This window comes from Ruegeria sp. BE9 (genome assembly GCF_056538765.1).
In genome coordinates this window covers 227,375-325,794 of sequence record NZ_JBQFTS010000004.1, presented here as the reverse complement: position 1 = coordinate 325,794, position 98,420 = coordinate 227,375, and the positions used below count along the sequence as shown (strand labels likewise).

The window sequence follows — 98,420 nt, the reverse complement described above, 5'->3', positions numbered from 1 at the left end:
CGGCGAAGACGGCAACGCTGAAGTCGAAGCCAAGGTCAAGGCAGAAGTCGCAGACCTCTGCGCCAAATTCCCTATCTATCCAAACCTGTAAGGTTTCATCATATCAACAACTTGAACGGCGCCCACTGGGCGTCGTTCTTGTTTTGGCGCAGTGTCAGATCAAATCCTGCCACCACAGAAAAATCAGCAGCAAGACCGACAAAGCCAGTAGGTTGAAAACCAATCCGCCCAGCATTCCCAGGAACCAACCCAAACGTCGATCCGCCCTGTTGATGCCGCTCAGGTGAGAATGCACTTCATCTGAAGCCTGAACAAGTTTCGGGGTATCCAGCGTCAGCCGCAGTTTAGGGTGAGCCGCCATCTGCTCTGCGTTAGCAAGCATCAGCGCTTGCTTATAGATTCGCCGAGGCAACTGGCGCTTGGCCTTCCGAACCGAAGTTAACAAGGTTTTATCACGCACACCCAGCTTTTTGCGCAGCAACTGTATAGTGTCCGCAATCCGGATCTGGATATCTGTGTTTTCCGACATGATGCGGCCTCCTGAACCAGCAATTTAACCTTCACTTGGATGGCCGACAATGGGGCTGGCTGTTTGGATTTTTGACGGGTATCACACGTTATATGCTGAATACGATCATACATGGTGAACCAACCGCGAACCCTCCTCTGCTGATCGCACACGGGCTGTATGGCTCGGCCCGCAACTGGGGCGTGATTGCACGGCGTCTGTCAGACGAACGGCAAGTTGTGGCCGTCGATATGCGAAACCACGCCTTCAGCATGTGGACCGAACACCATGACTATCCGAGTTTGGCCGACGATCTGGCTGAGGTCATCGAACAGCACGGTGGGTATGCAGATATCGTTGGCCATTCAATGGGCGGCAAGGCGGCAATGGCGCTGGCCCTGAGGCACGGCAAGCTGCTGCGAAAGTTGGTCGTAGCGGACATCGCACCGGTTACCTACAGCCACAGTCAGCTTCCATTTATTGAGGCGATGCGCGCCGTTGATCTTTCGACGGTCGAACGGCGTTCGGACGCGGAACAGCAATTGGCGGCTCAAGGCGTCGAGAAAGCACTGCAGAGCTTTTTCACGCAGTCACTGGACATCAAAGGCAAGAAGTGGCTGCTGAATATGGATACCCTGGCAGCCGAGATGCCTAATATCATGGGCTTTCCTCAATTCGACTCGTCCTGGGATGGCCCCGCCCTCTTTCTTTCCGGAGGAGAGTCGGACTATGTCCTTCCTGAACATCGCAGCCTGATCCGAAGCCTGTTTCCAGCCGCACGATTTGCAAAAATCCCCGGCGCGGGACATTGGCTGCATGCTGAAAAACCTCGGGAATTTGAAGCTGCTGTCAGAACTTTCCTGAACGCCTGACCGGTTCGGACGACTACGTGGGAGAGACTTCACCCCCACCGTTCACCCAATCAGGCAGCCCGCCAAGGTTATAGACGTAATCGTACCCCATATCCTTCAACAGCTTGCCAGCCAATGCTGCGCGTCCGCCTGCCGCACAATAAAGAACGATGGCGCGGTCCTTGCGTAGTTCGGGATCGTGAGACTGCAGATTGTCGTCGGCCTTAAATTCAAGCGTACCGCGAGGGATATGGTGCGCGCCGACCGCCCGCCCTGTTTGATGCAGTTCGATCGCATCCCGAACATCCAACAACAAAGCCCCCTGCTCTAGCAGTTCTTTGGCTTTGCCCATGTCAATCCGTTCTACGGCTGCATTCGCAGCCTCCATCATTTCCTTTACAGTTAGCGGCATAGGCGTATCCCTCAGTGAAAATCACTGAATGCTAACATGCAGAAAACGGAAGATGTAGACCGATTACTTAAGCGACCCGATCATTGTTCGCGGAACGCCCGGGACATACTGTCTGTAACGGGCTTGGCGATATAGGCCGCGAAGGTTCTTTCCTCGGTCTGGATCATGATCTCGGCTGGCATACCCGGTGTCGGAATGAAACCGCTGACTCGGTTAATCTCATCCGGTTCAAGAGAAATCCGCGCTAAGTAAACTTCCTGGGGCGCACCACCCATTTCTTCAACCAGAGCATCCGCGGAAAGATAGAAAACCTCACCATTCAATACAGGGGTTGTCCGCTGGTTCAACGCAACCAGACGCACAGTGGCATTCTGTCCAGTCACAACACTGTCGATTTCGGTACGCGGGATCTGCGCTTCGATAATCAACGGCGCGTCGGCCGGCAGAATTTCGGCGATGGGCTCACCGGTTTCGATAACGCCGCCTGGCGTGTGATAGTGCAACCGAACCACGGTTCCGGTCACCGGAGCACGAACAACCGCACGGTCCAGAACGCTCCGGGCTTGGCGCGCTTTTTCCCGCACACTTTCCAGATCAGCCGCGATAACGCTCAGCTCGTCCAGCGCAGCCTCACGATAGGCCGCCTTGGTTCTAGAGATCTGTTCTTCGTACTTCAGGAGCATTTGGCTGATCTCTGCGGCTTCGGCCTGCATCCGCGCTTGTTGACCTTCGGCTTCGGCTTGCACGCGTCGGATCGTATTAAGCTCACCTTTGCGCACCAAACCTTTTTCAAACAAAGCCTGCTTGGTCTCATATTCTTCCTGCAGAATCTCTGACCGGCGGATCATGCTTTGCAACTGCGCTTCAAAGCCGCTCGACCGGATTTTCAGTGCTTCCATATTCCGCTCTAACAACGCGATGTCGTTCAGCAGCGTTTTACGAGAAAGATCAAAGCTGATCTTTTGCCCGTCCAGAATGGACATCACTTCGACATCGTCCGAAGCGGCTTGCAGATTTGGCGAGAACTCCAATCGCTGCAGCTCACCATACTCAGCATTCAGGCGCTCAGACATGGCTTGCAGACGGATTTTGCGGATGAATAGTTCCCTTTCGTTCGCCTCAGCCGAGGTTTGGTCGAGCGTCATCAGAACCTGCCCAGCTTCGACGGTCTGACCCTCGATAACCTTGATGTCCTGAATAATGCCACCTTCCAGGTGCTGTACGATTTTGTTTCGGCCTGTCGCGACAAAGCTGCCCTGCGCAATAACCGCAGCAGCAAGCGGTGCGCTGAAAGACCAGACACCAAATCCGCCGAAACAAACTACCAGCATGATCATCCCAATCACCACGAACCGATGAATGGAACGCGGAACCTCTGCGTACCAAACCGCTGGATCTTTGGGGTCGTTGTTCACAGGTACTAAGTCATGCATGTCGATCCCCCCTTACTGATTTTCGATGCCGGGCTGGTTGCTATTGCTCCGCGGCCCGTTCAGCTGTTGCAGAACCTGTTCACGCTGTCCGAACAACGCCACTCGGCCGTCTGTCAGAAGCATGATCTTGTCGACGACGTTCAGCAGCGTTGGTTTTTGCGTGATTACGACAACGGTAATCTTGCTTTCCTTGGCTTGCGCAATCGCCCGGGCCAAAGCCTTGTCACCGGCCACGTCCAGGTTCGAGTTTGGCTCGTCCAGGACAACCATCCGTGGATTACCAAAGAACGCTCGTGCCAAGGCGATGCGTTGCTTTTGTCCACCGGACAGCGGTGCACCATCCGCCGCAACCACCGTTTCATAACCTTGCGGCAGCGTTGCGATCATGTTGTGCACGTCTGCCAAAACGGCCGCGTCATGAATTTGTTCGTCTGTCGCATCCGCACGCATCCGGCCGATATTGTCTTTGATCGTGCCCGGGAACAGCTGAACATCTTGAGGCAGATAACCGATACTTTCGCCGAACTGACGCGGATCCCAATTGCGGATGTCCATCAGGTCCAGGCGAACACTACCGGATGTGGGTAGGATCGAACCCACCAACGTTTTGCCCAATGTGGTTTTCCCTGCGCCCGAGTTGCCGATGATCGCCAATGTTTCACCGGGGTTCAGCGAAAAACTAATGCCGTTCAGCACCACACGCTTGGTCCCACCCGGCACATACAGCAGACGCTCGACATCCAACCGCCCTTCGGGCCGCGGGAGGCGCAACTTTTCGAACTGAAGTGCAGAGTTGGACAACAACTGATTGATCCGGCCATACGCCGCACGCGTCAGAAGGAAGTTATTCCATCCCTCGATCGACCCTTCGATCGGGGCAAATGCGCGGCCCGCGATGATCGAAGCCGCAATGACCATACCGCCGGTAATCTCACCCTGCAGCGCCAGAAAGGCACCCCACCCGAGGATGCAGATCTGTGTAAGCAGACGTACGGCCCGCGAAATTGCCGCGAAGATAACGTTTCGATCCTGGGCCCGCACCTGCCACGTCAGGGATTGCGCGGTATCACGGCCCCAGATGCGAACGGCCTCGGGGATCATGGCCAGAGCATTGATGATCTGGCTGTTCCGCGACATCGAATCCAGATGCATGTTCGCCATGGATTGCGCCTTGTTCGCCTCAGCAAACGGCTTGGCCGTCATCCGCTGGTTGATGAATGCAATCGTCATCAACAACAACGCCGTCACGATAACGATCATCCCAAGTTGCGGATGAACCAAAAAGATCATCAGGATAAACAGAGGTGCGAATGGCACATCCAAGAAGGATATCAGCGTACTGGAAACAAGAAATCCGCGCACCTGCTGAAGATCGCCTAGCGTTTGGTACTCGCGACCGGTGCCATGCAATGAGGCGTGGGCAGCCGCACTTAGGATCGGAGCACCCAGTCGGGCGGCGACCTCAACGGCGGTACGCATCAGCATAAAGCGCCGAATTGCATCAAAGGCAGATTGGAAAATCACTGCGCCAGCAACGATCGCCGTCAGCATGATCAACGTGTCAAGCGACCGGCTCGTTAGAACGCGGTCGCTGATTTGAAAGAGATAAATAGGAATAGCCAGAATAAGAAGATTAGTGGCGCAGGTCAGAACCAGAACGAAGGCAAGGTTCCGATAGATCGCCCGCAACGAGGTTCGAAGCGTCTTCTTAAAATCCTCGGGCGGGGTCCGTTTATGGAATGTTTGGGGTGGCCCTTTTCCATCACCGCCGCCGGAATTGCTGCGCAGCAGTGGTTGGTTCGCCTTGGCCTCGATAGTGGTGCCCATGCTATTACCGCCGGCCGAGCGCGACGCGGGGGGTGTACGGTCGCTCGTTTTACCAACGGTTTCAGGATCGGGACCGTCAGCATCGGCCACCCCATCACCGCCGCCCTGTTGGTCATAGTCTTCGGCAGGCTGCGGCTGCTTGCGCCGGGGGGAATTTTCGGCGCGCAGTTTCGTTTCGTTTTGTGATTCGCGATTTTCAGCTTCAGGTTTCACTATTTGGTCAGCACCCGCGTCATCAGTCGCAGTTGCTTCCTTTTCAACCTCTTGGGTATCGCCAACGCACAAATCCGCGCTCAGGCGTAATTTGGGCATCTTTTTGTTATTGCTTTCAGATTGACCGGCCTTGGGCGGCTTTGAAACGGAACCCCCGTTTCGATCCAACGGGCTTGCATAGCGTACAGGACGCGACGGTAATACAATCGACATGTCAAAAAACTTTCGGGTCACTCGTAACAAAACAGGTTACTATGCTAGCATAGATTGTAGGCCGTCGTCGACGCTGGCCATTTCCGAAGGTGTCAACTTAGTGTGTCCGGGCGCGTTTTCCGAGTTACCTGGACCGTCATTTTCTTCCATCAGGAACGCGATTGCTTCGTTCGCAATCTCAACGTTTTCCTCCTCAGGAACGTCGATCAGACTTGCCTGATGAAGCAAGAGATCCGAGTACTCGCCCTCTTGCGCCATAACCACTGAATCGACGCCTATCTTATTGATACTGGCCGAATTCAGGATGGCATTGCCGGCGCCCAATACAGAGGCGTTTGCCGCGTTGCTGCCGGATAGTGAAATGTCATCTTGGTCCTGCAACAGGGTCACCTGCTCAATCACGTTGAGTTGAAGCAAATCACCCTCGACCTTCAACACTCGAATGAGCTCAGTCCCGGCAAACAGCGGGTCATGCAGCAAGGCATCCTCGAGCGCTTCGGTGTCGACCTCTTGCAGCGGCACGATATCGGCAAAGTTGTCACTCAACGCTTCGTGGGTGTCTTCACCTGATGCTTTCACCGAGACCTGATTCACAACCAGGTTGTCGTTGTCCTTCGCAGGTGAGCCGCCATGTGAGATATCATCATCCATCAACACAATCGTCTGCGAAATGATATCAAGCGAGATCATGTTCCCGCCAGTAATGATCATGTCGTAGAAGCTGCCCAGCTGAACCATGCTTGTGACATTGGTCAGAATGTTGTCGCCCAAAGTGTACATGCTGGACGAAGCTGTAAGCTCGGTTTGGATATGATCGATGTCGGTCGCGTTTATGACCTGATTGATAAAATTGGAGACGATCAGATCACCTTCGATCCAGTCGATGGCAACAAGCGGGTCCTGCCCCGGTTCAGCCACGTTGTCTTCTACCCACGACGCTTCGCTGGCTTCCACTTCGATGTTCGAGGATTGCACCACGTGGGTTTCACTTTGGAAGCCCTCATCGCCTTCGTCGATATCCGACACAACAGCGACTTGGCTAACGACTGTCAGGTTCACAGCCTGACCACCAACAACGATGTTTGGCGCGTCGACCCAACCTACGCTGACCGCGACTTCGTTGATCGCCAGATTGCCGCCAGTGACCACCGTATGACCGTCTTCAAATTCCTGGTCTTTGTCCTGATCCCACTCTTTCGGCAATGCATCCGGGGTATCGTCTTCCGCAGCCTCGACCGGCTTATGATGCTTGGGCAACATCTCTGCCCAATCGGGCATTTCCTCAACATGTTCGCCGTTTACAATCACACCGACGGCTTCTTCGCCATGGAATTGATGTACTTCGGCGCCTTCAACTTCGACAATCTCACCCGACTGCATTTGTTCTGCAATCTCTTCGATCAGCTCGATCGACTGATAATCCGTGACATCCAGAGAGGGCGCTGAAATCGTATGCATGGACTGCGCGGTTTCCAGCATTTCTTCGCCCTGCTGGATCTGAGATTCGGTATCCCGGAAATCGCCTTGGCCAATTGTATCGTTGTCGTTCAACTCGATCTTCTGGAACGTGTAGGTCACAACGGAGCCGACGACTTCGGTTACGATCTCGGGCTCCACTTCAACAAACGTTACCTGGACGGATGTTGAGCTGGACAAGGCTGTTTGGGGACCCCCGCCGCCATCCAAGCCGCTAACCGCATTCGTGAAAACGGGTGAGTCAGTGTTCGATGTCTCTGGCCCTTGAGGTGCAGGGATATGAACTTGTGGAGTAGCGAATTCATATTGCAGAGCTTCGTATTCACCCGGATCGAGCTTCAGGTCCGCTTTTACCTGAATGCGTGTCGCGTCTTCCAAGTTATCCAGTTCAGCCTTGCGCCGTAATGCAGTGAACTCTTCGTATTGGTCCCGCAAACGGGCTTGTTCTGTTGTGAGTTCAAATGCTCCAACGAAATGTGCAATTTGTTCTGTAATACTATCAAGCGCCATATCGCTTTCCTTTCCCTGCCCCGGCCTGAAATTTCCGGATTAGGTTAAGCTGGGCTGAGGCCACCCAGCGCGGCCCCAGCATTTTTGAAAAGGACAGAGCCCGCCAAGCGGGCTCTGCTAGCAATACTTAGGTATCGGTATCGTCGCTCGAGTAAGTCGAGTTCATCGAACCACCAACCATTGTCATTTCGACCGAGTTACCCAATACGTTGGCACCCATTACGATTGACTGGTTGAAGGCCGAGGTGTCGACCACTGCCGCGGCAGAAGCGTAGGATTCACCGGTTACAATGCCGTCGCCGCCATTGTTTCCGCCCCACGTTCCGGCGTTACCACCGTTGCCGCCATCGCCAGAATAGGCGCCTGCAGCTGTGCCACCGGTAACGATTGCACCCATGGTTCCGCCGCCTTCGGCTACACCGTGAGCATTGCCGCTCGAACCAGCATTGGCTTGTGCGGCTCCGCCGCCACCACCGATACCTGATTCCGACATGCCGTAGGCTGCGCCCGAGCCGGTCGAAGTCGCGTCGTTGTCCGAAGCTGCCGCTCCACCGTAGCCAGAAATGGCCTCGGCCAGGCTGTCTGCCGACCCATCGGTATCAGCCACAGAGAACACGTTCGCTTCTGCGCCTGCACCAGCGTTGTTGGTCGCATCCGCCGAACCTGCACCCGTACCTGTCGAGGTCGCGTCCAGATCAAGCGCGCCGCCGCCGCCGCCAACACCGTCTGCGGTGCCAGTACCGGTGCCAGCACCGTGGGCCCAACCATCAGCGTCGTTGGTTCCACCGTCACCGGCGTGGACGTCTGCGTCCTGACCGTTGCTGGCGTTACCGTCCACGTCACCAGGTTTCTGAGTAACAACAGGACCCGCGGCATTCTGATCGCCTACACCTTGTGCATCTGCATCAGTGTCTGCGTCGCCACCAGAACCAAAGGCACCAACGCCGTCGCCACCTGAGCCGAAGCCACCCGTGCCGTCACCGCCTGAGCCAAATGCGCCAGTACCGTCGCCACCCGTTCCCGGGTTACCGTGGTTGGTATCTGCACCACCGTTGGTCGCGCTGGTTCCGCCGTTGTTCTGACCGATCAGGCCAGCATTCTGGCTCAGCGGAGCAAGTGCCGCGTCGAACTGGCCGGAAGTTCCGCCAGCACCCGGTGCACCAAGGCCCGAACCACCAACTCCAGCAGAGCCGTTACCGTCGCCGCCTTCGCCTTTTGCTCCGTCACCGGAACCGCCGGTGCCGTCTGCGTCGGAACCTGCAAGGTTACCAGCTGCGCCCAGACCGATGTTACCACCAGAGTCTGCGTCGTTTGCTTCGGTGTCACTTTTGCTTCCGTTCAGCGCCAGGCCTGCGTTTCCTGCGGTACCGCTACCACCGTTTGCGCCACCAGCCGACGTGTCGTTGTCTGCAGAACCGTAGCCTTTGCCACCTGCCAGAGACAGGTTGTCTCCACCAGAGCTTGCGCCATCGTTGTCAGCGCTTGACAGACCCAGACCCAGACCCAGACCGATCGAACCGGCGTTTCCACCGTCGCCACCGTACGCATCAGCGTCTGACGAGTCAGAGTGACCGCTGTTGTCAGCATCCGAGAAGCTGTCCGCGTTGCCGCTGTCACCGCCGGTGCTGCTGCCGCTGGCGTTCGAGTCGGACTTGCCAACACCGAGACCCAACGTGCTTGCGTCACCCGAAGCGCCGCCGTCACCGGCGTATGCTTCTGCGTCGGCGTCGCCAGTGTGGCCGCCGGATGCAGTAGCCGTGCTACCGTGGGTGTCGGAATCTGCCCAACCACCGTTGGTTGTGCCACCGCTGCCAGAGTTTCCGCCATCTGTCGAGGAGCTGATGCCCTCTTCAGCGTGTGCAGAACCACCTTTTGCGTCACCCTTCTGAAGGAACTCACCGTCGTTTTTGACAGTAGCTGAACCCAGATAGTCGTCATCCTGCAGGCTGGCGACCTGGTTGTTGATCGACGCCATGTCGTTGCCAGGACCATTCAGCGAAATATCCAGGTTCATATCATCGCCGGGGTCATAGTCGTTTCCGACAGTAATAACATCGTCGATCGAGCTGCCGTTGCTGACGTCAACATCGACCAGATCATCATCGCGCGGGATCCACTCGCCGCCACCGAAGTCGATCTGAACAAAGTTCGAGTTGTCGTTGCTGTCGTCACCACCGTTTTGCTGTGACTGACCCTGACCTTGGTCTTGGCCTTGGCCCTGATCTTGACCCTGACCCTGATCCTGGCCCTGACCTTGGTCCTGACCCTGACCTTGCTCATTGTCTACCTTGGTCTTCTGAGCCTGTTCCTGGCCCTGACCCTGATCATTCGTCACCGTATTGTCGTTGTCTTGCTTGGTGAAGTCTGCATCGACCTCAGCGTGCTTAACTTCAACGTCGGCATGAACCGGTGCGTACACCTTGTCGACATTGACATCATCAATAACTGTAACAGTTGGTTGTGATCGTTTAGACATATCAATTTCCACTTATTAAGCGCCAACCGTCATTCATCTACAAAACGGTCAATGGCACAGTTGAAACAAACTTTGGGCATGCAGGCGCAAAACACGCTTGTATGCGGTCTTGATCAGTGAAGTTTTCCCACCCTCCTTTCTCGGCTAAGCCGAAACAGTGACCGCTAATTAAAGCCGCGCTAATTCGCGATTCGCGGTCGCCTTAGGAATTCGCACTTCTCAATTGAAGCAGGGTCATGGTTGCAGCAGGAAAGCAGCCTGAATAGCTAGCCTAAAGCATTAGAAGGCGTATCCGTTTGTATTTATTGCATATTTAAGAATTGCATCTTGGCGAAATTAAAACTTTGCCTAGAAACAGAAAGAAAATACCGCAGATCGGGTAAACCTCTTATTTCCCTCTACTTTTGCGAGAAGGGCATCATTTTACCTAGCCAAAAGTTCTAGATCGGATGGGCAGGCGAACACGCAATGTTGATGAAAACCAGACTTTCCGCTATAGTTGAAAAGCAATAGAAGTTAATTTACTGTTAATCTAAGTCCCAAGTGTTGTTTACGATTTCGTCGCATATTTTTTTTGGCGACGTGGGTTCAAAGGGGGAAATTATGAGCAATCCGTTGCAGGATAGCGTTACGCCTATTGGAATTTGTCCTGAAGATTTTTCGATCAACTTCGTCGGCAAAGAACTCTTCTACTCAAATCAAACTCTACGAAGCGTCCAGACCGAATTCGGTGTCGCCGCGCATAGGTTTGAAACAGTCGAAGAACTTATTGAACTGAACAATCTAGGTTCGGGATCTGACAGAGTGGTCGTCGTGGACCAGATCATGCTGGATGATCTTCTGGCCCGTCCGGAAGTCTATACCAAGGCCGCCGGATCAGGGTGTATCGCCTTTGCTTATCGCAAGGAGGACGCCGCCCGAGCTCTGTTCGAAAGCTGGGACCGCGCCCAGTTCGGTGACATCGGTTATCTACCAATGAACGTTGCCCCGGATGTTTGGCGCTCGATTCTGCGCCTGCTGATGCATGAAGAACTCTACTTGCCCAGCTGTGTTGCGGATTGCATGTCGAAAGGTCAGCCAGAAGCCAAACCATGCCTTCTGAACGAAAGCACTGTGAAGCCGAAGGAACCCCACCCTGTCTATTCGAGACTGACACGGCGGGAAAAAGAGGTTCTGCGCCTTGTCTCAAAAGGCCAAAGCAACAAGATCATTGCTTCGAACCTTGGCATCACTGAACACACTGTGAAACTGCACATGCACAATGTCGCCGGTAAGATCGGTGTAAGCAATCGAACCGCTGCCGCGCAGTTCTACTTTGAAGTGGCACCAGACGAACAGCACGGCCAGAGCTTTGACTGAAACACTCCAATCCCGCTTTGACCGCCTGATCTTGCTGGTTGGTCGGCTGAATTACATGTGGACGAACACAGAGAGTTTGTTGATCCACCTGATTGCTGGCCTGAGCGGAACAAATAAAGACGTCGCGGTCATCACCTTTTTGACGCTCAACACGACCCGAGCCCGTATCGACCTTGTCGAACGACTCGCCAAAATGGAGGGCCGTCCAGCAGAGGTTCGCGACTCGATCCTCAAACACACGCAGCGGCTCAGCAAGCTTTCATCAATCCGAAACCGATACAATCACTGCATCTATTCCTTTGACGCTGAAAGCGGGAATCCAAAGACGATTTTGATGCGAATAGCGGATCGCAAGACTGACATTAAACTTGGGCGCGAAGACACTGTTGATGATAAAGCCATCGAAGAAATTGAGAACATCGTAAATCAGCTTTCCCAGGCCAATCGGGACATTTGGAAACTGATCGGTCAACTGGGATTTCCTATCTGACGTACTGCGCGCGGGATAAAGCGTTACATTTCCCGCCAGCGCCACGTTCTCCGTCTACCCGAAGCTATTTCTCCAGCGTCCGCCCAAAGGTGAAGCGTACACTCCACTTGGACCAGGATCGCCTGTTGTGAAACCAAAAGTTGGTACCCGCGGCCGGACTCGAACCGGCACGGCATTTCTGCCTGGAGATTTTAAGTCTCCTGTGTCTACCATTCCACCACGCGGGCTAAGCGTGTCGGGCCATTTCCAGACCCAAAAACTCACTTCGGCCATACGGCCCAACAACCATTCAGCGACCTAGACCAGATGGCGGGATTTAAACACCCCTGCCCTGAACAGATTCGCTGCTTCTTACACATCGCCGGTCGAAGCCGTCGGTACGACGAACCTCTTAAAGCCAACCAAACTAATTGAAAAGGTAGTAAGTTTGCCTTTGCCCAAATGTTGCCCTTTCTGACTTGAGCACTGGGTCAGAAGCTGCCCTTTGCATTGCAATTTCCAGCAACCTGTTCAAAGGCCGTTTTACCATCCGCTGGTTTGCCCGTCGTTTAAGTTCTAAGTCCTTCGCTCTCCGAAAAACCGGCATCCGAATTTCGAATTGCCCTGAGAAACTTTCAGTTTCTCTCGCGTCACCGAAGAGGACGCCATTCTCGGATTGTGCCTTGGGGCTCGACGCAGGAGCCTGTCGTCTTACCCCAAGTAACCGTTTTGCAGGCGAAGCCGACCTTTTTGGTACAATCCAACAGCCGATGTATCGCTAGTGTACAAAACTCAGCTTGTTGAAAGTTCGCCTCCAGTTGGACACCTCTCCCGCTAAACCAGTTTCGGTCAGGCCGCGCTTTATTAATTGTGCCAGTTGCTGAGTGTCATCTGCGGTCATGCCCCAACGAACCAACTCAGGTGTCCCAATTCTCAAACCATTCATATCGCCTTCAACAGCCGCAATGGGTAGGCCGATGCCACACGCCAGAAAGCCGTTTTCCCTTAGCGTCTTGGACGCAGCTTGACCGCCTCCATATGCAGCGGCTTCGACGGCGAACTGATGAGAATTTGTATAGCCTTCAGCGCCAGCAAAGACCGGTACGCCAATGTCGCTCAAGGTCGAAGCCAAGGCTTGAGACATCGCAATCGTCTCTATTGCATAGGCCACACCATATTCTTTCCAATCCAGCATAGTCACCGCCAGCGCTGCTGTCTTCGCGGCATCAAAATTGGCCGTCATGCCGGGAAATGCGATGGCATCGAGTGCCCTGGCAATGTCGGTGTCATTGGTGACGATCAAACCGCCAGCGGGGCCGCCAAGACTCTTGTAGGTGCTCATCGTCATGAAATGGGCACCCTCAGCGAGAGGATTGGACCAGGCCTTGCCCGCGATGATCCCGCATTGGTGCGCTGCATCGAACATGACTTTCGCGCCGACCTCGTCAGCGATCGCACGCACCTCGGCCACTGGGTGCTCGAACAGGTTCAAACTACCACCAACGGTGATGAGTTTTGGGCGTTCGGCCAACGCCAAGGCGCGAAGTTGATCGAGATCAACTGTGTAGCCAGTAGCATCCACCGGTGCCTCGATCGTGCGCAAACCAAACAGTCCGGCGCATCCCGCAGGATGATGCGTGACATGCCCGCCAATCGACGCAGGCGGCGCGATGATCGTGTCACCTGCTTTGCAGGTCGCCATAAAGCCGTAAAGGTTGGCTAAGGCACCCGAGGGGACGCGAACCTCGGCATACTTTGCTTCAAATACCTCGGCACAAAGCTGTGCCGCGATTACCTCGATCTCTTCAATGGCCTCTAGACCCATTTCATATTTGTCGCCCGGATACCCCAAGGATGGCCGTGATCCGATGCCAGAGGACAAGAGCGCTTCGGCTTTTGGGTTCATCACATTGGTGGCCGGGTTGAGGTTGAAACACTCCTCCTCGTGGATCACGCGGTTCTGTTCGGCAAGACCTTCAATTCGTGTCAAAAGGTCGGCAGATGCCGCACCAGCTGCTATTTGCGCAATGTCCTGAACCCGCGTTTCGCAGTTTGCAGGGACCCAATCTCGTTCCAAAAGCATCATAGAATGTCCTCCGTTTGGCTGAATGTTCCCCTGAAGGCGGTGACAGCGCAAAGCAGAAATGCTATTTCTTGGCGTAGAAAAACTAAGCCTAATGTCATGAGTGTTGCACCCAAACGCCCCAAAGGCCCCCCCCTAAACGCCATGCGCGCCTTTGAGGCGGCTGCAAGACACGTCAGTTTTGTCGCCGCCGCAGAGGAATTGAACGTTACGCCCGGTGCGATTTCGCAGCATATTAAAACGCTCGAAGGCTGGGCAGGTACAGCCTTGTTTCGCCGCAACGCACAAGGAGTGTCGCTCACGGCTGCAGGATCCGATCTACTGCCAAAATTTACCGCCGCTTTTGATGGATTGGCGGACGCCACACACGCGCTGCGCAACCTGAGACCAGATACTGATTTTCACATTGCGGCCCTTCCGTCGCTCGCCCAGCTTTGGCTACCCAAGCGCCTTGCTCGGATCAGAGCGCTGTTCCCAGAGATCAACTTTTCTGTATCAGCTATGGAAACCCCGCCCAGCTTATCGCGCGAGCTATTCGATTTGTCGATTTTCATTGGTGTGCCAGACTCTGACCAAGATCAGATCCGGATTTGTCCCGACGAGATCGTCCCTGTATGCGCGCCCTCTGTTCTTAGGCGTTTTGAGGGGTTCGATCGTACTGCATTATTACACGATCAAACCTGGATCGATGATTGGAGACTTTGGTCAGAGACCGTTGGCGCGACGGTGCAACACCCTCAAAGAGGTGCACAGTTTTCATTGTATAGTCTGGCGGTGGAAGAGACGAAGGCTGGCGCAGGCATGTTGATGGGACATTTGCCGCTAATCCAAGAGGCCTTGGAGTCTGGCTCACTGGTAAAGGCAGACGAGCGGTCGTGCACAACTGGCCGATTCATACTCGTTAACCTTCCACATGCCTCTCGCCAGCGCCCTGAAACGAAACAGATCGCACTGGCGCTCTCTAAAGAAACCAACTGAATCAGGCATTCGCGCAGGACGTAAAATCAGCAACTTAGAGCTCGTTCAATCGTTTCAACCTCGCGATTGAAGAGATGATCGAGAGTTAGCCTCTCGGCCTCATTTCAGAACGACGGAAATCCATTCGACGCGCAGGTTTGGGCTCGAAGTGATCGTTCACATGCTGTGCACGTCTTAACTGATGACAACCCAAAGCGGACGTTACCGTTTGCTCGTCAGGCAGTCAGCCGCCATTCACCGTAGCGGGTTCGAATAACAGCTTTGGTGCGACGTTAGTTGTAGTTCGAGCGCACCAAGTTACCACGGCTCACATGTTTCCCAACGGTCAACCCGTTTACCTTTTCGACGATGGCATCGGCATCAATGCCGTGATGGCGGTAGAGGTCGCTAATCGTGCCGGTTTGGCCGAAATGTTCGACACCCATCGGGATGGTCTGATGGCCAGCAACAGAACCAAGCCAAGACAACGTTGCCGGGTGACCATCGATGACAGTGATGACTTTGCAATGGGGTGGAAGGTCAGCCATCAGGGTTTCGATATGGGACTGCGCAGACTTATTCCCGCGAGACCGGGCACGTTGGGCAGCGGTCCAGCCCGCGTTGAGCCGATCGGCGGACGTTATAGCCAGCACACCGACGTCCCTGCGCCCCTCTCCGATCACTCCGGCCGCCTTGATCGCCTCAGGGGCGACGGCGCCCTGATAGGCGATGACAATCTCGCAGTTCGGTCCGGGTTTCCGCAACCAATAGGCCCCGTCGATGGCCCCTTGTTTGAACGCGTCGTCATGGCGCTTGCCGGGTTGCTCAATCGGGTTGGTGGTCAAGCGCAGATACACCGAACCTCCTGTTTCGTCGCGCAGCCAAGTGCGCTCACAGGGGTCGCCCTCTCCATCGCGTTGAAGATAGTCGAAGGCCCAATTCATGATCACCGCAAGCTCATCTGCAAAGGCAGGCTCGAACGAGGCAAGCCCGTCCTGGCTCATACCGATCAGAGGCGAGCCGACCGATTGGTGCGCCCCACCTTCCGGGGCCAGCGTGACGCCAGAGGGCGTGCCCACCAGGATGAACCGGGCGTCCTGGTAGCAAGCGTAGTTCAGCGCATCGAGGCCGCGCGCCACGAAGGGGTCATAGACGGTGCCGATGGGGATAAGCCGCTTGCCGAAGATCGAATGCGACAGGCCAGCGGCTCCCAGAAGCAGCATCAGATTCATCTCGGCGATGCCCAGCTCGATATGCTGGCCTTCTGGGGTGAATTCCCATTTCGCTGTCGAAGGGATACGGTGTTCGATAAAGGCGTCGGCCTGTTCGGACCGGGCGAAAAGCTTGCGCCGGTTCACCCAAGGACCAAGGTTGGTGGTCCCCGTCACATCCGGGGACGTGGTGACAATCCGGGCAGCCAGATCACTGTCCCCTTTAGAGAGATCGTCAAGGATCTTGCCAAAAACCATCTGGGTCGAGGCCTCACGTGAGGTATCAATGTCAATGGCGGGCACAGCAAGTTTGTCATCGTGATATCGCCGGATACCTTTGGAAAAGAAGGGAACCTGTGAAAGGAAGTCACGCAACACGGCGGGGTTTTCGACCGTGGCCAGAGGCTCCCACTCGTCGCCTGTCGCGATGCCCATGTGCTGTTGCCAGGCGGCGAATTGTTTGGTGTTCATCAGCCCCCCATGATTGTCCTTGTGGCCAGCAATGGGCGTACCCCAGCCTTTCACCGTATAGGCCAGGAAGCAGGTGGGGCGGTCGTGATCGATGGCATCAAAGGTTTCCGCCATAGTCTGGACGCAGTTACCGCCGAGGTTTTCCATGAGGGCTGCCAGTTCGTCGTCGCTGCGCCTGTCGATCAGGGCAGAGACATCGCCCTGATCTCCAAGATCATCCATCAACCGCTTGCGCCAGACTGCTCCGCCCATAAACGTAAGCGCCGAGTATTCCTGATTGGGACAGGCGTCGATCCAGTCGCGTAGTTTGTCGCCGCCCGGCTCTTCAAAGGCCGCGCGTTGCAATGCGCCGTGCTTTACCCGTACCACGTTCCATCCGAAGGCATCGAATATCTTTTCGATCCGTTCAAACAGCCCCTCGCGGACGATCCCATCCAGTGACTGCCGGTTATAGTCGATGATCCACCACGTGTTGCGCAGATCGTTTTTCCAGCCTTCCTGCAGAGCCTCGTAGATGTTGCCCTCATCCAGCTCGGCATCGCCAACCAGCGCAACCATGCGCCCCATCGGGGCATCGCTCCCCCAGCTCTTGGCCTTGATGTAATCCTGGATGATCGAGGCGAAAGAGGTGATTGCGACGCCCAGCCCGACCGAACCGGTCGAGAAGTCCACATCGTCTATATCCTTGGTCCTGCTGGGATAGGACTGCACGCCGCCAAAGCCACGGAAGTTCTCCATCTTATCGCGCGTCTGATTGCCCATCAGGTATTGCATCGCGTGAAAGACCGGTGATGCATGAGGCTTGACGGCCACGCGGTCCTCAGGCTTCAGGGCCGAGAAGTAGAGCGCCGTCATGATCGACACCATCGAGGCCGATGAAGCCTGGTGCCCACCGACCTTGATACCGTCAACCTTAGGGCGCACGTGATTGGCGTGGTGGATCATCCAATGTGACAGCCACAACAGGTGTTGCTCGATGGTCTTCAGATGGCTGATGTTGGTGGGCATAAGGCTCTCCTTATTCGGCGGCGTGATGCAGGGGGCGAGGCAATGCTTGATCCAGGTCGGCAATGATATCCGCGACATCCTCCAACCCGACTGACAAGCGGATTAGCCCGTCACTGATACCGTGTTCGGCGCGCTCTTCGGGCGTATAGGTCGAATGGGTCATCGAAGCCGGATGCTGGATCAGCGTTTCGGCATCGCCCAGAGACACAGCCCGCTGGATCATGCCCAGATTGTTCATGAACGCAACGCCAGCCGCCATGCCACCGTCGACTTCGAAGGCAATCATCGCACCAGATTTGGACATTTGGCGCGTGGCAAGTGCATGTTGGGCAAAGCTTTCCAACCCGGGGAAATAGACCGCCCGCACCGATGGGTGATTTTGGAGATAGTCGGCAACGACTTGGGCCGAAGCGCAATGGCGCTCCATCCGCAGCGACAGGGTTTTCAACCCGCGCAGGATCAGCATTGCGTTGAACGGCGCCATGACAGCACCAGTCATGTCTTTCATTCCAACAAGCCGGATCTCGGTGATCTGTTCGGTTGTGCCAGCGACCAGCCCGGCGACCACATCGCCATGTCCACCAAGGTATTTGGTGGCAGAATGCACCACAAGATCGGCGCCCAGCTCAATCGGCCGTGTCAGAAAGGGGGTGGCATAGGTGTTGTCGACAACCACCTGCGCCCCGACCTCATGCGCGATTGCGGCGGTGGCAGCGATGTCGACCAGTCGCATATTCGGGTTGGCGGGGGTTTCGAAATAGACCACTCGCGTTTGCTCTGAAATCACCTCGCGCAGGTTTTCGGGGTCGGTCATATCCACGTGGGTGATTTTCACTCCCCATTTCTGCAGCCCATGCTGCATGAAAGCGAAGGTGCAGCCATAAAGGGTTTTGTCCACGATCACCTCGTCCCCTGGGGACAACAAGGTCCACAACACAGCGGTGATCGCCCCCATGCCTGATGACAGGGCCAGCCCTGCTTCGGCTCCTTCTAGAGTCGCGATACGGCTTTCAAGCAGATCACAGGTCGGGTTCGAAATACGGCTGTAGATATGCCCCTGGCGTTCACCAGCGAACATCTCGCCCCCGGCCTCTGCGGTCTCGAACACGAAGGTCGATGTCAGATGCAGAGGCGGCGTCAGCGCGCCTTCGTTCTGCTGGGGGTCATAGGCGTGATGGATGGCGCGGGTGGCGAAGCCTTTGGACGAATTCATGGCAACCTCTCTCATGGTGTTTGAGGCAGGATGCGACGCATTGGCAGGCAAAAGATTGCAAGTTATGCTGTCTTGAGCAAAATTTTTGGCATTATCTGCCAATGAAGGAGAGAAATGGACGCTAAAGACCGACAGATCATCCGTGCCCTGCAGGCAAACGGGCGTATGACCAATCAAGATCTTGCGACCGAAGTTAACCTGTCGCCGTCGCCCTGCCTGCGCCGTTTGCGCAACCTCGAAGACAGCGGCACGCTCCGGGGTTACAGCGCCGAGGTCGACGCGAAGGCCTATGGTCTGCCGATCACGGTCTTCGTGCGTGTCCGGCTGGAACGGCACAATGAAGACGATGTCCGGCGTTTCGAGAGCCGCATTCACGCGATTGATGAAGTGCTTGAGTGCCATGTCTTAACCGGTGCCTCAGATTATCAGTTGCGTGTGGTGGTGCCTGGGCTGGATGCCTATGAGGATTTCATCCGCCATCGCATCCATCCCATCGGTGGCATTGCTTCGATCGATACCAGTTTCGTTTATTCTACCGTGAAGAAGACCAACGTGTTTCCGGCAATCGACTGACCGTCCCTGCAGTGGCGTCCGTATCCATTGAATGCAGGTGGCCTGGGGAGGTGAGCACTATCTGTACTCCAAAAAGGCACTGTTTTTGATCGCGTCAAATTCGGGTCACAGATGGGTCGCATGGCGGATCATCTGGTGCAACGACCACATTAGGCGATGCCGGTTAGTGCTCAGGTGCTTTGTAAAGTTCTCCCTGCTCTTCGCCTCCCCAGGCAATCGTTGTCGTTCAATCATTGGCAGCGAAATCGAAGGCTTGTTTCCTTTAGCCTGCCGTCGAACTCCACACCTGCACTTCAGAAGCCTTCCAGTACGATTTTGCCCTTGGCCTTGCCGCTTTCCAGAAGCGCATGGGCGCGGATCAGGTTGACGGCATTGATTGTTCCATAGATCTCGGTTGCTGTGGATTTGATCTTGCCACTGTCGATCAGCCCAGCGACTTCGTTCAAAATGTCGCTTTGCCGCGCGATGTCACCTGTCTCGAACAATGACCGCGTGTACATGAACTCCCAATGGATCGAGACCGACTTCTGCTTGAAGGGCATGATGTCAAAATTCTCGGGATCGTCGATCAGTCCGAACCGGCCCTGGGGGGCAATGAACTCCGCAATTTGCTGGACATAGTTTTCCGAGTAGTTGGTCGAAAAGACAAAGGCTGGCGCCCCAATGCCAAGGGCTTGGATCTGTTCGGGCAGCGGTTTGGAGTGGTCCACGACAAAGTCGGCCCCCAAGTCTTTGACCCATTCCTGCGTTTCAGGTCGCGAGGCTGTTGCAATGACGACCGTATCAGTCAACGCCTTCAAAAGCTGAATGGCGATCGACCCGACACCCCCGGCGCCACCGATAATGACAATGGCGTTGGGCGCGCCAGCAATGGGCCTGGTGACGTCGATACGGTCGAACAGCATTTCGTAGGCAGTCAGCGTCGTCAGTGGCAGAGCCGCTGCCGACGCCGTATCGACGGACGCAGGAGCCCGCCCAACGATGCGTTCGTCAACAAGATGATATTCGGAATTCGTGCCCGGGCGATTGATCGCACCAGCATACCAAACCTTATCGCCTACCTTGAAGCGGGTAACGTCCCCTCCGACGGCGACGACCTCGCCTGCAGCATCCCAGCCCAGAACGGCGGGCGTGTCGCCTTCGGGAGCGCGGCGCTGGCGAATCTTGGTGTCCACCGGGTTGACAGAAACCGCCTGTACTTGGACCAGCAGGTCGTGGCCAGCGGCAACAGGGTCTGCGGCTTCGAAATCAATTAGCGCATCGGTGCGGTCAATCGGGCCGGAACTATTGTAACCTACAGCTTTCATATTCATGTCCTCTTAGATGCGGCGTTAGAGTTGCCGCTTGCTTTTGGGTGGCGGAGGAACTCCCCCGCCGCTCGAACGGCCTTAAGCGATCGCGCTCATTTCGTTCAGCGTGAATTCAGCAACGGCGCCCTCTGTAGCTTCCATGTAGGCTGCCAGATGCGGAGCGCTCATGTGGGTCTGCCACAGTTCACGGCTCTCCCAGTTTTCATAGAACATGAAATGCGCTGGGTTTTCGTTGTCCTGATGCAGATCATAGTTGATGCAGCCATCCTCGGCGCGAGTGATATCAATCAGCTTTTCAAGCTCGGCTTTTACAAGATCGATCTGGTCGGGATTGGCTTTGATGTTCGCAACGATGGTCAGTTTGGACATTGTTGTATTCCTTTCAGTGCTCGATTGCTTGAGCGGAATATACGGCTGTGGTAATTCCGGATAAACGCGCAGATAGCAAAAATATAATCCGGAAATTACGCATAATAATGATCGACAATATCCGCTTGTTTTTGAAGATTGCCGAGAAAGGCAGCATGGTGGCAGCGGGCCGCGAAGTGGGATTGTCAGCAACGACGGTGTCCGAGCGACTTGCGGCGCTCGAAGCCCATTATGGCGTCGTTCTCTTTAATCGAACGACACGCTCTCTCAGCCTGACCGATGAAGGGCGCACCCTTATTGAGGGTGCAAAGGTTGTGTTGGCAGAGGTGGAAGACTTGGACGCGCGTATTCGCCATGGAGCAGAGGCCATTTCGGGGCCCATCCGTATTAGCGCGCCCGTTGATCTTGGGCGGAGCATTATTTCCGAGGTGATCGCCCGTTTCACCGAGAAGCACCCGGCGGTTTCGGTCGAGTTGTCCTTGTCAGATGGATACGTGGATATGGTTGGTGAAGGGTTCGATCTGGCCCTCAGATTTGGAACAGTGACCGATAGCACTCTGCGCATACGAAAGTTGGGAGCGTACAGGCGCGTTGTGTGTGCAGGCCCGTCATACCTCGAAACGCATGGCATTCCTCAGACGCCGTCCGACCTTGCGGATCACAATTGCCTGGTCATGCGGTTTGGAAGAACCTTGGACAATGTTTGGCGCTTCGGGACTGGCAAGGCGTCACAAGTCGTTACGGTGCGTGGAAATAAGATCGTCAATGACGGCTCATTGGTGCGCCAATGGGCCTTGGCAGGGCATGGCATTATCCTGAAGTCGGAGCTTGATGTGGACGCCGATCTGAAAGCAGGAAAGTTGATCGCCTTATTGGAAGATCATGCCTCGCCCGCGAACCCCTTGCAGATGATGTATCCCCCAGGCCGTGCGCAGCCACGGCGTGTAAAGGCACTTGCCGAAGAGCTGAGTAATGCCATGGCACGAGCTTCGGCTTAGGCCCTTTGGAACAGACTATAATTGCGATGTTTCTGCTGTAAAACCGAACCATCCCAAAGGCCAGGTTTGTTTGCCTTGCCTGTTTTGACAGTGCCTCTTCGACATGTATTGGTTTCTTGGCACGCAAAACTGTGGACTCAATCTTTCGTCCTTTGCGTGAGCCAAACGGACCATTGAAAGACGAATGTCTAAGGTCCGCTTTCGGCCGCCCTTGTTGGTGCGGAGAGCTCTCCACGGGTCAGATACCGCGGTGCATCCAAGGTCCGGAAGGAACCCGAAGCGAACCCTGAAAGGGGTGCATCAGCAGATTTCAATAGCGTTTCTAATTAGCATTCAACGCTTGATCGATAGCTGGTAAAGATGACTTTAGACCAAATCCGACGGCATCATTGCGAAGTGATTGCAGAACGTCGCAGGCCTCTGCACTTTTTTGGTTGGAATGCCATGCTACAAGAGCCCGAGCTCTAGCTACATAAAAGTCCGACCACGGCAGATCCTCTTGCGCAAAAAAAGCTTCGAGAGATTCAGCATGCCGTTGGGCCTGCCCCCACTCTTTGCGCTGCAACATAACTTCGATAGCGTCGCGGTAGAAAAAGGGTTGATTGTGCCCCACACAGCCGTTGGCAATTATTTCCTCTGCTTCAGAAATCGCTTGGTCTTGCTCTATTTTGTCCTGAGTAACGCGGGCAAGATGACCAAGCATTCGGGGCCCACCAAAAGACATACCCAGTTTTCTTGCCCCACTAATTGCCTGATTGATCGATTCAAGTGCTTCCTGATGCCGCCCAGTTGCATACAAATGAATACTGTTGAACGACAATGCCTCTTGGACAAGTCTGCCCGCTCCCAGCTTTTTGCCCAAAGCTTTCACATGCTCACACAGAGTATCCACTGATGACCAGTCGCTGAGTTCAACAGCTGCAAAGAGAGCTGCAGCAGCAGCGTTCATTTCGGCTCGGTCGTGCCCAACGCGGCGAGCTGCATCCACTGTCTTGCGAGCCTGTTCGAGCACTTCACGGAGCTCGAGCATATAGATCTTTGTGTGACAGACCTGTGCCGCGTTTGCCACTTCAGTCCGCCCGTAACCATTGGCTCTACTTATTTCTACACATCGTGACAGCATGTCATGAGATGTTCGCATGCGCCCGGCCACGTAGGCTGCATCGCCCAAACCGCCGAGCCCCTTTGCTTCGCCCTCAGTCGAACCGATCTGTCTTGCATATTCGATGCTTTGCCGATGCCCCGCCTCACATCCAGTGATATCACCCTTCGGGAAAAGCAAGTTTCCACGTAAATGATGAAGGCGCATCAAGGTTTCAATCAAGTCATTGGCTTCTGCAATAGGCTGCGCTTGGGCCACAAGGTCGAGTGCCTCGTCGGTTTGGTCTATGATGCGCATGCCTTCAGCAATACCGAGTAAGGCAACGCATTTTTCCGTATTGTTTGAATGGCGAGAAAGAGCTTCCTGATATGCATCAATCGACTTTTCGGGCTCACCCAGTTCCCGCAGCAATTCGCCTAGCAGGCAATACAAAGCGTAGGACACATCAGTTTCGTCCGCCACGGCAAGACCACGCTCAGCCAGCCGCTGTGCACTTTCAAACCGCAGCACCGCCTGTTGCTCTTCTGCTGCGTGAAGATATGCCTGCGCTGCGCCCTTGTGCCCGGCACAGTCCAGATGTTCGGCATTTAGTGGGAGATCCTTGCCTGCAAACCAGTCCGCAGCTGCAAGATGAAATTCATTTCGACGCGCTCGAAGCAGTGAGCCATATACACCATCTCTTACCAGCGCATGGGAAAATAGATATCCGTCATCCTGCTCGCGGATAAGTTGATGTGCTAATAATTTCGCAGTGTCATACGAGTCATTTTTGATCAACCGACGTAATGAAGCGAGCGTAAACCGTTGTCCCAAAACTGAAGCGGCTTGAATGGCCGATTTGTCAATTGCCGGCAAACGATCAAGTCTTGCTTGTACAATGCTCTGAACTGATCCTGGAACTTGAACGTCGTTTGCCTCATGAGCGCTTCTGAGCAATTGCTCTAGGAACAATGGGTTACCAGCTGCCCGTTCTACGCAAGAACGAGCGAATTTGTTTGCGATGTCGACAATGTTGGCAGCCATTCCCATGGCGTCGGCCTCGCTAAGAGGGCCGAGATCCAATGTTGTGAATGGTGCGCCTGCCAAGGCCCCGCGCCAAGCCGGATCAATCGGGTCGCCTTCAATCCTCGAAGTAAGAACGATCATGATGGGCGCGCCAATTGAACCAAGTCCCAAACCAGCAATTTGCTTAAGGACAAGCTTATCCGCCCAGTGGATATCTTCGAAAACGATAAGTCTAGGAAGCTTCGCACTAAGCGCCCGGACAAGAGCAACAACAGTTTCCACTTTACCTGTGTTACGCGTCAGATTGTCCATAGCGTCGTAAAGAGCTTGTTCTTCTAGCGAGCGCGGCAGGTTCAGTAGGTCGTTGAGATGAACCGCATTTTCTGCGGTCACAAATCCGTCCGCAACCGCGCTCCTGGCCGCTGCGCGCCGATCATCACGATCTGCTCCCGCTGGTACTTCGAGTAGACTACGGACCAACGAGCGGATCGGGTCCTGTCCCATACCGACACCGAAATCAAGAACAAGGGTGCGGTGACACAGAAATCCATTCTCTGCAGCCAAACGGCAGTATTCATCTGTCAGACGAGTCTTCCCGATTCCGGGATCGCCCCGGACTTGGATCACCTGCCCTCTTTCAGCTTCCTTGCACACTTTCAGTGCACTCTTGAATTGCTGCATCTCGGCCACGCGGCCAAGGAATGGAGTTGCATGCTGCGTTTGTGGAGCGTCCTGGCTGCCTCGCACTGAGTGCACTCGCACGGGCTCCAAAAGACCTTTAACGGAAACGTCCCCTACCTCTATAGCGCCAATTTTCCCTTCTATGGACCGGCGGACCAGCTCCGATATCAGAATTTCCCCAGCGGAAGCCTTGTCTGTTAGTCTGGCAGCTAAGTTCACCGACTCTCCGATAACAGTGTAATGGCTATCAGGACCAACGCCGCTTGCTACGACCTCACCACAAGCAATACCAATGTGAGTTTCCAACGGCCGTCCAACCTGTTCTGAAACACCTGGTATCGCGTCTTGGATCGCTATTGCTGCGCGGACGGCCCTTTCAGCGTCATTTCCGTGTGAAATCGGTGCTCCGAACACAGCCATAACGCTGTCGCCCACGTGCTTATCAACTGTTCCGCCAAAATTATTGACTATGCCGTCAGCTACTTCGAAGTACGCAGCCAAAAGCTCGTGAACCGCTTCGGAATCAATCGATGAAGATAATTTAGTGAATCCACAGATATCTGCGAACAAAACAGTTACTTGTCTGCGCTCACCAGAGCGTTGAGCAGCAGTTTTAGCTTCGGCATTTTCCTGTTCTGTCTCCACTTTCTCGTTTGCGGTTTCGCTGATTTTCGCGATCGCTTCGAGCAGTTTCCGCCTGTGACCGACCGCAGTTACACCGATATCTTTCAGGTCTTCCACTGTGAGGTGAGCAAGAACGTGTCCATCGACAAAGTTCTCCTCAAAAGCGTCGGCATATTCGCCGAGCCCAAGGTCTTCGAGCCAAGTGCGTACATCTATTTCCATGCAGGCTCTGTCTGTTGTTTCGAGGGCAAACTAGCATAGAAACCGTGAAAGGGTCCATCGAGCACACCCCTAAGAGCTGCGCGACACAGCCTAATCGCCACCTGACAGCCGAATTTGACTATTGCGAGTCAGAGTTGGTCACCACTTTTGAGGGCGTCTAAACTAAGGGCGGTTTTGTTTGCGAGGCTACAGATATATGCCCGCCACCGGTTTCATTTGGTGGCGGGTGATTTGCGTGCGCATATTGGGTCAGAGCTTGATCCGGAAGGCTGCGAAACCGTCTGAGCCTTCTCCGGCGTCCTCGATTGTGACACCATTGACGTCGCTCATATAATCCCGTGCTTTTGGGCCCGTCTCGAACAACACTGTCGTGTCCGCAAGAGGCGCAAAAGACCAGTTGGCATCTGCCTTTGGATCGATCGTGCCTTGCTCGACAATATAGCGCACGATGACGTCGCGGTTTGTATCCGGGGCTTCAAATACGATTGTGTCACCTAACGCCCCAGGGAATGAACCTCCGCCTGATGCGCGATAGTTATTGGTGGCGATGATGAACTCCATGTCATCCGTGACCGGTTGACCATCGTAAGTCAGGTCGACAATCCGCGCCGCATCAGGGTTAATCTCCTCCCCTTTGGGCCCGAAGCGCGACGGCTGGGACAGGTCAATCTGATAGATCACGCCATCCATCACGTCGAAGTTGTACGACGGGAAGTCCGGGTTCAGTAGGTTCGCATCTTTTGATCCCACTTCCACCTGATTGAACATTCCGGCCGAACGTTCCAACCAGCCCCTGACTTGCGCTCCGTTTACGCGGACCGCTCTGACGGTGTTCGGATAGAGATAGAGATCCGCGACGTTTTTGATGGCAATGTCACCAATGGGTACATCTGTGTAGTACTCTGGGCCGCCGCGGCCACCGGCCTTGAAAGGTGCTGCTGCGGAAAGGATCGGCAGGCCTTCATGTTCGGTGCCTTTCAGCATTTCTGCGACATACCATTTCTGCGCGATTGATACGATCTGGACTGAGGGATCATCTGCGACCAGCGCAAAATAGCTGTGCAGAGGGGCCGAGGTCTTGCCCACAGCGCGCCGAACATAGGCCAGTGTCTCTTCGTGATCTGTCGCGACCGAGTCGAGGACTCGCTGATCATCTCCGACCAATGCGGTGATTGAACGGTCTTCGTTTCTTTGGGAAATAGGTCGCGCCTCGGAAGTGGTGGTCACTACACGCCATTCATTCCCGTCTCGCTCCAACAGCAGATCAAGCAGGCCAAGATGTGACCCCCAGAATCCGCCCATCACGGCGGGTTTGCCCATAAGCGTGCCTTTTTCAACATCGATCCCCGGGCGGTCTGCAAAGGTTGGCGACGGAAATACCAAGTGGTTGTGACCTGTAACCAGCGCGTCGATCCCTTCGACACTTGCAAGCACAACCGACGCGTTTTCCATGCCATCCGCATGGTTGGCATCACCAATTCCGGAATGCGACAGCGCGATGATCAGATCACAGCCCTGCTCCTGCATCTCAGGCACATAGGCCTGAGCCGTTTCAATGATGTCCCGCGCTTCGACATTACCTTCGAGATGCTTGCGATCCCAGTTCATGATCTGCGGAGGCGTAAAGCCGATTACACCGATCTTGATCGGATGCTTCGTTCCATCACCCATTTCGATCTCGCGGTCGAGAATGGCGTAAGGCTGGACAAGCGTCTTGTCATCGCGCGGGCTTGCGCCTTTCTCCTTCGCGACGTTGGCCAGAACCACTGGAAAATCGGCACCTGCCAAAGAGGTCTCAAGGAAGTTTATCCCATAGTTGAACTCATGATTGCCCAGCGTAGCTGCATCATAACCAACTGTGTTGAACGCGGTTATGATTGGGTGGCTGTCCCCTTCCTTCATGCCGCGTTCATAGGCGATGTAATCGCCCATCGGATTGCCCTGCAGAAAGTCTCCGTTATCAACCAAAAGCGAGTTCGTAGCCTCGGAGCGGATCTCATTGATGATAGATGCCGTGCGGGACAGGCCCACGGTGTCTCGGGGTTTGTCAGCGTAATAATCATAGGGGAAGACATGAACGTGGATGTCGGTCGTTTCCATGATACGAAGATGGGCCTGATTGATGGCCGCCGAAGCCGAGAAGGGATGAAGTGTAATTGCAGCAGCACTTGTAGCTGTAGTGGAGAGAAACTGGCGACGCGAAAATAGCGGGCGGTTAGAGAAAGACATTGGGCACCTCTCAAATTGGTTGGTCAACGCGCCTTTTGCGGGCTATCCGCGACATCCGTATGACATCGGTTGCGAGAATACTTGTCGCGCTATTTTTAGGCGGTGATATTCAGCACCATAACCAAACATCATGGGTTTGCTAAGGTGTCGTAAGCAGTGAACTTGGACTTCACTTTGCTTGATCAAACTAACCCCAAAGTTTCCCGGAGATACGAGCCTGAACGGAGCAAACTCAATTCCGAAAAAGGTCTACCGTTAAGGATATGCACTCATTTTTGCACCCTTCCTTCACAGCTGAGCCAAAGATGGTTGCTCTTATCCGCAGGCTGTCAGTTCGCCAGGCACCCGAAATTCCCGCCGCAGCGAATTGCGGCTTCGGCTGGCCGCATTGCAGCGATAGAGGTTCATGGTCGCCCGCAGGTTTGAGCCAATCGGTATGGATGGCTTATCGGCCAAACTGCAAAAGCTACGGCCGCCAGTAATTGCAAACCCTAATTGATCTCGGTTTTACAAACGCCAATGAACGGTCATTCTGTTTCTGACGATCGTGCCCACAAATTAATGTCTTCCTCAGAACTGATTTCATCGATCTTATTCAACTCGTCAGCACTAAAGTCGAGATTATCCACTACGCCCGCGCAATCTATGATCTGTTCCGGTCGGGACGCACCAATAAGTGCGGTCGTCACGCGCCCACCTCTGAGCACCCAGGCCAGAGCCATTTGCGCAAGAGTCTGCCCACGTGCCTCGGCCATTTCGTTTAGAGTACGTACACTTGCCAGAGACCGCTCGTTGATCATGCCATCAAGTAGCGACTTTCCCTGCGTGGCACGGCTGCCGTCTGGAATGTCGCGTAGGTATTTTGACGTTAGAATTCCTTGTGCCAGCGGCGTGAACGCAATCGATCCCACACCAAGATCGTCGAGGGTATCGAGTAAACCGTCCCGCTCCACCCAACGGTTCAGCAAGTTGTAAGATGGCTGGTGAATCAGACAAGGTGTCCCAAGGTCGTTGAGAATCTTTACCGCCTCGCGCGTGCGTTGGGAGTTGTAGCTTGAGATACCTGCGTACAGCGCGCGACCCGACCGCACGATATGATCCAATGCCCCCATCGTCTCTTCTAGCGGGGTATCCGGATCAAAACGATGGGAATAAAAGATGTCGACGTAATCAAGCCCCATACGCGCGAGTGACTGATCACAAGACGCGATAAGGTATTTGCGTGAACCCCATTCCCCATTAGGCCCCGGCCACATGTCGTAGCCTGCTTTGGAGGAAATGATCAGTTCATCCCTGTAGCCCGCGAAATCCGTTTTGAGGATTTCACCAAATGCCTCTTCGGCCGAACCGGGTGGTGGACCATAGTTGTTTGCCAGATCAAAGTGAGTGATGCCGTGATCAAACGCGGTCCGGCACATGGCGCGCTTGTTTTCGTGGGCAGAGTCCGCACCAAAATTGTGCCATAACCCTAGGCTGACGACAGGAAGCTTCACACCAGAGCGCCCACATCGCCGATAGACCATCCGCTCATAGCGGTCCGGCTCTGGACTATAGGGAACTGTTTTCGGTTTTGGCGGTCGTTGAGCTTTGGTCATGCGCACATAATCAACGGATTGTTGGGCCTGTCAAACGGATCACCGGGAGAACGATCAACACAAGTCTCGGTCCGTTCTGCGTGGGTGGCTAAGGTTTTTCTTACTCAAAGTATCAAAACCTCATGATTTGATCAGTTGCATTCCATTGCTCGGATACAGTCAGCTTTTCACTCAACTCCTTGGGCTTTCTATTTTTGTGGTAGCATCGAGCAATTGCGGGCGCACACCTTTGGACTTGCTCGCGAAATGGAGGTGGGAAAATGTTGGCTGATCGATACGGACTTGCTCTGACAACCAATGACCCTACAGCGCGGGACGCCTATGTCACGGGCCTTGATCACATACTTGCAGCCACTTTTGGCGCAAGCGAAGCCTTCTCCACTGCCATTGAGGCCGATCCCGGTTTTGCTCTTGGTTACGTTGGGCTTGCTCGGGCTCGAATGTATGAAAACGATATGGCGGGTGCTCAAGAGGCGATGGCGTCGGCCCACGCCTGCGCGTCCGGGTTAACCGAACGTGAGGAGGGTCATCTCGCAGCCTTTGATCTCTTGCTTCAAGGACGTGTATCCGAGGCGCGAAGCGCAATTCAGGAGCACGCTGCACATCACCCACGCGATGTTCTTGTTGCCCAAATCTGCACCAATATTTTCGGCTTAATCGGGACATCTGGCGAGCCCGGTCGGGAAAGCGCGCAACTTGCCTACACGACCAAACTCTATGATGCATTGGGCGAGGATTGGTGGATCATGAGTGTGCATGGTCAGGCGCTCTGCGAGGTTGGACGGCTTGATGAGGCCATGTCCATGATGGACGGTTCATTGGCCTTGAACAATGCCAACGCAAACGCGTCGCATTTCAAAGCGCACACGCTTTACGAACAGGGTTCCGGTGGGGCTGGTCGCGCCTACCTTGCCGACTGGATTGCAGATTATGATGTGCGCTCTGTGTTGCACGGCCACCTGAGCTGGCATCGCGCACTATGGGCCCTGGAGCAGGAGGATGAGACGGAGTTGTGGACGATTTACAAAGACGCTATCGCGCCTGCCGCGTCGCACTCTTTGCCGATCAATGTTCTGACGGACGCCGCCGCACTTCTGTACCGCTCCGAGATTGCGGGTCACAAGGTGGCACCCGCGCTTTGGCGCGACCTCAGCGACTACGCATCGCGGTTCTTTCCAAACCCGGGCATGAGTTTTGCAGACATTCATAGTGCGCTGGCCCACGCTATGGCTGGAGACGGAGAACGCCTCGCGATCCTGACCGAAACTCAATCGGGTTTTGCGGCAGACCTCGTACGTCCAGTGGCCAGTGCGTGGGGTGCGATTGCAAGGCAGGATTGGACGGTTGCACTCCAACTGCTCACACCGGTCATGGCGGATCACGCTCGCCTGGGCGGTAGCCGTGCGCAACGCGACCTATTGGAACTGACTTACCTGAATCTGTTGTTGAAATCTGGACATACTCAAGAAGCCCATCGAACGATTACAGCACGGCGGCCGATCTTCAGCGATACAGCGCCCGTTGTCGGCTTTGTCTGAATTCGAAGAGCTTCAGCTGATTGCCTCATTTGACAAAGCTTCCTTAAGCTAAGTTGCGAAGGACCGCTTGAGGCCGTAGCCAGACTTTGCAAAGTCAGCTTTCTACGCATTGCGGTTGTTCTCAAAACTTTCACGGCTACCTGCATCGAGCCCTAAGTGGACGAACGGACTACGTTTTGGTCCCCAAGTGTAGCGACCAACCGAGTGTTTGTGTCGCGCAAAGCTGACTAACACCGCGCGCGAACCAATAAGATATCCGCGACATGCGAACAGCCAACGTCTCTCGGTAATTCGATAGAGCGGTGCATTTTTTGGTGAGAACCGCGGACTTGGCCCTACATGCTCTGCATGAAAAAAGAAAACAAGCGTCGCGGCTTCAACGTGGTTTGGTTCAAACGTGATCTGAGGGTTCACGATCACCGTGCGCTTGCTCTGGCGTCGGCCAGGTCCCGCGTTCTACCGCTCTATGTAGTCGAGCCAGAGTTGTGGTGTCAGGCTGATATGGCCCGCCGTCACTGGGACTTTATTGCAGAGACACTATACGAACTTCAGGAGAGTCTCGCCGCGATTGGCCAGCCGCTCGTGATCCGCTACGGCGAAGCTGTCGACGTCCTGAACGCAATTCAAAGCTCAAACGGCATCGATGCGCTCTGGTCCCATGAGGAAACCGGCAACGGCTGGACCTATCAGCGAGATCGCCGAGTCGGTGCTTGGTGTCGCGCCAAAGGCGTGCCTTGGCATGAAATTCGCAATCATGGGGTGCAACGTCGGCTGCAATCTCGTGACGGCTGGGCCAAAAACTGGGACCAATTCATGGCAGAGCCGCAGGTGACCACCTCTGCCCTCGAGCCTTTGGAAGTTGTCCCCGGGGAAATACCATCGGCGTCGGATCTCGGGCTTGCGCCTGACATATGCCCAGATCGACAGAAAGGTGGCCGCGCGGCAGGTTTGGACTGTTTGGCGAGCTTTCTAAACTCACGTGGTCAGTCCTATCGCAGTGCAATGTCCTCGCCGCTTCAAGGAGCGCACGCTTGCTCTCGCCTCTCTCCTCATCTCGCGTGGGGCACGCTTTCCATGCGAGAGGTGGCACAGGCAACTCGGGCCCGGCAGACGGACATGCTGGCAAAACCTCCAAATGACGCGTTGGCTTGGCGCAGATCGATGAAATCCTTCACTGGGCGGCTTCACTGGCATTGTCATTTTCTTCAAAAGCTTGAGGATGAACCGAGGATCGAATTCGAGAACCTTCATAGCGGTTATGACGGTTTACGCAGCTCTGCGCCGGATCAGGCGCGGCTGAATACCTGGATAAAAGGCGAAACGGGGCTGCCTTTCGTCGATGCATGCATGCGGTCGTTACAAGCCACAGGTTGGTTGAATTTCCGCATGCGCGCGATGGTGATGGCAGTCGCAAGTTACCATCTTTGGATGCACTGGCGGGTACCCGGCGAGGCACTGGCGCGCCTTTTTACGGATTATGAGCCCGGGATCCACTGGAGCCAGGTTCAAATGCAGTCTGGAACAACCGGGATCAACACCATCAGAATCTACAATCCCGTTAAACAAGGTTATGACCAAGATCCCACTGGTGCCTTTACAAGACACTGGGTGCCTGAATTGAACGGGATCGCCGACAAGCACTTACAGGAGCCCTGGAAAGCGGAAAATGCAGGGTCCGTGCTTGGAAAGACCTACCCTGCGCCGATCATTGACCACTTGACGGCAGCAAAGTTCGCCCGCGAGCGTATTTGGGCCGTTCGGGATGGGCGCGATTTTCGCTCCATAGCTTCTGCCATTCAAACCAAACATGGCAGTCGCAAGAGTGGCTCTCAAAATTACCGTCAGCGCAGAACGACAATACAGACGACCCAGCTCGAATTGCCGCTAGGAGAGTGACACGACATGAAAATGCGCAAGAAACCCAACCTACCAACCAAGGTCTGTACAACCTGCGGGCGTCCGTTCGTTTGGCGAAAGAAGTGGGCGAGAGTTTGGGATGAGGTGCGCTATTGCTCCGCACGATGCCGGAGAAAGACATGAGCAACCAACCGTTGTTACCAGGGCTTGAGACCGGTCCAGAACGCATCACGTTCACCCCGACCCGAGATGAAGGGCTCAAGCGGCTTGACAGGTTTGTCGCGCGCGCGGGTCAGTACTATACGGACCATCGAAACTACGATTTTGGCCCGGGTCATCGCAGCAACGTCTCAGCACTTTCACCTTGGATACGCCACCGGTTGATCACAGAAGAAGAGGTACTGCGCGCCACACTCGCCCGCCACGCCCCTTCAACAGCAGAAAAGTTTATTCAGGAAGTTTTCTGGCGCACCTACTTCAAGGGCTGGCTGGAACAGCGCCCTAGTGTCTGGAGCGCATACCAAAGCGGCCTTATGCGCGAGATCGAGGCGCTTCAAGCGAACCACGCGATGGCTCAAGACTACCGCGCAGCGGTAAACGGCGCTACTGGCATTGAGGGGTTTGACCAGTGGTCCCAAGAGCTGGTGGACACGGGCTATCTGCACAATCACGCTCGAATGTGGTTCGCATCGATTTGGATTTTCACGCTGCGCCTCCCTTGGGAACTGGGCGCGGACTTCTTTCTGCGCCACCTTTTGGACGGCGATCCAGCCTCCAACACGCTCAGTTGGCGTTGGGTCGCCGGCCTCCACACCAAGGGTAAAACCTATTTGGCGCGGATCTCGAATATCTCGAAATACACCGAAAAGCGATTTAACCCTGAATTCAAACTGTCCAAAACTGCGAAACCTTTGGTGGAGAACGTCGAACACCCAAAAGTGCCAATCCCCTCGGCTGATCCATTTCCTGAGGAGGACTATCTTTTACTCGTAACCGAAGAAAACGCGTTTCCCGAGGATATGTTGCTGCACGCGCCGGCGGCAACGCTCGGCCTTTTGGCTACCGAGGAGCGCTCACCTTTGACGATCGGAAAGCGTGCGCAGGACTTTGCGTTTGGCGCTGTTGCCGACGCGCTTACGCGCAACGGAGGGGGCCAACCGATCTCGGTGGAGAGTTGGACGGACGCAATCATAGATGCGACACAAAAGGCAGGCGTGAGCGCAATCGTCACTGCTTACGCCCCAGTTGGGTCGGCTCAAACATCCCTCGCGGGTGCGAAGGAGGGCTTAGCTAAAGCGGGCATTACGCTCCACCAGGTCCGAAGCAAATACGACGATAAAACCTGGCCCTATGCGACCAAAGGCTTCTTCACGTTGAAAAAGCAAATACCTCAGATCCTGCTGGGCTTGGGGATTGGGGACTAGAGCCCGCCAAGGATTACATAAGTGCTTTTCAGATAGCCTTGCTTTTTGTCGTTACCCATCTGGCCCCAGGTTTGGTGAACCTGATTTGCTCATCACTGGGCAATGCTGCCACTGCCCCCTTTGTCCGCATGGCGGTCGCTCCGCATAGTTGAACCAAATTGTGCTTGTTATAATTCGTCAAATGACCGCTGAGTGCCCAACTCAATCGCTTTTCAACTCAGCGCACTCAAAAATGGCAGTTCAAGGCGAAATTGAGCTTATTAGTTGTTGTCAGGCAAAAGCAGCCTCGACTTAGAACCGCAGACCGAAGCCTATCGAAAAACCGGAAAACTCTTCAGCAACTACACCGTTTAACATTAAACGACCCGCTTGAACGGCCGGTAGGCCGGTCAAGCTAGTATCAATCTCAAGTCCGAAGCCAGCCGTCGCTAGCCAATCGGTATCAAGAACGGTTGCACTGTCACCGTGGTACAGCACAACGCCTGCATCCAGAACAAGTTGCGTTGGGAGTTCGAAAAGTTTGACGTCTTCCAGCGGATAGCGATGACGTGAAAACAGAGTTGTTTGATTGGAACTCGCACTTGCGCTCCCAGCCAGCGGCTCGTTGATCGGATTAAACTCCAAGAACGATTGACGGAAGCGATATTCCACCTGCCACGGCCCATATTGCGCCTCACGGAAAATGCCAAGCGAAGCGCCGACGCCGAATGCGTTTAGATTTCCATCGATCAATTCGCTGGAGCTGGATCCCGTTCGCAGCAAAGGAAAGTCGCCAAGAATGGCGTCCCCTGTTACTTGGCCGAGTGAGAGATGTCCGACCGGACGGATCTTCCACTCATTTATCAATGGAAACTCCCAGCCGATCCCGACCGTTGCTGCCACACTTGACCAAGTTACGTCCAACTCGGTGCCGGAAGCGATCTCTGGGAAAAAAACTACTGGATTATATCTTTGATAGGCAACAAGACCCTCGAAATACAGCCCGTTTCCAAATGGCTTGTAACCTCCTCTCAACTGCGTTGAACGCAGACTCTTGGTACCTCCGGACGCATCAAGAAAAGACAGCGAGGATAAAGTCTCGTTTGGTGTGGCCGCGATACTCAAAACAGACAAAGCCGCTCGTGCAGCAGCCTCGGAGGCATCAGGATTTACGCTTTGAGCAAAGGATGGACTGGTCGAATTTACGGCCGATAACAAAGCGAAAGCGAGGAGTCGTCTCAATGTATAGGCTCATTAACCAGAAAAACGAAGACTAAGCGATGTTTCGTTATCCTAGCATTACACGGATAAGAATGCCGCGGCTTTTTCCACATTTGTTTTGCAGTTAGTCAATTTGGTCTCGATTGTGACATTCCGAGACACCCCGTTCGGTTTCTTTATTGGTTAATGCGCTGATTTCACCAATCGATGGTGGCCGAAGCAAACGGCAGCTTTGTTCGCAATGAAGACAAAGCCAACGTCCGAGTTGCGCACGAACCAGACAGTCGGGTCGCAAGCTTCAACAACTATAAACAGCCCAAGATTGCCTTTAGCCATTTCGTCAAGTTGCTGCAATTCCAACTCACTTTGCGGGCATTCAACGCGGACATTCAGCCACAGGTTGCAAGCCGCAACATACCATCGTACCTCCGAATGCATAGTACTTTCCGTCCGATAGAAAGGAGAGCATTGTCTTGATTACTGAAGCGGTACTGGACCAAGCGCGCAACGACCTCGAGCATCGAGTTGCTGCTCTAAATGGCGTGCAGTTTGAAGATGTAGTTCAGCTAAATTTTTCTTTCGAGGAAATTAGAACCGGATTTGGACCAGGTGCTATCAGCGCTCGAATCAGAGCATTGCTCGGCGGGGGGATCAACGCTGCTGCCATTTACCGGCTCACCGTGAACAACCAAACCGGTGCAAACAGGTTGAGAAACGCTTATGTAAACTACGAACCACAAGACGGGCATGTGTTTGCGCGAAACAACAATGTTGCCAATAGCACCGTTGTCTATGTTGGCAGTTCTCGGAAAATTGGGCAGAGGCTTCAGCAACATTTGCACACCTGTGCCAAAGGCACCTATGCACTAAAAATGCATCTATGGTGCCCAGATGCAGATAATCGCATAAACGTGGAAGTCTCCACCTTTCGTGAAGACGTCGAAGCATCGCTAATCCAAGATATTGAGGATGCCCTTTGGAGAAATTCGCGGCCAATGTTTGGGAGATTGGGTCCTAGGTAGTAACGGCACAAACCTGCCATTGACCTGTAGCCCAAGATGCTGCGGCGCGGCTTACCGAACCTGCCATCCGCTGCTCGAGTTAGGCCCTGAGCCTCCCGAACTCGTTGCTAGTCGGCAGGCCGGAAGCATGGCGAACGTGAGGCTAGGGAGCTGGAAAGGCGAATACTATCCGCCCATCCTGTTCGAATTGTGTCTCAGAGACTAGATCGAACCGCTACGGGAAATCCCCAATATCTCGGCCACACCTCGTTTGTTAGGTTTGAGTTAACGGAGCAACCACACACAACTCCGAGACCCCCGAGATTGAGGGGCTGGCTTTACCCCCTCGTCCAGTCCCTCGCTCAGCCCATTTCCTCAATGTAATTGGACACGCAGATCCGGTTGCCGTTGGCAGCTTGGTTCAAGTGCATCTTGTTAACCAACTTGGGTAACTTCGATGCCACATCCATGCAGCAGGTCTCTTACATTTCGAAGGCACAGAGGAAGCCGAATGCCCAGCATCACCGGCAAACAGATGATCCCGGGACTGGCATTGAAGTATTTGAAGGGCGACTTTGTTTGATCATGGGTAGAGGCGACGGCACGAGCATATTGTGACTCAAACCGGAAACCCGATCGGATGTTGCAATGCTGCTTACGCAGTCCGCATAACCGCGCCAACGCAAATGGTTAAAACATTGCCGCAGATCCAGTCGTCAAAACTATCTCAAGAGTTCAGGAATTATCGAGCAACATTTTGTTTTTCTCAATAATCTCGGCAAGGGTCGCGCGCGCATCCGGCGGCACCGCAGTGAAGCGCACCAAAAAACAACCATCGTCGTGATGCCGTTTCATTACTTTAGCATAAAGCGTCAGATTGCTGTCAGACCCGCCTTGCCACTTGATTTGGAACTGAAGATTACTGAAAGGGTTTGGTGCTGTCTCGGATTGTATGCACGCTTCGACGGAGGAAAGCTTCAGAAGCTGGCCGTGCTGCGCCTTACCCACGACCTGTTTACCGACAACCTCTCTGTACGAGAGCGCAATGGGCAAGTTTATGTCTGCCATCTCCACAGATTGCGGTGAAAGGGTGATCGCATAGCTGCCCCCTATGCCAATCAATTCGTAAAGCGTCAAAAGATCGCCAGAACCTTTGGGCTCAACCGTGCGCATAGCTCCTAGTTCAATAGGCGTTTTGACGGCTTCGCGCGTACTATCTGCGATCAGTATCTGGCCACCGACAGTGTAGCTTTCGATCCTTGCAGCCAAGTTGGTTGTTCTACCCACAACGCTATACTTGGCGCGTTTGTCAGAACCGATATTACCAACGACGACTTCGCCCGTGTTCAGACCAATGCCCATCTCGATTTCCGGAAAGCCATTTCTGGTATTCCATTCGTTAACCCAACTCATCCGTTGCTGCATTTCCAACGCACATGCCAAAGCGCGGTCAGCATCATCCGGCCTTTGTAAGGGTGCGCCAAACACCACCAAGATCGCGTCGCCGATGAAGGCATCAATTGTGCCATTGTATTTCTGGATGACGTTGGTCATTTCGCTGAGATATGTATTCAGCATTGCCACGATGCTTTCCGGCGGCAACTCGTCAGAGAGGGTCGAGAACCCCCGCAGATCTGACATCAACATGGTAACTGTGGTTTTCTTCCCGCTGAAATCCACCCCATCCGCCGATTTCAACAACTGGTCCACAACTTCCGTGGCAAGAAATTGACCGAAGGTCTGTTCAAGAAATTTTGCGTGAACCTCAAGCTGCTCAGTACGCTCGCGAACTTTTTCTTCCAGATGCTCAACGATCTCAGCATTGCGCATAGAAACGGCAATCTGTCCTGACAGCAGCGACAGCAGTTGAGCTCGTTCCGGTTTGAATGCCGAACTCATCAGATTGTTTTCCAGATAGACCAGGCCAATCAATTCGTTCTGATGGAGGATAGGTTGACACAGAACGGAACGCGTTTCGTTTTGCTGAACGTAGGGGTCAACCATGAAACGCTCGTCAAGCTGAGCGTCATCCACCAGTACGACCTCGTGCATTCGCGCCGTGAAATTGATTACGCTGGTCGGGAGAATTCTGGATCCTTGGTCGGAATCCAGAGGAACGGGATTCTGGAATGTACCAACCTCGGATGTAACGCTGACCTCTGTCTCGATCATCAACTCATCGCCATGAGCAAGCAAAAGCACGCCGCGTTGAGCACCGGCGTTTTCGATCAGAATTCCAAGCAACCGATCCAGAAGCCGCCCCTGCACCACTTCCGCTGAGATCGTCTGAGCCGCTTTCAGCAGCGTATTCAGGTCAAGGTCCTGTCCTAGGAATTGATTGGTGGTTCTTTCGGTAGTTGAAGTCAGGCTTTCAGCGATCTGCTGCGTGGTTGCGCGACGATCACGATGTTCGGTGAGGAGTTGAGGGAACTCCAGCTCAAGCTCTTCCACTTTGCGATGCGCGCCCCACAAACGGTAGGCATGCCGCGCATCACGTAGGTACATCAAACCGATCCGAGCGCTGGGTCGACGCTCAATAACGTGTCGCGCGGCCAGTTCACACGCCAGGGCCTCATCCTGTAGAAACCGGCCCTTTTGTGCTGCATCAATGGCCGCGTCTAACAGGTCCAGTACATCTGCATCTTTGCCGTTCAGGCGCGCAATTTCCGCCCTCACCATAAGGGTTTTAGCCAGGAAGTTGTCCGGACCGGACTCCGCCCATTGGTTCAGCCTTTCGTGATTTGCTTCCAGACGGCTTTGCATATCAGGATCGGGCCCGCCATCTCGAAGAAGCGCGGCGATCGAAAGCGATTGATAGAGAAGGTGGTCGGCAAGGCAGGGATGATTGACGACAAAGCTGAGGATCGGCTCCACCGAACGCGTCTCATCAAGCGCTTCTTGCGGTCGTCCGAACACATAAAGAGCTTGGGCTTTTAGAATTCTATAGAAACAGATGGCCATGGACATCTGGTTCTCTTCACATCCGGCCAGAAATGTTGCTTCGTCCAGATCTTCGGTGGAAAAATCTGTGCCGGATTGCGTACGTCCCGCCAGCGCTGAAAGCACCAGCCGATGCGCGTTTATCCCAGCTGCAGCACCGTGGTTTTGCGCACGTTGGAGGGTGTCCAACTGGGGTGGCATTGCATCCAATACGTCTTCAAGCGGTTTGCCGGCGAAGCTGTCAATCACGACGCGGTACATTACCAGATAACCCGCCCAAAGAATGTCGCCTGAATCCATCCCCTCGCGATAACCCCGTTCGATCACGGGTATCGCATGACGTACATGTTGCACCCACGGGATGAGCTCCACCCCGGTTACCAGACACACAGTTGCTGTAGGGGCACGTGCTCCAAACTTATCGCAAAGCCGCAAGGAGAGCTCACCGAAAGCCGCACCCTCGCGGTACTTGCCCAAGAACGCGCCGATGATCAGGCCGAAATTGGCAAAAAACAGTGCAGATTCCGGCGCGTTACCGTGCTTCAAAGACAATTGTACTGAGGTGCCGACAATCAGCGGGAAAAGCTCTTGGTTGTTCAGGAAGGCTGCAATGGTCAGATGCCGCAAGCTGCGTTGGGCCAGCGCGATTTCAGGGCTGTCGACGTCTGCATTGTCAAAAAGCGCCGCCGGGTTTGTGGCCCCAAGCATCGCCGCTGCCTGGCCGATCGCGTTTTGGCCGGCTTCTTCCAGATTGTCGAGGCTCATCTGGACGCCGACGAGCGCCAGAGCCTTGATGCCTGCATCAATGGCTTCGTCGAATTCCATCAGCAAAGTATGCTGCGCAATTCTAGTGAAGTAGATTTCCGCCCTTTCAAGGTCAGTTCGTGCGTGTGCCAACGTTGTGGTCACAATTTCGGTGCATCGCTCGAAATTGCCAGTCAAGTATTCGAGCGCTGCGGACAGGCGCTGAGCTTCAAACATCAGCTCATAGTTTTCGTCCCAGCCGTCCGGCCCCAAAAGTTCTGCCGCGACGTTCACGAAAGACAGCGCGGCCTCATAGGCAGCCGAGTCAAACGCCCTGCGCGCGGCAATCAGGTCAAGATGCGCAAGATCGAGCTGCTCGGCTCGGTCCTCCATTCCGCCCCGCCCGATGTTGAGTTGATCGACAACTTCAAAAATTCGGTCATTCAATTCTTCCGGTGTCAACCGGGTTCTGAGCTGGCGTCCAATGGCAAGATGGACGCTGTTGTGACCGTCAGTGTCGATTAGATCATAGGCAGCCTGCTGAATACGGTCGTGTTGGAACTCAAAGTCCCGCACGATAAGTGGGGATAAGACGTTTTCCGTCTCCGTCACGACCAGATCAGAGAGCGGCTGGATCATCTCCTCCTGAATGGCCGGCAGCAGGCGTTCAAACGCTTCCTTAGGTTCGATTTTCAAGATCAGCGCGAGTGTATCAATGTCAAAACGGTTGCCAATACAGGACGCGATTTGCAGGGCGGATTGTGTGCCCTGCTCCAACCTGCGCAGTTTTTCCAACAGAAGGTCGACCACATTGTCGGTGATCTGTACCGCGCGGATCGCCTGAATATCCCATGTCCATTTCGTGGACACGTTGGAGTTTGCTGCCTTTTGGACAATCAGCTTTTCGTAATGCAGGTCCATCAGAAACTGCCGTGTGAAAAGCGGATTGCCTTGGGTCTTTTGCACCACAAGTTGCGCCAGATCGATCACCTGTGATGCATCCGCATGAAACGTGTCCGCAATCAAATCTGCGATATCGGAAACGCTCAGCGGGGCAAGTGACAAATTTGACAGACGCCCCCCCGCCTCCCGAACTGTTTCAAGTGCCAGCGACATGGGGTGCATCGCGTCCACTTCGTTGCTGCGATACGATCCAATCAAAAGCAGCCGCCCGATTTGGTCGTCGGTCAAAACAATCTTCAAAAGCCCCAGCGTCGCGCTGTCGGCCCATTGAAGGTCATCCAGAAACAGGACGACAACCCGGTCGTGGGCACAAAGCGCGCGCAAAAATCGACGAACGGTTTGGTTGAACCTGTTCGTCGCCTCTGTGGCGTCCAGCTCTGGTGCAGCAGGCTGTGGTCCGATGATCAACTCAAGTTCCGGCACAACATCCAGAATGACCGATGCGTTCGGCGCCAATGCGTCATTGAGTTCCTTGCGCCAGGTCGCGTGACGCGTCTGGCTTTCAGTAAGCAATTGCCGCACCAAGTCCTGCAAGGCGACCGTAAGGCCCGAATATGGGTCGTTTTTCTTGAACTGCTCGAACTTTCCCTTGATGAAATAGCCACGCGCCCGGGTAATCGGTTTATGAACTTCGTTAACCAGAGCAGTCTTGCCGACACCTGAAGTGCCGGAAACCAGCATCATCTCGGCTGGTCCATGACGCACTCTTTCAAATGCTTCGAGCAAAGTGTGCACTTCGTCATCGCGGCCATACAGCCGTTCAGGGACCGTAAAGCGCTCAGTATGATCCTTGAGACCCGGTACAAACCTGTCGAGATTGACGCCTAGCCGTACGGCTTCTAGGTCTGCAAGGATGCCAAGGGCGCTTTGGTAGCGATCCTCAGCCTTTTTGGCCATCATTCGCTGGACAATCTTGGACAGCGCAAGCGACACGTTCGGATTTTGCCGATGGGCAGGAACTGGTTCGCGGGCGACGTGGCAGTGAACAAGCTCCAGTTTGTCGTCGACCTCGAAAGGCGGCACACCTGTGAGCATCTCGTAGAAGGTCGCGCCCATCGAATAGAAGTCGGTGCGATGGTCAAGCGTTCGGTTCATCCGCCCGGTTTGTTCGGGCGAAATATAGGGCAAACTGCCTTCCAGAACCTCGGGGCTTTTCAGGATTGGATGCTCGGTCGAAAACTGCGTTGCAATCCCAAAGTCAATTAGTTTTACCTCGCCAGTTCCCGGATTGATGAGCACGTTTTGAGGCGAGATATCCTTGTGGATCACGCGCGCCTGATGAATGCCGTCAACAGAACGGGCAATCTGAATTGCGGTCTCAAGGAATTCTTCGTGTGACAGCGCTCGGGACGATAATAGGTCCGCGACAGAGATTCCATCGAAGTCCTCCAGAACCATCATGAGCGACTTGTCATGACGTTGTAGGTCCAGAGCTTTGATCACACCCGGTAGGTTCAGGCCGCTGGTAATCTCGAATTCGTTGCGGAAGCGCGCAAGCCTGCTGGCGCTGGGAAAATCGCTTTTGAGGATTTTTATGACAACGCGTTCACCATCAGAGTCGCGCGTTGCGCGGAACACAAACGAATTGGTGCTTTCATAGAGTGTCTCGGACAATTTAAAGCCCGGAACAAAAGACATCTGTACGTTAGCCATTTGCGCTGTCACCTACCGACATTTTATTTGCACCATAGTATCCTATACCATGGCCGACTTGTGCAAAGTTGAGTTCCGAAAAATTGCCAAACGGGATGAATTTCTTCAGCTTTGGCAGTATTTCCCGCTCCCACTTTTCCTGTTCTGTACAGGTCCCGATTTCTGTGCCGGGCAAATCGCGCCCGACATCCAGAAAATCGGTCATCGCATTCATATGGCCCGCCAGGTAGTCATGCCCGCTCGCGCGCTCAAGACTGCGGGACGCCAAGTTCCAGAACGGACTGTCCCATCGCGATCCACGCGCGTAGTGCCAGGTAATAAACAGTGAATTGCGCAGGACATAGGAGCGCATGGTTCGGTTCGCATGTTCCACGCCGCCCACGTCCGGCGCGCTTTGCGGGTGGTGTTCGGTCATCCAGCGCTGCGCAATGCGGACTTGCATGATCGTGGCGCCGATGGCCGTGGCCTCAAGTGGTTCGACGAATGACGCGGCATTGCCAATGGTGAAAATGCGACCGTCAAACCAGTTGCGGCGCATAAAGTTCGGAAAACTCACGCGAACCCGGATTTCCGTTGGTTCGACCTTCTCTTCTTTGAGAAAAACGTCGAAATCCGCCAATACTTCTTCGTCGCTGCTGAGTGAAGGATTGAAGACATACCCGCAGGAGGTCCAGTCCCGCAACGGAATTTGGAATATCCAGCCGTGCGGTCGGGCGACTAAACGGGACATGCTGGTTTTGGTACTGGGAGGCAGGCGGCGCACCATCGCGCGGCCAGTAGGTATCCAATCCATGCGAATGATCTCGGGGTCTTCTGGTGCTTGCGACCAAGCTCCCGAAGGAAATCCCCGCGCATCCAACACATAGTCGCAGTCCAGGTGACCACCGTCCTCAAAACCGATGGCTACGCCGTTGGGCAGAGCGTCAAGGGACACAACCCGGGCATCAAGCTGCTTTGCCCGCACATGGTCACTGATAATCCCTGTCACACGACCAGCGTCAAAGTGGTATCCGAAAAGACGCGGGGGCTGAAACCTGTTCACGAAATCCGTGCTATGCGATCCCCATCCTTCGTAGTGTGATCCAAGCTTTACTGTCGCGCCACAACGCGCGCCCAGTTCGTCTGGTCCGATGCCTGTGACCTCGTCCAGCCACAAAGGAAAGCGTGGTGTTGTTCCTTCTCCGACACCGATTGTCGGGATGCGGGAATCGTAAATGTGCCACAGCTCAGCCTTCGGGAAATAGCGGGTCATGTGGGCTGCAGCAATGAAACCGGCCGTTCCGCCGCCTAGTACAGCAATTTTCATGAAACGGCCTCATTTGTTAAGGTTTCCGGTGAGCGCAGCATATGCTGGAGTTCCAACAACATTATGGCCAAAGAAGGATCAAAAGGGGCAGCCCGTGTTAAGCTGTTGATCTGATCCGCCAAACCGGGTTGCGACGCAGCTGTTGTCCAATCGTTCGTTGCGATCATCCAAGGCAACTGGTTATGCATGGCAAGTTGAGACTGGAAGCGGTTTGCCGTGTTGATTGCATTACGGCCTAACTGATCCAAATAATCTTGCATCAACTGAACCCCTCTGGCTGCCGCCGTCATACCCAGCCCGGCATAGGGGTCAAGCGCACAGACGCTGTCACCAATTGCAAACAGATTGCCTGGCCAGAATGAGTATTGTTCGTAGTGCCGACGGCGATTTGCGGTGCGACCAAACAGATGCGGGGGTGTCACCGGCACTGCGCGTTTCAGGACGTCATAAAGTTCTGTGGCTGGTAGCGTTGCCGCCGACGCAAGAAAGGTCTCGTCATTGGTCGGCAATGGGGCATCTTCGGGAGTTTGCAGTATCACCCCCCACAGATTGTTCTCTGCCCGCATCATCATTCCTGCACGTCCATGGGTCGGCGCCAACGCAAGGCCTTGCCAGTCCGGCGTTTGATCTGGTGCCAACCGCACCCAACGTGAAACATATTGCCGACCCGGTGCGACTTCGGTCCGGGCGATCTGCGGTTGCCCACCATAAACATGGGCAAGCCAGCGTGGCAGACGCGAGGCGGCACCGCTGGCATCCACGACCACATCAGCATTGTTTAATACTTGCAAAGCGCCGTTGATCGACTGAAGCCTCACTCCACATACGCGTTCACCATCCCGCGAGACCTCAAGCCCGATGACGCGCTGGACCGTTTGAATCGTCACATTGCGGGCTTCGAGTAACACTGCTAGCAGCGCGCTTTCGATGAGCCCGCGTGAAGCGCCATAGAGGGTTATGCCAGTTTCAACCCTCGGCAACCAACCTGAGGCCACCCGCATGGCAACATCTGCACCCGCGTCATAAGCCACCGCACCGCGTGCAATCAATTCGTCGCGCCAACCCGGAACCAGTTCGTCAAAAGCTTGGGCTCCAGCTCCCATCAACATGTGCAGGCAGTGGCTTTGCGGCACTTCGGGGCGTATTGCGGGTGCGCCATCCAAAGGTTTCATGTAGTTGGACCGTTCCAGAACCGTAACTATGGCAAAACGATCCTTTAGCATGTTTGCGCAAAGCAGTCCCGCAATACCCCCACCGATGACAAGCGCATGGGCACCTTTCATTCGTGGCTTAGTTGGCTGTGAAACGGCTGGCTTTGGCAAGGGTATCAGAACGCGTTTTCGGGGACGTCGTAGGAAATTCGCTCAAAGGTTTGCGAGACGACAAATTGGAAACCGTCTGTCCTTCCTTCTGCATCGCGGGGAACAAATGGACCAATTATCCGGCGCTGATTGGGATTGAGGAAATACTGATTGTTGTAGTAGTCCCCGGTCGGGAAGTTCAAATGAAACAAGTAGGTTCCGGGGGAGCTCTCGACACCGTGGACTTTGACGTCACCGGTGATCGACTCGCAGGACTTGCCATCGACTTGCAGTTCAAACTCACGCAGCACAAACAGATCTTTAAGCGCCTCACCATGTTCGTGCTCTTGTATCAGCTCGTCCAGGCTTCCAAGGTCTTCCTGCCTGTAGTGCATTACTTTTCCGGGTTCTTTCCAGTCGATCGTCAGGATACTGGGTCCGGTGTAGAGGTACTTCCCCTTATTGTCATAAACGATTGAATGACCAGTCCACATTCCAATCATAATGTCGAATGGACGGGCATAGTCGAAATAGCTGCTAGTCATCTGGGGCTTCCTCACTCAATGAGTCAAAATTGTATCACGTGGGGGTTCAGGTCTTGCTCACGGGTTGGCGTAGAAAGCCACCCCTGACGCACAGGCACGTCATAAAGACGCCCTGGACCAAATCTGGCCCAGAAATGGCGCAGGCCCGGGGCCACGACGCGCACCACTGGAAAATTCACGTCTGGCCGTGTCTGGTCGAGAACAAAGACATCAATGCCTTTATCCTTTAAGCGCGATACGCAGGTTTCGATATCCGCGAGAATGTCGTCACTTGCCAGACTTTCGCTTTCATCCAGCTTTAACATCGGTTGCCTGATGTCGGGTACAAGATAGTCAGCTTCGGAAAGGCGCGTTGTTCGCCACCAACTGATCGCTTCGGAACTGCCGAGATGAGTGGTCTCGACGGCCGTACCGCCCGCTTTTGGAACGGCTTCCAGAGATTGGTTTATTTCCGTAAGCGCCCGCGACAGAGCCACCTCGGGATCGAGATGACAGCCAAACCCGTAAATTATGTCTTCTTCGGACTTGTCTGTTCTGCCCGAAATGGCCGCAAAGGTAGGTATGCCAATGTCGCTTGTTACATCTATCACTCGCAGATTTCGGTTTATCTGGCTGTAGTGTAACGACAAATCACGCCCGTACGTGTCGCGGGAACTTGCTATGTCGACACCAGGGCGGATTAGCCGATTGTACCACCAGATCGCGACAGCATCTCTTTCAATCAGCTCCAGCAAACCCTGCAGAATAGCTTCTTCCAGTGTGCCGCCAGCGGCACAGCCGTTGGAATCCGCACGTCCATAGGTGGAGCCGGTGCCTTGATAACCGAAATAGCACATTGATGTCGGCAGGTACCGCTTGGTGTCATCACTCAGAGACCAAAGCGGTGTCCACTCGATTTCGGCGTCCCGGTCGAATGGCTCCGGAACCCAGTATGCTTTGTGGTCTCTGCGATTAAGCGCAGCATGATCCGCATATTGTTGAGTGCTGTAGCCTTGGCACTCGTTCGGTAAAATGACCGGTGCCTCTAGGTCCTTGAACTGGGCAAGGCGCCGAGGCTCGGTGCCATCAAAAACGCCACAGTAGCGTTCAAGGGATTCAGCCACCGCACTGATACGAGCCTGCTCCGGGCTGCGACCTTTTCCACCTGATCGCCGCCGAAGCCCTTCGCGCAGAAAAAACTGGGTGTCATGCAGGTCAGAAAAGTTGTGATCGGCGGAATAGGTTGGCGTGATCCAAGACCCTTGGCCGGAAAAACCACTCCGAACACCCGGGGCGAGTGAGCCAACAATGCCGGTGATCGGGCTTACATTTCGTTCCAAAATAGCCTGCACATCATTACTGTTGCAGGACCGATGCCCTCCATCTGGGCCATGAACTTTGGGTCGCGGCTGTAGATTTGGTTTAGGTGGAGTTTCGGGCATGGTGGAATTGTCACCGCATACCGGGCATTGCGGTCGGCGAGTTAGAATGTGCTCCTGCCGTTTCATCGACAGATGCTCCGTGCTGATCACCCGGTTAGCCAATACCGACGGACCGCCGACACCGATCCAACGGGTCACTTCAGTAGCGAGTTCTGCCAGTGCTGCGGTCTGCGAAGTGTCGTTATTGGCTTCTGGGGCGAGCCGGGTGCCGGCCAAACCTGAAAGTGTGCCGATATGGGTTTCGACGCGGCGGTGCCATCTCAGACGATGTGCAAGACATTCCCAGCACGCTGTTTCACCAGCAAGAAATGCAGGGCCTAGCCAGCTTTGAATGCCGCCTGGGTTGACCAATATCCACGGCCGACCTTCTGCGACAAACCGCTTGTTCAAAGCGTCCAATTCAGCGGCAAGATAGTTGTTGGTTACAACAACGCTAAACTCGCCGCGATCAACGATGCGCACCCCGTTTTTTTCGAGAAGCGCGCGCAAACTGTCGCCATTTCGGCCAATGCAGACAACATCTACCGGAGTGTTTTTCACACGCTCTGCGGCTTCAACGGGGTTCGCCCCCGCCAACTCCCAAAAGGCCTGCTGGTCGCGCGGCATCACCGAACTGTCTTCGGCTAGAAATCCGCGCTTTTTGAGCAGGTCCAGAGCAGAGAGAATGTCTGCGCTGGCATAGCTTTGGCACAGTTGGTCGAAGATATCCTCGACCAACTGCGTTCCGTCCAAAAAAGGTGCCAGATCGGAAAAAATCGTAGACTTCAGGCAGACGTGACCTTGCTCGTCGAACAAGTACAAGCCTTCTTCGGGAACAACGATTGCCTTGATGCAGGATTTGAACCGTGGTGCCGCAATGGCACTGTCATACATAAGAGCGCTTGCCCTCAGCAGCAGGCCGGTGGTGCAACAGCAGTATCATGCTCGTGGAGATCATCATCGTGCACGTCGTCCGGTTTGTCTCCGACATTCACGATCTTTGAAAAAGTCTTGCCGATTTCTTCGCCATATGCCTTTACTGCGGCTGTTGGGTCTTGCTCGAGCAGCGTCCGAAATTCCGGGTCTTTCCAGGCTTTTGCATGCATTTTGCCCCAATCTTCATTCGTCGGTGCTGTCATTGAATATTCCTCCGTTGGTTGATTACCGTCTGCACATTTGCAGCGATTTGCTACTTTTTGTTAACCTTTTCACACAAGCAAAAAACACGATCAAGTTGTGAGTGTGCCTTCCAGCTGAGAGTTAACCTAAATGAAGCGCATACATCACGGACTTGTGTAGTTTCCGATGGCAGATCGACGCCGGGCTTCGAATTTCTTTGGCTCTCCTGGAACGGGTTCCAACCTAAAGCTGCTTGCTATTGTTTGGATGATGACAACCATCTGCGACAAGGATTGAGCAGCCGCAATACAAACTCTTGGACCGGCACCGAAAGGCATATAGGCTTTGGCCGAAACAGGCGGAGTACGACCCGCGGCAAAGCGGTCAGGTTGAAACTCAGAAGGCTGCGGAAAGTAACGAGGATCTCGATGCAGCAGACCCGGGCAGACCCAAATTCCATGCCCTTCAGCCAGTTCGTGGTCACCCATTCGAAATCCGCGCGCTACTTCACGATAAAGAATTGGTGCCGGGGGAGTCATTCGCATCGACTCTCGCAAAATCGCCATTGTTCGGCTTGTGCCAAGCGTCGCATTTCTGAAACGTTCGGCATCATCAAGGGCTGCTGCCTCATCAACCAGTTGCCAGTCCAGACCATAGTCGGCAATGTCGTTCCAGAACTGCGTCAAAGCGAATGGCATAGTTAGATGGCCCGCAAAAAGCATCTGAACAATTTCCCCCACGACGTCTTGTTTGGAAAGAACGTCGGGGGCCATGTGATGCGCCCTCACCAAGGCCGAGAGAACGTCGCCTCGGTCAACAAAGTTTTCAAAACGGGCGTGGATGATGGCCAGGACCCCATCCATATTTCTGGGTGCCCGAGGGCGCGTCATTTGCACCGCTCCTTCGGTACCGTCCACAGTCGCAGTGAAATCCTCTCCATAGCCCTCAAGGTAACGCACAAGCCCACTGCGCTCCTGAGCAGTTCCCCAACCCTCAAGATCAGCATCCAAAACTGTGCGCAGCGCGATCCGGGCAATCAACAACCGAGTCTCATGCGCAAGGTCAATCGGTTCTCCGTCCGCCCAATGGGCAGTGATCGACTCCGTGAGTTCTCCCGTCAAAACAAGTCGAGGTTCACGCAACGCGGAACGAAAGAGCGGCAGCAAGAGTTGGCGACGCTGGCGCCAGATTTCAGGATCGTCCAGCGTTGTCAGCCCGTCGCCCCAATACCCGGCGTTCGAGGCCCGCAAAAAATCAGGCTTGCGCAGATCTGCCTCGTGGAAACGAAAAAGGTTCCGGGCAAGGTCAGCATCATTTACAAAGATGATCGGTCCGGTGCCCAGATCAAAACTCGAAACGTTTCCATACGTATCCGCCAGCTGACTGAGAAAGTCGAACGGGCTGCGGTGAAAAAACTTCGCATTGAGCCGCGCATTTCGGGCGCCGACTGGTCCGGGCGGCAAAGTCAATTTGAAGTCCTGCAAGGGTTTTCGTGATGAACCAGCCAAATGTTTGGGCAAATGGGTTGGCTCCCGACGTCCTGCTCGACGAGACCGGCGAAGTTGCGAAATTGCACAGCGCTACTGAATCGATATCTGTTACCGACGAAGCCCAAAAATCGCTTGCCAAGAAACTCGCCCAAGGCTGTTGGAGTGAAGAGGAACTGACAACTTGCCTCGGCCCAAGTCCAGATGCAGAGGTTAACTGTGCGTCGTTCTTGTTGCGCCTTGATCAGCGCGGGTTTCTCTGTCGTTATGTTATGCATAACGCTCAGCCTATCGCTGTTTGTGCGCCACAACGCGCGCCCGTCAGCGGCCTTCCGAAATTCGAACCGGATACTACTATTCGGCTTTCTCAACAGACGCTTTTGCAGCCCCGACAAAATGGGATCAGAGCGATGACCCCTGGAAGTTGGGCGACCGTGGATCTGTTGGACCCACAGATCGGCCCATTGCTTTTTAAGCTGTCCGAGGGCGTTGAGGCGGCGCAGGCCCCAAATTGCGTGCCGGGTCTTGAACCCCATGCTTTCGAGGCTTTGATGCAACTCTTTGCGTGGTGCAATTTGCTGGAAGGCCCTGAGGAACCTAAAACGCCTGTGCATGAAGCGCTTTTCCACAGCCAAACACGCCTCGGCTTCGCAAGGAAAAAACTCGGAAAAACGGGAAAATCGCATAAGGCTGAACACCCAGGTAAACATGTGCCGTACATTGCGCTGCCGCTCCCCGAAATCGCGGATATTATTGCAAGCGACCCGCCGCATATGCTGGTGTCCCGCCGTCGAAGAAGTCGTCGTGATCAAGGTCGCACACCGATCAGTCTTTCGCAGCTTAACGAGTTGCTTTTCCGATGTTTCTACCAAGAGAATGGTCACCGCTCTTATCCCAGTGGTGGTGGTATACACCCATTGACTGCGTATCTTGTTGTTAATCATTGCGAGGGTTTGGAGCCAGGGCTTTATTCCTACGATAGTGAACGTCACGGCCTCACAAGGGTTAGCAAATTCATTCCTGCTCTCAAGAGTCTTTTGAAAGACGCCGCAGCGTCAGCCAACTGTGTTTCACACACACAAATTTTGCTTCTTTTATCTGCTGACATGGCGGCCACCCGCACCGCCTACGGTGCACTGGCGTACTCATTGGTCCTCAAAGAAGTCGGCGCTGTTTATCAAAATGTTCAACTCGCAAGCGAGGCGATGCGGTTAGCGGCATGCCCCCTGGGTACTGGAAACTCTTTAGTCTTCGCAGAAGTCAGCGGGCGAAATGTGTATGATGCGCCATTGGTTGGTGAAATGATTATTGGATCAAGTGACTAAGTTTCTGATGGGGCACGCAAAGGTCAATGTCCGTCGAGGAACCTGCCAGTTCGACAACTCCGCCACCGCTAAAATCGGTGGAGATTGTTATCTGGCCGATGACGAAACGATCATCAAGGCCGATGGTGCCGGGGCGCGGTCAAACGCTGACGTCGCTCGCGCAATCAAGCGTGGCAAGGTCTGGATAGAACACTGATCCTAACCTAACCGATCGCTTACCCTTTTCACAGAAGACGAAGGACACGAGAAAGGGCCGTCTGTTTGGCATCGTGCCGAACCTGTTGGTGGTCCCGCCTTTGCTGGAAGCCGACGCCGACGAAGTTCTGAAGGTCAAGCGCACCGACAACTAAAAAATCAAGGTGAACTATCTTGTCAGCAACCAGATCGCACACCGCGTGAGCGATGATCTGAGGAGGAAGCCGGTGAGGTCTGCAGCTGATTTATGGTGATTTAATTAATGTTACCTAAGTCCAAATGCAGGCATGAACAACCGAACGATAGTTCACGTGACAACACCCTTTCATCAGGGGCCAATAACATGCTGTCAAGACGTCGACTGTCGCCGATACGTGTCACGTAGTTAACTTGGCTTGGCGCTGACATAGGGAAGTGAAAAAATTGCGGGCGCTTTTTTCTTTCGCTGGCTGTCGGCCGTTCCTGAAGAATTTCCCCGGAACAAGACCGACCAGATATCCCAGTGTCAAAGGTCCGCTTTGGCGGTTTCTGGAAACCCCCGCTGCAAAGCAGCGAATTCAACTTTTCCATCCATTGCGAAGAATGCTGCGCCAAGAAGCAAGGTCGAGTTTGGGCTCAAAGCGTCAGATCGGCACGAGGCTCATGCACGGCTGACAAGGGCCGACCGATGAGCTTTGCAAAGCCCGCTTTCTGCGCATTTCTGACGTTCTACGGCCGGGATGCTGCTCAGCAACGAATAGGAGCTTTGTACACAACTCGGTCAGTCGCCCAATTTCGATAAACGTCCGGTGTTCATGAAAGCCGCCGTCGGAAACTAGCAACCGTTAATAGGCACAGAGCCTTGGTCGGGTTGCCCGTTTAAGTTGGGACATTTTCACAGCCCTAACTCTAACAAGAACCAAAATTTACCATCATCAGTCTTATTAGAAGAATGCGTATCAAGGGAATCGATGGCCCAAAAATCGGGGCTCATAACTATCAGTAAAATAATAGGGGATTGATCAGGAGATACATAAAGTTCCACTCTGAAAATATTATATTACAACATCTTATCTTGGAAAGTGGTGCCCACACGACTTCCCATTGAAGATATAAGATTTTGACTAGCAATGATTATTTTTTTCGGTCAAGAATGGAGGCCCCCAAAAAGCCCCCAGACCTACGTATCAAAGCTCGCCAAGACCCTCGTCAAATGTAGAAACGAACTGCAACAACTTGTCGCCGATCCGTTGGACAATACTCTTGCGCTCGAGAATCTTGGGTTTTTCTTTTAGCGCGTCCACAATCTCTCCTTGAAGCGGCTTCTTACCCGTAAAGTGAAATTGCTCGATCATTGCTTTGAAGGCGTCAGCATCAAGGTTCTCAGCTTCACAGACTTCGGCAATAGCATTCGACTTTTCCGCATCCCAAAACCCATTGAAGGCGTCGGCGACGCTCTGACCTTTCGGAAGCGCCGCCATGTGTTGATCGATAAACTTTTCGATCAATTCGCGCTTACTCCGCAGATGCCTTTCAGAGCCAAGCAAGTCGTAGACCATTTTTTTCTTAGCTTCGGAACCATCTCTGACTTTAGGATCAAGGCTGTCAGCTTGTTCAAAGGCATCCGACAAAAGAGCCAATATATAGGCGACGTTGATCTCATCGCGCTGAATGAGCTCCAGCTCAAAATCCACCTCATCCAGGATAGACGCAGCATCATCTGGCTTGTCCGCCTTAACCTTGTCGTTGATATCCAGGTACTTACTTTTGAAGTCCTCAAAGGCTTGCGGCTTTAGCGCCAAATCATGTGGATCATATTCAGTGAAACTGGTTAGAATATTGCGCAAACGGATCAAATCTCGAAAGGCTTGTACAAACGCCAGCTGATCCTCTTCCGACTTCAAATCATTTACGCTGTCAGGGTCAGGGGCGATGTTTTTCAAAACACCAACCGCCGCAGTGAACCGCTCAAGGTAATCGCCATAAGGCGCCATGAGGATTGTCTCTATGGCCTCTTTATTTGAGAACAGCGTGATCGCCTGATCGGTGTTCGGTTTGAGGTTGCGGAAACAGACAATGTTACCCTGAGATTTCAGCTGGCCCAACGTACGGTTCGTGCGCGAAAACGCTTGGATCAATCCGTGGTATTTTAGGTTCTTGTCTACATAGAGCGTGTTGAGCTTTTTCGCATCAAATCCGGTCAGGAACATGTTGACAACCAACAAAATATCCAGCCGATCCTTGTCCAAAGCATCCTTGCGATCACGATCTTTCAGGCGCTTACTAAGATGATTGTAGTAAGTGTAGAAACCGGCGCTGTCCTTCACCGTTTCCTTGGTCTGGTACATTGCATTATAGTCTGAAACAAAGCTCTCCAATCGATCTCGCTTATGCACATCCACTGGCAAGTCAGCCACGTTTAAATCGGGATCACCGATCATGCCATCTGCGTCCGGGTCGGCTTCATTGGGTCCATAGGTGAAGATCGTCGCCACCCGCAAATGGTGCGCCCCCGCCTCTTTTTTGCGTCGAAACGCCTCATAGTAGGCAATTAGGGCATCAACAGAACTTACGCATAGCATCGCGCTGAATTGCTTGTTGTGGGTCTTTTTGTCGTGGTTCTGAATGATCCAATCGACAACGCCCTCGATGCGTTCAGGATTGTCAAAGAATTCGCGGACGTTGATCGCCGCAACCTCTTCGTCGATCAAACTGCCGTCTTTGCGCTTCAGCTTTCCCCAATATTCCACAGAAAACCGCAGCACATTTTCGTCGGCAATTGCGTCGGTGATCACATACTTATGCAAACACTCTGCAAACAAATCCTTGGTTGTGCGTTTGCCCACCGCATTTTCCGCAAAAATCGGCGTGCCTGTGAACCCAAACATTTGTGCCTTATTGAAAAACTTCACGATGCGTTTGTGCGTGTCGCCAAATTGCGAGCGATGGCATTCGTCAAAAATGAACACTACGCGTTGGTTTTTCACTGCCTCCAGCGCGGCGTCATAGCGGTCCCGAGAGATCGCTGTGTTCAGCTTCTGGATTGTGGTCACAATCAGCTTAGTGTCACCTCCCAGCTGCCCCACCAGTGCCTTGGTGTTATCCGTGCCGTCTACCGAGCCATCAGAGAAGTGGTTGAACTCCTTGGTGGTCTGATAGTCCAGATCGGCGCGGTCCACGACAAACACCACCTTGTCGACCTTCGGGTTTTCAATCAGCACCTGCGCCGCCTTGAAACTGGTCAACGTCTTGCCCGATCCTGTGGTGTGCCAGATGTAGCCGTTCTTGCGGCCATTCTTGACGCGTTCATCAATCGCCTCTACCGCATAATACTGATAGGGTCGCAGCACCATCAGTACCTTGTCGCTTTCATGCAGCACGATGTATTTGCTGATCATCTTGCTGACGTGGCATTTCTCCAAAAACACATCAGCAAAGGCATCTAGCTGCGTAACTAGTGTATTGTCTTTCTCGGCCCAGAAAAACGTTTGCTTAAAATCCTGATTGCGGTTGTTGGCGTAATATTTGGTGTTCACCCCGTTGCTGATCACAAACAGCTGCACATATTGGAACAGCGCACTTTCTGCCCAATAGCTGTGGCGCTGATAGCGGTTGATCTGGTTGAACGCTTCTTTCAGCTCCACCCCGCGCCGTTTTAGCTCGATCTGCGCTAAGGGCAGGCCGTTAATCAGCAAGGTGACGTCAAACCGCGTTTTGTGATGACCTTCAACCGTGACCTGCGTGGTGACCTGATATTGATTCTGGCACCACTCCTGGGTGTTGAGAAATTGCAGGTACAGCGAACTGCCATCATCACGCGTCAGCTGCATCCGCCCGCGCAGGGTCTTGGCCTTCTCAAACACATTACCCTTGCCCAGATGGTTGAGCACCTTTGCAAATTCACCATCCGAGAGCGTCACCCCGTTGTGTTTTTCTAACTGCGTTCGCAGATTGGCGCGCATAGCCGCCATGTCGGGAAGGACTATCTGGTCATACCCCAGCCCTGTGAGACGTTTGACAAGATCGGCTTCAAGCTGCGCTTCAGATTGATAGTCGCTCATGCGTCTTCTTCCTCACTCTGCTGCGCAAGGAATTCGTCCAACTGATACTCATATGCATCCGGATCGTACCGAAACAGAAGAAGACTGAATGACGTAGAGCCAACCGGATCGCCCATTTCATCTAAGCGCTCATTAAATGCCGGATTGTCTTCGTATTTCAACTCAGCCGTACTAAGCAAAGTCAAATGACACAGCATGTAGCGCGAAAGAGCTTCGGTTACATCGAGTGCTAGTCTTGCAAGACTTGCATCACTCTGGACCTCCTTAGGAACTGCCTTCCCATGCGAAATATCGCCACGCTTGTTTCGAAGCTCCCCCGCCAGCCGGGCTACCGTTGAGCAAGCTTGCGGAAGCGCTATCTCGACTACATCACTGGAACTGCCTATCAATTTGAATGCAGTCTTGACTTGATGCTCAATCGTACTTTTCTCAAACACGCCTTTGTCCACAGTCGGGTCGAGCCTGTAACAAATCGACTTAGAAAGCCCTTGAAGCAAAGAAGTGCAACATTCGATTGCAATATCTGGGTGGCTTTCTTCATTGTTTTTGATTTCTCGAGCGTGTTTCAAATAGTATTGGAACTCGGGAAAATCCTCTGAGAAGTTGGAAACGGCATTTTCGAAACTATCCATGTCGGCTACACAAACATCTGCTGAATAAGACCTTTTTTGAACTCAGCTGTCAGCAGGATTTGCTTACCCAATCGTGACACTTTTTCGTCCATTGCTGCTAGAAAACCAGATATTTTTCTTTGTTCCTCAACTCGGGGAAAGGGAAGCGAGATTGTAGCTAAATCCCTTGAATTAATTGCCGGATAGCTGGTGCCAGTACAACGCTCCAAGACCGCGTTTACAAAGGCATCTGTATGCAGTGCTTGAAACAGAAAACTTACATCTTCGTGAGCCCGAATTTGCGCGTAGCCGGTGGATGCGACAAACGTTCCTTCTTCCGAAAACAGCAGATTGTTTCGTTGATAGGGACGGACAGTCTGGTAGAGGATATCTCCTTTCACCAAGGACCTCTGAGCCCGGCTTGGAGCAAGACTACTCTTTATTTTCTTTGTTTCACCCAAAGCTCCAGCTTTCACGCTTTCAATATCTATATATCTAAACTCAACTGGTAGGTTGGAAGGTTTTGGATTGATTTCAGCAATGTCGTCCAACCGTTTTTCTTCCCAATCGGGAAAGGCGGTGCCGTCGTCTTTGGTAAAGCGCAGGGTCTGGCTGAACAGCGCCTGCATCAGCCCGCGTTTATAGCGTTCAAGTCTCGCCTGCCGCTCTTGCAACGCGGTGATCTTGGCATCCACCACTCCCAAAAACGCAGCAATTTTTTTTTGTTCATTGGCATCGGGAACAGGCAGCTTAATGCGCTTTAGTTCGCTCATTGAGAGAACAGTTTGCGATGTACCCACACTATACTTCCCAATATGGTTTGAGTGTTTTGCGAGCAGCTCCGAAAAGAAATTGTTGTTCCCGTCAACGATCCTAAAGACCGGATAGTAAACGCTAATGATTCCGGTTATCCCCAGTTTGTTTTCGTTAAAGAAAAACTTACGATCATCACTACGACTACGATAGGTCAGAAAGTCTGGAGGTATGATATTGAAGCCGACATTGTCTCGATCAGTGATCCGATCATTGTCATAGTAGTCCTTCTGTCGAACAAGACCGGATCGAGCGGAAGTTAGGACTTCATGCTGGTCCTGCGTAACCGACTTTTCTTTGAACTCTTCAAAGAACGCACCTAGCCGCCTCTCTTCCCAAGCCCCCTCAAACTCCGGAAACCGTAGCGCTGGCATCTGCGCAGCCGCACTCATACCGGCACCTCAATGCCCAGCTCTTTGCAGAACCCAGCAATCTCTTTATCCAATGCGGCCATGCCCTCGGCATTTTTGCGCAGTTCTGCCGCTACCTCAGCTAGATCAATCGGCTGTTCCGGCTCAAATGTGTCTACATAGCGCGGGATGTTTAGGTTGTAGTCATTCTCCGCCACCTCAGACAGTAGCGCGCGGTGGGAAAACCGCTCCTCCACCACTCTGCCCCGGAAGGTTTCCACAATCTTGGTGATGTCCTCGGCGCGCAAGGTGTTCTGGTTCTTGGCCCTCTCAAAACGCGCTGAAGCATCCACGAACAGAATATCCTCGGGGTATTCGCGGCATTTCTTGAACACCAGAATGCAGGTCGGGATCGATGTGCCGTAAAATATATTGGCGGGCAGGCCGATCACCGCATCCAGCCAGTTGCGTTCCTTGATTAGGTATTCGCGGATATGCCCTTCTGCCGCGCCGCGAAAAAGGGCTCCATGCGGCAGAATCACCGCCATGGTGCCATTGTCATCCAGCTGATGCAGCATGTGTTGCACAAAGGCAAAATCGGCCTTGGACGCAGGTGCAAGTCGCCCATATTGGCTGTAGCGGTCGTCGTTGAGCAAAAGCGGATTCGCCGACCATTTTGCAGAAAACGGCGGGTTGGCCACCACCGCCTCAAACCGCCTGTCCACATGCTGGGGATGCTCCAGCGTATCCTCCTGTTTGAGGTCAAAATTGCGGTAATGCACTCCGTGCAGGATCATGTTCATGCGTGCTAGGTTATAGGTGGTACGGTTCATCTCTTGACCGTAGAAATCGCCAACCTCCACCTCTTTAGCAACGCGCAACAGCAACGAGCCAGACCCACAAGTGGGGTCGTAAACATTTTTGATTCGGGTTTTGCCTGTGGTCACAATCCGCGCCAAAATGGTGCTGACCTCTTGCGGGGTATAGAATTCTCCCGCCTTCTTCCCAGCCCCACTGGCAAACTGCCCAATCAGATATTCATAGGCATCGCCCAGAACATCGCTGTCAGCCTTTTCAAGTTCAAAATCGATTTCATCAAGATGGGTCAGAACCTTGGCAATCAGCGTGTTTTTGGCCTCTTCTGTGCGGCCCAGTTTGCTGGATGTCAGATCCATATCCGAGAACAGATCGTCAAAATCATCCTCAGAATCCGTACCCATGGTGGAGCGCTCCACATTGTTTAGAATGCGCGCCAAGTCTTCGAGAATAAAATTTCCCGGCTTGCCGCCCCGCTTGGCGACCGCACCGAACAGCTCAGACGGCTTGAGATAATAGCCAAGTTCATCAATCGCCGCTTCAGCCACCGCGTCCGAGATCTCCGAACCCTCTTCTGTGGTCTCATCGAGTTCCGCAAAATCAATTCCATCCTCAGACAGGACAGAATTGGCGTAGATGTAGAGCCGCTCTGACAGGTATTTGTAGAAGATGAAACCTAGGATGTAGTCGCGAAACTCATCCGCATTCATTTTGCCGCGCAACGTGTTGGCAATGTTCCACAGCTTTTGTTCCAGCTTCTTCTTTTGTTCGTCGGTCATCGCCTGTCGCTCTCAAGTTGTGTTTGCCCTTTGATGACGCAGAATGCGGGCGAGGGAAAGTCTCAACATGGCTTTGCGGACCTTATCAACTCTGCCTGACGCTCGATGTCGACCGGACAAAAAGCACTTATGGTTGTGACAACATTGGAGTGGCCGATGTTCTGAGAAAACGCCTTGAAGGCCTCGCGGGTTGGATAGGTGGTGTCCGCCCATTTCACCAACGTTTTGCGAAACGCATGAGGCGTAAAGGGCGGCAAGTCGGCCCGTTCAAAGGCCTCTTTGATAACCGCACGAATGGCATTGGCGTTTTTGTAGGTTTCACGCTTAAGGCCCACCACTTTGAACTCGCCATCAACCGGCTTGATTTTAGAAGGAGGAAACAGCGGATCATCTGGGCCAAACAGCTTTTCCTTTTTGAGATAGCTCACCCAGTGATCAAAACAGACCTGATAAGCGGCATCGACCGGCAAGAAGTAGGTCGTAAAGGTCTTGGCGTTCTTTGTCCTGACCTCGCGCGCATCCTGATACACGCACCCATCGATCATGTTGACGTGTTTGAGCCGTAGGGATGCAACAGCGCCATCACGCGCACCCGTGAGCATCAAAAACGCAAACAAGGCTTTGTTGCGCAGTTCAAGGTCCGTGGTTTCGGCATGTAGTTGAAGGCGTGTCGGGCCATTTCCATTGAGGGGTAAGGCGTTTCACGCGTGGCCCTCGCTACGCGCTGGCCTTTTGCGTCCATGTTGAAGTAATCCGCATCGGAATAACGGATACGACTTTTGTAGCCGGGCTGATCAGCCAACCAAAATATGAACGCTTTGTTCGCTGCCAGCACCGAGGCGATAGTCGATTTCGACAAAGGTCTTCCAGTTGTCTTGCTAATTTCGGCATTGATGCGGTCGTGAAACTTGATCGCCTGCTCAATGCGGAAACGTTTAAAGTTCGCATAATTCGTGCTGGCCTCAAACCGCAAAATTGCTTCAGCCGCCTTAAGAACTGTTGCTGCATCCTTCCGCTTGGCGGTTTTAAGATATTGCAAGTAGCGGCGTTTGATCCGCTCATTTTCCTCGTTAAGTTTCCTCATGTGGTTCCTCGTTAGAGATTGTGAAAGTTCAAGGGGCTGCAGGCGGTGTCACTTAGGGTTTGCTGTCTACCTTGTTCGACAACTGGAACCGTTGAGCGAATTCCCCAAGTCGCGACTTTGAAATCATGCGGGTGCATGTACTGCCGCATGTGGTGCAAACCCCTTTTAAGAGGACTGTTCGGTTTCGCATCGGCCAAACGGTTGCGGCCATCCCGATAGGTTGGCGGGCACCTCCGCACCCTGGACAGAAGAAATCATCCGACCCAAGTGGACGCTTGGCTGCCGCGTATTTTGCCCGAAGGTAGTGACGGATTGCCTCACCAGAAATTAGGTAAGGTTTGCGGGAACTCATGACAGGGAGGCCGTCTTTGATCCAACTGCGAACCGTCGCGGGCGTTTTCCCCAAAGCTTCCGCAGCTTCATTGATGTCGTATGTGAGTGCAGCTTTGACCGCCATCGGGTTGGCCCTTTTACCCGTCCTCCCGATCCTCAAAGAGCGCCCGAACGTGCTCGGCCTTCCAAACTGTCGTGCGCGGTCCAAGCTTTTGAGGTTGAGGAAAACGCCCCTCTTTAACGCCTTGCCACCACGTCGATTTGGAAACTGGAATCGGACCAGCAGGAGCCAAGATTTGGGAAAGTCTCACGAACCCTGTGCGTGGGAAATCGCTAATATCAGACATTGTTTCATCTCGTTTGTTGAAGATGGAACAGGTCTATCTTGGTCGAGAATGGAAATGGCCGAATTAGGTTTGGATGAAACCTAATTAGGTTGTTTTCCGGCGTTTTGGTCCAACAGCTCTGAAGTTTCTTTGAGTTTTTGTCGAATTGTGTCGTCGCTGACGGGTAGGCCAAGCCGGTCCAAAATTCCCTTAAGCTCCTTAGCGAAGGGACTTCTTGAAGCCGTTAGGTCATAGCCATAGCCGTCCACGGCCATTGCAATTAACATTTTGTACAACGTTTGGCGTTCTCGGCTAGCAACCACTTTTTCATCATTGTTTTGAAGCGCACTCTCAAAGCTCTCCAATTCATGCTTTGTGAAACCCAGCTCCGAAAAGGCTGGCCAATCCACGGAAGGATAGTATCCACGCACGTCATGAAAACTCACCCGTTCTTCTGGATACATTTCCTTCAAATATGACCCACCAAAAGCTTCAAGAACTTGGAACACGCGACCCTTGCCGTCTTCTACAAAAAAACCATCTATCGACGTCAACTCTCCCCCGGTTTTAGTCAAGAACGCCCGAAGGTAATCCGCCAATGCACCACAAAGGTCTAACCTTAAACGATGCGGCCCATCCAAAACGGAAATGCTAGTCCGACCTTCTAGTGGGAAAAAGTCCGAAAATTTGATTTCCACGGTGTCCTGACCCTCCGCCGCGAGCCCAAAGACTTTGTTATTCTTATCGGGCGACACCCAAACCGAGCGGGTTTGATTTACTACTTCTTGGGCAGAAACGTGTCGCATGAACCAATAAAGGTGAATGTGGCCATCTAGAGCGAGCTCCAAAACCTCAGCTGAATTCACTTCTTCGCCAAGCGTCAGAGAAAGTCTGCTCGCCGCGTCCTCGATGGAATACCAGTGTTTAAGTCTATAAATTTTCTTCAAATCAATGCTCAGGTTGGTCTGATACTATCCAACAGCGTCGCCCACCAATCCGCAAGCCTTACGCGTTCATCCCAGTATTTTCCACGATTGTAAGCCTTGCGAGCTTCATTGCGCTCGATATGCGCCAGAGCCGCTTCGATTGCGTCCGCATTCCAAAGCCCACTTTCATTCGCCAGAGTCGAAAAACTCGCACGAAACCCATGAGCGGTCATTTCTTCACCGGAATAGCCCATGCGACGCAAGGCAGCGTTCAATGTGTTATCCGACATAGGGCGGTGCCAAGAACGTAACGAGGGAAAGAGGTATTCAGCATCGCCCGAAATCCCCCGCAGTTCCGACAAGAGCTCTATGGCTTGATTGGGCAACGGCACTTTGTGATCGCGGCGCATCTTCATTTTGGCCGCAGGGATCGACCAAACTCTGCTCTCAAAATCCATCTCCAGCCATTTCGCCTGTCGGATCTCACCCGGCCTTTGGGCCAACATAGCGAGTAATTGCAGCGCTATTCGCGTGGTGGCTTGCCCTTCAAACCCGTCAATAGCTACCATGAGCGCTCCAAGTTTAACTGGATCAGTGATTGCAGCACGGTGATGCCGGTTTGGACGTATCAACGCATCTTTGAGCGCGTAGGTGGGGTCTGTTTCGGCTACCCCACTGGCAACAGCAAACCGAAACACAGACCCAATCCGAGCGCGTAACCTATGAGCCGTTTCATAGTTACCCTTGGCTTCGACTTTTCGAAGACATGCAAGGATCATTGGTGCGGTGATTTCGGTAATAGGCTTACGTCCAAAGTCCGAGTTCGCGAGCTTCAAATGATAGATTGTTTTATCGAGTGTGGCTTTAGTTTTGCCCTCTTTTGCGCTGTTTCTCAAGAAAAGCATCGCCAATTTTCTCAAAAGTATGGCTCTGCGCTTCTCGGGTTTCGCGCTTGGCTGCCTGTTTTGCCGCAGATGGATCATTGCCCTGAGCAATCTTGGCACGGGCTTCTTCTTTGAGCATTCTCGCCTGCGCTAACGAGATGGATGGATACGCACCTAGCGACAGTTTTTTCTCCTTTCCATGCAGCCGATATTTGACATTCCAAAGCTTTGAACCGGCAGGCGTCACGAGAAGATAAAGCCCCTCAAAGTCCGAAACCTTATAAGGTTTTCCTCTGGGCTTTAGATTTCGAATCTGAACGTCGCTAAGTGGCATCTGGGGGCCTCGCCTTTTACCAAATTCACGAAGCCCCCAAAAAGCCCCCCAAAGTGGGGGCATCTAACCGAACGCCATTAGACGGCATCGGACGCAGAACATCGCCAAGACACCTATATCACAGGGATATTTGGATGTCTTTGGATTGTAGCGAATTGGAAAGTGGTGCCCCCACACGGACTCGAACCGCGGACCTACTGATTACAAATCAGTTGCTCTACCAGCTGAGCTATAGGGGCGCTGGGTGTCGATTACTTTCTCTCGTTCGGGACTGCAACCCATATTTTTGACGAACCGTCGGGAAATTTCGATTTCCTGATCACGCCCCAGGCCGACCAAATATGAACGGTCCAGATTTGACTGTGCTGGACGCAAACTATAACCCAATAGCTGGGGCTAAAAAATAAGGATAAGAGCGAAACATGCAGGTTGCTATCCAAGCAGGAGCGGCCTTTACCGACGCTGGCCGGCTGTTGACCTCGGTTCAACGAAACGCAAGCATCCACGCGGGGGCCGGAGTTCAAGTCGTAGGTCACCGTCGGTACAAGCAGGTTTTTAAACCTGTTTTTGATGGGTTGGGAAAAGGCCCCGTTGAAATTGAAGCCTACCAAAGGTTGAAGGGGATTCTGCCCGATCCCGCAGTTACCGACCGCGTGGTATACGCGAGCAATCACTTCTTGGGCGAACCCTCTATCTCTATTCAGGAAGGGCAGCTTTATCCGCAGGCCGGTCCGCGTATGTCTCTGTTGGAACGCGCATTCCACGGCCACGAGATTCAGCTGTATTTTGCACTCAAGAACCTCGCCAGCTTCATTCCGAATCTCCTGACCAAATTGCCCGAGCAAACCAGCGACGAGATCGTTCGAAATACTGATCTGAGTTACCTTAGCTGGATAAGTGTCATTGAGGATATTCGAGACCTTGCGCCCGGGGTGCAGATCACCCTGTGGTGCGACGAGGACACTCCGTTGATTTGGGGAGATATCGTACGCGCCGTAGCCGATCTGCCGGAAGAGTCTGCGCTCAGCGATGAAAATGATCTACTTCTATCGCTGTTGGATGAGACCGGCCAAGGCAAGGTGACAGAATTGGCTCAGCGTGAGGCCCCGCTAAACAAATCGGACTTGCACAATGAGTTGGCTCATCTCTTCGAAGAACATGCGCTTCATGACGAAGTTGAAGAGGACGTCGAATTGCCCGGGTGGACGGCAGAAATTGTCGAAGCGTTTTCCGATCTATATGAACACGACGTGGAAAGCTTGTCTGCCATGCCGGGCGTTAAAGTGCTGAAACCCTAGAGCATTCAGACAAACGTTACCTTCATGTTTTCAGCGGCTACCAGACGGCAACTGGGATCTGTCTTATGTCCGTGGCCGCGGCCCAAAACCGGGCCATGCGGCGAATTGGTAACCGTCCCTTGATACCGACTTCGCATCAGAGCGAGCTCAATACATTCAGGGACGGTGAGACGCGCTGGCTTATGGTTCAGCTCATGCCCAGCGCTTCTTTGTACATTTCAAGCACCGCCTCTTCTTCGGCGATATCGTCTTTGTCGCGCTTTCGCAGAGCAATCACTTTGCGCATGACCTTGGTGTCGTAACCACGGGCCTTAGCTTCGGCCATCACCTCTTTTTGCTGCTCTGCTAGGTCTTTTTTCTCGGCGTCCAGGCGCTCAAACCGCTCGATGAACTGGCGCAGTTCACCCGCAGTGACGCGGTAGTTGGCAGAGGCCTGATCTTCGGTGATGTCGTCCATTTACGTCTCTCCCAGAGATGGATTTCTGATGCTGCGACAGCGGCAGTAAGCCGGATACATTGCCGCCGCCCGAGCCGCAAGCGTCCAATCCCGGTCAGGCTTGTGTGAACCAGAGCGATCCGATAAGCGCAAAAGCAAATCGTTATACAATGTGGGGAACCATGTTCGAACTCATCACTTGGGGCGGTGCAGCCCTTTCGCTTGCCGGGCTTGTCGGTCTGGTCTGGTGTATTCTGCGTGTGATGAAGGCGCGCAAATCCGGCCTTAAGGATGAGGAGTTGCGCGCTGTTGTTCAAAGCGTACTGCCGTGGAATCTGGCCTCGCTTTTTCTGTCTGTGATCGGCTTGATGGTCGTGATCGTCGGTATCTCTTTCAGCTGACAGCTGAATTAGATCGGCAAGTTGTCAAAACGCGCTTCCATCGCGTCTTCGCACAAAGCCGCATCAAGCATACGCAAGCGTGACGGAACACGAACACCTTGCTGACGCATGCTATCGATCACTTTGGTTACACTGGGCTGAAGAGCAAGTCGCGTTTCAAGGCATGCGCCCTGCAGCTTTTTCTCCAGCTGTTCCGCTTCGGAATACAAGTTAACTGCTGACATTTCCATCCTCCCTACTGCGTCTACTCATTCACATATAAGTAACCGTTTTAAGACTGGCACAGTTCCTTCCAAAACCGTGCGGAAAGCCGCCTGCGCACAGCGCTATTTCGGCGACTTCACGTAGTTTGATTAAATTTTACCCAAAACTGGATTAACCTGCCTTGACTGGTGTCAAATAACACAGTGTTGATTACATCACATTCCGTAATTAATATATGTTGGCGGCACAGCAGCGGAGGCAAGGATGACACCAAAGGTAAAAGCGTTTTTCGACCCACAGACATTTACTGTTTCTTATCTGGTGCAGGAACCGCAGGGTGATGCGTGCGCAATCATCGACAGCGTTCTGGATTTCGACCATGCATCAGGCCGCACGGATACCAGCTCGGCAGATCGGATCATTGATTATGTCGAGTCCAAGGGGCTTCGGGTCGAGTGGATACTGGAAAGCCACGTACACGCAGACCACCTCTCGGCAGCGCCTTACCTGCAACAGAAATTGGGCGGCAAAATTGGGATCGGGGATCAGATCGTTACCATCCAAGAAACCTTTGGCAAGATCTTCAACGAAGGAACCGAGTTTCAGCGTGATGGCAGTCAATTCGACGCGCTGTTCCATGAAGGCGATAGCTTCCACGTTGGCCAAATGCGGGGCGATGTACTGCACACGCCCGGGCATACACCGGCCTGTCTGACATATGTAATCGGCGATGCAGCATTCGTAGGTGACACTCTGTTCATGCCGGACTTCGGCACCGCTCGCTGTGATTTTCCCGGCGGATCATCCGAAGCACTATTCAATTCGATTCAAAAGATTCTGTCGCTCCCTGATGAGACCCGAATTTTTGTGGGTCACGACTACAAGGCGCCGGGACGCGACGAATATGCTTGGGAAACCACTGTTGGTGAGCAAAAGGCGTTGAACGTTCATATCGGCCAAGGACGCTCTGTCGAAGATTTTGTTCAGATGCGAGACGCGCGTGATGCAACACTGGCCATGCCTCGGCTGATCCTTCCTTCTTTGCAGATAAACATGCGCGCCGGGCAGATGCCCCCGGCTGATGAAAAAGGCGACGTGTTCCTGAAACTTCCCATAAACAAAATCTGAACTTCTGGTTCAGCAAAGGAAAAACCATGCAAACTGAATGGCTTTTGGGGCTGGGCGGCGGTCTTCTGATCGGCCTTGGCGCTGCCTTATATCTACTTGGAAACGGTCGTATCATGGGTGCCAGTGGTATACTTGGCGGGCTTGTCGACAACAGCGATCGTACACTTGAACGACTGTGTTTCTTAATCGGCCTTGTTGGAATGCCGCTGCTGTTGAGCCCCCTAATTGCGCCCGAAACACACCTGACCAGCAATACAGCTGTTGTCGTCATTGCCGGACTGTTAGTCGGGGCCGGAACCCGCATTGCCAATGGCTGCACGTCCGGGCACGGAGTTTGTGGAATTTCACGCCCTTCGATACGCGGCATCGTTGCCACCGTGATCTACATCGCTGCCGGAATTTTAACTGTAACCCTGCTTCGCCAAATTCTGGGATTGATCTGATGCGCTCTATAATTTCTTTGCTCGCAGGATCCTTGTTCGGCGCGGGCCTTTTGATTTCCGGAATGACGGACACAACTAAAGTTCAGGGGTGGCTCGATTTGTTCGGCAACTGGGATCCGACACTCGCCTTTGTCATGGGTGGAGCGATCCTCCCAATGATCGTGGCGTGGCGGTTAACCGAAGGGCGCAAACCCGTGGCCGGAGGGGAATTCCCGACGGCATCCGTAGCTACCTTGGATCGCCGCCTTATCCTCGGCTCTGTAATGTTCGGAGTTGGTTGGGGGTTGGCTGGGCTGTGCCCAGGCCCTGCGATTGCCTCGATTAGCTATGGTGGGATTGGTGGAGTTGTTTTCCTGGTTTCCATGATTGCCGGAATGTACGTCGCTCCGACTCTCGGTGCGCAACTGGACAGAGCCGCCAACGCAGCCTAAGCAAATGTCATGGAGATTCGACCAATAACCCCCCGCTACGCCGTCTCGCCCCAAATCACGGTCGAGGATGTTCCCGCCATCGCTGCCGCCGGTTTTACAAAGGTCATCTGCAATCGACCGAATTCCGAGGTTCCTGCAGACATGCAGTCAGATGCGATTGGTGAAGCAGTACGCGCCGCGGGTTTGGAATACGAAGTTTTGGAGCTAACGCACCAGACCATGACGCCCGAGAACGTTGCGCTTCAGCGCAGTCTTGCCGAAAGCTGCGAAGGCCCGGTTTTGGCGTATTGCGCTTCTGGTACACGTTGCTCTGTTGTCTGGGCGCTTGGTCAATGCGATCAGATGAGCACAGATGACATTCTGGATGCCACAACCAAAGCTGGATATGCATTGGAAAACCTGCGCCCAACTCTGGACCAGATCAGGAATAGTACTGACTAAATCACTCGATTTCGATCGAATCTTCACCCAACGGGTTAAGCCCGGCCAACTGAGAAATCTCGGCGACCATTTTATCCGAGCCTGCAAAATCCAAATCGGCTGTTAAGTCATTCTGCGTCTGAAGATCAAACGCAGGAACGACGGCTTCGACCTCTGACACATCCACCAGATCATTTGCCAAAGCCCTAGAATTCGCCTCGAGAAACTCGTGCTCGTCTGGCTGACCCAGAGTTTGCATCGAGGCGTATTCGTTCAATCGTACAGCACGCATTCCACCGCATTGCCCAAGACGACCAACGGCGGCACGGGTTCGGTCTATAGTCAGTATCTCTGCGCGATCCAACCGTGACCCAGTCAACGGCACGACGTCACCAATTGTTAACTGTGACAGCGAAGCCAGAGGCAGCGACATCCGGCAAATAACAGTATTTAGTTCCGCCCTTAAAACACCTGATGCCTGATCAAGGTTTGGGCCAGCCTCTTCAACGTCCGCCTCGATTTCATCAATCAGTTGCGGTTGCTCGGGTACCAACACGGAAATCTTACCCTGACGCAGACCCCTACCAAACTCTGCCGTCAGATCAAAAGCCCGATAGGTTTCTTCAACCATCGCCAGCGACATCGTTCGTTGATCTTCAAAACGCGAAGCAAACTCGAACCCGGACAGATCGGACTGATCTCTTGCCGCGTCGACCAGTGTAACTGCGCGAGAAATGGCATCGTCAACCAAAGGAGCAACCATGGCTGCGTCTGTTTGAGTGAAGGCTCTTGGCTCAGGTGACTCAGGCAGAACTTCACCGATCGTTTGCATCTGCACGATGGCTGACACTGCCCCCTGATCCAAACAGACGGCCGCAGACATTCCACTTGCATTCACAAGCTGCAATAACAGCCAATCGTCCCCAATTGAATTTTCCAGAGTGTCGGAAGTTCGATGAGACTGTTTGGCGCTTATGACGGCCAGGGACAACTGCAAGCGATCCCCGGCGGCCCGAGCAAAGGCCAGACGCAACGCCCGAAGAACTGAACGGGGTTTATCACCTTGTTCTTCCTGCCCTACTGAAAGCTTGCGCGCCAAAGCTGCGCCAACAGTCTGCGTCATGCCCTTAAACCGCTATCCATTGGTAAATCTGGAATCCGGTCTAACCCAGCACAAGTTACGATTGTCTTTACGATCGCGTCACTGAGCAGCCTGCTGATAGGCCAACGGCAGTCTCACTCGAAACGCTGCTCCGCCCTGCCCCGGCAAATAGCTGATATCACCGCCCAATCTCTGCATAATTTCGCGGCAGATCGCCAGCCCCAGCCCTGCACCTCCAGCCTTATCCACGCCGACACGAGCGAATTTCTCGAACACGATCGAGCGGGCTTCGGGTGGGATACCACTCCCATTGTCGGCGAAATCAATAACGACCTGTCCACCGACATCATGCGCCGAAATGGTCAATACTGGCTCTTCGGCGTCACAGTACTTCTGTGCATTGGAGATCAGGTTAATGAATACCTGCCCCAAACGGTCTAAATCGGTGTGGAGAGCAATGCGTTCCGCCGCTTTTGACCGGCGGACGCTTAGCTTTCGGTTCGATCCCGCAAGCGCACTGGACACCGCACGATCTAGAACCGAACGTAGGACATCATCCCCGACATTGAGGTTCACCCGACCACTTTCCAGAACACTCAGGTCCAAAAGGTCGTCCAAAAGCCGCGTCAGGCGCAGAGCCTCATCATGAATAATAGCCGCGTAACGGGTCTGCTCCTCGTCGCTCAGCCCTTCGGTATCGCGCATGATCTCGGAAAACGCTCGGATTGAGGTCATCGGCGTACGCAGTTCGTGGCTGACCTGACTGAGAAAGCTGTCCTTCTGCTCCGACATTTGAGTCAACTTGGTGTTCGCCTCTCGCAGTTGTCGAGCGGTGCGGGACAATTCTGCAGACTTGATCTCAAGCTGGCTCGAGTACTCCAGCAATTGCGCGGATTCGTCGGCCACAGCCAAAAGATCTTCTACCGAAACGGACGACCCTCCAACGATCTGTCCAATCATCGCATGAGCAGTCGCTGCACCGACGGAACCACTCAATTCGCGCTCAAGGCGCTCCAGAAAAGCCGGTGTGGGTTCGGGCAGACCTGATCGGCCACCTTGAAGTTCCGCCTCGGCCTGAAAAAACTCCTGCGCCGGCGCAGCTCCCAGTATCCGTTGTGTCATGATCATCAGATCTTCGCTTTGTGCAACAGATCCGGTCCAGCCACGCAATGCCACCGAATGGTCGAAGACATTGACAAATTGCGCCCCTTGCAGACGTTCCAACGGGCTGGGGAAACTCAGCAGTGAGGCAACACAGAAAGCGATTGTGTTCAAGGACAGGGACCACATGACCGTGTGGACCATTGGGTCCATTCCCTCAATCCCGAACAAAGCCTGAGGGCGAAGCCAACCCAGACCAAACGGGCCGTTCTGCATCACCGTCTCGGACATAGCAGACCCACCAATACCCGGTAAAATCAGCGTATAAATCCAAAGACAAAACCCAACGGTCAGCCCCACCAACGCACCCGTGCGAGTGGCCCCTCGCCAGAACAGGCCGCCAACCAAAGCCGGCAGAATTTGGGAAATCCCAGCAAAAGCAATAAGGCCGATCGATGCCAAAGCTGCTCCACCGCCGGACAAGCGGTAATAGTAGTACCCAAGCGTCATAATAACCGCGATGGACACCCTGCGGGAGATCAGGACGACATTCCTCACATCACCGGTGACCGACGCGGTTCCTTCTTGAGTGTTCAGCCAGATCGGCATGACTACATGGTTTGACACCATTGTGGACAGCGCCATCGCCGTGACGATGACCATGGAAGTGGCTGAAGAAAACCCGCCAATAAAGGACAACATCGCCAGCCAATCGTTGCCCTGAGACAATGGGACTGTCAGGACGAAAAGGTCGGGGTTCGATCCCTCCGGTAAAAGATCCAAGCCGACGACGGCGATTGGCACCACGAAAAGGCTCATCAAAAGCAGGTACAGTGGGAAGGCCCAAGCCGCTGTCCGCAAATGACCTTCATCAGCGTTCTCGACCACCATGACCTGAAACATCCGCGGCAGGCACACAAACGCCGCAGCGGACAGGAAGATAAAGGTCGTCCAACGGCCAGCATCCACATTCCAGTGCCCGATTTCTGACGCATCTATTCGATCCATCATCGGGCCAAGGCCTCCGGCGACGCCCCAGACGACAAAGATCCCAACTGCAAGCAAAGCGAACAATTTTACCACCGACTCCACAGCGATGGCGGTCACGACACCGTGGTGGCGCTCGTTTGCATCCAGGTTCCGCGTACCAAACAAAATAGCAAAAACTGCAAGCCCCACTGCGACCCAGAAGACCGATGATCCTTCACGATAGAGGCCGGTCGGGTCAGCCTCGGCAAAAATGGAAAAGGACAGTGTAATTGATTGTAGCTGAAGCGCGATGTACGGCGTCCCACCCAAGACGGCCAGAATTGTCACCCCAATCGCCAGAGTATTTGACTTGCCATACCGCGATGAAATCAGGTCGGCGATCGACGTTACGCGCTGACTGCGCCCGACCCGGACCAGTTTTCTCAATCCCCACCACCAGCAGATCATAACCAGTGTCGGACCCAGATAGATGGTCACAAATTCCAGCCCTGATCGCGCGGCGTTCCCTACAGCTCCATAAAACGTCCAGGCTGTGCAGTATATGGAAAGAGAAAGCGTGTAGATCAGAGGGGACCGCAACCATGCGCCCTTGCCGGCGGCGGCCATGCGATCGGCTGCAAACGCAACGCCGAACAACAGCACCACATAGCCCAAGCATACAAGGATCAGAACGTTCAGGGTTGCCATCGGTCCGACTCGGGTTCGGAGTCATCGCCCGCCGCCATGCGTCTGGCGGCCAAGCCAAACAGGAGGCTGGCAACGATCAAGATCACCCAACAAGAAAAGATGTAAAACATAGCGGACGACAACGAAACGGCCTCGTATTCAGTTTGTCCGCGGGGCCACAGCAATGGAATTGCGATCAAAGCGGCCCCTAAAATAGGTAACAAGCGAGCGGCGTCGGTCAATCGGCGCCTGCGATAAGTCTGTCGCTCGAGAAACAATGAAGGCCGAGCACCGGCCCGCCGACGCTCTTCGCCCTTGGTCATGACCGCGTTGCCTGTGCATGGAGATCACGCACGGCTGTCAGCATTTCCGCATTCGAGAACGGCTTGGTCATAAAGCGACTGACACCAGCGTTCTCGGCCATCTCCCGATCACGAGACTGACCACGCGCCGTCAGCATCAGGACGGGCAAAGCCTGCATATCCTCCAGCTTTCGCAAGTCGCGCAGAATCTCCATGCCGCTTTTACCCGGCAACATGACATCCAAAATGACGAGATCAGGGCTGGCGCCCTGAATAACCTGCAGCGCGTCCGATCCCTCAGCATGTGTCTCCACTTGCCAACCTTCGCGTGTCAGCAGAAAACGAATGGCCTCAGCGATGTTTGGCTCATCCTCAATCAACAGAACCCTGCGGCTCATACTTACCTGTCCTCCCCGTGACAGGCCATATACTGGTCGACCCGTCGATGCCAGCTTACGCGCACAGCCGGGAAACTGTCAAAAACCTTCGCGCAGAATCGAAGGCTCACGGCGCGCTTCACAACTTGTGTTGGGGCAAACGCGGCAACTGGGCCCTACCCTTGAGACGCCTTGCTCATCCTGCATTTCCCCCTCCACCAGTCGCAACAGCATAGCAGAGCGATAAACCGGCCCCTCATCGTAACCCGGAACGAATTGCGGCCAGGCATATGCGTAACAGTCGAATACCGCTGCCGTCCTCCCCAGTTGCACGACGCGCTTTCGGATCGGCACCAACGGCCTGTTCAGCGCTTGGAAAACCGGCCACAAAGGACAGGCCTCGCCAAAACGTGGCATAGCAAACCCAGGCACAGCCTTGTTGAACAGAACGCTGCCGGATGCATCGCAAACCACCAATCCAGTCGGCTGCTCTAAGTACTCCTCTGGCAACGCCGCCAATCGCCTTAACACGGTCGCAACATCTACTGAAAACTGCGCTGCCAAGTGCAATGGGTCCGGATCAGCTTCGTTCAGCGCACACTTCACTTTTTCCAAGGGCATGGCCTTGGCATCTGAGGCGTAGATTTTCAGAAAGTTCCGGGCGAGTGTTCTGGCGGCTTCTGAATCCAATTCAGAAAGGTCAATGTCCTCGGCCTCTGCACCATTTTCAATTGCAGGAAAATGATGCTCCTTGGCGCCAAAAAATGCCTCAACATCCTCAAGAGGAACCCCTCTGCGGTCATCGGCAGAATCACTTTCGTCCAGATAGGCCACCAGCGATTTCGAACTGTCTGCCAAACGCTCGGCGTCCTGATGCAGGTTGCGGTGAAAACGGTCCTGCCATTCGGGTTCGATTTCCTGTGTATCCGCAAGAATACCAGCTGTAGATCGAATCGCTGCGGCCGTTGACAGTACCTCGTGAACCGAGGCGGCGAGATGCGGATCGTGGGTCAAACGATCAGACAAGGTTTCGACCGTACGTTCCAGAGACACCACACGACGGTGCATCTGCGCCAGAACACCGGCCCATCCAGGAAACCGGCCGGCGAACTCTTCAAGCCCATCTAACTCAGCTTTCTGGCCCACCGCGTCCGCTGCTGCCTCACGCAGCGCTGAAATGAGCGAAGCCTCAATCCCCTGCGTGAGTACCGAAGGTTCGACAACAAGGGCCGAGGCGATATCGACCAGCAATTTGCCACCAATGCGGCGGCGGTTATGCTCGATCAAGTTCAAATAAGACGCTGAAATTCCAACCTGACGCGCGAGTTCAGCCTGACGCAAACCAGCGATCTGTCGCCTTTCCCGAATACGACTACCCGTCAGCGTGTCGCGCATGCCTTCGTCCCTTTCCGGTACCGCTTTGTGTCAGCCTGCAGCCACGATGTTTTCATGACTCTCAATATATTTCTAGTAGTTAACGCAGTATTTTCATTGTCACTTTACAAAGTTAACAACTGCTGGCCGCAGCCGCCCAACCAAAAATCACGCACGCCTCTTCTCATTTCCGCGAATAAGCGGCACGATGTAACTATGAGCGACCCCGCCTTTGAATATGCCCCAATCGGTCTCGTCGAATTGGAAAACCGGATCATCCGGCGCTGTAACCTGCAGTTCGCACGCACTTTTGGTGGTGAGGCTGTGGACTACCGGAATATGCCTTTGTTGCATCTCTACCCGTCCGTTGCCGATTGGGAACGGATCGGCGCACGCAGCCTTCAGGTGATGCGAGACACCGGTTACTACACAGACGAACGCGTCATGCGGCGACGGAATAGCGATCTGTTCTGGTGCCGAGCACGTGGGCGCTCGCTCACCCCCGACGACCCCTTCCGCCACGGCATCTGGAGCTTTTCAGACATCTCTGAAGAACGCCCATTGGTCGAGCTTACAGTTCGCGAACGCGAAGTTGCGATCCTTTCCTGTCGTGGTCTGTCTGCCAAGGAAATCGGGGCAGAATTGGACCTTAGCTACCGCACGATCGAAGCTTACCGAGCGCGCCTTTTGGAGAAATTCGGAGCCCGCAAACTACCCGAATTGGTAGCGAAACTTTCCGGAATGCCGCTTTAGCCTCTTTCCCCCTCGGAAAACTTGGGTAAAACCCCTATCTGACAGGCTGAGACTGCGCTTTTCATGACAGGGCGCATGGCTTATAACGCTGCGTAATCAGACCAAAGCCCGCACAGAACAGACGGGCCATAGGGGAACCGTCGAGGACACTCATGACAGACACCAAACACGAAGCGGATGTGGCATTCATCAAGGCACTGGCCGAACTGCTACGCGAAAACGACCTGACTGAACTGCAGGTCAAACGTGAATATGGCGAAGAAGACAGCCTGAATGTACGCGTAAGCCGCATGACACAGGCAGCCGCCGCTCCGGTTCAGGTCGCCGTTCCAGCCGCAGCACCAGCCGCATCCTTCGCAGCCCCCGCCGCTGCAGCACCCGCGGCCGCCGAAGCCCCAGCCGCCGTCGAAGATCCAGCCAGCCATCCCGGCGCAGTGACCTCACCCATGGTTGGTACCGTTTATATGCAGCCCGAACCGGGCGCGCCTTCGTTTATCTCGGTCGGCGCATCGGTGTCCGAAGGCGACACGCTGCTGATCGTCGAAGCGATGAAAACCATGAACCACATCCACGCGCCCAAATCGGGCACCATCAAGCGTATTCTGGTCGGCGACGGCGACGCTGTGGAATTCGGCACCCCTCTGGTCATCATCGAGTAAGGCGGGCCCATGTTCGATAAGATCCTGATTGCCAACCGAGGCGAGATCGCCCTGCGCGTCATCCGCGCCGCGCGCGAGATGGGGATTAAGACGGTTGCCGTCCACTCCACCGCCGACAGCGACGCGATGCATGTGCGTATGGCGGACGAATCGGTCTGCATTGGTCCCCCGCCCAGCCCGCAAAGCTATTTGTCCGTACCCGCGATTATCTCGGCCTGTGAAATCACCGGCGCGCAGGCGATCCACCCCGGCTATGGCTTCCTGTCCGAGAATGCCGAGTTCGTGCAAATCGTCGAAGACCACGGCATCACCTTCATCGGCCCCACCGCGGAACATATCCGCGTCATGGGTGACAAGATCACCGCCAAGGACACGATGAAGGAGCTTGGTGTGCCTTGCGTTCCCGGTTCTGACGGCGGCGTTCCTACGCTGGAAGACGCCAAACGCATCGGTGAAGAGTTCGGCTATCCTGTTATCATCAAAGCCACCGCTGGCGGCGGCGGTCGCGGCATGAAAGTCGCGATGAACGCTGATGAGATGGAAAGCGCGTTCATGACTGCGCGCGCCGAAGGCAAAGCTGCTTTTGGCAATGACGAAGTCTACATCGAGAAGTATCTGACCACTCCGCGCCATATTGAGATTCAAGTCTTTGGCGACGGTAAGGGTAAGGCGGTCCATCTTGGCGAACGTGACTGTTCGTTGCAGCGCCGTCACCAGAAGGTATTTGAAGAGGCTCCCGGCCCCTGCATCACCCCTGAAGAACGCGCCAGGATCGGTAAGATCTGCGCCGACGCCGTGGCTAAGATCAACTATATCGGCGCGGGCACGATCGAATTCCTGTATGAGAACGGTGAATTCTACTTCATCGAGATGAACACCCGTCTGCAGGTGGAACACCCGGTAACCGAAGGCATCTTCGGCGTCGATCTGGTGCGCGAGCAAATCCTCGTCGCAGCCGGCGAGCCTATGTCGTTCGGTCAGGATGATCTGGAAATCAACGGTCACGCCATCGAAGTTCGGATTAATGCTGAAAAGCTGCCAAACTTCTCGCCCTGCCCAGGTAAGATCACCGCGTATCACGCACCAGGTGGTCTGGGTGTCCGGATGGACTCGGCGCTTTATGATGGCTACTCGATCCCGCCCTACTACGACTCGCTGATTGCCAAGCTGATCGTTCAGGGTCGCGACCGAGCCGAAGCTCTGGCGCGCCTTGAGCGCGCATTGGGAGAGTTGATTGTCGACGGTATCGACACCACCGTCCCGCTATTCCACGCCCTGTTACAGGAACCAGATCTGCACAGCGGCGACTATAACATCCATTGGCTGGAGCACTGGCTTGCGGAGAATATGGAATAAAAAGCCCTTCAGACCAGAGGGTTCGCACCCTCTGGTCAACGCTTACCCGGCATGAGCCTTACACCTGAACTCTTACTGCACGGATACTCTGTCGGGATTTTCCCGATGGCGGAACACCGCAATGATCCAGAACTATTCTGGGTCGACCCCAAGTTTCGCGGCGTCGTACCGCTTGATGGCTTTCATATATCCCGCAGCTTGGCGCGCCGGATTCGAAAATGCGGTTTCTCCGTAACCATCAATCGCGACTTTGAAGGGGTTGTAGACGGCTGCGCAGATCGCAGTGAAACCTGGATCAACGCTGAACTGCGGAATCTATACCTTCAGATACACCACACCGGACATGCGCACTCTTTGGAAATTTGGGATGAGGGGGTGCTTGTCGGCGGCGTTTACGGGGTAGCTCTGGGTGCTGCGTTTTTTGGGGAAAGTATGTTCTCCCGGCGAACCGATGCTTCGAAAATTGCGCTGGCGTATTTAGTGGACCGCCTGCGCGAAACCGGGTTTCTACTGTTCGACACACAGTTTTTGACTGCCCACCTGGCATCCCTGGGCGCAATTGAGGTACCGCGCGCGCGATACCGGCAAGCTCTTGCAGAAGCGATCGAGGCCAGCGCAGATTTTACGGCGAATGTTCCTCAGTCGCCTGAAGGCGTAATACAGCGGATCACCCAGACGTCATAGCGGGCGTGATCCAAAGCGTTCAAAGCCGGCGAAGTTGCGATCATCCACCCGTCAAACAGTTGATCCGTTTTGCCTTTTTCCCAGATTGTCAGATAGGCAAAGGCGTCACCCGTTGGGTTGTCGGCCGGGTAACGGCAGTCACCAAGCGCAACATCCAGACCAAAGATCACTTCGGTCTGACCGTTTCGCATTTCGATATCAACTGTTTGACCGCTGACCTTATCCAGCCCTCTGATCATGGCGCCTGGGCCGGACTCGACCTTTTGCTGTGCGGCCACGCCACTGGCGGTCAGTAGTGCTGCCATCAGGGCCAAGCGCTTCATTCGCTGCCGTCCCCAGCAACGAATTTAACCAGCAATGAAATCAGGCTAACCGCCCCCTGCGTATCTTCGACTTGATCACCGGGCTCGAAAAAGAACGGCGATCCACCCGGCATAACTTCGACGAAGTTACCACCCAACAGACCTTCGGAAGATATTACGATGGCGCTATCGTCAGGCACCTGAATACCATCCGAAATCGTAAAGGTCGTATCCGCGCGGTAAGTATCCGGATTTAGATCCACGCCTGTGACGGTGCCGATCTTTACACCAGCCAAACGCACGTCAGTGCCGACACCTACTCCTTCGAGCGAACGGAAGGATGCGCCCAACTCGTACCCGTTCCCACCTTGTGATAGGCCTGTCGACTGGCTGGCGTAGACGCCAAACGCCACGGCACAAGCCAAAACGGCCCCGCCAACGAGAACTTCGGTAACATTGTAACTCGACATTGCTTGCCTCGTTTATTCCGGGCTCCAGGCTTCATAATCCGAGCGCTCGACCGGATCCGGTCGGCGCAAGGATCCAGCTGGCGTATAAGCCATAGCGGTGCCCGTCAGGTTTTCCTGATGTGGTTTTTCCCACGATTTATGCTGCAGCGGTTTGTCTGTTGGCGGCTCATCCCATGTACGATGCAACCAACCGTGCCAGTCGGGATCGATCCGGCTGGCCTCAGCCTCACCATTGAAAATCACCCAGCGCTTGCTGTCATCAGCGTTGCGGTAGAAGACGTTGCCCTCGTTGTCTTCACCAACTTTCTCGCCTTTACGCGCAGTGTATATCTGCGTGTTCAGGGTGGCTCCGTTCCACCAAGTTACGGCCCGCAATAGACTGTTCAGGATTCCCATTGGCTGCCTCCGGCATTTCTGTTCCCGCAGATATGGACCAAAGGCACGCCAAGGTCCAGTGTCACAAGGACCGCACCCCTTATTCTGGCAGAACTGCGGTCACTTCGATTTCGATGCGGTCTTCGGGGGTTATCAAATTACACTCAGTTACCGTCGCCGCAGGTGGGTTGGCGCCGAATGCTCTGACCAGCAAGGGCCAGCACAGCTCGAACTCGTCCATGTCTGGTAGGTAATAGTTTACTCGGACCACATGGGCGAAATCTGAACCGGCTTCAACCAGTGCTTTTTCGATCGCGTCCAGAGCAGATTTACACTGGCCAACGATATCATTGGGAATGTTATCACCCTGAGCGCAGGTACCCGCAACAAAGACAAACCCATTCGCAACAACAGCGCGGCAATAACCAACCTTAGCTTCGTATTCTCCGCCAGATGAAATACGTCTGATCGTCATACTAATCCCAATGTAAAAACGGCGCGGCAAATGCCGCGCCGTTTGTTTCAAAACTTTGGTCTCTTAACCCGCCGAAGCTGATTCCGCCGCATCCGCGTAAATGATCAACGGCTGCTTGTCGGAAGACACCGCCTCTTCGTTGACTACAACTTCGGTTACGTTCTTCATGCCTGGCAGTTCGAACATCGTATCCAGAAGGATGTCCTCCAGGATCGACCGCAATCCACGCGCACCCGTTTTCCGTTCGATGGCTTTCTTGGCAATCGCCTTCAGCGCATCGTCGGTAAAGGCCAGTACTGCGTCTTCCAGCTCGAACAGGCGCTGGTATTGTTTAACCAGAGCGTTCTTGGGCTTGGTCAGGATGGTAACCAGAGCGTCTTCGTCCAGATCCTCAAGCGTTGCCAATACAGGCAGACGGCCAACGAATTCCGGAATCAAACCAAATTTCAACAGATCTTCTGGCTCCAGATCCTTAAAGATCTCTCCTACACCGCGGTCGTCATTGTCCCGAACGTCAGCGCCAAACCCCATAGCCGAACCTTTACCGCGCTGCGCGATAATCTTGTCCAAGCCGGCAAACGCACCGCCGCAGATAAACAGGATATTCGTGGTATCCACTTGCAGGAATTCCTGCTGCGGATGCTTGCGACCACCCTGGGGAGGAACGCTGGCCACAGTGCCTTCCATCAGTTTCAGCAGGGCTTGCTGAACACCCTCACCCGACACATCGCGGGTGATCGAAGGGTTCTCAGACTTACGTGTGATTTTGTCGACTTCATCGATGTATACGATGCCACGTTGCGCGCGCTCGACGTTATATTCACTCGCTTGCAGCAGCTTCAGAATGATGTTCTCGACATCTTCACCCACGTAACCTGCTTCGGTCAGAGTAGTGGCGTCCGCCATTGTAAACGGAACGTCCAGAATGCGCGCCAGCGTCTGCGCCAGCAAAGTTTTACCACAGCCCGTCGGCCCGATCAGCAGGATGTTGGACTTGGCAAGCTCAATATCGCTGCCCGCCTTCTGAGCGTGGTTCAGACGTTTGTAGTGATTGTGGACCGCAACCGACAGAACCCGTTTAGCGGTTGCCTGTCCGATCACATAATCATCCAGCACTTCGCAGATATCTTTGGGCGTTGGCACTCCGTCCGAGGACTTAAGACCGCTGGCCTTGGTTTCCTCGCGGATGATGTCCATGCACAGCTCGACGCACTCATCACAGATGAAAACGGTCGGCCCGGCAATCAGTTTACGCACCTCATGCTGGCTCTTACCGCAGAAGCTACAGTAGAGCGTGTTTTTACCGTCACCGCCTGAATTCGTCGCCATGTTCTACCTTTCGGGCTTCGTCCCTGCGGCCCTTGTGGACCGCGATTGCCGTCGTCTGATGCAGCTTAGGCCACCACCGGGGCGGCTACAATCTCAAAATACGCCCTGCGCCCAACACGCAGGGCTTTGTGATTAGGCGTCTTCGCCATCCATTTTCGCGCGGTTTTCAACGATTTCGTCGATGTGACCCCACTCTTTGGCTTCTTCCGGGCTCATGAAATTGTCACGATCCAGCGCTTTTTCAACCGCCTTTTTGGTCTGTCCGGTATGACGAACGTATATGTCATACAGGCGATCCTTCAGTTTTTGCGTCTCGGCAGCGTGAATCATGATGTCACTGGCCTGACCCTGATATCCACCGCTGGGCTGGTGAACCATGATACGGCTGTTGGGCAACGAGAATCGCATCCCTTTCTCGCCACCGGCCAAGAGAACGGACCCCATCGAGGCCGCTTGACCGATCACCAACGTCGAACATTTCGGCTTGATGTACTGCATTGTGTCGTAAATCGACAACCCGCTGGTAACCACACCGCCAGGAGAATTGATGTAGATCGAGATTTCCTTGTTCGGGTTCTCGGCCTCAAGGTGCAGCAACTGAGCTACGACAAGATGGCTCATACCGTCGTGGATCGGGCCATTGATGAAAATGATCCGCTCTTTCAAAAGACGCGAGAAAATATCGTAGGCCCGTTCGCCCCGGCTGGTCTGCTCGACGACCATGGGGACGAGTGTATTCATATAAGTATCAACGGGATCGAACATTGAGAACCTGCCTGTTTTGCGATGGATCGGGACAATACCCGAAGAAACGTTACCTGAGTCTTAGTGTCGGTGCAGAAGGGCTGCAAGGGGGGCCGGAAACTTCGGCGCTTCGAAGCGTGATTGTCAGAAAGTCGCGGCGCGTTTTCACGATCGGCTGTTGCCGAAATTTTTAGCTAAAGAAGGCCAATATTGGCATCCCATCACATTATTTTGATCCATGCATATGGAAATAAATGTTCAAAGTAGGTAATCAAGCCACTCGCAGCAGCGAACCTGATAAAAGATAAAATCGTACCCGATATCGGGTCTATAAGGACAACACTGATGGCCCTGCCCCTGCTTTCGCAAGATATGTCTTCCGAAGACTTCGACAAAATGGTTGAAAACGCCACGCGCGCTTCGAACTTTTTGAAGGCGATAAGTCACGAGGGCAGGTTAATGATCTTGTGCCACCTGGTGTCCGGAGAAAAATCTGTGACGGAACTCGAAGAGTTGCTGTCTGCCCGTCAAGCAGCCGTATCACAGCAATTGTCGCGCTTGCGCCTCGAAGGTTTGGTAACGCCGCGCCGCGAAGGCAAAGCGATTTACTATCGCCTCGCGGATGACCGGCCACGCCGCATGCTCGAAGTTGTATACGAGTTGTTCTGCGCAGGTGACAAAGGCTGACACCCAACCCTTCTGATCTGTTTTCGGCCCGCAGTTACGGCTTTGATAGCCGTGCTACGGGTCGTCTTACCCCGATAAGACAACCTCGACTCAAGCATACTGGCCAACTTACTGAACGGGCTGAGAACCGCGATTGTGGAGTTAAACAGTTTTGTACGTGTGATCCCTTGCACATTGATCTTTCGCAGGGATTTTCCGCGCCTCAAAACGCTGGTTCCCCGTTCTGGAAAGTGCTACGCAGCAAGGGACTTACACTAATGGAGACACCGATGATCCGCGCAATTCTGATTGGACTGGCCCTGTTTACCCTAACCGCTTGTGAAACAGCTAAGGGTGCTGGCAAAGATATCGAAAAAGCTGGCGACGCCATTCAGGATGCCGCATCGGACGTTCAGCAAAAACTCTGACACCGATCGCAATTCCAACTCGAATGCCCAACCAAACTTTGATCACGGGCGTCGTGTTGTGAGGCTAGACTGTTTTTGGGGCTCTTGTGCTTTCGCAAGAGCCCTGTTTCGTTTCAGCAGGTCAATTTCAGGCACCCGATTGAAACTTGTTCTTCAAAAACGAAATGACGTCAGGTGCGCAGACACGGGCTTAGAGCGCACCTGCCCGCACAATCCTGACGCCATAACTGGTCGGACATTTCTTGCCTCACCGCGCGAACGCGCTGAAGGGCCGCGGGGTCCAGCGCAAAGCTGCCTGGACCCTGTCGCCAGCAGTGAGATCCTCTCCCGACCCATCTCCCCCCTGTGGAGACATTTTTGAGAAGCGCTCCGACCCAATCGGTATTACCTACTACGCACTGCAAACAACCGCAGCTAGTACCCCCTACAAACCGATCGGGCCAGAGGCGCTTCAGTTCACCTGACGTTCCAGAACAGTGCTGTAGGTCGTTCCGTTACGCAGGCTACGAAAATCCGCATAGATCCTTCCGTCTTCATACCGGGCATCGATTAACGCGTTCGCGCCGATTACCATTGGCGATGTTTCAATGATCCCGATGCTCCCCGAACCATCTAAGCTGATCGTTCCTGTGGCCTCGTTCACATTCCACTCAGTGTCGCCATCGCGGCGCCATTTGCTGGGGCCCCAAAAGACGTTTTCTTCCTGAATTTGGATATCCAGCATCCATTCGGCCTGATTAAACCGCGGCTCCTCACCACGCTGGAAATGTGATGGCGAAACCGTCGTGTAAGACCCCAGCCATGTGCCTCGTAAGTCCGGCGCATCCGCCAGTGCAGCTGTTCCAAGTGTGAGGGTCGCGGCCAGAGCGGCTGCTCCGGCAGTCATATATCTGGTCATTGGCTCTCTCCTCCAAAACTGGGGCCGTCGCTGGCCTGCTGAACAGATTGGGAGGGAGGGAGCCAGTTACAACTTACCTAAGGGAAACTTCATGTTTGGTTCATGGAACCCTCAGGCACATTTCTCGATCAGGGGCGTATGCAAGCACACGCCCCCAAGGTAACTCGTTGTGAAAATTGATTATTCGACCGTGATACTGCCGGTGATCGTGTTAACGAATTTCTTCGTGTCAGGGTCGGTCAGAGACGAAAATGTTCCGCCACCAGAGGCACTAGCCCAGTTTCCCGAGCCGCCCGACACCGTCCAATCTCCTGTAAGAGCACCGTCCGCACCCCGGCCCGTCGCCACCCAAGACATCACCGCCTTGTCGCCGGAGGCTGTATCAAACACGCAATTCCCGGTGCCAGCCACCTCGGCACCGTTTACCAAGATGGAACCAAAACACATGCCCGAAGCCCCCTCCAAGGGGTGCCCGGCGGCAACCTCGAAGCTTTCATAATTGGTTTGAGATTTCACCACTGCCTGGCCGTCTGCGATACCAAAGACCTGGTTCGCTTCTGTTCCCATCCCTTTACCTGCGGCGTCCTGGGTTTCGGCGCTGGCTAGACTTGCGGATAAACCGATAGTCAGGACTGTGGCTGCGGTCTTAATTAAGAACATGTGCATAATAACCTCTCATTTCTGAGGGTCAGGCGTTGCAAGCATCTGAAGAATAAGGCCGCCTGAACGCGGTCCCCCGCGATCACAATAACATATTCTGATCTGAGCGCCTAAGTCGGCCGCTCAGTTCTAATTTCTCAACCGACGATCTTCAGTCTTTAACCGCCGAGTTTGCGCGCCACCATGAACGACACCGGGAACGTTGCCACAAAGCCGACAACCGCAGCGATCAGCATGGCCGTCCACGATGCGTAACCCATAACCAAAACCGCAATCACAACGGACCCGGCAAGGGTGGAACCAAGGAAAATATGAAGGATCAGCGTCAGGGGCGACATAGGGGCCTCGTGTTTTTCAGTCTCTTTCGCGGAACCTAAAACCGAGGTCAAAAGGCGGCTTTGATCTGCGTCAGAATGCAAAATTTTCTCAGACGCAACGGAGGCCAATGAACCGTTGAAAAGAGGGCAGTTGCCAGAACTCTTCGATAGACAGACACCAACCCTAACCGGACGTTGCGGTCAGGCCCATGCCAATGCCGCTCCGACCAAGACAAGAGCAATCCCTACAATTTCGCGGTACGAGAAATCCTCGCCAAACAGAAAGTATGACGCGATAGCGATCAGGGTGACCTCGGCACCAAGTATGCCGATATAAATGATACCCAACCGCTCTTCGCGCAAGGCGGCGAGTTCTAGCGTTGCGGCAGCCAACAGGGTCGCAACAATCAGTATGCTGAGGCCGATACCGGGGATTTTCCACCAGAACTTCATCGCGATCATGGCAATGGAATAAAGACCTGCCGATCCGAAAGCGATAAGGGGGACGAGAGATGTGGACATAAGGGCCTCCCACTGAGGTTACCGCCACGTCAACTTTAGCAGCCCAAAGGACACGGGGCTGTGAGGTTAGTCACAGTTCCCAATCTCTCATTCGGTTCTCTTCTTGTGGTTCCTCACCCCCCAAATTTGCGGTGAAACTGCGGCTTGCCTATTATTCATGTATTCACATTCGTCTTTGGGAGGGGGCAATGACAAAACTACATGAGATCGGCCAAACCGGAGTGCAAATCCCGCGGATTGGTTTTGGGTCAACTGGCATAGGCAGCATTCCCCAGATTTACGGTTACGAAGTTGACGAGGACAGGGCGCGAGAAACCTTGCATTCGATACTGGCCCGTCCTGACGCATTTTTGGACACCGCTCGCGGATATGCCATGGGCCGTAGTGAGGAGCGTATTGGAGGCGTCATCCGTGAACTCGGTGGTCTGCCGCAAGGTTGCGTGCTTTCCACAAAAATCGACCGCGATATGGAGACAAACGTGTTCGGCGCTGCCCAAGCGCGGCGTTCCTTCGAACAGAGCCTTGAAGCGCTCGGCGTAGACCGTGTCGACATCCTTCACCTGCATGATCCAGAATACGCTGATAACGTGACAGACATTACCCGCACTGGTGGAGCGCTGGACGAATTATTCAAGATAAAGGAGGAAGGCCTTGCAACTGCCGTCGGTCTGGCTGGCGGGCGGTTGGAGGTGTTGATGCCGATGTTGCGCGATCGGGATTTCGACGTTGTGATGACGCACAACCGGCACACGCTTGTAAACATGAACGCGGCGCCCTTGATCGAATTGGCCAACTCGAAGGGCGTTACGGTGTTAAATGCAGCGCCTTACGCGGGCGGCATTCTCGCCAGAGGCAGCGCTATTCACCGCTTTTACGTCTACCGACCAGCTACAGAAGAGATGCTTGCCCCTGTGCGCGCGGTCGAAGAGATATGTGCTCGCCATGACGTACCTATGGGAGCGCTGGCGCTGCAATTCTCAATGCGGGACGCTAACGTTGCCTCGACGGTCTGCGGCGTGACCTGGCCACAACACGTGGAGCAAGCGCTCGAATGGGCAGATTGGACTATCCCCGAGACGGTTTGGAGTGAACTTGCCGATCTGGGACAATCAAACGCTGATCCAGAGACCGCGTAGCCTCGGTCAAGTGAGAAGAAAAAAAACGGACAGCCTTAGCTGTCCATTTTGAGTGCCGAGATAAACGCCTCCTGCGGGATGTCGACTTTCCCGAACTGACGCATCTTCTTCTTACCCGCCTTCTGCTTCTCCAGCAGCTTGCGTTTACGCGTGGCGTCGCCGCCGTAACATTTCGCGGTCACGTCCTTACGCAGGGCCGAGAGGGTTTCTCGCGCGATGACCTTGCCTCCAATGGCGGCCTGGATCGGGATTTTAAACATGTGGCGCGGGATCAGGTCTTTGAGCTTTTCGCACATCGCCCGGCCCCGCATCTCGGCCCGGTCGCGGTGAACCATGGTTGACAGCGCGTCGACGGGTTCGTCATTCACCAGCACCGACATCTTGACCAGATTGTCCTCGGTATAGCCGGTCATCTGGTAGTCGAAGCTGGCATAGCCTTTGGTCACCGATTTCAAGCGGTCGTAGAAGTCGAAGACGACCTCGTTCAGAGGCAGGTCATAAACGACCATGGCGCGGCTGCCCGCATAGGTCAGGTCCAGCTGGATACCGCGGCGATCCTGACACAGTTTCAGTACGTCGCCCAGGTATTCGTCGGGCACCAGAATGGTCGCCTTGATGCGCGGTTCCTCGATATGGTCGACCTTCGACGGGTCGGGCATGTCGGCGGGGTTGTGCAGCTCGATCATCTCGCCGTCTTTCATGTAGACGTGATAGATCACCGACGGGGCCGTCGTGATGAGCTCGATATCGTATTCGCGTTCGATGCGGTCGCGGATGACCTCGAGGTGCAGCAGGCCTAGGAAGCCGCAGCGGAAGCCAAAGCCAAGTGCTGCCGAGGTTTCCATTTCAAAGCTGAAGCTGGCGTCATTCAACGCCAGTTTGTCGATTGCATCGCGCAGGTCTTCGAATTCGGCCGAGTCCACCGGGAAGAGACCACAGAACACCACCGGCTGCGCGGGTTTGAACCCGTCCAGCGCGTCTTCGGTGCCGTTGCGGTCATTGGTGATGGTGTCGCCGACGCGCGTGTCGCGGACCTGTTTGATCGAAGCGGTCAGGAAGCCAATCTCACCAGGGCCGAGGCTGTCGACCATCTCCATCTCGGGGCGGAAAACGCCAACGCGGTCGACATGGTGCAGGGTGCCGTTCGACATGAACTTGACCCGCATGCCCTTTTTCAGCGTGCCGTCCATGATGCGGACCAGAACGATGACGCCGAGATAGGCGTCGTACCAGGAATCCACCAGCATCGCCTTGAGCGGCGCATCCAGATTACCCTGCGGTGCGGGCAGTTGCTGCACGATGGCCTCAAGCGTTTCGTGGATGCCCTGCCCCGTCTTGGCGCTGACCTGAATCGCATCGGTCGCATCGATGCCGATCACATCCTCGATCTGTTCCGCCACGCGGTCACAATCGGAGGCTGGCAGGTCGATCTTGTTCAGCACCGGCACGATCTCATGATCGGCGTCGATGGCTTGGTACACGTTCGCCAGCGTCTGCGCCTCGACCCCCTGGGTGGAGTCGACGACCAGCAGCGAGCCCTCGACCGCGCGCATGGACCGGCTGACCTCATAGGCAAAGTCCACGTGGCCGGGGGTGTCGATCAGGTTCAGCACATATTGCTCGCCATTGTCGGCGGTATAGTCGATGCGAACCGTGTTGGCCTTGATGGTGATACCGCGTTCGCGCTCGATATCCATGCTGTCGAGCAGCTGTTCCTTCATGTCGCGATCCTTGACCGTCCCGGTCTCTTGGATGAGCCGGTCAGCAAGGGTGGATTTGCCATGGTCGATATGCGCGACGATGGAGAAATTGCGGATATGAGCGAGGTCTGTCATGAAGTGGGATATGTCGGTAGTTTGTGGCCTCGTCAAGCGTTGAAGCGTTGCTTTAAAGGCCCTGAAGGCGTGTTTATGTGCGTGGGCATTTACCCAAAATTTGCGATTGGCTAGAGTGCTGATGCAGATAGGCCCAATCATAACTTAGAAAGCAGTGTAAACGTTGGCCGACTATTCCATCTTTGTTTTAGGCGAAAGCCAGTTGTCGATCTCTGTGGCACAGGGGTTAGACGGCATAAATCAGGGCACTGGAATCCATCTGATCGGTGAAACCATTACGATAGATTCCCGCGCGGCCACCGAAGTTTTCATAACTGATGCGGGTAGTGACACCGATTTTTCTGACAATGACGGCAATCAGCGGCTGGATGGCGATCAAACCATCGACGGGACACTGTTCACGAGCGGCACTCGGGTCGAAGCTGAGTACGGCATCACTCTGACTGACGGCACGAACACATGGCAGGCCGTTGCGTTCAACGTGAATAATTCGTCCCCTGCATTCGGAACCGTCGAAGGAATTGCCTTTATCGGCGGGCCAGGCCAATTTCCGCCAGCAGGCGTTCCGTTGACCGTGGTCAGTACGCAGGAAGGTCCGAGTTTCGCTGCGGATGATTATGTGACGCCGATTTGCTATAGCGGCGAAACGCTCATCGAAACAGACAAGGGGCATGTTTCCATCAAATCGTTGCGCCCCGGCGACCAAGTTCGAACATGGGACAACGGCTTGCTTCCAGTCCTTTGGACAGGCAAGCAACCCGTGATCGCCTCTGGGCGTTTCAGGATGGTCGACGTTCCCGCGGGCGTTCTGTCAAATTTCTCTCCGCTCAGGGTGTCGCAGCAGCACCGGTTGTTGATTGCCCATCCGCTGGCCGAGCTGTTGTACGGCACGCCCGAAGTTTTTGTACCTGCGATCAGCCTCGTCGATGTCGGCATCGCTCAAATGTCCGAAGAAAAATCTGTTCAGTACCACCACTTTCTTTTGGAACGACACAGTATCGTCCATGCCAACGGCGCCGCATCAGAAAGCCTTTTCGCAACGCCCCATAGGTGTGTATCAGATCCGGACAGTCTGTTTTTCCCCGAAGCATCCAGTCAAATCACGCAGGCAACACAAACAGCCCGGCTCGTCCTAAAGCGGCGTGAAGCCAGTTTCCTACTGCGAAGAATGTTGTCCATTGATCCGCAAAACCATTTGATTCATACTCCTGCGCAGACTGAGAGAGGCGAAGATCTCTCCGGGCAGGCAAAAAACGAGGCTCGAGCATGAAACAGTTCCTCTTAATAGCGCTTTGCGCAGCGTCCTTGACGGCGGTGGTGCCTCAGGGTGTTGACGCGGCACAGATCAAACGGGCGTGCCTGGCATCTGACCGGGCAGCAGCAACTCGCGACCGATGCACCTGTATTCAACGTGTAGCGAACCAGGCGCTGACCCGCAGTGACCAGAAAACAGTGGCCAAGTGGTTCACCGACCCCCATCAGGCGCAAGAACTGAAGATGTCCCAATCCGCACGTGATGATGCACTTTGGGACAGATATCGGAACTTTGGCCAGATGGCTCAGGCGATTTGTAGCTGACGCAAGCTCAATCCTTGACGTGAACTGCGCTGCGCCCCAGAAAAGGCGCAGCGAAAGGTGTATTGCATGGTTATGAAAGGGTTAACCCTGCGCGGACTCGAAGTTTTCGAGGCGTTGGCGCGAACGGGTTCGGTCGCTCAGGCGGCCGAGATCACTGGCCTCAGTCAGCCATCTGTATCTCAGCAATTGCGCAATCTGGAAAACGCCTTGGGAACCGAGCTTGTAGATCATGGGCGGCGCCCAATGCGACTGACGCAGGCAGGTCGTAGCTTTCTGACACGCACCGAGGCGATTTTGGCCGAATTACAAATGGCCCAAAGCGAACTCACCGTGATGGACCTTGGGCACTTGGCGACGCTCTCGATCGGACTCATCGATGATTTCGACAATGACCTGACACCACGACTTGCGACCCTGCTGGCCGACAGCCTGACCCGGTCAAAATTCAAACTGATCACCCTGCCCAGTCTGGACTTGTTCGCCGAACTAGAGGCTCAGCGCCTACATCTGGCCGTTTCCGCCCATAGTGGCGAGGTGCTCGAAGGTGTTGTCGAATACCCGCTGGTACAGGACCCCTTTATTCTGGTGACACCAAAAGGGGCCGACAATGCGACGCAAGACCTTCCGTTCCTGCGCTATGCGCGGGAACAGTTGATCAGCCGCCAGATCGAAAGCCATTTGGCGCGTCACCAGCTAGAATTCGAAGAGCGGTTTGAAATCGGCTCACATCTTGCGTTGATGGCTATGGTCGCGCGCGGACTGGGCTGGGCTGTGACAACGCCTCTGGGTTTCATGCGGGCAGCTCGGTTCCACGACAGCTTGGATGCGCACCCTGCCCCATTCGGCGAATTCTCTCGCACGATCTCTTTGTTCACACGCGCAGATTGGTCCGATCAAGTGCCGCTAGAGGTGGCAGAAATGATGCGCCGGTTGATGCGCAGCCAGATCGTTGACCCTGCCTTGGCGCAACTGCCCTGGTTGGCCGACCGCCTAAAGGTAATGAGCTAGCCGCGAAGGTGGGCGTCTAAACCCTCGACTGCGACTTCAATCAAATCCAACGCCCCGTCGAAGTCCCGGGTGTAGTATGGATCGGGCACATGGTCGGCGCCTGTTTGAGGGGCAAAATCGGTCAGCAAACGCACAGGGGTTTCGCTGCCTTCGGGCCGTAGCCCTTCGATATCGGCAATGTTGTTCGCGTCCATTCCGATGATCAGATCAAAGCGATCAAAGTCCTCGGCCACAAATTGCCGCGCACGCAGATCATCCAATTCAATCCCACGCGCCCGAGCTGCCTTTTGCATTGGACCGTAAGGAGCATCGCCAATGTGCCAACCCGAGGTTCCCGCACTGTCTGTAGAGCAGTGCGGAGCACGCGCACGAAAAACACCTTCGGCGGCGGGGGAACGGCAGATATTGCCCAGACAGACAAACAGGATACGGTGGGTCATAAGCCAAGGTGTAACGTGTGGAGAGGAAATGGAAAAGATCGTCATTCTGACAGGAGCCGGAATCTCAGCTGAGAGCGGCCTTGGCACGTTCCGCGACGAAGGCGGGCTTTGGGCACAACACCGGATCGAAGATGTTGCAACCCCCGAAGGTTTCGCCCGAGATCCCGGCTTGGTGCACGGCTTTTACAATGCGCGCCGCGTACAGGCCGCCAAAGCGCAACCCAATGCCGCTCATACTGCTTTGGCCCTCCTTCAGCGAGAATGGCCTGGAGAGGTTGTCATTGTTACGCAAAACGTTGACAGCCTGCACGAGGCTGGCGGAGCAGAAAACGTTATTCACATGCACGGAACTTTGGCTGGCGCACTGTGTTCCGCTTGTGATCACCGCTGGACCTCCCCACCCGAAATGTCAGTCGGGCAGTCGTGCCCGTCATGCTCGGCCCCTACCGCTCGGCCAGATGTGGTTTGGTTCGGCGAAATGCCCTATCAAATGGATGCAATTTATGACCACTTGTCCGGTGCTTCTATCTTTGCCTCAATCGGCACATCCGGTCAGGTTTACCCGGCCGCCGCTTTTGTGCATGAGGCTTCAATGTCCGGTGCAAGAACGGTCGAGTTGAACCTTGATCCATCAACCGGCGCCTCAAGTTTTGATGACGTCATCCTTGGCCCGGCGACGGAGACCGTCCCCCGTTGGGTAGACGAGCTACTCGGGCGGAGACAGTCTGAAAACTCACAGGCACAAAACTAATTTTTCGTTTATAGTGAAGGCGTAACAACTCCGGAGACTTCGATGACCGACCCAGAGACACCACGTGGAGAAATCCTCGAAGATGGCATTCTGGAAGACCGTGATGCGCTCGGAAATCAGCTAACCGACCTTTGGTGGACCTTCTTGCTACGGGGCATTCTGGCCGGTTTGCTAGGCATTGCAGCTCTTTTCTGGCCAACGGGCAGCATATCCCTGCTGCTACGCCTCGTCGGCCTGCTTTTGATCCTGGACGGAGGTCTAACGCTGCTAGGCTTCGGCCGCCGCGGGCTCATTGGCGGCTTTGGCATCGGGGCCCTGCTAATCGGACTGGTTCTGCTGATCTGGCCCGAAGGGGTTGCTCGTCTGACGTTTTTCTTGCTGGGTGCGTGGGCATTGATCGTCGGCGTCGGATCACTGATGGCCTGGCGACAAATGTCGGATCAAAACCCGGATGCGCCCACTGTTCGGAACTCTGGGATCGTCGCGTTGATCATTGGTCTCGTACTGATGTTCTGGCCCGGCAGTGGCATGGTTGCATTGGGTTGGGCGATTGCCTTTTCCGCGCTCGCGTTTGCAGCGGTCATGTTTTTTCTGGCCGCCCGCTTCAAACGTGCGCATGACCGCGTGGCGATGCGTGTCGTAAACCGGTAACGACATTACCAGAACGCAAACAGGCCGGGTTTTGCCCGGCCTGACGCATGGATGAAGGCCGCAACGCGGCCCGAAAAAAGGCGTTGGTCAGTTCGAATGTGACCCGTGGCCACCTTGGTCCTTACGCTCAAGGTCAACTGGTATCTCAACTTCGATCTCACCGGCATTTTCAAACACCAGCGTCACGGGCACGGTCGCGCCATGCTCAAACGGCGCAGTCAGACCCATGAACATTACGTGGTCACCGCCACGCTGTAGCATGTGCATTTCACCGGCCGGGATAACGAAGCCTTCTTCGACTTCTGTCATCTTGGCTACGCCATTGGCGTCGATCAGATGCGTGTGCAATTCAACCCGAGCCGCAGCATCTGAGTCCACAGAAACCAGCCGGTCGTCGGCCTCACCTGTGTTCCGGATCATCATGAACGCAGCACCCGCCTTTGCGGACTTACCAGACGAGCGCGCATACGCGTCGTCAACAACGATGGTATCTTGGGCAAACGCAGCCGTTGCCAGTGTAGCTGCAGCCAGAGTTGCGAACAGTTTGGATGTGAGGGACATAGCGCCTCTCCTAAGTCTAATTTTTGAAAGAGTGTAGTAGCCGGTTCAAACGTTGGCCGGCGGCGCGCGCGCCGGCTTTTGCGGCAACGGCAATGCAATAAGGCTGTCCATTACTCGCGCTGGCGATGGATGCGTTTTCTCCGGGGCCTCAGGAAGTTCTGGACCTGGCACATCAATCGCACCCAACAGGGTCAGCGCATATTCAGGGCAATAATGCGGTGGCTGCGTAGGCTGCCCCTCGGCATCCATATAGACAACAACCGGCCCCGTACCGGTACACAGCACCATTTGGCCCACTGCGTTGTCCATGCCACGCGATGCGGCCACACTCTGCCCCGTCAAAACAACAAGCAGTGAGAGCGCTAGTGGCAAAACTATATTCAGAACGAGTTTCATCCTGAGCCCGGTATAGGCCGGACATAAAGAAGGCTTCAAGCGCAATCGAAAACGCTTGAAGCCCAAGGTCATAAGATGCGTGTCAGCGGTCCATTTCCGGACGTTTGACAGACCCTTTCGTCAGGCTGGTATGCAACCTGTTCACCTGACGTTGCATCCGCGTGCATGTCCCAAATGTTTTGCCAAAAAAGGCAGCCAACAGGGAGAAGTAATCAGAGGTTTTGAAAGACATGAGACTCAACTCCACCAGATGAATATGACTAAACATAAGACGGCTAGAGATCATCGTATGTGAACAATGTCACCCTTCTGGAAAATTTAATCTCGAAACAGAAACAGCAGACAAAAGAAAAGGCCCTACACCGAAAGGTACAGGGCCGAAATCTTAGCTGGAAAAAAGCTTATGCCGAAGCTTGTGCTTTGGCGATTTCCTTTTTCACTTTCAGCGCGTTGGAGGACAGCTCTTCGTCCTTGGCTTTCGCCAGGAACGCGTCCAGACCACCACGGTGGTCAACCGAGCGCAGTGCAGCCGCCGAGATGCGCAGCTTAACGCCACGGCCCAGAGTTTCGGACTGCAGGGTAACGTCGTTCAGGTTGGGCAGAAAACGACGACGAGTTCTGTTTTTGGCGTGGCTGACATTGTTGCCAGTCATCGGGCCTTTTCCGGTCAGTTCGCAGCGGCGCGACATGGTTTCTTCCTTTGTTTCTGGAGGCCGGGCATGACGCCCTCGGCCAAATCACAAGGGGCGCAACCCGAAGTCGCGCCCGAAAACTGGTTGGATGCGTGTAGTGGGAATCGCTCGGAGGGTCAAGACGGATCAGGTGAAATCTTTAAACCTTGGCGGTTTGCCTATTCGCTTGCAGCCCACAGCAGAGGTTTATTGTTTCTTCGGTGCCGTTCCAACAGGTGAATCTGCTGTCGCCCAAGTGGAATTAACCTTGCAGGCCTATGTACAACAGTGTTTTCAGCGAGTTCAGGAAAAATTTCGAAAATCTCGCGCCGCGCCTCCGAACCAAGGGATTTCAGCGCTTCAGCGCCGGTAAACAAGCTTTCGGTGGGGGCATTCTCGGCGAAAATCACCTGATGCCGGTCGAAGAGCAAATGAAAATACTCGACGTTCGGCACTGTTTCATCGACGTAGATTCCTGGCATCACAGTCAGTTTCATCGCGGGAATCAGCACTTCGGTTGTCCCAAACATCCTCTGCGCGATTCTGGATTGAACCAGCATCCTGTGCTGTCGGGACACCAACAGATCGCGCTGCGGCAGTCCATGACCCAGTGAACCAGCCGATATGCGCACCGGCAACAGCCGCGCATTACCGACAAGCGCGGTGCGGTCGAACTTCCGGCGACCGATCCAGCGAACTGGTTGCATCCCGAAACCTTCGGTTTGGATCAAGTCACCTGTACGAATGGATTGAATTGACCGCATTCCGGTTTCGCACAAGATGCGCGTATCGCGGGTAAAACAAGGGACGCCCGATCCGTTCTCAAAGGCGGAGTAATTGACTGTTCCGCCTGAAGGCAGGGTAAACGTTCCGTTGGAAACAGAATAAGCCACCCCGTCTTCGACGGTGAAAGTCCCAAAGACGTTGTCATTGACAACCGTCCCGACCGGCAGGTTCAGAGTATCCGTACCGCCGCCGCCGCGAATATCCTGACTTACAGAAGTACTGCCAAAATTCAGCGTGTCATTGCCGGAACCCAGCCGGATTGCTCCGACAGAAGAGCCGCTGATATTGATCACATCCGAGTTTGCGCCGCCGGTCACTCGCCCACCGACAGTGCTGTTCGTCACTGTAATGGTGTCATTTCCGGCATTTCCGACAACATTGCCGATGATGGTGCTGTCAGTGACATTTATGTCGTCATCGCCACCTCTACCCCGAATATTGTCGATCGGCGAACCTTGCGGAGCCCCATTCAGGGTTCCGTTATCGGCCGTGACGTCAATATCGTCGTCGTTATTTGTCCCATTGATATTGGGCACACGAACAACTCCTGCATGGCTGCCTATTCAGCATATCACCAAATGCCGGTTCGGAGAATCCACCAATTCAGGTCGATGCCCAAATCAAGCGCAAGAGCGGTTTGTTAGCCGGCTACGAGCGTGGACAGCATGGTTTCCGCAGCGGCGGAAGGACTTAACCCCCCAGCCCGTACTTTCTCGCCCAGATGTTCCATCTCAGCCCGAGCTTGCGCTGTTGAAAGCCGCGCCAATAGTGCGGATCGAACTTCTTGCTCAAACCAATACTGTGCCTGCGCAGCCCGGTTGGATTCCCAAAAACCTCTGTCACGGCGCGATTGAACCAGTGACTGCATTTCTGCCCAAGCATCTTCCAAACCGTGCTCTTCTACCGCCGAAACGGTCATCGCTTTTGGAAACCCTTCCGGGTCTTGCGGACGTTTGCGCAGCAGACGCAGAGCGCCAGCATAGTCGGCGCAGGTGCGTGTGGCGGTCGCTTTCAAATCACCATCTGCCTTGTTCACCAAAATCATGTCAGCCATTTCCATGATCCCGCGCTTGACCCCTTGCAGCTCATCTCCACCGGCTGGCGCAAGCAACAAAAGAAACAAATCGGACAGTTCGGACACAACGGTTTCGGACTGCCCAACACCGACGGTTTCAATCAGCACAACGTCAAAACCTGCCGCTTCACACAAGGCTATCGCCTCGCGTGTGCGGCGAGCGACGCCACCTAGATGAGATTGGCTGGGCGAGGGTCGGATAAAGGCATTCTTCTCGCGGCTGAGCCGTTCCATTCGGGTCTTGTCGCCCAATATTGAGCCTCCAGACCGGGCGGAACTAGGATCAACGGCTAAAACTGCGACACGCAGCCCCTGCCCTGTCAGCATCATACCAAAGCTTTCGATGAAGGTGGATTTGCCAACACCCGGTGTTCCCGACAGGCCGACTCGCAACGATTGCCGGCCGGCTTTACTCAGATGAGACAGCAATTCAGTCGCTTGCGCACGGTGATCTGCGCGGCCGCTTTCGACCAAAGTAATCGCACGGGCCAGCGCACGTCGGTCTCCGTTCAGTATCCTTTCGCTCAGCTCAGCGGTGTTCATTCATGTCCCCTCACCTGAATCTTGCCTTAGATGCAGGAGCAGCACAGGGTTTGTCCAGTACCAAGAGCGGCAGTTTCATTGCAGTTTGTCGGAACTGGACCTTGGTTGGCACTTGGCGGATAAAGCCGGGATGACAATACGCCTGCCCATAGACGATGCCATTCCCGATCTGCTTGCAGCTTTGAGGGCCTCGCGCCGCGCCGTTCTACAGGCCCCCCCGGGCGCGGGCAAAACAACCCGCGTGCCATTGGCAATGCTCGACGCGGGTCTTTGTGACGGCAAGATCGTCATGTTGGAACCAAGACGGTTGGCTGCGCGAGCGGCGGCAGAGCGAATGGCTGAAACACTGGGACAGCGCGCTGGCGAAACGGTTGGTTACCGGGTGCGAGGCGATGCCAAAGTTTCCAAGGCGACTCGGATCGAAGTTGTGACCGAAGGTATTCTGACAAGAATGCTTCAATCAGATCCTGATCTTCCGGGTATTGGCGCCGTAATTTTTGACGAATTTCACGAGCGATCTCTGAACGCCGATCTCGGGCTGGCCTTGTGCCTTGAAGTAACCGAGGCGCTTAGGGATGACCTGATCCTGTTGGCAATGTCAGCGACCTTGGACGCCGGCCCTGTGGGGCGGCTGATGGACGCCCCGCTCGTCACTTCGGAGGGGCGCAGTTATCCTGTGGAAACACGCTGGCTGCAACGCCCTTTAGGGGCACAGGCACGGCGGCTGGATGCTTTGGTCGATCTAGTAGTTCAGGCCGAACGTGAAACCGAAGGCGGTATGCTGGTCTTCCTGCCAGGAGAAGGCGAGATTCGACGCGCTGAAAAAGCTTTGTCGGGACGGCTGCCCGGCGATTGCTCGGTGCGCCCCCTATTCGGCGCAATGCCATTCACCGCTCAGCATGCCGCCATTGCACCAGCGGAAACCGGGCGCAAGATCGTGCTGGCGACTTCGATAGCCGAAACCTCACTGACCATTCCCGACATTCGTGTGGTGATAGACATGGGGCAAGCCCGACGGGCACGATTTGATCCGGGTTCGGGCATGTCGCGGCTGGTCACAGAGCGGGTCACGCGTGCCGAAGCCACTCAACGTGCTGGGCGCGCTGGACGCGTGGCCGAAGGCGTTTGCTACCGCCTTTGGTCCAAAGGCGAGGAAGGGGCTTTGGCCGCTTACCCCCCTGCCGAGATCGAAGCCGCCGATTTGACGGGGCTGGCGCTGGAACTAGCACTTTGGGGCGCAGACCCTGCTGATTTAGCGTTTCTAACACCGCCCCCCGAGGGGACGCTTGCAGAAGCGCGTAGCTTGCTAAGGATGCTCGGCGCTCTGGATAACAAAAGCCGTGTTACCGATCATGGGCAAGCGCTGGCTGCATTGCCTCTTCACCCGCGACTTGGGCACATGTTGGTCCTAGGCGGGGCTGGAGCAGCCCCTCTGGCCGCCCTCATGGCAGACCGCGACCCGCTTAAAGGTGCTCCTGCTGACCTATTGCTGCGGCTCGAAGCATTGCGCGACATCCGTTCATTCCGGCGCAACCGTGTTTGGCAAGTTAATACCGGTGCCTTGGACCGTATCAAAGCCGAGGTCAAACGCCTTCGAACCCAAGGCGGATCAGGCGATCTTAGCACCGCTGCCCTGGCCGCGCTGGCCTACCCCGATCGAATTGGACAGCGCCGCAAGGGCGATATACCGCGCTATGTTCTTTCGGGGGGTAAAGGGGTGGTGTTAGATAGCGGCGATACACTGGCGAACGCGCCGTTCCTTGTGGTCACCGATACCGACGGGAACCCCCGCGAAGCGCGGATTCGAATGGCCGCACAGATCACCGAAAGCGAAATACGCAACCTTTTCGAAGACCAGATTAGTTGGGTCGAGACTTGCGAATGGTCCAGACGCGATCGGCGGGTCGTGGCTCGAAAGCAAGAGCGGCTAGGAGCGATCACTCTGGACGATCGCATCTGGAAGGACGTACCTGACGACGCGGTTGCTCGTGCAATGCTGGACGGCATTCGTGACCTTGGACTGCGGCTGGACGGGCCTGCGGCACGACTGGCAGCCCGGGTCGAGCTTGTACGGGCCGAAGGCGCCGCACTGCCCGACTTCTCTCCTGACGGCCTCATGGAGACACTAGAAGACTGGCTCCTGCCCATGCTGTCCGGTGTGCGCAATGCCGAAGACTGGAAGAGGTTTGACTTACTGCCCGCATTGCGCGCGCGGCTGGACTGGAACCAAACTCAGGAGTTGGACCGCCGCGCACCGGGATCATTTGAAACACCCTTGGGACGCAAGGTTCCAATCGATTATGGCGGCGCGGTGCCTGAAATTTCGGTACGGTTGCAAGAACTGTTCGGCGTAACGCGACACCCAGTTGTTGGAGGTGAAGCGCTCAAGATCACGCTTTTGTCTCCGGCGCAGCGCCCTATTCAAATCACGCGAGACCTACCCGGTTTCTGGGCCGGATCCTACGCAGATGTCCGCAAGGACATGCGCGCGCAGTATCCAAAACACCCCTGGCCTGAGGATCCGACCCAAGCTGACCCAACTTTGCGCGCCAAGCGGCGCAACTGAAGCGCGGCAGGTCGGCAATTAGGCCCTCTCAACTGAAAATCGTGCTTTGCGCAAACGGGAAAAATCTGATCACCGACAGGATTATTGAAGAATTCGCGTTACGTTGCTATGTCACTCCTTTGACTGAAAACGCGCGCAAGTGATCTAAAAATGACAAAATGGCTGCGAAATGTGTGGGAAGAGGTCGCCCGACCACTTTTCCTGCGCCCCAGAAGGGTGCAGTTCGCGGCATTGTGCGTTCGTCAAACAGAAGCAGGTGAGCAGGTTCTGTTGATTACCAGCCGCGATACCGGACGCTGGGTTATACCAAAAGGCTGGCCGATGGACGGCAAGGACGGGGCCGAAACCGCGCAACAAGAGGCATGGGAAGAGGCCGGTGTGCGATCTGAGCGCCTGTACAAGGTGCCAGTGGGTCACTTC

91 protein-coding genes and 2 tRNA genes (1 of these 93 cut by a window edge) are annotated in these 98,420 nt (G+C 54.4%); 33 read left to right on the top strand and 60 right to left on the bottom strand.

What is annotated here, in order from left to right; translation table 11 throughout:
* Positions 1 to 154 precede the first annotated feature (154 nt).
* Complete coding sequence (locus tag ACR0EO_RS14275) at positions 155 to 529, bottom strand: hypothetical protein (protein ID WP_480691011.1); 375 nt, start codon at positions 527 to 529, stop codon at positions 155 to 157.
* Between the two features lie 92 nt (positions 530 to 621).
* Here ACR0EO_RS14275 and ACR0EO_RS14270 point away from each other — a divergent pair, with 92 nt between their 5' ends.
* A complete protein-coding gene (locus ACR0EO_RS14270; RefSeq protein ID WP_480691009.1) occupies positions 622 to 1,380 on the top strand; it encodes an alpha/beta fold hydrolase in 759 nt (252 codons plus the stop codon).
* A 13-nt stretch (positions 1,381 to 1,393) separates the two neighbouring features.
* On the opposite strand, the gene ACR0EO_RS14265 is transcribed toward ACR0EO_RS14270, so the two are convergent.
* From ACR0EO_RS14265 to ACR0EO_RS14245, 5 genes are all read right to left on the bottom strand, one after another.
* Entirely contained in the window at positions 1,394 to 1,771 is a 378-nt protein-coding gene (locus ACR0EO_RS14265) for a rhodanese-like domain-containing protein (RefSeq protein ID WP_480691007.1), read from the bottom strand.
* Positions 1,772 to 1,851: 80 nt separating this feature from the next.
* Positions 1,852 to 3,204: an HlyD family type I secretion periplasmic adaptor subunit gene (locus ACR0EO_RS14260; protein ID WP_480691005.1), complete on the bottom strand. Its 1,353-nt coding sequence runs from the start codon at positions 3,202 to 3,204 to the stop codon at positions 1,852 to 1,854.
* A 12-nt stretch (positions 3,205 to 3,216) separates the two neighbouring features.
* Complete coding sequence (locus ACR0EO_RS14255) at positions 3,217 to 5,343, bottom strand: type I secretion system permease/ATPase (RefSeq protein ID WP_480691003.1); 2,127 nt, start codon at positions 5,341 to 5,343, stop codon at positions 3,217 to 3,219.
* A gap of 153 nt (positions 5,344 to 5,496) precedes the next feature.
* On the bottom strand, positions 5,497 to 7,443 hold the full coding sequence (locus ACR0EO_RS14250) for a type I secretion protein (RefSeq protein WP_480691001.1): 1,947 nt from the start codon (positions 7,441 to 7,443) through the stop codon (positions 5,497 to 5,499).
* Between the two features lie 127 nt (positions 7,444 to 7,570).
* Positions 7,571 to 9,919: a beta strand repeat-containing protein gene (locus ACR0EO_RS14245; RefSeq protein WP_480690999.1), complete on the bottom strand. Its 2,349-nt coding sequence runs from the start codon at positions 9,917 to 9,919 to the stop codon at positions 7,571 to 7,573.
* A gap of 603 nt (positions 9,920 to 10,522) precedes the next feature.
* Between ACR0EO_RS14245 and ACR0EO_RS14240 the strand changes: the two genes are divergently transcribed.
* Together ACR0EO_RS14240 and ACR0EO_RS14235 are read left to right on the top strand one after the other, a co-directional pair.
* Positions 10,523 to 11,278, top strand: coding sequence for a response regulator transcription factor (locus tag ACR0EO_RS14240; RefSeq protein WP_480690998.1), 756 nt, complete (start codon positions 10,523 to 10,525; stop codon positions 11,276 to 11,278).
* Entirely contained in the window at positions 11,271 to 11,768 is a 498-nt protein-coding gene (locus ACR0EO_RS14235; RefSeq protein ID WP_480690996.1) for a hypothetical protein, read from the top strand. The genes ACR0EO_RS14240 and ACR0EO_RS14235 overlap by 8 nt, the downstream gene beginning before the upstream one ends.
* A gap of 141 nt (positions 11,769 to 11,909) precedes the next feature.
* Here the strand turns inward: ACR0EO_RS14235 and ACR0EO_RS14230 are convergent.
* Positions 11,910 to 11,995, bottom strand: a tRNA-Leu gene (locus ACR0EO_RS14230).
* A 530-nt stretch (positions 11,996 to 12,525) separates the two neighbouring features.
* Positions 12,526 to 13,833 carry an aminotransferase class I/II-fold pyridoxal phosphate-dependent enzyme gene (locus tag ACR0EO_RS14225; RefSeq protein WP_480690994.1) on the bottom strand — a complete coding sequence of 436 codons (1,308 nt, stop codon included), beginning with the start codon at positions 13,831 to 13,833 and terminating at the stop codon, positions 12,526 to 12,528.
* Between the two features lie 96 nt (positions 13,834 to 13,929).
* On the opposite strand from ACR0EO_RS14225, the gene ACR0EO_RS14220 reads away from it, so the two are divergent.
* Positions 13,930 to 14,808: a LysR family transcriptional regulator gene (locus ACR0EO_RS14220; protein WP_480690992.1), complete on the top strand. Its 879-nt coding sequence runs from the start codon at positions 13,930 to 13,932 to the stop codon at positions 14,806 to 14,808.
* A gap of 272 nt (positions 14,809 to 15,080) precedes the next feature.
* Here the strand turns inward: ACR0EO_RS14220 and ACR0EO_RS14215 are convergent, their stop codons facing one another.
* Positions 15,081 to 17,477, bottom strand: a complete 2,397-nt coding sequence (locus ACR0EO_RS14215; RefSeq protein ID WP_480690990.1) for a 1-deoxy-D-xylulose-5-phosphate synthase N-terminal domain-containing protein — start codon at positions 17,475 to 17,477, stop codon at positions 15,081 to 15,083.
* A gap of 10 nt (positions 17,478 to 17,487) precedes the next feature.
* On the bottom strand, positions 17,488 to 18,690 hold the full coding sequence (locus tag ACR0EO_RS14210; protein WP_480690988.1) for a methionine gamma-lyase: 1,203 nt from the start codon (positions 18,688 to 18,690) through the stop codon (positions 17,488 to 17,490).
* 114 nt (positions 18,691 to 18,804) lie between these two features.
* Between ACR0EO_RS14210 and ACR0EO_RS14205 the strand changes: the two genes are divergently transcribed.
* Positions 18,805 to 19,263 carry an Lrp/AsnC family transcriptional regulator gene (locus tag ACR0EO_RS14205; protein ID WP_480690986.1) on the top strand — a complete coding sequence of 153 codons (459 nt, stop codon included), beginning with the start codon at positions 18,805 to 18,807 and terminating at the stop codon, positions 19,261 to 19,263.
* Between the two features lie 293 nt (positions 19,264 to 19,556).
* On the opposite strand, the gene ACR0EO_RS14200 is transcribed toward ACR0EO_RS14205, so the two are convergent.
* Positions 19,557 to 20,570 (bottom strand): zinc-binding alcohol dehydrogenase family protein, encoded by a 1,014-nt coding sequence (locus ACR0EO_RS14200; protein ID WP_480690984.1) that lies wholly within the window; start codon positions 20,568 to 20,570, stop codon positions 19,557 to 19,559.
* Positions 20,571 to 20,651: 81 nt separating this feature from the next.
* Complete coding sequence (locus ACR0EO_RS14195; RefSeq protein WP_480690982.1) at positions 20,652 to 20,942, bottom strand: putative quinol monooxygenase; 291 nt, start codon at positions 20,940 to 20,942, stop codon at positions 20,652 to 20,654.
* Positions 20,943 to 21,049: 107 nt separating this feature from the next.
* On the opposite strand from ACR0EO_RS14195, the gene ACR0EO_RS14190 reads away from it, so the two are divergent.
* Positions 21,050 to 21,940: a LysR family transcriptional regulator gene (locus tag ACR0EO_RS14190; RefSeq protein ID WP_480690980.1), complete on the top strand. Its 891-nt coding sequence runs from the start codon at positions 21,050 to 21,052 to the stop codon at positions 21,938 to 21,940.
* A 322-nt stretch (positions 21,941 to 22,262) separates the two neighbouring features.
* Here ACR0EO_RS14190 and ACR0EO_RS14185 read toward each other — a convergent pair whose 3' ends face one another.
* The 3 genes from ACR0EO_RS14185 to mgrA all read right to left on the bottom strand — a co-directional run bounded on the left by ACR0EO_RS14185 (position 22,263) and on the right by mgrA (position 29,398).
* The gene (locus ACR0EO_RS14185; protein ID WP_480690978.1) at positions 22,263 to 25,574 is read right to left on the bottom strand and encodes an adenylate/guanylate cyclase domain-containing protein; all 3,312 of its coding nucleotides are present in this window, start codon (positions 25,572 to 25,574) and stop codon (positions 22,263 to 22,265) included.
* A 249-nt stretch (positions 25,575 to 25,823) separates the two neighbouring features.
* Positions 25,824 to 27,803 (bottom strand): bifunctional 2',3'-cyclic-nucleotide 2'-phosphodiesterase/3'-nucleotidase, encoded by a 1,980-nt coding sequence (locus ACR0EO_RS14180; protein WP_480690976.1) that lies wholly within the window; start codon positions 27,801 to 27,803, stop codon positions 25,824 to 25,826.
* Between the two features lie 527 nt (positions 27,804 to 28,330).
* Positions 28,331 to 29,398 (bottom strand): L-glyceraldehyde 3-phosphate reductase, encoded by a 1,068-nt coding sequence (mgrA, locus tag ACR0EO_RS14175; protein ID WP_480690974.1) that lies wholly within the window; start codon positions 29,396 to 29,398, stop codon positions 28,331 to 28,333.
* A 260-nt stretch (positions 29,399 to 29,658) separates the two neighbouring features.
* Between mgrA and ACR0EO_RS14170 the strand changes: the two genes are divergently transcribed.
* From ACR0EO_RS14170 to ACR0EO_RS14155, 4 genes are all read left to right on the top strand, one after another.
* Complete coding sequence (locus tag ACR0EO_RS14170; protein ID WP_480690972.1) at positions 29,659 to 30,936, top strand: tetratricopeptide repeat protein; 1,278 nt, start codon at positions 29,659 to 29,661, stop codon at positions 30,934 to 30,936.
* A 348-nt stretch (positions 30,937 to 31,284) separates the two neighbouring features.
* Positions 31,285 to 32,832 (top strand): FAD-binding domain-containing protein, encoded by a 1,548-nt coding sequence (locus tag ACR0EO_RS14165; protein WP_480690970.1) that lies wholly within the window; start codon positions 31,285 to 31,287, stop codon positions 32,830 to 32,832.
* Between the two features lie 12 nt (positions 32,833 to 32,844).
* A complete protein-coding gene (locus ACR0EO_RS14160; RefSeq protein ID WP_480691029.1) occupies positions 32,845 to 32,976 on the top strand; it encodes a DUF2256 domain-containing protein in 132 nt (43 codons plus the stop codon).
* Positions 32,973 to 34,217, top strand: a complete 1,245-nt coding sequence (locus ACR0EO_RS14155) for an FAD-binding domain-containing protein (RefSeq protein ID WP_480690968.1) — start codon at positions 32,973 to 32,975, stop codon at positions 34,215 to 34,217. The genes ACR0EO_RS14160 and ACR0EO_RS14155 overlap by 4 nt, the downstream gene beginning before the upstream one ends.
* A gap of 291 nt (positions 34,218 to 34,508) precedes the next feature.
* Here the strand turns inward: ACR0EO_RS14155 and ACR0EO_RS14150 are convergent, their stop codons facing one another.
* Positions 34,509 to 35,330: a hypothetical protein gene (locus tag ACR0EO_RS14150; protein ID WP_480690966.1), complete on the bottom strand. Its 822-nt coding sequence runs from the start codon at positions 35,328 to 35,330 to the stop codon at positions 34,509 to 34,511.
* Positions 35,331 to 35,600: 270 nt separating this feature from the next.
* Positions 35,601 to 35,855: a hypothetical protein gene (locus tag ACR0EO_RS14145; protein WP_480690964.1), complete on the bottom strand. Its 255-nt coding sequence runs from the start codon at positions 35,853 to 35,855 to the stop codon at positions 35,601 to 35,603.
* A gap of 35 nt (positions 35,856 to 35,890) precedes the next feature.
* Here ACR0EO_RS14145 and ACR0EO_RS14140 point away from each other — a divergent pair, with 35 nt between their 5' ends.
* The gene (locus ACR0EO_RS14140; protein ID WP_480690962.1) at positions 35,891 to 36,439 is read left to right on the top strand and encodes a GIY-YIG nuclease family protein; all 549 of its coding nucleotides are present in this window, start codon (positions 35,891 to 35,893) and stop codon (positions 36,437 to 36,439) included.
* A 714-nt stretch (positions 36,440 to 37,153) separates the two neighbouring features.
* Here ACR0EO_RS14140 and ACR0EO_RS14135 read toward each other — a convergent pair.
* The 7 genes from ACR0EO_RS14135 to ACR0EO_RS14105 form a co-directional block, all read right to left on the bottom strand.
* Positions 37,154 to 42,718 carry an AAA family ATPase gene (locus tag ACR0EO_RS14135; RefSeq protein ID WP_480690960.1) on the bottom strand — a complete coding sequence of 1,855 codons (5,565 nt, stop codon included), beginning with the start codon at positions 42,716 to 42,718 and terminating at the stop codon, positions 37,154 to 37,156.
* Positions 42,711 to 44,024 carry a tryptophan 7-halogenase gene (locus tag ACR0EO_RS14130; RefSeq protein ID WP_480690958.1) on the bottom strand — a complete coding sequence of 438 codons (1,314 nt, stop codon included), beginning with the start codon at positions 44,022 to 44,024 and terminating at the stop codon, positions 42,711 to 42,713. Before ACR0EO_RS14130 ends, ACR0EO_RS14135 begins: the two co-directional genes overlap by 8 nt.
* The gene (locus tag ACR0EO_RS14125; protein ID WP_480690956.1) at positions 44,021 to 45,307 is read right to left on the bottom strand and encodes an FAD-dependent oxidoreductase; all 1,287 of its coding nucleotides are present in this window, start codon (positions 45,305 to 45,307) and stop codon (positions 44,021 to 44,023) included. Before ACR0EO_RS14125 ends, ACR0EO_RS14130 begins: the two co-directional genes overlap by 4 nt.
* A gap of 44 nt (positions 45,308 to 45,351) precedes the next feature.
* Positions 45,352 to 45,870: a hypothetical protein gene (locus ACR0EO_RS14120; RefSeq protein ID WP_480690954.1), complete on the bottom strand. Its 519-nt coding sequence runs from the start codon at positions 45,868 to 45,870 to the stop codon at positions 45,352 to 45,354.
* 23 nt (positions 45,871 to 45,893) lie between these two features.
* Entirely contained in the window at positions 45,894 to 48,164 is a 2,271-nt protein-coding gene (locus ACR0EO_RS14115) for a TOMM precursor leader peptide-binding protein (protein WP_480690952.1), read from the bottom strand.
* A 14-nt stretch (positions 48,165 to 48,178) separates the two neighbouring features.
* Positions 48,179 to 48,409: a hypothetical protein gene (locus tag ACR0EO_RS14110; RefSeq protein WP_170518819.1), complete on the bottom strand. Its 231-nt coding sequence runs from the start codon at positions 48,407 to 48,409 to the stop codon at positions 48,179 to 48,181.
* A gap of 144 nt (positions 48,410 to 48,553) precedes the next feature.
* Positions 48,554 to 49,858, bottom strand: a complete 1,305-nt coding sequence (locus ACR0EO_RS14105) for a cytochrome P450 (RefSeq protein WP_480690950.1) — start codon at positions 49,856 to 49,858, stop codon at positions 48,554 to 48,556.
* 26 nt (positions 49,859 to 49,884) lie between these two features.
* Between ACR0EO_RS14105 and ACR0EO_RS14100 the strand changes: the two genes are divergently transcribed.
* Complete coding sequence (locus tag ACR0EO_RS14100; protein WP_480690948.1) at positions 49,885 to 51,201, top strand: SagB family peptide dehydrogenase; 1,317 nt, start codon at positions 49,885 to 49,887, stop codon at positions 51,199 to 51,201.
* On the top strand, positions 51,194 to 51,397 hold the full coding sequence (locus tag ACR0EO_RS14095; RefSeq protein ID WP_480690946.1) for a hypothetical protein: 204 nt from the start codon (positions 51,194 to 51,196) through the stop codon (positions 51,395 to 51,397). The genes ACR0EO_RS14100 and ACR0EO_RS14095 overlap by 8 nt, the downstream gene beginning before the upstream one ends.
* A gap of 1,165 nt (positions 51,398 to 52,562) precedes the next feature.
* On the opposite strand, the gene ACR0EO_RS14090 is transcribed toward ACR0EO_RS14095, so the two are convergent.
* From ACR0EO_RS14090 to ACR0EO_RS14035, 12 genes are all read right to left on the bottom strand, one after another.
* Complete coding sequence (locus ACR0EO_RS14090; RefSeq protein ID WP_480690944.1) at positions 52,563 to 55,436, bottom strand: type I restriction endonuclease subunit R; 2,874 nt, start codon at positions 55,434 to 55,436, stop codon at positions 52,563 to 52,565.
* A complete protein-coding gene (locus ACR0EO_RS14085; protein WP_170736421.1) occupies positions 55,433 to 56,068 on the bottom strand; it encodes an abortive infection family protein in 636 nt (211 codons plus the stop codon). Before ACR0EO_RS14085 ends, ACR0EO_RS14090 begins: the two co-directional genes overlap by 4 nt.
* Positions 56,069 to 56,073: 5 nt before the next feature.
* The gene (locus tag ACR0EO_RS14080; RefSeq protein WP_480690942.1) at positions 56,074 to 57,252 is read right to left on the bottom strand and encodes a restriction endonuclease subunit S; all 1,179 of its coding nucleotides are present in this window, start codon (positions 57,250 to 57,252) and stop codon (positions 56,074 to 56,076) included.
* On the bottom strand, positions 57,249 to 58,805 hold the full coding sequence (locus ACR0EO_RS14075) for a type I restriction-modification system subunit M (RefSeq protein ID WP_480690940.1): 1,557 nt from the start codon (positions 58,803 to 58,805) through the stop codon (positions 57,249 to 57,251). The genes ACR0EO_RS14080 and ACR0EO_RS14075 overlap by 4 nt, the downstream gene beginning before the upstream one ends.
* A gap of 62 nt (positions 58,806 to 58,867) precedes the next feature.
* The gene (locus tag ACR0EO_RS14070; protein ID WP_480690938.1) at positions 58,868 to 59,407 is read right to left on the bottom strand and encodes a hypothetical protein; all 540 of its coding nucleotides are present in this window, start codon (positions 59,405 to 59,407) and stop codon (positions 58,868 to 58,870) included.
* Positions 59,407 to 59,889, bottom strand: a complete 483-nt coding sequence (locus ACR0EO_RS14065) for a hypothetical protein (protein ID WP_480690936.1) — start codon at positions 59,887 to 59,889, stop codon at positions 59,407 to 59,409. Before ACR0EO_RS14065 ends, ACR0EO_RS14070 begins: the two co-directional genes overlap by 1 nt.
* A 52-nt stretch (positions 59,890 to 59,941) precedes the next feature.
* Positions 59,942 to 60,346, bottom strand: coding sequence for a helix-turn-helix domain-containing protein (locus ACR0EO_RS14060; RefSeq protein ID WP_480690935.1), 405 nt, complete (start codon positions 60,344 to 60,346; stop codon positions 59,942 to 59,944).
* A gap of 13 nt (positions 60,347 to 60,359) precedes the next feature.
* On the bottom strand, positions 60,360 to 60,569 hold the full coding sequence (locus ACR0EO_RS14055; protein ID WP_480690933.1) for a helix-turn-helix transcriptional regulator: 210 nt from the start codon (positions 60,567 to 60,569) through the stop codon (positions 60,360 to 60,362).
* An 80-nt stretch (positions 60,570 to 60,649) separates the two neighbouring features.
* Positions 60,650 to 61,495 carry a hypothetical protein gene (locus ACR0EO_RS14050; protein ID WP_480690932.1) on the bottom strand — a complete coding sequence of 282 codons (846 nt, stop codon included), beginning with the start codon at positions 61,493 to 61,495 and terminating at the stop codon, positions 60,650 to 60,652.
* An 8-nt stretch (positions 61,496 to 61,503) separates the two neighbouring features.
* Positions 61,504 to 62,379, bottom strand: coding sequence for a tyrosine-type recombinase/integrase (locus ACR0EO_RS14045; protein WP_480690930.1), 876 nt, complete (start codon positions 62,377 to 62,379; stop codon positions 61,504 to 61,506).
* Positions 62,339 to 62,692, bottom strand: a complete 354-nt coding sequence (locus ACR0EO_RS14040; protein WP_480690928.1) for an Arm DNA-binding domain-containing protein — start codon at positions 62,690 to 62,692, stop codon at positions 62,339 to 62,341. The genes ACR0EO_RS14045 and ACR0EO_RS14040 overlap by 41 nt, the downstream gene beginning before the upstream one ends.
* A 163-nt stretch (positions 62,693 to 62,855) precedes the next feature.
* Positions 62,856 to 62,931 (bottom strand) — tRNA-Thr (locus tag ACR0EO_RS14035).
* A gap of 183 nt (positions 62,932 to 63,114) precedes the next feature.
* Between ACR0EO_RS14035 and ACR0EO_RS14030 the strand changes: the two genes are divergently transcribed.
* Positions 63,115 to 63,990, top strand: a complete 876-nt coding sequence (locus tag ACR0EO_RS14030; RefSeq protein ID WP_480690925.1) for a hypothetical protein — start codon at positions 63,115 to 63,117, stop codon at positions 63,988 to 63,990.
* 187 nt (positions 63,991 to 64,177) lie between these two features.
* Here the strand turns inward: ACR0EO_RS14030 and ACR0EO_RS14025 are convergent, their stop codons facing one another.
* Complete coding sequence (locus tag ACR0EO_RS14025) at positions 64,178 to 64,447, bottom strand: DUF2312 domain-containing protein (protein ID WP_170326790.1); 270 nt, start codon at positions 64,445 to 64,447, stop codon at positions 64,178 to 64,180.
* 161 nt (positions 64,448 to 64,608) lie between these two features.
* Between ACR0EO_RS14025 and ACR0EO_RS14020 the strand changes: the two genes are divergently transcribed.
* Complete coding sequence (locus ACR0EO_RS14020) at positions 64,609 to 64,827, top strand: hypothetical protein (RefSeq protein ID WP_480690923.1); 219 nt, start codon at positions 64,609 to 64,611, stop codon at positions 64,825 to 64,827.
* An 8-nt stretch (positions 64,828 to 64,835) separates the two neighbouring features.
* Here ACR0EO_RS14020 and ACR0EO_RS14015 read toward each other — a convergent pair whose 3' ends face one another.
* Positions 64,836 to 65,051, bottom strand: a complete 216-nt coding sequence (locus tag ACR0EO_RS14015; protein WP_480690921.1) for a hypothetical protein — start codon at positions 65,049 to 65,051, stop codon at positions 64,836 to 64,838.
* A 244-nt stretch (positions 65,052 to 65,295) separates the two neighbouring features.
* Here ACR0EO_RS14015 and ACR0EO_RS14010 point away from each other — a divergent pair, with 244 nt between their 5' ends.
* The 4 genes from ACR0EO_RS14010 to ACR0EO_RS13995 are packed head-to-tail and all read left to right on the top strand — an operon-like array spanning position 65,296 to position 67,474.
* Positions 65,296 to 66,159, top strand: coding sequence for an MBL fold metallo-hydrolase (locus tag ACR0EO_RS14010; RefSeq protein WP_480690919.1), 864 nt, complete (start codon positions 65,296 to 65,298; stop codon positions 66,157 to 66,159).
* A 26-nt stretch (positions 66,160 to 66,185) separates the two neighbouring features.
* Positions 66,186 to 66,602 (top strand): YeeE/YedE family protein, encoded by a 417-nt coding sequence (locus ACR0EO_RS14005; protein ID WP_480690917.1) that lies wholly within the window; start codon positions 66,186 to 66,188, stop codon positions 66,600 to 66,602.
* The gene (locus tag ACR0EO_RS14000; RefSeq protein ID WP_480690915.1) at positions 66,602 to 67,033 is read left to right on the top strand and encodes a DUF6691 family protein; all 432 of its coding nucleotides are present in this window, start codon (positions 66,602 to 66,604) and stop codon (positions 67,031 to 67,033) included. Before ACR0EO_RS14005 ends, ACR0EO_RS14000 begins: the two co-directional genes overlap by 1 nt.
* 9 nt (positions 67,034 to 67,042) lie before the next feature.
* The gene (locus tag ACR0EO_RS13995; RefSeq protein WP_480690913.1) at positions 67,043 to 67,474 is read left to right on the top strand and encodes a protein tyrosine phosphatase family protein; all 432 of its coding nucleotides are present in this window, start codon (positions 67,043 to 67,045) and stop codon (positions 67,472 to 67,474) included.
* 1 nt (position 67,475) lies between these two features.
* Here ACR0EO_RS13995 and ACR0EO_RS13990 read toward each other — a convergent pair whose 3' ends face one another.
* From ACR0EO_RS13990 to ACR0EO_RS13970, 5 genes are all read right to left on the bottom strand, one after another.
* Complete coding sequence (locus ACR0EO_RS13990) at positions 67,476 to 68,576, bottom strand: FliM/FliN family flagellar motor C-terminal domain-containing protein (RefSeq protein WP_480690911.1); 1,101 nt, start codon at positions 68,574 to 68,576, stop codon at positions 67,476 to 67,478.
* Between the two features lie 78 nt (positions 68,577 to 68,654).
* Entirely contained in the window at positions 68,655 to 71,333 is a 2,679-nt protein-coding gene (locus ACR0EO_RS13985) for an ATP-binding protein (RefSeq protein ID WP_480690909.1), read from the bottom strand.
* On the bottom strand, positions 71,321 to 71,635 hold the full coding sequence (locus tag ACR0EO_RS13980) for a hypothetical protein (RefSeq protein ID WP_480690907.1): 315 nt from the start codon (positions 71,633 to 71,635) through the stop codon (positions 71,321 to 71,323). The genes ACR0EO_RS13985 and ACR0EO_RS13980 overlap by 13 nt, the downstream gene beginning before the upstream one ends.
* Positions 71,632 to 72,012 carry a response regulator transcription factor gene (locus ACR0EO_RS13975; protein ID WP_480690905.1) on the bottom strand — a complete coding sequence of 127 codons (381 nt, stop codon included), beginning with the start codon at positions 72,010 to 72,012 and terminating at the stop codon, positions 71,632 to 71,634. The genes ACR0EO_RS13980 and ACR0EO_RS13975 overlap by 4 nt, the downstream gene beginning before the upstream one ends.
* Positions 72,013 to 72,090: 78 nt before the next feature.
* The gene (locus tag ACR0EO_RS13970; RefSeq protein WP_480690903.1) at positions 72,091 to 73,386 is read right to left on the bottom strand and encodes a helix-turn-helix domain-containing protein; all 1,296 of its coding nucleotides are present in this window, start codon (positions 73,384 to 73,386) and stop codon (positions 72,091 to 72,093) included.
* Between the two features lie 195 nt (positions 73,387 to 73,581).
* Here ACR0EO_RS13970 and ACR0EO_RS13965 point away from each other — a divergent pair, with 195 nt between their 5' ends.
* The 4 genes from ACR0EO_RS13965 (at position 73,582) to aat (ending at position 76,817) form a co-directional block, all read left to right on the top strand.
* A complete protein-coding gene (locus tag ACR0EO_RS13965; RefSeq protein ID WP_480690901.1) occupies positions 73,582 to 74,118 on the top strand; it encodes a LuxR C-terminal-related transcriptional regulator in 537 nt (178 codons plus the stop codon).
* 152 nt (positions 74,119 to 74,270) lie between these two features.
* Entirely contained in the window at positions 74,271 to 74,777 is a 507-nt protein-coding gene (gene accB / locus ACR0EO_RS13960; protein ID WP_480690898.1) for an acetyl-CoA carboxylase biotin carboxyl carrier protein, read from the top strand.
* Between the two features lie 9 nt (positions 74,778 to 74,786).
* A complete protein-coding gene (gene accC / locus ACR0EO_RS13955; RefSeq protein WP_480690896.1) occupies positions 74,787 to 76,133 on the top strand; it encodes an acetyl-CoA carboxylase biotin carboxylase subunit in 1,347 nt (448 codons plus the stop codon).
* A 51-nt stretch (positions 76,134 to 76,184) separates the two neighbouring features.
* Complete coding sequence (gene aat / locus ACR0EO_RS13950) at positions 76,185 to 76,817, top strand: leucyl/phenylalanyl-tRNA--protein transferase (protein WP_480690895.1); 633 nt, start codon at positions 76,185 to 76,187, stop codon at positions 76,815 to 76,817.
* Here the strand turns inward: aat and ACR0EO_RS13945 are convergent.
* The 6 genes from ACR0EO_RS13945 to ACR0EO_RS13920 all read right to left on the bottom strand — a co-directional run bounded on the left by ACR0EO_RS13945 (position 76,772) and on the right by ACR0EO_RS13920 (position 80,533).
* Positions 76,772 to 77,140 carry a DUF2155 domain-containing protein gene (locus ACR0EO_RS13945; RefSeq protein ID WP_480690893.1) on the bottom strand — a complete coding sequence of 123 codons (369 nt, stop codon included), beginning with the start codon at positions 77,138 to 77,140 and terminating at the stop codon, positions 76,772 to 76,774. The genes aat and ACR0EO_RS13945 overlap by 46 nt on opposite strands.
* Positions 77,137 to 77,589, bottom strand: coding sequence for an outer membrane lipid asymmetry maintenance protein MlaD (mlaD, locus tag ACR0EO_RS13940; protein WP_480690891.1), 453 nt, complete (start codon positions 77,587 to 77,589; stop codon positions 77,137 to 77,139). The genes ACR0EO_RS13945 and mlaD overlap by 4 nt, the downstream gene beginning before the upstream one ends.
* A gap of 12 nt (positions 77,590 to 77,601) precedes the next feature.
* Positions 77,602 to 77,985, bottom strand: coding sequence for an NADH:ubiquinone oxidoreductase subunit NDUFA12 (locus tag ACR0EO_RS13935; RefSeq protein ID WP_480690889.1), 384 nt, complete (start codon positions 77,983 to 77,985; stop codon positions 77,602 to 77,604).
* Between the two features lie 79 nt (positions 77,986 to 78,064).
* Positions 78,065 to 78,439, bottom strand: coding sequence for a Rid family hydrolase (locus ACR0EO_RS13930; protein ID WP_480690887.1), 375 nt, complete (start codon positions 78,437 to 78,439; stop codon positions 78,065 to 78,067).
* Positions 78,440 to 78,502: 63 nt separating this feature from the next.
* Positions 78,503 to 79,768 (bottom strand): ATP-dependent Clp protease ATP-binding subunit ClpX, encoded by a 1,266-nt coding sequence (gene clpX / locus ACR0EO_RS13925; RefSeq protein ID WP_480690886.1) that lies wholly within the window; start codon positions 79,766 to 79,768, stop codon positions 78,503 to 78,505.
* A 132-nt stretch (positions 79,769 to 79,900) separates the two neighbouring features.
* Complete coding sequence (locus tag ACR0EO_RS13920) at positions 79,901 to 80,533, bottom strand: ATP-dependent Clp protease proteolytic subunit (RefSeq protein WP_480690884.1); 633 nt, start codon at positions 80,531 to 80,533, stop codon at positions 79,901 to 79,903.
* 324 nt (positions 80,534 to 80,857) lie between these two features.
* Here ACR0EO_RS13920 and ACR0EO_RS13915 point away from each other — a divergent pair, with 324 nt between their 5' ends.
* Positions 80,858 to 81,199 carry an ArsR/SmtB family transcription factor gene (locus ACR0EO_RS13915; RefSeq protein ID WP_480690882.1) on the top strand — a complete coding sequence of 114 codons (342 nt, stop codon included), beginning with the start codon at positions 80,858 to 80,860 and terminating at the stop codon, positions 81,197 to 81,199.
* Positions 81,200 to 81,468: 269 nt separating this feature from the next.
* Positions 81,469 to 81,606: an entericidin A/B family lipoprotein gene (locus ACR0EO_RS13910; protein ID WP_480690880.1), complete on the top strand. Its 138-nt coding sequence runs from the start codon at positions 81,469 to 81,471 to the stop codon at positions 81,604 to 81,606.
* Positions 81,607 to 82,057: 451 nt separating this feature from the next.
* Here the strand turns inward: ACR0EO_RS13910 and ACR0EO_RS13905 are convergent, their stop codons facing one another.
* The 4 genes from ACR0EO_RS13905 to ACR0EO_RS13890 form a co-directional block, all read right to left on the bottom strand.
* Positions 82,058 to 82,504: a hypothetical protein gene (locus tag ACR0EO_RS13905; RefSeq protein WP_480690878.1), complete on the bottom strand. Its 447-nt coding sequence runs from the start codon at positions 82,502 to 82,504 to the stop codon at positions 82,058 to 82,060.
* A 180-nt stretch (positions 82,505 to 82,684) separates the two neighbouring features.
* On the bottom strand, positions 82,685 to 83,164 hold the full coding sequence (locus ACR0EO_RS13900) for a hypothetical protein (protein ID WP_480690876.1): 480 nt from the start codon (positions 83,162 to 83,164) through the stop codon (positions 82,685 to 82,687).
* Between the two features lie 158 nt (positions 83,165 to 83,322).
* Complete coding sequence (locus ACR0EO_RS13895) at positions 83,323 to 83,502, bottom strand: CTP synthetase (RefSeq protein ID WP_480690874.1); 180 nt, start codon at positions 83,500 to 83,502, stop codon at positions 83,323 to 83,325.
* A gap of 180 nt (positions 83,503 to 83,682) precedes the next feature.
* Positions 83,683 to 84,003, bottom strand: a complete 321-nt coding sequence (locus tag ACR0EO_RS13890; protein WP_480690872.1) for a hypothetical protein — start codon at positions 84,001 to 84,003, stop codon at positions 83,683 to 83,685.
* Between the two features lie 188 nt (positions 84,004 to 84,191).
* Between ACR0EO_RS13890 and ACR0EO_RS13885 the strand changes: the two genes are divergently transcribed.
* Complete coding sequence (locus ACR0EO_RS13885; protein WP_480690870.1) at positions 84,192 to 85,139, top strand: aldo/keto reductase; 948 nt, start codon at positions 84,192 to 84,194, stop codon at positions 85,137 to 85,139.
* Positions 85,140 to 85,174: 35 nt separating this feature from the next.
* Here the strand turns inward: ACR0EO_RS13885 and lepA are convergent, their stop codons facing one another.
* On the bottom strand, positions 85,175 to 86,974 hold the full coding sequence (gene lepA, locus ACR0EO_RS13880; RefSeq protein ID WP_480690868.1) for a translation elongation factor 4: 1,800 nt from the start codon (positions 86,972 to 86,974) through the stop codon (positions 85,175 to 85,177).
* A gap of 163 nt (positions 86,975 to 87,137) precedes the next feature.
* Between lepA and ACR0EO_RS13875 the strand changes: the two genes are divergently transcribed.
* The 3 genes from ACR0EO_RS13875 (at position 87,138) to ACR0EO_RS13865 (ending at position 89,560) form a co-directional block, all read left to right on the top strand.
* Positions 87,138 to 88,244, top strand: coding sequence for a Hint domain-containing protein (locus ACR0EO_RS13875; protein WP_480690866.1), 1,107 nt, complete (start codon positions 87,138 to 87,140; stop codon positions 88,242 to 88,244).
* Positions 88,241 to 88,552, top strand: coding sequence for a hypothetical protein (locus ACR0EO_RS13870; protein ID WP_480690864.1), 312 nt, complete (start codon positions 88,241 to 88,243; stop codon positions 88,550 to 88,552). Before ACR0EO_RS13875 ends, ACR0EO_RS13870 begins: the two co-directional genes overlap by 4 nt.
* 66 nt (positions 88,553 to 88,618) lie before the next feature.
* Complete coding sequence (locus ACR0EO_RS13865) at positions 88,619 to 89,560, top strand: LysR family transcriptional regulator (protein WP_480690863.1); 942 nt, start codon at positions 88,619 to 88,621, stop codon at positions 89,558 to 89,560.
* On the opposite strand, the gene ACR0EO_RS13860 is transcribed toward ACR0EO_RS13865, so the two are convergent.
* Entirely contained in the window at positions 89,557 to 90,000 is a 444-nt protein-coding gene (locus ACR0EO_RS13860) for a low molecular weight protein-tyrosine-phosphatase (RefSeq protein ID WP_480691027.1), read from the bottom strand. The genes ACR0EO_RS13865 and ACR0EO_RS13860 overlap by 4 nt on opposite strands.
* 28 nt (positions 90,001 to 90,028) lie before the next feature.
* Between ACR0EO_RS13860 and ACR0EO_RS13855 the strand changes: the two genes are divergently transcribed.
* Both ACR0EO_RS13855 and ACR0EO_RS13850 read left to right on the top strand, forming a co-directional pair.
* Positions 90,029 to 90,751 (top strand): NAD-dependent deacylase, encoded by a 723-nt coding sequence (locus ACR0EO_RS13855; protein WP_480690862.1) that lies wholly within the window; start codon positions 90,029 to 90,031, stop codon positions 90,749 to 90,751.
* Positions 90,752 to 90,793: 42 nt separating this feature from the next.
* Entirely contained in the window at positions 90,794 to 91,402 is a 609-nt protein-coding gene (locus ACR0EO_RS13850; protein ID WP_480690860.1) for an HdeD family acid-resistance protein, read from the top strand.
* Between the two features lie 87 nt (positions 91,403 to 91,489).
* On the opposite strand, the gene ACR0EO_RS13845 is transcribed toward ACR0EO_RS13850, so the two are convergent.
* The 5 genes from ACR0EO_RS13845 to meaB all read right to left on the bottom strand — a co-directional run bounded on the left by ACR0EO_RS13845 (position 91,490) and on the right by meaB (position 95,434).
* Complete coding sequence (locus ACR0EO_RS13845; RefSeq protein WP_480690858.1) at positions 91,490 to 91,963, bottom strand: copper chaperone PCu(A)C; 474 nt, start codon at positions 91,961 to 91,963, stop codon at positions 91,490 to 91,492.
* A 45-nt stretch (positions 91,964 to 92,008) separates the two neighbouring features.
* On the bottom strand, positions 92,009 to 92,359 hold the full coding sequence (locus ACR0EO_RS13840; protein ID WP_480690856.1) for a hypothetical protein: 351 nt from the start codon (positions 92,357 to 92,359) through the stop codon (positions 92,009 to 92,011).
* 401 nt (positions 92,360 to 92,760) lie between these two features.
* Entirely contained in the window at positions 92,761 to 93,048 is a 288-nt protein-coding gene (rpmB, locus tag ACR0EO_RS13835; RefSeq protein ID WP_480690854.1) for a 50S ribosomal protein L28, read from the bottom strand.
* 161 nt (positions 93,049 to 93,209) lie between these two features.
* Positions 93,210 to 94,352, bottom strand: a complete 1,143-nt coding sequence (locus ACR0EO_RS13830; protein WP_480690852.1) for a Hint domain-containing protein — start codon at positions 94,350 to 94,352, stop codon at positions 93,210 to 93,212.
* A gap of 104 nt (positions 94,353 to 94,456) precedes the next feature.
* Entirely contained in the window at positions 94,457 to 95,434 is a 978-nt protein-coding gene (meaB, locus tag ACR0EO_RS13825) for a methylmalonyl Co-A mutase-associated GTPase MeaB (RefSeq protein WP_480690850.1), read from the bottom strand.
* Between the two features lie 130 nt (positions 95,435 to 95,564).
* Between meaB and hrpB the strand changes: the two genes are divergently transcribed.
* Together hrpB and ACR0EO_RS13815 are read left to right on the top strand one after the other, a co-directional pair.
* Complete coding sequence (hrpB, locus tag ACR0EO_RS13820; protein ID WP_480690848.1) at positions 95,565 to 98,000, top strand: ATP-dependent helicase HrpB; 2,436 nt, start codon at positions 95,565 to 95,567, stop codon at positions 97,998 to 98,000.
* Between the two features lie 150 nt (positions 98,001 to 98,150).
* Positions 98,151 to 98,420, top strand: the 5' portion of a protein-coding gene (locus ACR0EO_RS13815) for an NUDIX hydrolase (RefSeq protein ID WP_480690846.1). Its footprint extends 189 nt past the window's final position; only the first 270 of its 459 coding nucleotides appear in the window; the start codon lies at positions 98,151 to 98,153; its stop codon lies beyond the right edge, outside the window.

Coding starts and splice junctions, on each gene's coding strand:
- ACR0EO_RS14045 (WP_480690930.1), bottom strand. CDS start 62,379: ATGCTTTTCTTGAGAAACAGCGCAAAAGAGGGCAAAACTAAAGCCACA.
- ACR0EO_RS14025 (WP_170326790.1), bottom strand. CDS start 64,447: ATGGACGACATCACCGAAGATCAGGCCTCTGCCAACTACCGCGTCACT.
- ACR0EO_RS14275 (WP_480691011.1), bottom strand. CDS start 529: ATGTCGGAAAACACAGATATCCAGATCCGGATTGCGGACACTATACAG.
- ACR0EO_RS14070 (WP_480690938.1), bottom strand. CDS start 59,407: ATGCTCACGGGTGCGCGTGATGGCGCTGTTGCATCCCTACGGCTCAAA.
- ACR0EO_RS14245 (WP_480690999.1), bottom strand. CDS start 9,919: ATGTCTAAACGATCACAACCAACTGTTACAGTTATTGATGATGTCAAT.
- ACR0EO_RS14065 (WP_480690936.1), bottom strand. CDS start 59,889: ATGAGGAAACTTAACGAGGAAAATGAGCGGATCAAACGCCGCTACTTG.
- ACR0EO_RS13885 (WP_480690870.1), top strand. CDS start 84,192: ATGACAAAACTACATGAGATCGGCCAAACCGGAGTGCAAATCCCGCGG.
- ACR0EO_RS14210 (WP_480690988.1), bottom strand. CDS start 18,690: ATGAATTCGTCCAAAGGCTTCGCCACCCGCGCCATCCATCACGCCTAT.
- clpX (WP_480690886.1), bottom strand. CDS start 79,768: ATGGCGACGAATTCAGGCGGTGACGGTAAAAACACGCTCTACTGTAGC.
- ACR0EO_RS14155 (WP_480690968.1), top strand. CDS start 32,973: ATGAGCAACCAACCGTTGTTACCAGGGCTTGAGACCGGTCCAGAACGC.
- ACR0EO_RS14185 (WP_480690978.1), bottom strand. CDS start 25,574: ATGGAAATAGATGTACGCACTTGGCTCGAAGACCTTGGGCTCGGCGAA.
- accC (WP_480690896.1), top strand. CDS start 74,787: ATGTTCGATAAGATCCTGATTGCCAACCGAGGCGAGATCGCCCTGCGC.
- ACR0EO_RS13860 (WP_480691027.1), bottom strand. CDS start 90,000: ATGACCCACCGTATCCTGTTTGTCTGTCTGGGCAATATCTGCCGTTCC.
- ACR0EO_RS14170 (WP_480690972.1), top strand. CDS start 29,659: ATGTTGGCTGATCGATACGGACTTGCTCTGACAACCAATGACCCTACA.
- ACR0EO_RS14015 (WP_480690921.1), bottom strand. CDS start 65,051: ATGTCAGCAGTTAACTTGTATTCCGAAGCGGAACAGCTGGAGAAAAAG.
- ACR0EO_RS13920 (WP_480690884.1), bottom strand. CDS start 80,533: ATGTTCGATCCCGTTGATACTTATATGAATACACTCGTCCCCATGGTC.
- ACR0EO_RS13910 (WP_480690880.1), top strand. CDS start 81,469: ATGATCCGCGCAATTCTGATTGGACTGGCCCTGTTTACCCTAACCGCT.
- aat (WP_480690895.1), top strand. CDS start 76,185: ATGAGCCTTACACCTGAACTCTTACTGCACGGATACTCTGTCGGGATT.
- ACR0EO_RS14005 (WP_480690917.1), top strand. CDS start 66,186: ATGCAAACTGAATGGCTTTTGGGGCTGGGCGGCGGTCTTCTGATCGGC.
- ACR0EO_RS14010 (WP_480690919.1), top strand. CDS start 65,296: ATGACACCAAAGGTAAAAGCGTTTTTCGACCCACAGACATTTACTGTT.
- mlaD (WP_480690891.1), bottom strand. CDS start 77,589: ATGTCGAGTTACAATGTTACCGAAGTTCTCGTTGGCGGGGCCGTTTTG.
- lepA (WP_480690868.1), bottom strand. CDS start 86,974: ATGACAGACCTCGCTCATATCCGCAATTTCTCCATCGTCGCGCATATC.
- ACR0EO_RS14145 (WP_480690964.1), bottom strand. CDS start 35,855: ATGCATTCGGAGGTACGATGGTATGTTGCGGCTTGCAACCTGTGGCTG.
- ACR0EO_RS14060 (WP_480690935.1), bottom strand. CDS start 60,346: ATGGCGGTCAAAGCTGCACTCACATACGACATCAATGAAGCTGCGGAA.
- accB (WP_480690898.1), top strand. CDS start 74,271: ATGACAGACACCAAACACGAAGCGGATGTGGCATTCATCAAGGCACTG.
- ACR0EO_RS14220 (WP_480690992.1), top strand. CDS start 13,930: ATGAGTGTTGCACCCAAACGCCCCAAAGGCCCCCCCCTAAACGCCATG.
- mgrA (WP_480690974.1), bottom strand. CDS start 29,398: ATGACCAAAGCTCAACGACCGCCAAAACCGAAAACAGTTCCCTATAGT.
- ACR0EO_RS14075 (WP_480690940.1), bottom strand. CDS start 58,805: ATGACCGACGAACAAAAGAAGAAGCTGGAACAAAAGCTGTGGAACATT.
- ACR0EO_RS13970 (WP_480690903.1), bottom strand. CDS start 73,386: ATGCGCGACACGCTGACGGGTAGTCGTATTCGGGAAAGGCGACAGATC.
- ACR0EO_RS14030 (WP_480690925.1), top strand. CDS start 63,115: ATGCAGGTTGCTATCCAAGCAGGAGCGGCCTTTACCGACGCTGGCCGG.
- ACR0EO_RS14270 (WP_480691009.1), top strand. CDS start 622: ATGCTGAATACGATCATACATGGTGAACCAACCGCGAACCCTCCTCTG.
- rpmB (WP_480690854.1), bottom strand. CDS start 93,048: ATGTCGCGCCGCTGCGAACTGACCGGAAAAGGCCCGATGACTGGCAAC.
- ACR0EO_RS13900 (WP_480690876.1), bottom strand. CDS start 83,164: ATGTTCTTAATTAAGACCGCAGCCACAGTCCTGACTATCGGTTTATCC.
- ACR0EO_RS13985 (WP_480690909.1), bottom strand. CDS start 71,333: ATGGCAACCCTGAACGTTCTGATCCTTGTATGCTTGGGCTATGTGGTG.
- meaB (WP_480690850.1), bottom strand. CDS start 95,434: ATGAACACCGCTGAGCTGAGCGAAAGGATACTGAACGGAGACCGACGT.
- ACR0EO_RS14115 (WP_480690952.1), bottom strand. CDS start 48,164: ATGTATGACAGTGCCATTGCGGCACCACGGTTCAAATCCTGCATCAAG.
- ACR0EO_RS14240 (WP_480690998.1), top strand. CDS start 10,523: ATGAGCAATCCGTTGCAGGATAGCGTTACGCCTATTGGAATTTGTCCT.
- ACR0EO_RS14085 (WP_170736421.1), bottom strand. CDS start 56,068: ATGGATAGTTTCGAAAATGCCGTTTCCAACTTCTCAGAGGATTTTCCC.
- ACR0EO_RS13870 (WP_480690864.1), top strand. CDS start 88,241: ATGAAACAGTTCCTCTTAATAGCGCTTTGCGCAGCGTCCTTGACGGCG.
- ACR0EO_RS13850 (WP_480690860.1), top strand. CDS start 90,794: ATGACCGACCCAGAGACACCACGTGGAGAAATCCTCGAAGATGGCATT.
- ACR0EO_RS14020 (WP_480690923.1), top strand. CDS start 64,609: ATGTTCGAACTCATCACTTGGGGCGGTGCAGCCCTTTCGCTTGCCGGG.
- ACR0EO_RS14255 (WP_480691003.1), bottom strand. CDS start 5,343: ATGCCCAAATTACGCCTGAGCGCGGATTTGTGCGTTGGCGATACCCAA.
- ACR0EO_RS13980 (WP_480690907.1), bottom strand. CDS start 71,635: ATGACCAAGGGCGAAGAGCGTCGGCGGGCCGGTGCTCGGCCTTCATTG.
- hrpB (WP_480690848.1), top strand. CDS start 95,565: ATGACAATACGCCTGCCCATAGACGATGCCATTCCCGATCTGCTTGCA.
- ACR0EO_RS14080 (WP_480690942.1), bottom strand. CDS start 57,252: ATGAGTGCGGCTGCGCAGATGCCAGCGCTACGGTTTCCGGAGTTTGAG.
- ACR0EO_RS14000 (WP_480690915.1), top strand. CDS start 66,602: ATGCGCTCTATAATTTCTTTGCTCGCAGGATCCTTGTTCGGCGCGGGC.
- ACR0EO_RS13935 (WP_480690889.1), bottom strand. CDS start 77,985: ATGGGAATCCTGAACAGTCTATTGCGGGCCGTAACTTGGTGGAACGGA.
- ACR0EO_RS14040 (WP_480690928.1), bottom strand. CDS start 62,692: ATGCCACTTAGCGACGTTCAGATTCGAAATCTAAAGCCCAGAGGAAAA.
- ACR0EO_RS14190 (WP_480690980.1), top strand. CDS start 21,050: ATGATCGACAATATCCGCTTGTTTTTGAAGATTGCCGAGAAAGGCAGC.
- ACR0EO_RS14055 (WP_480690933.1), bottom strand. CDS start 60,569: ATGTCTGATATTAGCGATTTCCCACGCACAGGGTTCGTGAGACTTTCC.
- ACR0EO_RS13840 (WP_480690856.1), bottom strand. CDS start 92,359: ATGAAACTCGTTCTGAATATAGTTTTGCCACTAGCGCTCTCACTGCTT.
- ACR0EO_RS13930 (WP_480690887.1), bottom strand. CDS start 78,439: ATGACGATCAGACGTATTTCATCTGGCGGAGAATACGAAGCTAAGGTT.
- ACR0EO_RS14215 (WP_480690990.1), bottom strand. CDS start 17,477: ATGCCCACCAACATCAGCCATCTGAAGACCATCGAGCAACACCTGTTG.
- ACR0EO_RS14225 (WP_480690994.1), bottom strand. CDS start 13,833: ATGATGCTTTTGGAACGAGATTGGGTCCCTGCAAACTGCGAAACGCGG.
- ACR0EO_RS13895 (WP_480690874.1), bottom strand. CDS start 83,502: ATGTCGCCCCTGACGCTGATCCTTCATATTTTCCTTGGTTCCACCCTT.
- ACR0EO_RS14130 (WP_480690958.1), bottom strand. CDS start 44,024: ATGAAAATTGCTGTACTAGGCGGCGGAACGGCCGGTTTCATTGCTGCA.
- ACR0EO_RS13905 (WP_480690878.1), bottom strand. CDS start 82,504: ATGACCAGATATATGACTGCCGGAGCAGCCGCTCTGGCCGCGACCCTC.
- ACR0EO_RS14165 (WP_480690970.1), top strand. CDS start 31,285: ATGAAAAAAGAAAACAAGCGTCGCGGCTTCAACGTGGTTTGGTTCAAA.
- ACR0EO_RS13965 (WP_480690901.1), top strand. CDS start 73,582: ATGAGCGACCCCGCCTTTGAATATGCCCCAATCGGTCTCGTCGAATTG.
- ACR0EO_RS13990 (WP_480690911.1), bottom strand. CDS start 68,576: ATGACGCAGACTGTTGGCGCAGCTTTGGCGCGCAAGCTTTCAGTAGGG.
- ACR0EO_RS14195 (WP_480690982.1), bottom strand. CDS start 20,942: ATGTCCAAACTGACCATCGTTGCGAACATCAAAGCCAATCCCGACCAG.
- ACR0EO_RS13855 (WP_480690862.1), top strand. CDS start 90,029: ATGGAAAAGATCGTCATTCTGACAGGAGCCGGAATCTCAGCTGAGAGC.
- ACR0EO_RS13945 (WP_480690893.1), bottom strand. CDS start 77,140: ATGAAGCGCTTGGCCCTGATGGCAGCACTACTGACCGCCAGTGGCGTG.
- ACR0EO_RS13865 (WP_480690863.1), top strand. CDS start 88,619: ATGGTTATGAAAGGGTTAACCCTGCGCGGACTCGAAGTTTTCGAGGCG.
- ACR0EO_RS14135 (WP_480690960.1), bottom strand. CDS start 42,718: ATGGCTAACGTACAGATGTCTTTTGTTCCGGGCTTTAAATTGTCCGAG.
- ACR0EO_RS13995 (WP_480690913.1), top strand. CDS start 67,043: ATGGAGATTCGACCAATAACCCCCCGCTACGCCGTCTCGCCCCAAATC.
- ACR0EO_RS14090 (WP_480690944.1), bottom strand. CDS start 55,436: ATGAGCGACTATCAATCTGAAGCGCAGCTTGAAGCCGATCTTGTCAAA.
- ACR0EO_RS14110 (WP_170518819.1), bottom strand. CDS start 48,409: ATGACAGCACCGACGAATGAAGATTGGGGCAAAATGCATGCAAAAGCC.
- ACR0EO_RS14125 (WP_480690956.1), bottom strand. CDS start 45,307: ATGAAAGGTGCCCATGCGCTTGTCATCGGTGGGGGTATTGCGGGACTG.
- ACR0EO_RS14265 (WP_480691007.1), bottom strand. CDS start 1,771: ATGCCGCTAACTGTAAAGGAAATGATGGAGGCTGCGAATGCAGCCGTA.
- ACR0EO_RS14205 (WP_480690986.1), top strand. CDS start 18,805: ATGGACGCTAAAGACCGACAGATCATCCGTGCCCTGCAGGCAAACGGG.
- ACR0EO_RS13915 (WP_480690882.1), top strand. CDS start 80,858: ATGGCCCTGCCCCTGCTTTCGCAAGATATGTCTTCCGAAGACTTCGAC.
- ACR0EO_RS13845 (WP_480690858.1), bottom strand. CDS start 91,963: ATGTCCCTCACATCCAAACTGTTCGCAACTCTGGCTGCAGCTACACTG.
- ACR0EO_RS13975 (WP_480690905.1), bottom strand. CDS start 72,012: ATGAGCCGCAGGGTTCTGTTGATTGAGGATGAGCCAAACATCGCTGAG.
- ACR0EO_RS13890 (WP_480690872.1), bottom strand. CDS start 84,003: ATGTCCACATCTCTCGTCCCCCTTATCGCTTTCGGATCGGCAGGTCTT.
- ACR0EO_RS14120 (WP_480690954.1), bottom strand. CDS start 45,870: ATGACTAGCAGCTATTTCGACTATGCCCGTCCATTCGACATTATGATT.
- ACR0EO_RS14200 (WP_480690984.1), bottom strand. CDS start 20,570: ATGAAAGCTGTAGGTTACAATAGTTCCGGCCCGATTGACCGCACCGAT.
- ACR0EO_RS14260 (WP_480691005.1), bottom strand. CDS start 3,204: ATGCATGACTTAGTACCTGTGAACAACGACCCCAAAGATCCAGCGGTT.
- ACR0EO_RS14250 (WP_480691001.1), bottom strand. CDS start 7,443: ATGGCGCTTGATAGTATTACAGAACAAATTGCACATTTCGTTGGAGCA.
- ACR0EO_RS14100 (WP_480690948.1), top strand. CDS start 49,885: ATGAACCAGCCAAATGTTTGGGCAAATGGGTTGGCTCCCGACGTCCTG.
- ACR0EO_RS14180 (WP_480690976.1), bottom strand. CDS start 27,803: ATGTCTTTCTCTAACCGCCCGCTATTTTCGCGTCGCCAGTTTCTCTCC.
- ACR0EO_RS14160 (WP_480691029.1), top strand. CDS start 32,845: ATGCGCAAGAAACCCAACCTACCAACCAAGGTCTGTACAACCTGCGGG.